This is a genomic window from Galbitalea sp. SE-J8 (genome assembly GCF_030345695.1).
Classification (GTDB): Bacteria; Actinomycetota; Actinomycetes; order Actinomycetales; family Microbacteriaceae; genus JAUASV01.
Genome location: NZ_JAUASV010000011.1, coordinates 1 through 102496 on the forward strand (window position 1 = coordinate 1; position 102496 = coordinate 102496).

The 102496-nt window shown below is 71.5% G+C and carries 93 protein-coding genes and 1 tRNA gene; 60 read left to right on the forward strand and 34 right to left on the reverse strand.

The window, feature by feature from the left end; genetic code table 11:
* Both QT381_RS08720 and QT381_RS08725 read right to left on the reverse strand, forming a co-directional pair.
* The coding region (locus QT381_RS08720) for a hypothetical protein (protein WP_502877484.1) at positions 1-445 on the reverse strand (445 nt) is incomplete at its 3' end.
* A gap of 319 nt (positions 446-764) precedes the next feature.
* Positions 765-1202: a hotdog fold thioesterase gene (locus tag QT381_RS08725; RefSeq protein ID WP_502877485.1), complete on the reverse strand. Its 438-nt coding sequence runs from the start codon at positions 1200-1202 to the stop codon at positions 765-767.
* A 60-nt stretch (positions 1203-1262) separates the two neighbouring features.
* Between QT381_RS08725 and polA the strand changes: the two genes are divergently transcribed.
* The 24 genes from polA (at position 1263) to QT381_RS08845 (ending at position 29601) form a co-directional block, all read left to right on the forward strand.
* A complete protein-coding gene (polA, locus tag QT381_RS08730) occupies positions 1263-3935 on the forward strand; it encodes a DNA polymerase I (RefSeq protein ID WP_289248517.1) in 2673 nt (890 codons plus the stop codon).
* A gap of 146 nt (positions 3936-4081) precedes the next feature.
* Positions 4082-4843 carry a DeoR/GlpR family DNA-binding transcription regulator gene (locus QT381_RS08735; RefSeq protein ID WP_289248518.1) on the forward strand — a complete coding sequence of 254 codons (762 nt, stop codon included), beginning with the start codon at positions 4082-4084 and terminating at the stop codon, positions 4841-4843.
* Positions 4840-5793 (forward strand): 1-phosphofructokinase family hexose kinase, encoded by a 954-nt coding sequence (locus QT381_RS08740; RefSeq protein WP_289248519.1) that lies wholly within the window; start codon positions 4840-4842, stop codon positions 5791-5793. The genes QT381_RS08735 and QT381_RS08740 overlap by 4 nt, the downstream gene beginning before the upstream one ends.
* Before the next feature lie 66 nt (positions 5794-5859).
* Positions 5860-7119: a PTS transporter subunit EIIC gene (locus QT381_RS08745; RefSeq protein ID WP_289248520.1), complete on the forward strand. Its 1260-nt coding sequence runs from the start codon at positions 5860-5862 to the stop codon at positions 7117-7119.
* 45 nt (positions 7120-7164) lie between these two features.
* A complete protein-coding gene (locus tag QT381_RS08750; protein ID WP_289248521.1) occupies positions 7165-7473 on the forward strand; it encodes a PTS sugar transporter subunit IIBC family protein in 309 nt (102 codons plus the stop codon).
* A gap of 2 nt (positions 7474-7475) precedes the next feature.
* Complete coding sequence (locus tag QT381_RS08755) at positions 7476-7949, forward strand: PTS mannitol transporter subunit IIA (protein ID WP_289248522.1); 474 nt, start codon at positions 7476-7478, stop codon at positions 7947-7949.
* Positions 7950-7957: 8 nt separating this feature from the next.
* Positions 7958-8998, forward strand: a complete 1041-nt coding sequence (locus tag QT381_RS08760; RefSeq protein WP_289248523.1) for a zinc-dependent dehydrogenase — start codon at positions 7958-7960, stop codon at positions 8996-8998.
* Positions 8999-9040: 42 nt separating this feature from the next.
* A complete protein-coding gene (locus tag QT381_RS08765) occupies positions 9041-9310 on the forward strand; it encodes an HPr family phosphocarrier protein (protein ID WP_289248524.1) in 270 nt (89 codons plus the stop codon).
* Positions 9311-9568: 258 nt separating this feature from the next.
* On the forward strand, positions 9569-11245 hold the full coding sequence (locus QT381_RS08770; RefSeq protein ID WP_289248525.1) for a DUF885 domain-containing protein: 1677 nt from the start codon (positions 9569-9571) through the stop codon (positions 11243-11245).
* 54 nt (positions 11246-11299) lie between these two features.
* Entirely contained in the window at positions 11300-11896 is a 597-nt protein-coding gene (locus tag QT381_RS08775) for a DUF1731 domain-containing protein (RefSeq protein WP_289248526.1), read from the forward strand.
* 153 nt (positions 11897-12049) lie between these two features.
* The gene (rpsA, locus tag QT381_RS08780; protein ID WP_289248527.1) at positions 12050-13492 is read left to right on the forward strand and encodes a 30S ribosomal protein S1; all 1443 of its coding nucleotides are present in this window, start codon (positions 12050-12052) and stop codon (positions 13490-13492) included.
* Positions 13493-13589: 97 nt separating this feature from the next.
* Positions 13590-14183 carry a dephospho-CoA kinase gene (gene coaE / locus QT381_RS08785; RefSeq protein WP_289248528.1) on the forward strand — a complete coding sequence of 198 codons (594 nt, stop codon included), beginning with the start codon at positions 13590-13592 and terminating at the stop codon, positions 14181-14183.
* A 97-nt stretch (positions 14184-14280) separates the two neighbouring features.
* On the forward strand, positions 14281-16350 hold the full coding sequence (gene uvrB, locus QT381_RS08790; RefSeq protein ID WP_289248529.1) for an excinuclease ABC subunit UvrB: 2070 nt from the start codon (positions 14281-14283) through the stop codon (positions 16348-16350).
* Between the two features lie 323 nt (positions 16351-16673).
* A complete protein-coding gene (locus tag QT381_RS08795; protein WP_289248530.1) occupies positions 16674-17912 on the forward strand; it encodes a CDP-glycerol glycerophosphotransferase family protein in 1239 nt (412 codons plus the stop codon).
* Between the two features lie 108 nt (positions 17913-18020).
* Positions 18021-20981, forward strand: coding sequence for an excinuclease ABC subunit UvrA (uvrA, locus tag QT381_RS08800; protein ID WP_289248531.1), 2961 nt, complete (start codon positions 18021-18023; stop codon positions 20979-20981).
* A gap of 38 nt (positions 20982-21019) precedes the next feature.
* Positions 21020-22951, forward strand: coding sequence for an excinuclease ABC subunit UvrC (gene uvrC / locus QT381_RS08805; protein ID WP_289248532.1), 1932 nt, complete (start codon positions 21020-21022; stop codon positions 22949-22951).
* Between the two features lie 34 nt (positions 22952-22985).
* Positions 22986-23855 carry an RNase adapter RapZ gene (gene rapZ, locus QT381_RS08810; protein WP_289248533.1) on the forward strand — a complete coding sequence of 290 codons (870 nt, stop codon included), beginning with the start codon at positions 22986-22988 and terminating at the stop codon, positions 23853-23855.
* 47 nt (positions 23856-23902) lie between these two features.
* A complete protein-coding gene (gene whiA / locus QT381_RS08815) occupies positions 23903-24883 on the forward strand; it encodes a DNA-binding protein WhiA (RefSeq protein WP_289248534.1) in 981 nt (326 codons plus the stop codon).
* A gap of 168 nt (positions 24884-25051) precedes the next feature.
* On the forward strand, positions 25052-25678 hold the full coding sequence (locus tag QT381_RS08820) for a superoxide dismutase (RefSeq protein ID WP_289248535.1): 627 nt from the start codon (positions 25052-25054) through the stop codon (positions 25676-25678).
* 99 nt (positions 25679-25777) lie between these two features.
* The gene (gene gap / locus QT381_RS08825; RefSeq protein WP_289248536.1) at positions 25778-26791 is read left to right on the forward strand and encodes a type I glyceraldehyde-3-phosphate dehydrogenase; all 1014 of its coding nucleotides are present in this window, start codon (positions 25778-25780) and stop codon (positions 26789-26791) included.
* Positions 26792-26810: 19 nt separating this feature from the next.
* Positions 26811-28025, forward strand: coding sequence for a phosphoglycerate kinase (locus QT381_RS08830; RefSeq protein WP_289248537.1), 1215 nt, complete (start codon positions 26811-26813; stop codon positions 28023-28025).
* The gene (tpiA, locus tag QT381_RS08835; protein WP_289248538.1) at positions 28016-28834 is read left to right on the forward strand and encodes a triose-phosphate isomerase; all 819 of its coding nucleotides are present in this window, start codon (positions 28016-28018) and stop codon (positions 28832-28834) included. The genes QT381_RS08830 and tpiA overlap by 10 nt, the downstream gene beginning before the upstream one ends.
* A 70-nt stretch (positions 28835-28904) precedes the next feature.
* Positions 28905-29156, forward strand: a complete 252-nt coding sequence (secG, locus tag QT381_RS08840; protein ID WP_289248540.1) for a preprotein translocase subunit SecG — start codon at positions 28905-28907, stop codon at positions 29154-29156.
* 76 nt (positions 29157-29232) lie between these two features.
* Positions 29233-29601, forward strand: coding sequence for an RNA polymerase-binding protein RbpA (locus QT381_RS08845; RefSeq protein ID WP_289248541.1), 369 nt, complete (start codon positions 29233-29235; stop codon positions 29599-29601).
* A gap of 104 nt (positions 29602-29705) precedes the next feature.
* On the opposite strand, the gene pgl is transcribed toward QT381_RS08845, so the two are convergent.
* The 6 genes from pgl to tkt are packed head-to-tail and all read right to left on the reverse strand — an operon-like array spanning position 29706 to position 37978.
* Positions 29706-30509, reverse strand: a complete 804-nt coding sequence (pgl, locus tag QT381_RS08850) for a 6-phosphogluconolactonase (protein ID WP_289248543.1) — start codon at positions 30507-30509, stop codon at positions 29706-29708.
* 4 nt (positions 30510-30513) lie between these two features.
* Positions 30514-31515, reverse strand: a complete 1002-nt coding sequence (locus tag QT381_RS08855; RefSeq protein ID WP_289248544.1) for a glucose-6-phosphate dehydrogenase assembly protein OpcA — start codon at positions 31513-31515, stop codon at positions 30514-30516.
* Positions 31516-31543: 28 nt separating this feature from the next.
* Entirely contained in the window at positions 31544-33088 is a 1545-nt protein-coding gene (gene zwf, locus QT381_RS08860) for a glucose-6-phosphate dehydrogenase (RefSeq protein WP_289248545.1), read from the reverse strand.
* 9 nt (positions 33089-33097) lie between these two features.
* Entirely contained in the window at positions 33098-34699 is a 1602-nt protein-coding gene (locus tag QT381_RS08865) for a phosphoglucose isomerase-related protein (protein ID WP_289248546.1), read from the reverse strand.
* A complete protein-coding gene (gene tal / locus QT381_RS08870; protein ID WP_289248547.1) occupies positions 34696-35823 on the reverse strand; it encodes a transaldolase in 1128 nt (375 codons plus the stop codon). The genes QT381_RS08865 and tal overlap by 4 nt, the downstream gene beginning before the upstream one ends.
* 55 nt (positions 35824-35878) lie before the next feature.
* A complete protein-coding gene (gene tkt, locus QT381_RS08875; protein WP_289248548.1) occupies positions 35879-37978 on the reverse strand; it encodes a transketolase in 2100 nt (699 codons plus the stop codon).
* A 268-nt stretch (positions 37979-38246) separates the two neighbouring features.
* Between tkt and QT381_RS08880 the strand changes: the two genes are divergently transcribed.
* The 10 genes from QT381_RS08880 to QT381_RS08925 all read left to right on the forward strand — a co-directional run bounded on the left by QT381_RS08880 (position 38247) and on the right by QT381_RS08925 (position 48957).
* Positions 38247-39167 (forward strand): heme o synthase, encoded by a 921-nt coding sequence (locus QT381_RS08880; protein ID WP_289248549.1) that lies wholly within the window; start codon positions 38247-38249, stop codon positions 39165-39167.
* A gap of 2 nt (positions 39168-39169) precedes the next feature.
* Positions 39170-40147, forward strand: a complete 978-nt coding sequence (locus tag QT381_RS08885; protein WP_289248550.1) for a COX15/CtaA family protein — start codon at positions 39170-39172, stop codon at positions 40145-40147.
* A gap of 163 nt (positions 40148-40310) precedes the next feature.
* On the forward strand, positions 40311-41729 hold the full coding sequence (gene sufB / locus QT381_RS08890; protein WP_289248551.1) for a Fe-S cluster assembly protein SufB: 1419 nt from the start codon (positions 40311-40313) through the stop codon (positions 41727-41729).
* Positions 41726-42910: a Fe-S cluster assembly protein SufD gene (gene sufD / locus QT381_RS08895; protein ID WP_289248552.1), complete on the forward strand. Its 1185-nt coding sequence runs from the start codon at positions 41726-41728 to the stop codon at positions 42908-42910. The genes sufB and sufD overlap by 4 nt, the downstream gene beginning before the upstream one ends.
* On the forward strand, positions 42910-43236 hold the full coding sequence (locus tag QT381_RS08900) for a non-heme iron oxygenase ferredoxin subunit (RefSeq protein WP_289248553.1): 327 nt from the start codon (positions 42910-42912) through the stop codon (positions 43234-43236). Before sufD ends, QT381_RS08900 begins: the two co-directional genes overlap by 1 nt.
* Before the next feature lie 30 nt (positions 43237-43266).
* The gene (gene sufC / locus QT381_RS08905; protein WP_289248554.1) at positions 43267-44037 is read left to right on the forward strand and encodes a Fe-S cluster assembly ATPase SufC; all 771 of its coding nucleotides are present in this window, start codon (positions 43267-43269) and stop codon (positions 44035-44037) included.
* A gap of 5 nt (positions 44038-44042) precedes the next feature.
* Positions 44043-44372: a metal-sulfur cluster assembly factor gene (locus tag QT381_RS08910; RefSeq protein ID WP_289248555.1), complete on the forward strand. Its 330-nt coding sequence runs from the start codon at positions 44043-44045 to the stop codon at positions 44370-44372.
* 144 nt (positions 44373-44516) lie between these two features.
* Positions 44517-46202, forward strand: coding sequence for a sensor histidine kinase (locus QT381_RS08915; RefSeq protein WP_289248556.1), 1686 nt, complete (start codon positions 44517-44519; stop codon positions 46200-46202).
* Entirely contained in the window at positions 46199-47359 is a 1161-nt protein-coding gene (locus QT381_RS08920; protein WP_289248557.1) for a GGDEF domain-containing protein, read from the forward strand. The genes QT381_RS08915 and QT381_RS08920 overlap by 4 nt, the downstream gene beginning before the upstream one ends.
* Positions 47360-47514: 155 nt before the next feature.
* The gene (locus QT381_RS08925) at positions 47515-48957 is read left to right on the forward strand and encodes a glycosyltransferase family 2 protein (RefSeq protein WP_289248558.1); all 1443 of its coding nucleotides are present in this window, start codon (positions 47515-47517) and stop codon (positions 48955-48957) included.
* Positions 48958-48987: 30 nt separating this feature from the next.
* On the opposite strand, the gene QT381_RS08930 is transcribed toward QT381_RS08925, so the two are convergent.
* Genes QT381_RS08930 through QT381_RS08940 form a run of 3 tightly spaced genes read right to left on the reverse strand, consistent with a single transcriptional unit; the run spans position 48988 to position 51769 of the window.
* Positions 48988-50052, reverse strand: a complete 1065-nt coding sequence (locus QT381_RS08930) for a response regulator transcription factor (protein WP_289248559.1) — start codon at positions 50050-50052, stop codon at positions 48988-48990.
* Between the two features lie 48 nt (positions 50053-50100).
* Complete coding sequence (locus QT381_RS08935; protein ID WP_289248560.1) at positions 50101-51075, reverse strand: glycoside hydrolase family 6 protein; 975 nt, start codon at positions 51073-51075, stop codon at positions 50101-50103.
* Between the two features lie 52 nt (positions 51076-51127).
* Positions 51128-51769, reverse strand: a complete 642-nt coding sequence (locus tag QT381_RS08940; protein ID WP_289248561.1) for a biotin transporter BioY — start codon at positions 51767-51769, stop codon at positions 51128-51130.
* Between the two features lie 126 nt (positions 51770-51895).
* Between QT381_RS08940 and QT381_RS08945 the strand changes: the two genes are divergently transcribed.
* A complete protein-coding gene (locus QT381_RS08945; RefSeq protein WP_289248563.1) occupies positions 51896-53494 on the forward strand; it encodes an ABC-F family ATP-binding cassette domain-containing protein in 1599 nt (532 codons plus the stop codon).
* 87 nt (positions 53495-53581) lie between these two features.
* Here QT381_RS08945 and QT381_RS08950 read toward each other — a convergent pair whose 3' ends face one another.
* From QT381_RS08950 to QT381_RS08960, 3 genes are read right to left on the reverse strand one after another with little or no spacing between them, the layout of a single operon-like run.
* Complete coding sequence (locus QT381_RS08950) at positions 53582-54451, reverse strand: SURF1 family cytochrome oxidase biogenesis protein (RefSeq protein WP_502877487.1); 870 nt, start codon at positions 54449-54451, stop codon at positions 53582-53584.
* Positions 54448-54675: a hypothetical protein gene (locus tag QT381_RS08955; protein ID WP_289248564.1), complete on the reverse strand. Its 228-nt coding sequence runs from the start codon at positions 54673-54675 to the stop codon at positions 54448-54450. Before QT381_RS08955 ends, QT381_RS08950 begins: the two co-directional genes overlap by 4 nt.
* Entirely contained in the window at positions 54675-55016 is a 342-nt protein-coding gene (locus tag QT381_RS08960) for a DUF3099 domain-containing protein (protein ID WP_289248565.1), read from the reverse strand. The genes QT381_RS08955 and QT381_RS08960 overlap by 1 nt, the downstream gene beginning before the upstream one ends.
* Positions 55017-55116: 100 nt before the next feature.
* Between QT381_RS08960 and fabG the strand changes: the two genes are divergently transcribed.
* Entirely contained in the window at positions 55117-55827 is a 711-nt protein-coding gene (fabG, locus tag QT381_RS08965; RefSeq protein WP_289248566.1) for a 3-oxoacyl-ACP reductase FabG, read from the forward strand.
* Positions 55828-55915: 88 nt separating this feature from the next.
* Here fabG and serB read toward each other — a convergent pair whose 3' ends face one another.
* Positions 55916-56581, reverse strand: a complete 666-nt coding sequence (gene serB / locus QT381_RS08970) for a phosphoserine phosphatase SerB (protein WP_289248567.1) — start codon at positions 56579-56581, stop codon at positions 55916-55918.
* A gap of 42 nt (positions 56582-56623) precedes the next feature.
* Positions 56624-57862, reverse strand: a complete 1239-nt coding sequence (locus QT381_RS08975; protein WP_289248568.1) for a glucose-1-phosphate adenylyltransferase — start codon at positions 57860-57862, stop codon at positions 56624-56626.
* Positions 57863-57910: 48 nt separating this feature from the next.
* Here QT381_RS08975 and glgA point away from each other — a divergent pair, with 48 nt between their 5' ends.
* The 4 genes from glgA to QT381_RS08995 all read left to right on the forward strand — a co-directional run bounded on the left by glgA (position 57911) and on the right by QT381_RS08995 (position 60722).
* Entirely contained in the window at positions 57911-59095 is a 1185-nt protein-coding gene (gene glgA, locus QT381_RS08980; protein ID WP_289248569.1) for a glycogen synthase, read from the forward strand.
* A 51-nt stretch (positions 59096-59146) separates the two neighbouring features.
* Positions 59147-59929, forward strand: coding sequence for an ABC transporter ATP-binding protein (locus tag QT381_RS08985; RefSeq protein WP_289248570.1), 783 nt, complete (start codon positions 59147-59149; stop codon positions 59927-59929).
* Between the two features lie 126 nt (positions 59930-60055).
* On the forward strand, positions 60056-60304 hold the full coding sequence (locus QT381_RS08990; RefSeq protein WP_289248571.1) for a type B 50S ribosomal protein L31: 249 nt from the start codon (positions 60056-60058) through the stop codon (positions 60302-60304).
* Positions 60305-60365: 61 nt separating this feature from the next.
* Positions 60366-60722 (forward strand): VOC family protein, encoded by a 357-nt coding sequence (locus QT381_RS08995; protein WP_289248572.1) that lies wholly within the window; start codon positions 60366-60368, stop codon positions 60720-60722.
* A 4-nt stretch (positions 60723-60726) separates the two neighbouring features.
* On the opposite strand, the gene QT381_RS09000 is transcribed toward QT381_RS08995, so the two are convergent.
* Positions 60727-61464: an exonuclease domain-containing protein gene (locus QT381_RS09000; protein ID WP_289248573.1), complete on the reverse strand. Its 738-nt coding sequence runs from the start codon at positions 61462-61464 to the stop codon at positions 60727-60729.
* Positions 61465-61705: 241 nt separating this feature from the next.
* Between QT381_RS09000 and QT381_RS09005 the strand changes: the two genes are divergently transcribed.
* On the forward strand, positions 61706-62713 hold the full coding sequence (locus QT381_RS09005) for a hypothetical protein (protein ID WP_289248574.1): 1008 nt from the start codon (positions 61706-61708) through the stop codon (positions 62711-62713).
* Positions 62714-62752: 39 nt separating this feature from the next.
* On the opposite strand, the gene treS is transcribed toward QT381_RS09005, so the two are convergent.
* The gene (gene treS, locus QT381_RS09010) at positions 62753-64471 is read right to left on the reverse strand and encodes a maltose alpha-D-glucosyltransferase (RefSeq protein WP_289248575.1); all 1719 of its coding nucleotides are present in this window, start codon (positions 64469-64471) and stop codon (positions 62753-62755) included.
* A 153-nt stretch (positions 64472-64624) separates the two neighbouring features.
* Between treS and QT381_RS09015 the strand changes: the two genes are divergently transcribed.
* Complete coding sequence (locus QT381_RS09015; protein ID WP_289248576.1) at positions 64625-65515, forward strand: alpha/beta fold hydrolase; 891 nt, start codon at positions 64625-64627, stop codon at positions 65513-65515.
* A gap of 48 nt (positions 65516-65563) precedes the next feature.
* Here QT381_RS09015 and QT381_RS09020 read toward each other — a convergent pair whose 3' ends face one another.
* Genes QT381_RS09020 through QT381_RS09030 form a run of 3 tightly spaced genes read right to left on the reverse strand, consistent with a single transcriptional unit; the run spans position 65564 to position 68165 of the window.
* A complete protein-coding gene (locus tag QT381_RS09020) occupies positions 65564-66652 on the reverse strand; it encodes a DNA glycosylase AlkZ-like family protein (protein WP_289248577.1) in 1089 nt (362 codons plus the stop codon).
* Positions 66653-66685: 33 nt separating this feature from the next.
* Positions 66686-67312: a histidine phosphatase family protein gene (locus QT381_RS09025; protein ID WP_289248579.1), complete on the reverse strand. Its 627-nt coding sequence runs from the start codon at positions 67310-67312 to the stop codon at positions 66686-66688.
* Positions 67313-67316: 4 nt separating this feature from the next.
* A complete protein-coding gene (locus tag QT381_RS09030; RefSeq protein ID WP_289248580.1) occupies positions 67317-68165 on the reverse strand; it encodes a Sir2 family NAD-dependent protein deacetylase in 849 nt (282 codons plus the stop codon).
* Between the two features lie 73 nt (positions 68166-68238).
* Between QT381_RS09030 and QT381_RS09035 the strand changes: the two genes are divergently transcribed.
* The 3 genes from QT381_RS09035 (at position 68239) to QT381_RS09045 (ending at position 71549) form a co-directional block, all read left to right on the forward strand.
* Positions 68239-69048 carry a TrmH family RNA methyltransferase gene (locus tag QT381_RS09035; RefSeq protein ID WP_289248581.1) on the forward strand — a complete coding sequence of 270 codons (810 nt, stop codon included), beginning with the start codon at positions 68239-68241 and terminating at the stop codon, positions 69046-69048.
* A 10-nt stretch (positions 69049-69058) separates the two neighbouring features.
* Complete coding sequence (locus QT381_RS09040) at positions 69059-70282, forward strand: D-alanyl-D-alanine carboxypeptidase family protein (protein ID WP_289248582.1); 1224 nt, start codon at positions 69059-69061, stop codon at positions 70280-70282.
* A 151-nt stretch (positions 70283-70433) separates the two neighbouring features.
* Positions 70434-71549, forward strand: coding sequence for a fatty acid desaturase family protein (locus tag QT381_RS09045; protein WP_289248584.1), 1116 nt, complete (start codon positions 70434-70436; stop codon positions 71547-71549).
* Positions 71550-71569: 20 nt separating this feature from the next.
* Here QT381_RS09045 and QT381_RS09050 read toward each other — a convergent pair whose 3' ends face one another.
* Positions 71570-72331, reverse strand: a complete 762-nt coding sequence (locus QT381_RS09050; protein WP_289248586.1) for an SGNH/GDSL hydrolase family protein — start codon at positions 72329-72331, stop codon at positions 71570-71572.
* 93 nt (positions 72332-72424) lie between these two features.
* On the opposite strand from QT381_RS09050, the gene dinB reads away from it, so the two are divergent.
* The 3 genes from dinB to QT381_RS09065 all read left to right on the forward strand — a co-directional run bounded on the left by dinB (position 72425) and on the right by QT381_RS09065 (position 76689).
* Positions 72425-73765 (forward strand): DNA polymerase IV, encoded by a 1341-nt coding sequence (dinB, locus tag QT381_RS09055; protein ID WP_289248587.1) that lies wholly within the window; start codon positions 72425-72427, stop codon positions 73763-73765.
* A 578-nt stretch (positions 73766-74343) separates the two neighbouring features.
* Complete coding sequence (locus tag QT381_RS09060; RefSeq protein ID WP_289248614.1) at positions 74344-76080, forward strand: DEAD/DEAH box helicase; 1737 nt, start codon at positions 74344-74346, stop codon at positions 76078-76080.
* Positions 76081-76146: 66 nt separating this feature from the next.
* Positions 76147-76689 carry a cysteine hydrolase family protein gene (locus QT381_RS09065; protein WP_289248588.1) on the forward strand — a complete coding sequence of 181 codons (543 nt, stop codon included), beginning with the start codon at positions 76147-76149 and terminating at the stop codon, positions 76687-76689.
* 20 nt (positions 76690-76709) lie between these two features.
* On the opposite strand, the gene QT381_RS09070 is transcribed toward QT381_RS09065, so the two are convergent.
* The 4 genes from QT381_RS09070 to QT381_RS09085 form a co-directional block, all read right to left on the reverse strand.
* A complete protein-coding gene (locus QT381_RS09070) occupies positions 76710-80306 on the reverse strand; it encodes an error-prone DNA polymerase (protein WP_289248589.1) in 3597 nt (1198 codons plus the stop codon).
* The gene (locus QT381_RS09075; protein ID WP_289248590.1) at positions 80306-81994 is read right to left on the reverse strand and encodes a DNA polymerase Y family protein; all 1689 of its coding nucleotides are present in this window, start codon (positions 81992-81994) and stop codon (positions 80306-80308) included. The genes QT381_RS09070 and QT381_RS09075 overlap by 1 nt, the downstream gene beginning before the upstream one ends.
* A complete protein-coding gene (gene imuA', locus QT381_RS09080) occupies positions 81991-82839 on the reverse strand; it encodes a DnaE2-dependent mutagenesis accessory factor ImuA' (RefSeq protein WP_289248591.1) in 849 nt (282 codons plus the stop codon). The genes QT381_RS09075 and imuA' overlap by 4 nt, the downstream gene beginning before the upstream one ends.
* Positions 82840-82997: 158 nt before the next feature.
* A complete protein-coding gene (locus QT381_RS09085; RefSeq protein ID WP_289248593.1) occupies positions 82998-83882 on the reverse strand; it encodes a hypothetical protein in 885 nt (294 codons plus the stop codon).
* A 106-nt stretch (positions 83883-83988) separates the two neighbouring features.
* Here QT381_RS09085 and QT381_RS09090 point away from each other — a divergent pair, with 106 nt between their 5' ends.
* A complete protein-coding gene (locus QT381_RS09090; protein WP_289248595.1) occupies positions 83989-85173 on the forward strand; it encodes a GAF domain-containing protein in 1185 nt (394 codons plus the stop codon).
* A 122-nt stretch (positions 85174-85295) separates the two neighbouring features.
* Positions 85296-86687: a S1C family serine protease gene (locus QT381_RS09095; RefSeq protein WP_289248596.1), complete on the forward strand. Its 1392-nt coding sequence runs from the start codon at positions 85296-85298 to the stop codon at positions 86685-86687.
* Between the two features lie 50 nt (positions 86688-86737).
* Here the strand turns inward: QT381_RS09095 and QT381_RS09100 are convergent, their stop codons facing one another.
* Positions 86738-87064 (reverse strand): acylphosphatase, encoded by a 327-nt coding sequence (locus tag QT381_RS09100; RefSeq protein WP_289248597.1) that lies wholly within the window; start codon positions 87062-87064, stop codon positions 86738-86740.
* A 101-nt stretch (positions 87065-87165) separates the two neighbouring features.
* Here QT381_RS09100 and QT381_RS09105 point away from each other — a divergent pair, with 101 nt between their 5' ends.
* Positions 87166-88020, forward strand: coding sequence for a Pr6Pr family membrane protein (locus QT381_RS09105; RefSeq protein ID WP_289248598.1), 855 nt, complete (start codon positions 87166-87168; stop codon positions 88018-88020).
* A gap of 61 nt (positions 88021-88081) precedes the next feature.
* On the forward strand, positions 88082-88816 hold the full coding sequence (locus QT381_RS09110) for a DarT ssDNA thymidine ADP-ribosyltransferase family protein (protein ID WP_289248599.1): 735 nt from the start codon (positions 88082-88084) through the stop codon (positions 88814-88816).
* Positions 88817-88835: 19 nt separating this feature from the next.
* Here the strand turns inward: QT381_RS09110 and QT381_RS09115 are convergent, their stop codons facing one another.
* The 5 genes from QT381_RS09115 to QT381_RS09135 all read right to left on the reverse strand — a co-directional run bounded on the left by QT381_RS09115 (position 88836) and on the right by QT381_RS09135 (position 91357).
* Entirely contained in the window at positions 88836-89066 is a 231-nt protein-coding gene (locus QT381_RS09115; RefSeq protein WP_289248600.1) for a hypothetical protein, read from the reverse strand.
* Between the two features lie 124 nt (positions 89067-89190).
* Positions 89191-89784 carry a GNAT family N-acetyltransferase gene (locus tag QT381_RS09120; RefSeq protein WP_289248601.1) on the reverse strand — a complete coding sequence of 198 codons (594 nt, stop codon included), beginning with the start codon at positions 89782-89784 and terminating at the stop codon, positions 89191-89193.
* Between the two features lie 62 nt (positions 89785-89846).
* Positions 89847-90131, reverse strand: coding sequence for a GNAT family N-acetyltransferase (locus QT381_RS09125; protein ID WP_289248602.1), 285 nt, complete (start codon positions 90129-90131; stop codon positions 89847-89849).
* A gap of 75 nt (positions 90132-90206) precedes the next feature.
* Complete coding sequence (locus tag QT381_RS09130) at positions 90207-90869, reverse strand: histidine phosphatase family protein (protein WP_289248615.1); 663 nt, start codon at positions 90867-90869, stop codon at positions 90207-90209.
* Positions 90869-91357 (reverse strand): glutathione peroxidase, encoded by a 489-nt coding sequence (locus QT381_RS09135; protein WP_289248603.1) that lies wholly within the window; start codon positions 91355-91357, stop codon positions 90869-90871. Before QT381_RS09135 ends, QT381_RS09130 begins: the two co-directional genes overlap by 1 nt.
* A gap of 140 nt (positions 91358-91497) precedes the next feature.
* Here QT381_RS09135 and QT381_RS09140 point away from each other — a divergent pair, with 140 nt between their 5' ends.
* On the forward strand, positions 91498-92412 hold the full coding sequence (locus QT381_RS09140) for a J domain-containing protein (protein ID WP_289248604.1): 915 nt from the start codon (positions 91498-91500) through the stop codon (positions 92410-92412).
* Between the two features lie 39 nt (positions 92413-92451).
* Here the strand turns inward: QT381_RS09140 and QT381_RS09145 are convergent, their stop codons facing one another.
* Positions 92452-93342 carry a DUF2510 domain-containing protein gene (locus tag QT381_RS09145; protein ID WP_289248606.1) on the reverse strand — a complete coding sequence of 297 codons (891 nt, stop codon included), beginning with the start codon at positions 93340-93342 and terminating at the stop codon, positions 92452-92454.
* 189 nt (positions 93343-93531) lie between these two features.
* Here QT381_RS09145 and QT381_RS09150 point away from each other — a divergent pair, with 189 nt between their 5' ends.
* Both QT381_RS09150 and qcrB read left to right on the forward strand, forming a co-directional pair.
* A complete protein-coding gene (locus QT381_RS09150) occupies positions 93532-94197 on the forward strand; it encodes an endonuclease/exonuclease/phosphatase family protein (protein WP_353889763.1) in 666 nt (221 codons plus the stop codon).
* Between the two features lie 242 nt (positions 94198-94439).
* Positions 94440-96092 carry a cytochrome bc1 complex cytochrome b subunit gene (qcrB, locus tag QT381_RS09155; RefSeq protein WP_289248607.1) on the forward strand — a complete coding sequence of 551 codons (1653 nt, stop codon included), beginning with the start codon at positions 94440-94442 and terminating at the stop codon, positions 96090-96092.
* A 60-nt stretch (positions 96093-96152) separates the two neighbouring features.
* Here the strand turns inward: qcrB and QT381_RS09160 are convergent.
* Positions 96153-96237 (reverse strand) — tRNA-Leu (locus QT381_RS09160).
* A 165-nt stretch (positions 96238-96402) separates the two neighbouring features.
* Between QT381_RS09160 and QT381_RS09165 the strand changes: the two genes are divergently transcribed.
* The 5 genes from QT381_RS09165 to QT381_RS09185 all read left to right on the forward strand — a co-directional run.
* The gene (locus QT381_RS09165; protein WP_289248618.1) at positions 96403-97728 is read left to right on the forward strand and encodes a M20/M25/M40 family metallo-hydrolase; all 1326 of its coding nucleotides are present in this window, start codon (positions 96403-96405) and stop codon (positions 97726-97728) included.
* 33 nt (positions 97729-97761) lie between these two features.
* The gene (locus QT381_RS09170; RefSeq protein ID WP_289248608.1) at positions 97762-98625 is read left to right on the forward strand and encodes an undecaprenyl-diphosphate phosphatase; all 864 of its coding nucleotides are present in this window, start codon (positions 97762-97764) and stop codon (positions 98623-98625) included.
* 16 nt (positions 98626-98641) lie between these two features.
* A complete protein-coding gene (gene mshC / locus QT381_RS09175) occupies positions 98642-99841 on the forward strand; it encodes a cysteine--1-D-myo-inosityl 2-amino-2-deoxy-alpha-D-glucopyranoside ligase (RefSeq protein ID WP_289248609.1) in 1200 nt (399 codons plus the stop codon).
* A gap of 61 nt (positions 99842-99902) precedes the next feature.
* Positions 99903-100247, forward strand: a complete 345-nt coding sequence (locus QT381_RS09180; protein ID WP_289248610.1) for a hypothetical protein — start codon at positions 99903-99905, stop codon at positions 100245-100247.
* A 206-nt stretch (positions 100248-100453) separates the two neighbouring features.
* Positions 100454-102496, forward strand: a 2043-nt coding sequence (locus QT381_RS09185) for a DNRLRE domain-containing protein (protein WP_289248611.1), incomplete at its 3' end; no start/stop codon positions are given.

The following is a 102496-nucleotide window of genomic DNA, read 5'->3' on the forward strand; positions in this document are numbered from 1 at the left end:
TCGCGGCGATCACCACCAGGCGAGCCGCGGCATCCGTCAGATCATCCGCGGCGACACTGCTCGAGGGTGCGCCGAGCCCGCTGCCGATCGCGGCCGCGGCCGCGACTCCCACGGTGCCCTCGGCGACCGCTGCCGCGACGGGCGCAAGCCACGGCGACGCGCCGGTCAGGATCGCGCCCGCACCCACCAGTGCCCGGGCGTCGGCGGCCGACACCCCGGCCGTGCGCTGCACGAGCCGGTCGGCGGTGCGCTCGCCCATCCGCTGCGCAAGGCCGGCGTGGCCGCGCTCACGATCCGAACGCCGCGCGACCTCCGCCGCGACGAGCGCGAGACCACGATCGATCTCACGGCGCACCGCCACCAGCCGGGCCTGCGCGTCGAGCACCTCGTCATCGGACATGCTCACCAGCCGCGCCGGATCCGGGATCACGAGGTTCGGTGTCATGACCCCATCCTCCCCAACACTCGAACACCCGTTCGAGTCCACGCGAAGAATGTGGAGAACCCCGAAGAACCCCAGCCTGTGGAGAACCCCCACAGACGAGAACCCGCGCCACGCGACGCGTAGCGACGCCGCGGTGGCCAGCGGCAGCCACACCACCACCGGATGCCGGCCACACCACCACCGGCAAGCCGGCCACTCCACGACCGGCAAGCGGGCCACGTCACCACCGGCGATCCACCTCGCTCACTGGATGCGGCGGTCCGGGCCGCCCGGCGGGACGAGCCGACCCCCGCTCAGCGCTCCGCGGAGCGCAGGTAGCTCAGCGCTCCGCGGAGCGCAGATAGTTCGTCATCCGCACGGTCGAGAGGCGGCGCCCCTCGTCGTCGCGCATGACGATCTCGTGGGTCGCGAGCGTGCGGCCGAGCACGAGCGCCTCGCAGGTGCCCGTCACCCACCCGCTCGTCACCGAGCGCGAGTGCGTCGCGTTGATCTCGATGCCGACCGCGAAGCGTCCGGGCCCGGCGTGGATGGCCGAGGAGATCGATCCGAGCGACTCGCCGAGCACGACGTGCGCGCCGCCGTGCAGCAGCCCGATGACCTGCGTGTTGCCCTCGACGGGCATCCGGGCGATCGAGTGCTCGGCCGACAGGGAGACGAACTCGATGCCCATCTTCACGGCCAGCTCGCCGCCCGCGGTGGTCACCAGTCGCTCGACGAGCTCGGGGTCCATGTCCGCCGGGAAGGTGGTCATCGGCATCCGTTTCGGCTCGAGATCGGGGCCCGGAGGGCTGTCGGATGCCGCGGCTAGGCTGGCTCCGTGTCGGACCCCGCCAAGCCTACCCTCCTGCTCGTCGACGGCCATTCGCTGGCGTTCCGCGCGTTCTACGCCCTCCCGGTGGACTCGTTCGTCACGCGCGACGGGCAGCACACGAACGCCATCCACGGCTTCATCGCGATGCTCATCAACCTGCTCAAGGCCGAGAAGCCGAGCCACATCGCGGTGGCGTTCGACATCTCGCGGTACTCGTTCCGCACCCGGGAGTACGCGGACTACAAGGGCACCCGCGGCGAGACGCCTCCCGAGTTCGGCGGTCAGGTTCCGCTGCTCGAGGAGGTGCTCAAGGCGATGAGCATCGCGACGCTCTCCAAGGAGGACTTCGAGGCCGACGACATCCTCGCGACCCTCGCCCGCCAGGGTGCGGAGCAGGGCTTCCGGGTGCTCGTGGTGTCGGGCGACCGCGACAGCCTGCAGCTCGTGACCGACGACGTCACGGTGCTCTACCCGAACGTGCGCGGCGTCTCCGAGCTCAAGGTGTACGACCGCGCCGCGGTGATCGAGCGCTACGGCATCGAGCCGCACCAGTACCCGGAGGTCGCCGCGCTCGTGGGCGAGACGAGCGACAACCTGATCGGCATCGACAAGGTCGGCGAGAAGACCGCCGTGAAGTGGGTGCAGAAGTACGGCTCGGTCGACGAGATCGTCGCGCACGCCGACGAGATCACCGGCGTCGTCGGCAACAACCTGCGCGAGCAGAAGGAGCGCGCACTGCTCAACCGGCGGCTCAACCGGCTCGTCACCGACGTCGTGCTGCCGTACGGCCCCGCCGACCTCGAGCGCGCCGCGATGGACGAGGGCGCCGTGCGGGAGATCTTCGACCGGCTGCAGTTCCGCACGCTGCAGGAGCGCGTCATCGCCCTCGCGACCGAGGAGGGCTGGCTCGACGGCGCGAGCGCGTCGCCCGTCGCGACCGTGCGCGAGAACGTCGAGCCGACCGTGCGCACGCTCGTCGACGAGGAGCTCGCCGGCTGGATCGAACGCGTCACCGACGGCGGCACCCTGCCGCTCGGTCTGCGCATCGAGACGATCAACGGACAGCTCACCGGACTCGGCCTGGCCAGTCGCGACGACTCGGCGTTCGTGCCGTGGGCCGCGGACCGTCCCGACTACGCGGCGCTCGAGAGCTGGCTCGCCTCGGGCGCACCGAAGATCGTGCAGGGCGCGAAGCGCCTCACCCGGGTGCTCGGCGCCGCCGGTCTCGCGATCGGCGGCATCGCGTTCGACACGAGCCTCGCGACCGCACTGCTGCGCCCCACGGTCAAGGTCGACGACCTCGCGACCCAGGTGTACGACGTGCTCGGCGAGACCCTGCCGCAGCCCGATCCGAACCAGCTCGTGCCCGAGGCGGATGCGATCAGCCCCGCCACCGAGGCCTGGTACGTCGTGCGGGTTGCCGACGCCCTCACCGAGCGGGTCGGTGCGGGCACGCGCGTCGTGCTCGACGAGATCGAGCTGCCCCTCGCCCCCGTGCTCGCGCGCATGGAGCTCGACGGCGTCGCGGTCGACCGCCACGGGCTGCAGGCGCTCTCGGCCGAGCTCGGCGCGACCGCCGAGCAGCTCGCGCAGAGCGCGTACGCCGAGCTCGGCCGCGAGGTGAACCTCGGCAGCCCCAAGCAGCTGCAGGAGGTGCTCTTCGACCAGCTCGGGATGCCGAAGACGCGCGCCACGAAGACCGGGTACTCCACCGACGCCGGTGCGCTCGCCGACCTGCAGGAGCAGAGCCCGCATCCGTTCCTCGACCTGCTGCTGCAGCACCGCGACGCGACGAAGATCAAGCAGATCACGGATGCGATCGAGAAGGCGGTCGCCGCCGACGGCCGCGTGCACACCACCTACGACCAGACCGGCGCGGCGACCGGGCGGGTCTCGTCGAACGATCCCAACCTGCAGAACATCCCGATCCGCACCGAGGTCGGCCGCCGCATCCGGGGCGCGTTCGTGCCGGGCCCGGGCTTCGAGACGCTGCTCACCGCCGACTACTCGCAGATCGAGATGCGCATCATGGCGCACCTGTCGGGCGACGAGGGGCTCATCGCGGCGTTCACGGCGGGGGAGGACCTGCACCGCTTCGTCGGCGCGCGCGTGTTCGGCGTCGACCCGGCGGATGTCACCCCGGCGATGCGCACGAAGGTCAAGGCGATGTCGTACGGCCTCGCCTACGGCCTCAGCGCGTTCGGGCTCTCCAAGCAGCTGCGCATCGAGACCGCGGAGGCGCGCGAGCTGATGACCGACTACTTCGCCCGGTTCGGCGCCGTGCGCGACTACCTGCGCAACGTCGTCGAGCAGGCGCGCGTCGACGGCTACACCGAGACGATCTTCGGCCGCCGCCGGCCGTTCCCCGATCTGTCGAGCCCGAACCGCGTGCTGCGCGAGAACGCCGAGCGGCAGGCGCTCAACTCGCCGATCCAGGGCTCGGCGGCCGACATCATCAAGCGCGCCATGATCGGCGTCGACGCGGATCTGCGCGCGCAGGGCCTCGCCTCGCGGCTGCTGCTGCAGGTGCACGACGAGCTCGTGCTCGAGGTCGCGGACGGCGAGCTCGACGCGCTGCGGGCGATCGTCGTCGACCGGATGTCGCACGCGGCCGACCTCACGGTGCCGCTCGACGTGCAGGTCGGCACCGGGCCGAACTGGGACGCCGCCGGCCACTGATCTCGCGGGCGGCGCCCGAGCCGGGGCGACCCGGACACGCTCGGACATCGCATGTCCGAATGAACTTGACACTCGGACACAAACGGGCCAACCTGGGACCGATCCCACAGGAGTGGGTGTCCGAAGGCCGAGCGACGAGGGTCGGGATGTACGCACCGGAGCGCCACGCGCAGATCGTGGAGACCGCCAGGTCCCGCGGCCGCGTCGAGGTGACGGAGCTCGCCCGCGACCTCTCGGTGACCCCCGAGACCGTGCGGCGAGACCTCACCGCGCTCGAGCGCCGAGGCGTCGTCCGCCGCGTGCACGGCGGCGCGATCCCGGTCGAGCGGCTCGGCTTCGAGCCCGCCGTCGCCGACCGCGAGACGCAGCACGCCTCGCAGAAGGACCGCATCGCCCGCGCGGCCCTCGACGAGCTGCCCGACGGCGGATCGATCGTGCTCGACGCCGGCACGACCACGGCACGGATGGCGCAGCTGCTGCCCGACGACCGCGAGCTCACCGTCGTCACCCACTCGATCCCGGTCGCGACCGCGCTCATGAACCGCCGCAACATCACCCTGCACCTGCTCGGCGGCGTCGTGCGCCCGCGCACGCTCGCCGCGGTCGGGGAGTGGACCCGGGCCCAGGCCGCCGAGTTCTTCGCCGACGTCTCGTTCATGGGCATGAACGCCGTGAGCGTCGAGCGCGGCCTGACGACGCCCGATGTCGCCGAGGCGGCGATCAAGCGCGCGCTCATCCAGGCCGCGCGCCGTACGGTCGTGCTCGCCGACCACACCAAGTTCGGCCGCGAGGACTTCGCCCGCGTCGCACCGCTCAGCGCGGTCGACACGATCGTGACGGATGCCGGACTCGACGCCGAGCTCGCCGAGGACATCGAGAACTGCGGACCCCGGGTGGTGCTGGTGTGATCGTCACCCTGACCCTCAATCCGAGCCTGGACCGCACGCTCGAGGTCGAGTCCCTCGACCGCGGAGCGATCCTGCGCACCGGCACGCCGAGCCTCGACGCGGGCGGCAAGGGCGTCAACGTGACGCGCGCGCTCGCGGCCAACGGCATCCCGAGCGTCGCCGTCGTGCCGGTCGGCGGCCTCGAGGGCGCGGAGCTCGTGCGCCTGCTCGAACGCGACGGCGTCGAGGCGCGCACCGTGCCGGTCGCCACGCGCACCCGCTCCAACATCGCGCTCGTCGAGCCCGACGGCACCGTCACGAAGATCAACGAGCCCGGCTCGCCCGTGACCGACGCCGAGCTCGGGGCGCTCGTCGCGGCGGTCGTCGCGGTCACCGGGGCGAACGACTGGGTCGTCGTGAGCGGCAGCCTCGCGCCGGGAACGGATGTCGCGCAGCTCGCGACGGTCACGACGGCCGTGACCGCGGCGGGCGCCCACCTCGCGGTGGACACCAGCGGCGACGCGCTGCGCGCCGCCGTCGAGGTGGCACCGCGCCTCGTGAAGCCCAACCGGGAGGAGCTCGGCGACCTGATCGGCCGGGACCTCGGCTCGATCGCCGAGGTCGTCGAGGCGGCCGAGTGGGTGCGCGACGCGGGCGTCGAGCAGGTGCTCGTCTCGCTCGGCGCCGACGGCGCCGTGCTCGTCACCCCCGACGGCGTGATCGTCGGCGAGTCGACGGTCGTCGTGCCGCGCAGCGCGGTCGGCGCCGGCGACTGCTTCCTCGCCGGCTACCTCCAGCGTCTCGAACGCGATCCGGCCGATCCGGCCAGCGCGCTCCTCGATGCCCTCGCCTGGGGCGCCGCCGCCGCGGCGCTCCCGGGAACGTCGGTCCCCGCGCCCGCGGAGATCGCCCGTGCAGACGTCCGGCTGGTGCGGCGACCAGACCCGGATCGGCCGCTCCTGACCGGCTAGCTCCACCCCCGCCCACCGAACAACCCGAATCCGATACCGATCCCTCGTTACGAAGGAGTACCGCAGATGTCCGCTTATACCCCGCCCGTCACCGGCACGGGAGGCCGCGCGCGCGTCCAGCGCGCCGGCGCGTTCCTCGCCGGCATGGTGATGCCGAACCTCGGGGCGTTCATCGCCTTCGGCCTCATCACCGCCCTGTTCATCGACACCGGCTGGGTCAACTACGCCACGGGTCACGTCGTCGACGGCAAGCCCGTGGACACGCTGACCTGGACCACCCAGATCGCGACCGTCGTCGGACCGCTCATCAACATCCTGGTGCCGATCCTCATCGGCTACACCGGCGGCAAGAACGTCTACGAGACGCGCGGAGCGGTCGTCGGCGCCGTCGCGACGATCGGCGTCATGCTCGCGCCCGTCGCGCTGCAGCTCACGCCGATCTCGCTCAACGGCGAGGAGACCACCGCACCGGCCAGCATCGCCGAGATCGGTCCGGCGATCCTCGGCGCGTTCGTCGTCGGCCCGCTCGCGGCCTGGTTGCTCAAGAAGTGGGACAGCGTCATCGCGGGCAAGATCCGCGGCGGCTTCGAGATGCTCGTCGACAACTTCTCCGCGGGCATCATCGGCGGCATCCTGGCGATCTTCGGCATCTACGTCGTCGGCCCGCTCACCTACTGGCTCACCCAGGGCATCGGCTGGCTCGTCAACGAGCTCGTGAAGATCCACCTGCTGCCGGTCGTCTCGATCCTCGTCGAGCCCGCGAAGGTGCTGTTCCTCAACAACGCCATCAACCACGGCGTGTTCACCCCGATCGGCTCGGAGCAGGCCGGCCAGGCCGGCCAGTCGATCCTGTTCATGATCGAGTCGAACCCCGGCCCGGGCCTCGGCATCCTCACCGCGATGCTGCTGTTCGGCCCGCGCGCCGTGCGCCCGACCGTGCCCGCCGCCATGGTCGTGCACTTCCTCGGCGGCATCCACGAGATCTACTTCCCCTACGTGCTCATGAAGCCGATCCTCGTCATCGCGGCGATCGCCGGCGGCGCGACGGGCGTGCTGTGGGAGTCGATCTTCGGGCTCGGCCTGCGCGCGCCCGCGTCACCTGGCAGCATCATCGCGTGGCTGTTCGTGTCGCCGCCGAATGAGATCCTGCTCATCGTCATCGGCGTCATCCTGTCCGCCGCGGTCTCGGCCGTCGTCGGCTTCCTGCTCCTCGGCTTCGGCCGCCGGGAGAAGGAGGAGGGCAGCGCGTCCGACCTCGAGGCCGCGCGCGCCCAGAGCGCCGCGAACAAGGCCGCGAGCAAGAATCAGCCGACCGCCTCGGCGTAATCTGCCCAGCATCCGTTCATCCAGCACCTCTCTAAGGAGAACACCATGGCCACTCTCGACGGCTCCAGCGTCAAGAAGCTCATCGTCGCGTGCGACGCGGGCATGGGGTCGAGCGTCATGCTCGCCTCGACGCTCAAGAAGCAGCTGAAGGGGAACGACGTGATCGTCGAGCACTCGCCCGTCGCCACCATCCCGCAGGACGCGGATGTCGTGGTCACCCAGGCGAGCCTCGCCGACCGCGCGCGCGGCGTGGTGCCGAACGTGCCCGTGGTGCCGTTCAACCTCTTCCTCGGCGACCCCGCCGTGACGCGGGTGGTCAAGGCCATCCAGTCCGGCGACTCGATCGAGGTGTGACGATGTCGGAGACCACCACGCCCCTCACCGATCTGCTCGCGGAGTCCTCCATCCAGCTCGACGCGCACGCGTCGAGCAAGGAGGACGCCGTCGAGCAGGCCGGCGCCGCGCTGCTCGCGGCCGGCGCGATCGATGCGAGCTACATCGACGCGATGCTGCAGCGCGAGGCATCCGTCTCCACCTTCGTCGGCGAGGGGGTCGCCATCCCGCACGGCACCCTCGCCGGCAAGGAGGCGGTCAAGCGCGACGCGCTCGTGCTGCTGCGGTTCCCCGACGGGGTCGACTGGGACGGCAACGAGGTGAAGATCGCGATCGGCATCGCGGCCAAGGGCAACGGGCACATCGCCCTGCTCTCGCAGCTCGCGTCGATCCTGCTCGAGCCCGAGAAGGCGGCCGCGCTGCGCGAGGCCACGACCACGCAGGCGGTGTACGAACTCCTCGCGAGCGAGGACGACGACGACGACGCGAACGGCTAGCCGCACGCGTGAAGGTCGCGAGATTCTATGCACCCGGCGACATCCGCCTCGAGGACGCTCCGGAGCCCGGAGCGTCCTCGGGCGAGGTGAAGCTCCGGGTGCGGGCCTGCTCGACGTGCGGCACCGACGTGAAGATCCGCGCGTCGGGCCACCCCCGGATGTCGGCCCCGCAGGTGATGGGGCACGAGATCGCGGGGGAGATCGTCGACGTCGGCCCGGGCGTCGACGACTGGTCCGTCGGCGACCGGGTGCAGGTCATCGCGGCCATCCCCGACGGCGAGTGCGTCGAGTGCCGGTCCGGCCACCCCACGGTGTGCCGCGACCAGCTCTCGATGGGGTACCAGTTCCCCGGCGGCTTCGCCGAATACCTGATCGTGCCGAGCGCCGTGCTCGCCGTGGACGGCCTCACCCGCATCCCGGACGGGCTGTCGTTCGCGGAGGCCTCGCTCGCCGAGCCGCTCGCGTGCGTGCTGAACGGACAGGAGATCGCGCGGGTCGGCGCCGGTGACACGGTCGTCGTCGTCGGCTCCGGCCCGATCGGCTGCCTGCACGTGCGTCTCGCGCGGGCGCGCGGCGCGGCCCGCGTCATCCTCGTCGACCTCAACGCCGCGCGGCTGGCACGCGCCGCCGCGCTCGTGCACCCGGATGCGGTGATCGCCGCCGAGCACGACGACCCGGTCGACGCCGTGCTCGCCGCCACCGGCGGACGGGGCGCGGACGTCGTCATCACCGCCGCCGCGAGCGGTGCGGCCCAGGAGCAGGGACTGCGGATGCTCGCCCCGCGCGGCCGGCTGAGCCTGTTCGGCGGGCTCCCGAAGGACCGCCCCACCATCGACGTCGACGCGAACCTCGTGCACTACCGCGAGCTCTCGATCGTCGGCGTGAACGGGTCGAGCCCCGAGCACAACAAGCGGGCGCTCGACCTCATCGCCTCGGGTCTCGTGCCCGTCGCCGACCTCATCACGCATCGCCTCCCGCTCGACCGCGTGCTCGACGCCCTCGACATCGTCGAGCGCGGCGAAGCGATCAAGGTCACCATCGAGCCCTGAACCATTCCCGAAGACCCCCCCACCACCGAAGGAGAAACCCCCATGGCAGAGCGCACCGTCACCGTCGCCTCGAGCGTCGGACTGCACGCCCGCCCCGCGTCGCTGTTCGCCCAGGCCGCCGCGAAGGCCGGCGTCCCGGTGAGCCTCACGTCCGCCGCCGGAAAGAGCGTCAACGCCGCGAGCATCCTCGGGGTGCTCTCGCTCGGCATCGGCCACGGCGAGACGGTCACGATCAGCGCGGACGGGGACGGGGCGGATGCCGCGCTCGACTCGCTCGCGGAGCTGCTGAACACCGACCTCGACAAGGAGTAGGCACCCCGTTCACTGGCCGAGGAGCCCGCGAGCGCAGCAGCCTCTTCCGCTGGTTGAGGAGCCCGCGAGCGCAGCCTCTTCCGCTGGTTGAGGAGCCCGCGAGCGCAGCGAGTCGGCGTCTCGAAACCGCCGCGCAGACCCCCCGTCCGCTGGTTGAGGAGCCCGCGAGCGCAGCGAGTCGGCGTCTCGAAACCCCGCTCACGACCACCGCGACGGCCCGCCCCCTGAACGGGGCGGGCCGTCGCTATCGTGGGAGGCATGACGGACACCCCCGCACGCATCCCCACTCCCATCGATGCCATCGCCGAGCGCTGGGTCGACACGGTCGCCGACCTGCTCCCCGAGGTGGGCGTCTACATCGGACGCCAGAGCCGGCCGGGGGAGTACTCCGACCTGTCGCCCGCCGGCGCCGACGCACGGGCCGACGCCGCGCGGGCCGTCCTGACCGAGCTGCGCGCCGCGGAGCCGGTCGATGAGGTGGACCGCATCACGAAGCTCGACCTCGAGCGCGACCTCGCCCTCGAGCTGGAGAGGCACGACGCGCGACTGAACATGCGGGACGTCTCCGTACTCGCCTCGCCCGCCCAGGAGATCCGCGAGGTGTTCGACCTGGAGGCCACCGACACGGTGGCCGACTGGGAGGTCGTCGGCCGCCGGCTGCACAACGTGCGGGGCGCGATCGACGGGTACATCGAGTCGCTCCGCGAGGGCATCCGCCAGGGCGTGGTGCCGGCGCGCCGGCAGGTCGCCCAGGTGATCACGCAGGCGGAGCGCACCGCGGCATCCGACGGCTTCTTCACCGACCTGACCAGCGACCCGCGCGCGGGCGACGAGGCCGTGCCCGCGGCGCTCGCGGCCGACCTCGTCGCGGGGGCCGAGGAGGCGCGCGCCGCCTACGGCACGCTCATCGGGTTCCTGCGCGACGAGCTCGCGCCCGCCGCCGGCGAGCAGGACGCGGTCGGCCGCGAGCACTACGCGCTCGCATCGCGCTACTTCCTGGGTGCGACGGTCGACCTCGACGAGACGTACGAGTGGGGCCTCGAGGAGCTCGCGCGCATGGTCGCCGAGCAGGAGTCGATCGCGAACGAGATCCGTCCCGGCGCGACCGTCGAGGAGGCGATCGCATTGCTCGACGAGGACCCGGCGCGCAAGCTGCACGGCACCGAGGCGCTCAAGACCTGGATGCAGGAGACGAGCGACCGGGCGGTGGCCGACCTCGCGGCGAGCCATTTCGACATCCCGGAGCCCGTGCGCCGGCTCGAGTGCCTCATCGCGCCGAGCCAGGACGGCATCATCTACTACACCGGTCCGACCGACGACTTCTCGCGCCCCGGCCGGATGTGGTGGAGCGTGCCGCCGGGCGTCACCGAGTTCAACACCTGGCGCGAGCTGACCACCGTGTACCACGAGGGCGTGCCGGGCCACCACCTGCAGATCGGGCAGGCGGTCTACAACCGCGCGAGCCTCAACGCGTGGCGCCGCACGCTCGCCGGCACGTCGGGCCACGCGGAGGGCTGGGCGCTCTACGCCGAGCGCCTCATGGAGCAGCTCGGCTACCTCGACGACCCGGCCGACCGGCTCGGCATGCTCGACGGACAGCGGATGCGCGCGGCGCGCGTCGTGCTCGACATCGGCGTGCACCTCGGCAAGCCCCGGCCCGACGGCGAAGGCATCTGGACCGGCGACTGGGCGTTCGAGTTCTTCGCCCGGCACGTGCACATGAGCCAGGGCTTCATCGACTTCGAGGTCAACCGCTACCTCGGCTGGCCGGGACAGGCGCCGTCCTACAAGATCGGCCAGCGCATCTGGGAGCAGCTGCGCGACGAGGTCGCGGAGCGCGAGGGCGACGCGTTCGACATCAAGGCGTTCCACAAGCGCGCCCTCGACATCGGCGGCGTCGGCCTCGACACCCTGCGCACGGCGCTGCTCGACTGACCCGCGCCCCGCTGACCGCGGCCGTCCAGCGCTGAGACGACGCATCCGGTCGGTATGGCCGCCTACCGCCCGGATGCGTCGGTCGAGGTCGCGCGGGCCTGGGAGCGCGCATTCTTCGACCCCCGCCTGCCCGCGACCCGCCGCGTCGCCCTGCGCATGGCGATCGTGCTCGGCGACGGGAGCGCGCTCACCCCGCTCGTGAATCTCGCGCGCGTCGGTCTCGGGGGCTCGCACCTCGACGGTCCATGGCCCGGATCGCGGGACAAGCGGGACGCGGGCGCACACCACGTGTGGCGCCACACGCACGGACACCAGCGGTTCAGCTGGGTGCACCTCGACGACGTCGTGCGCGCTGTGAGCTTCATCGCGGCATCCGACCTCGAAGGCGTCGTCACCATCGCAGCGCCCGGAACGACGGATGATGCGAGCCTCATGCGCGCCCTGCGTCGCATCCTCGGTGTTCCCGTCGGTCTGCCCTTGCCGAGGCCGCTGCTCGAGCTCGGGTCGGTCGCCCTGCGCACCGAGGTCGAGCTGCTGCTCAAGAGCCGGTGGGTCGTGCCGGAACGCCTCGAGGCGGCGGGGTTCCGCTTCGCATTCCCCGAGATCGAGGGCGCATTGCGCGACCTGCTCTCTCGTCCGCCGGGAAGGTAGCGCGGGTTCCGTGCGTTAGGTAAGCTGAAGGGTCGCATTTCTGCGACATCCCATATCCGCATGCCCTCCGCGGAATCCACACGCTCGCGATCCTCGGGTCGAGGCGTGTTCGCGCGGGCCCGATACACAACCACCGAAAGCACACTCAACTACATGACTCTCGTCTCGCCTGCCAAGGCACCCAAGCAGGTCGCCATCAACGACATCGGATCTGCTGAAGACTTTCTCGCCGCCGTCGAGAAGACACTGAAGTTCTTCAACGACGGAGACCTCATCGAGGGCACCGTCGTCAAGATCGACCGCGACGAGGTGCTCCTCGACGTCGGCTACAAGACCGAGGGCGTCATCCCCTCGCGCGAGCTCTCGATCAAGCACGACGTCGACCCCACCGAGGTCGTCCAGGTCGGCGACTCCGTCGAGGCCCTCGTCCTCCAGAAGGAGGACAAGGAAGGCCGCCTCATCCTGTCCAAGAAGCGCGCGCAGTACGAGCGCGCGTGGGGCGACGTGGAGAAGATCAAGGAGAACGACGGCGTCGTGACCGGTTCGGTCATCGAGGTCGTCAAGGGCGGCCTCATCGTCGACATCGGCCTCCGCGGCTTCCTCCCGGCTTCACTCATCGAGCTCCGTCGGGTGCGCGACCTCACGCCGTACCTCGGGCAGGAGATCGAGGCGAAGATCCTCGAGCTCGACAAGAACCGCAACAACGTCGTGCTCTCGCGCCGCGCGCTCCTCGAGCAGACGCAGTCGGAGAGCCGCTCGACCTTCCTCGCGAACCTCGCCAAGGGCCAGGTGCGCAAGGGCGTCGTCTCGTCGATCGTCAACTTCGGCGCCTTCGTCGACCTCGGTGGCGTGGACGGCCTCGTGCACGTCTCGGAGCTCTCGTGGAAGCACATCGAGCACGCGTCCGAGGTCGTCGAGGTCGGCCAGGAGGTCACCGTCGAGATCCTCGAGGTCGACCTCGAGCGCGAGCGCGTGTCGCTGTCGCTCAAGGCGACCCAGGAGGACCCGTGGCAGGTCTTCGCCCGCACCCACGCGATCGGACAGGTCGCGCCCGGAAAGGTCACGAAGCTCGTGCCGTTCGGCGCGTTCGTGCGCGTCGCGGACGGCATCGAGGGCCTCGTGCACATCTCGGAGCTCTCCGCCAAGCACGTCGAGCTCGCCGAGCAGGTCGTCTCGGTCGGCGACGAGGTGTTCGTCAAGGTCATCGACATCGACCTCGAGCGTCGCCGCATCTCGCTCAGCCTCAAGCAGGCGAACGACAACGTCGACCCCGAGGGCACTGAGTTCGACCCGGCGCTCTACGGCATGCCGACGGAGTACGACGAGCAGGGCAACTACAAGTACCCGGAGGGCTTCGACCCCGAGACGGGCGAGTGGCTCGAGGGCTTCGACGAGCAGCGTGCGAAGTGGGAGGCCGACTACGCGGCCGCCCAGGCCCGCTGGGAGGCGCACAAGGCGCAGGTCGCCGCATCCCTCGTCGAGGACCCGGCCGACAGCAACTTCGGCGGCGCGTTCTCGACCGACTCCGGCGCCGGCACCCTCGCCGACGACGAGTCCCTCGCGGCGCTGCGCGAGCGCCTGTCGTCGAACAGCTGAGTTCTCGCGCCGGCGACGGCGCGGCTCGACCGGAGGGCCGGTCCCCGTCCTGCAGCACGCAGGCCGGGGGCCGGCCCTCCGGCGTTAGCCTGGACGCGTGTACCAGATCGCGCTGACCGGGGGAGTCGCGGCCGGCAAGTCCCTCGTCGCCCGGCGGCTCGCCGAGCTCGGCGCCGTCGTCATCGACGCCGACGTGCTCGCGCGTGAGGTCGTCGAACCCGGCACACCCGGACTCGGCGCCATCCGCGCACGGTTCGGCGACGGCGTCATCGCCGCCGACGGCTCGCTCGACCGACCCGCGCTCGGCACGATCGTGTTCGCCGACCCCGAGGCGCGCGCCGCGCTCAACGGCATCACGCATCCGGCGATCATCGCCCGCCGACGCGAGCTCATGGCCGCACTGCCCCTCGACGCCATCGTCGTGCAGGACATCCCGCTGCTCGTCGAGACCGTCCCCGACGCCCGCGAGCGCTACGACGCCGTGCTCGTCGTGCACGCCGACGAGGAGGACCGCATCGAACGGATGACGCGCGCCCGCGGCTGGACGCGCGAGGAGGCGGTGCGCCGCATCCGTTCCCAGGCCGCCGAGGAGGAGCGGCTCGCCATCGCGACCCGGGTGATCGACAACACCGGCTCCCGCGAGGCGACCCTCGCGCAGGTCGACGCGTTCTGGGACTCGATCCCGCGCTGAGCGCCCGTCACCGGGCCGTTGGTGCCGGGTCTTCCGCGCTGAGCGATCCGGCGCCGCGCGCCCGGCGGATGTCGGCGGTCGTCCGTACCCTGGGAGCATGGCGAATCCGACCCGCTCCGTGCGTCCGTTCGAGGTCGTCAGCGAGTACTCGCCGTCCGGCGACCAGCCCCAGGCGATCGAGGAGCTCGCCGCCCGCATCAACGCGGGGGAGACGGATGTCGTGCTGCTCGGCGCGACCGGCACCGGCAAGAGCGCCACGACCGCGTGGCTCATCGAGAAGGTGCAGCGGCCGACGCTCGTGCTCGCGCACAACAAGACGCTCGCGGCGCAGCTCGCGAACGAGTTCCGCGAGCTCATGCCGCACAACGCCGTCGAATACTTCGTGAGCTACTACGACTACTACCAGCCCGAGGCCTACGTGCCGCAGACGGACACTTTCATCGAGAAGGACTCGTCCGTGAACGCGGAGGTCGAGCGGCTCCGCCACTCCACCACGAACTCGCTGCTCTCGCGTCGCGACGTCGTCGTCGTCTCGACGGTGTCGTGCATCTACGGTCTCGGCGCCGCCGAGGAGTACCTCGACGCATCCGTCGCCATCCACGTCGGCGACCGCGTCCCGCGGGATGCGCTGGTGCGGCAGTTCGTCAACATGCAGTACCAGCGCAACGACATCGACTTTTCGCGCGGCAAGTTCCGCGTCCGCGGCGACACGATCGAGATCATCCCGGTCTACGAGGAGCACGCCATCCGCATCGAGATGTTCGGCGACGAGATCGAGGCGCTCTACTCGCTCAACCCGCTCACCGGCGACGTCATCAAGAGGCTCGAGGCCGTGAGCGTCTTCCCCGCGACGCACTACGCGGCCGGCACCGAGACCATGCACCGCGCGATCGGCACGATCAAGACGGAGCTCGAGCAGCGCCTCGCCGAGCTCGAGCGCCAGGGCAAGCTGCTCGAGGCGCAGCGGCTGCGGATGCGCACCACCTTCGACATCGAGATGATGGAGCAGATCGGCTTCTGCAACGGCATCGAGAACTACTCGCGCCACATCGACGGCCGCTCGCCCGGCGAGCCGCCGAACTGCCTGCTCGACTACTTCCCCGAGGACTTCCTCGTCGTCATCGACGAGTCGCACGTCACGGTGCCGCAGATCGGCGCCATGTATGAGGGCGACGCGAGCCGCAAGCGCACCCTCGTCGAGCACGGCTTCCGGCTGCCGAGCGCGCTCGACAACCGGCCGCTGACCTGGCCGGAGTTCCTCGACCGGGTCGGCCAGAAGGTGTACCTGTCGGCGACACCCGGCAAGTACGAGATGGGCATCACCGACTCGGTCGTCGAGCAGATCATCCGGCCGACCGGGCTCGTCGATCCCGAGATCGTCGTGAAGCCCACGAAGGGGCAGATCGACGACCTGCTCGAGCAGATCCGCCAGCGCGTCGAGAAGGACGAGCGCGTGCTCGTCACGACGCTCACGAAGAAGATGGCCGAGGAGCTCACCGACTACCTCGAGGAGGCCGGGGTCAAGGTGCGTTACCTGCACTCCGACGTCGACACCCTCCGCCGCGTCGAGCTGCTCACCGAGCTGCGCCAGGGGGTCTACGACGTGCTCGTCGGCATCAACCTGCTGCGGGAGGGCCTCGACCTGCCCGAGGTCTCGCTCGTCGCGATCCTCGACGCCGACAAGGAGGGCTTCCTGCGCAGCGGCACGTCGCTCATCCAGACCATCGGCCGCGCGGCGCGCAACGTCAACGGTCAGGTGCACATGTACGCCGACGTGCTCACCGACTCGATGAAGAACGCCATCGAGGAGACCGAGCGCCGCCGCGAGAAGCAGGTCGCCTACAACCTCGAGCGCGGCATCGACCCGCAGCCGCTGCGCAAGCGCATCGCCGACATCACCGACGTGCTCGCGCGCGAGGAGGCGGACACCGCGGCACTGCTCGCCGGACGCGGCGGCGGCAAGAAGTCCCCGACCCCGAACCTGCGGCGCGAGGGCAAGGCGGCCGCGGGCGCCAACGAGCTCGAGTCGCTCATCGCCGACCTCACCCAGCAGATGATGCAGGCCGCCGGCGAGCTCAAGTTCGAGCTCGCGGCCCGGCTGCGCGACGAGCTCGGCGACCTGAAGAAGGAGCTGCGGCAGATGGAGGCGGCGGGCCACCTCCGCTGAGGTGTCGGCGAGCGGCTCCCTCCGCTGGTCGAGGAGCGCGCGAGCGCAGCGAGCCCGCCCCGCTGGTCGAGGAGCGCGCGAGCGCAGCGAGCCCGCCCCCGCTGGTCGAGGAGCGCGCGAGCGCAGCGAGCCCGCCCCCGCTGGTCGAGGAGCGCGCGAGCGCAGCGAGCCCGCCCCCGCTGGTCGAGGAGCGCGCGAGCGCAGCGAGCCCGCCCCGCTGGTCGAGGAGCGCGCGAGCGCAGCGAGCCCGCGTCTCGAGACCATGCCCGCCCCGCCGGCCGAGCCTGCCGAGACCGACCGCGCCGGATCGGTAGGGTGCTGGGGTGCCTCTCGTGAGCCTTCGGCGGCGTCTGCAGTCCCGCATCCTCCGAGCGGTGCGCAGCAGCCGGTTCTTCCCGGTCGCGTGGATCGATCGTCTCGGCGACGACGACGCCCTGGCGGGCACGAGCCTCGACGCGACCGTGCTCGTCTACTTCCCCGACGCGCTCGACAGCCTCTATCAGGTGACGCCGTGGCTGCCCGCCTTCGAGGAGCTGCACGCGACCCTGCCGGTGGCCATCGCGACGCAGGACTCGCGCGTCTCGTCCCGCCTGCGCGAGCTCACCGACATCCCGGTCGCCACGATCGCGCGATACGGCACGCTCGACGATCTGCTCGGGCGCAGCGAGGTGAAGCTCGCGCTGTACGTGAGCCACGCGCCGCGCAACTTCGAGGCGCTGCGGTTCACGTCGCTCATGCACGTCTACCTCGGCCACGGCGACAGCGACAAGGGCGTGAGCGCGTCGAACCAGCTCAAGGCCTACGACTACGCATTCCTGCCCGGGGAGGCGGCCGTCGAGCGCGTCCGGCTGCGGCTGGCGAAGTACGACGTCGCCGAGCACACCAAGATCGTCGGCCAGCCGCAGAACGCGCCGCTCACCCTCGTGCCGAACCTCGACGCGCGCGTCCGCGTGCTCTACGCGCCGACCTGGGAGGGGGCCCAGCCGAGCGTCGCCTACAGCTCCGTGCTCTCGCACGGCCGCGGGCTCGTCGACGCGCTGCTCGCCGACGGGAGGTTCCGGGTCGACGTGCGACCGCATCCGCTCTCGGGCGTGACGAGCGGCGAGTACGCCGTCGCGACGCGCGCGATCACGGATGCCGTGGCCGCCGCCGGCAGCGGCAACCGCGTCATCCGCGCCGACGACGAGACGCTCGAGCAGAGCTTCGCACGCGCGGACGTGCTCATCACGGACGTCTCGGCGGTGGCGAGCGCGTGGCTGCCGACCCTGCGCCCGCTCATCGTCACGACGCCCGCGGGCGAGCAGGCGGCGGAGGCGGACGGCGGCCTGCTCGCCGCGATCCCGCGCCTCACCGCGACGGATGCCGAGCGCGCTCCCGAGATCGTCGCGGAGGTGATCGCCGCGGACGACCCGAGCGCTCGGGCGGAGCTCGTGCGCAGCTACCTCTCGGCGTTCACGCCCGACCAGTCGCGCGCGCGCTTCGTCGAGGCGTGCGTCGAGGTCGCCGCGGAGCGCGACGCGGAGCGCGCCCGCCTGCGCGCGCTCGGCGGCGGCGCGCTGTAGCCCGCGGGCCGCAGGACCCGCGCCGCTTCCCCCGCGTTCGCTGTCGGCGCGGTCGCGGCATCCGTTCTCTACCAGCCGGTGTCGGTGGTCGTTCGTAGACTGGTGCCGATGTCGATCTCTGCCGTTCCCGGTGCCCAGAAACCCGGTATTCAGAAGCCCGGTGCTTCGTCGAGGCTCAGTGCCCCCAACGCGCACGGTGCCTCCAACACGCTCAGTGTCAAGGGCGCGCGCGTGCACAACCTCAAGAACATCGACCTCGAGATCCCGCGCGACTCGCTCGTCGTGTTCACGGGCCTGTCCGGCTCGGGCAAGTCGAGCCTCGCGTTCGACACGATCTTCGCCGAGGGCCAGCGCCGCTACGTCGAGTCGCTCTCCGCGTACGCGCGCCAGTTCCTCGGCCAGGTCGACCGGCCCGACGTCGACTTCATCGAGGGGCTGAGCCCCGCGGTGTCGATCGACCAGAAGTCGACGAACCGCAATCCGCGTTCGACGGTGGGCACGATCACCGAGATCTACGACTACATGCGCCTGCTCTGGGCGCGCGTCGGCGTGCCGCACTGCGCGGTGTGCGGCGAGAAGATCCAGCGCCAGACCGTGCAGCAGATCGCCGACCAGCTCATGGAGCTTCCGGCCGGCACCCGGTACCAGGTGCTGAGCCCGGTCGTGAGCCAGAAGAAGGGCGAGTTCGTCGACCTGTTCAAGGAGCTCGCCGCCCAGGGCTACTCGCGCGCGATGGTCGACGGCGAGATGGTGCAGCTCACCGACCCGCCGACGCTGAAGAAGCAGGTCAAGCACGACATCTCCGTCGTCATCGACCGGCTCGTCGCGGCCGACGACCTGCTCACGCGGCTCACCGACTCGCTCGAGACGGCGCTGCGCCTCACCGACGGCCTCGTGCAGATCAACTACGTCGACGAGAGCGACCCGAAGCGGGCCTGGCGCACGATGAGCGAGAAGCTCTCCTGCCCGAACGGACATCCGGTCGCCCTCACCGAGATCGAGCCGCGCACGTTCAGCTTCAACGCGCCGTTCGGAGCCTGCCCGGAGTGCTCCGGACTCGGCTCGAAGATGGCAGTCGACTCCGACCTCGTCATCTCCGACCCGGCGAACTCCCTCGCGGAGGGCGCGATCCTGCCCTGGGCCGCGCAGGCCGGCAAGGGGCTGTTCCACTACTTCGAGAAGCTGCTCGTCGGCCTCGGCAAGGACCTCGGTTTCGACCTCACGACGCCGTGGCAGCAGCTCACGGAAGACCAGCGTCAGGCCATCCTGCACGGCAACGACTTCGAGGTCGTGGTGCGCTGGCGCAACCGCTACGGCCGCGACATGAAGTACTCGACGGGCTTCGAGGGGGTCATCCCGTACATCGAGCGCAAGTTCGCCGAGGCCGAGACGGATGTGCAGCGCGCCCGGTTCGCCGAGTACCTGCGCGAGATCCCCTGCCCGGTGTGCGACGGCAAGCGCCTCAAGCCCGAGGTGCTCGCGGTCACCGTCAACGGCTCGAGCATCTCCGACGCCTGCGAGCTGAGCCTCGGCGACGTCTACGACTTCATGTCGCAGCTCACGCTCACCGAGCGCGAGGCGCGCATCGGCGCGCAGGTGCTGCGCGAGATCAAGCTGCGCCTCGAGTTCCTCGTCGAGGTCGGCCTCAGCTACCTCGACCTCGCGCGCGCCGCCGCGACGCTGTCGGGCGGCGAGGCGCAGCGCATCCGGCTCGCGACCCAGATCGGCTCGGGCCTGACCGGCGTGCTCTACGTGCTCGACGAGCCGTCGATCGGCCTGCACCAGCGCGACAACCGCCGCCTCATCGACACGCTCGTCAAGCTCAAGAACCTCGGCAACACCCTCATCGTCGTCGAGCACGACGAGGACACCATCCGCACGGCCGACTGGATCGTCGACATCGGCCCCGGCGCGGGGGAGCACGGCGGGGTCGTCGTGCACTCGGGCGACTACGCGTCGCTGCTCGCGAACACCGACTCGTTCACGGGCGACTATCTCGCGGGCCGCCGCGAGATCGGCGTGCCCGAGACGCGCCGGCCGATCGACCCGCAGCGCGAGATCACCGTGGTCGGCGCGCGCGCCAACAACCTCAAGAACGTCACGGCCTCGTTCCCGCTCGGCGTCTTCACGGCCGTCACGGGCGTCTCCGGATCGGGCAAGTCGAGCCTCGTCAACGACATCCTCTACCGGGTGCTCGCCAACGAGCTCAACGGCGCCCGCCAGATCCCGGGCCGCCACACCCGCGTCACCGGCCTCGACCACCTCGACAAGGTCGTGCACGTCGACCAGGCTCCGATCGGCCGCACGCCGCGGTCGAACCCGGCGACCTACACGGGCGTGTTCGACAAGATCCGCACCCTGTTCGCCGAGACGACGGATGCGAAGACCCGCGGCTACCTGCCGGGCCGGTTCTCGTTCAACGTCAAGGGCGGCCGCTGCGAGAACTGCTCGGGCGACGGCACGATCAAGATCGAGATGAACTTCCTGCCCGACGTCTACGTCGCGTGCGAGGTGTGCGGGGGAGCGCGTTACAACCGCGACACCCTGACGGTGCGCTACAAGGGCAAGAACATCGCCGAGGTGCTCGAGATGCCGATCAGCGAGGCGGCCGAGTTCTTCGAGCCGATCAGCTCGATCCACCGCTTCCTCAAGACGCTCGTCGACGTCGGCCTCGGCTACGTGCGCCTCGGGCAGAGCGCGACCACGCTCTCCGGCGGCGAGGCGCAGCGCGTCAAGCTCGCGACCGAGCTGCAGAAGCGCTCGAACGGCCGCAGCGTCTACGTGCTCGACGAGCCGACCACCGGTCTGCACTTCGAAGACGTGCGCAAGCTGCTGCTCGTGCTGAACGGCCTCGTCGACAAGGGCAACACCGTCATCGTCATCGAGCACAACCTCGACGTCATCAAGAACGCCGACTGGATCATCGACATGGGTCCGGAGGGCGGCTCGGGCGGCGGCGTCATCGTCGCCGAGGGCACGCCCGAGGAGGTCGCGCGGGTGGCCGAGAGCCACACCGGCGAGTTCCTGCACGACCTGCTGCCGGTCGAGCCGGTTCGGGCGCGCGCCTGACCGTGGCGGCGGCCGACACGCCGGGGAGGGGCTGAGCCGTGGCCGACACCGTCGCCTGGCGCCCGAGGGCCGGCGAGATCCCGACGCAGCCGGGCGTGTACCGGTTCCGCTCCGAGAAGGGCCGCGTGCTCTACGTCGGCAAGGCGAAGAACCTGCGCTCCCGGCTCTCGAACTACTTCCAGCCGCTGCCGAGCCTGCACGAGCGCACCCGGCGGATGGTGCTCACCGCCCGCAGCGTCGAGTGGACGGTCGTGGCGAGCGAGTTCGAGGCGCTGCAGCTCGAGTACACCTGGATCAAGGAGTTCACACCGCCGTTCAACGTGATGTTCCGGGACGACAAGACCTATCCGTTCCTGGCCATCACGCTCGCCGACGACGTGCCGCGCGTGCTCGTCACGCGCAACCGCAACCTGCGCGGCGCCCGCTACTTCGGGCCGTACACCAAGGTCTGGGCGATCAAGGAGACGGTCGACAACCTGCTCAAGCCGTTCCCGATGCGATCGTGCTCCGACAGCACATACCAGCGGGCCGAGCGCACCGGCCGTCCGTGTCTGCTCGGTGACATCGGCAAGTGCGCCGCGCCGTGCGTCGGCCGCATCTCGAAGGCGGACCACAAGGCGATCGCGCTCGATTTCGCGAACTTCATGGCGGGCAACGACCAGCGCTACGTCGGCGACCTCACGAGGCGGATGAAGGCGGCCTCCGCCGAGCTCGACTTCGAGTCGGCCGCGCGCTACCGCGACCAGATCCAGGCGATGGAGGCGGCGCTGTCGAAGACGAACGTCGTGCTCGCCGAGGACGTCGACGCCGACGTGTTCGGCATCGCCGACGACGAGCTAGCCGCCGCCGTGCAGCAGTTCATCGTGCGCGGCGGGCGCATCCGCGGTGTGCGCAGCTGGGTGGTCGACAAGGAGCTCGACGTGACCCTCGGCGAGCTCGTCGAGACGGTGCTGCAGAACGCCTACGACCCCGACGACGGCCAGGCCGGCGGCGAGCCGCCGCGCGAGGTGCTCGTGCCCGCGCTCCCGGATGACGCCCCCGAGCTCGAGCAGTACCTCACCGGACTGCGCGAGCGAGCCGGCCGGGTCGCCATCCGGGTCGCGCACCGCGGCGAGAAGGCCGCGCTCGCGCAGACCGTGACGACGAACGCCAAGCAGGCGCTCATGCTCTACAAGACCCGCCGCTCGGGCGACTTCGTGGCCCGCAGTCAGGCGCTCAGCGACATCCAGGAGGCGCTCGGCATGTCCGACGCCCCGCTGCGGATGGAGTGCTACGACGTGTCGCACCTGTCCGGCACGAACGTCGTCGCGTCGATGGTCGTGTTCGAGGACGGCCTGCCGCGCAAGGACCAGTACCGGCGCTTCTCGATCGCGGAGACGACGGACGACACCGAGTCGATCCACCAGACCCTGACCAGGCGCCTCGCCTACCTGCGCGAGCCGGAGGAGCTCGTCGACGACGAGGGCAAGCGCGCCCGGTTTGCGTACAAGCCGAACCTGCTCATCGTCGACGGCGGCCAGCCGCAGGTCGCGGCGGCGCAGCGCGCGCTCGACGAGGCCGGAATCACCGGCATCACGCTGTGCGGCATCGCGAAGCGCCTCGAGGAGATCTGGCTGCCCGACAGCGACTACCCGGTGATCCTGCCGCGCAACAGCGAGGCGCTCTTCCTGTTCCAGCGCATCCGCGACGAGGCGCACCGCTTCGCGATCACCTACCAGCGCCAGCGCCGCCGCTCCGACATCTCGTCGCAGCTCGCCGAGATCCCGGGCCTCGGGCCGAGCCGGGTGCGGGAGCTGCTCAAGCACTTCGGCTCGGTCGCGCGGCTCAAGCGCGCGGATGCCGCGGCGATCGCCGAGGTGCGCGGCATCGGGCCGGCGCTCGCGACCGCGATCGTCGCGGCCCTGAGGCCGGATGCGGCGGCACCGGCAGACGGCACCGGCGCCGACGCTCCCGCGCGCCCGGTATCGTGAGAGCCCCGCACCGCCGACCCGTGAGGCCCTCCCCGTGACGTCCGAGACGCAGCAGCTGCTCATCGTCACGGGCATGTCGGGCGCCGGGCGGTCGACGGTCGCGAACTCGCTCGAGGACCTGGGCTGGTACGTCGTCGACAACCTGCCGCCGCAGATGCTGCCCCCGCTCGTCGACCTCGCCCGGCGCGCCCGCGACACCCTGCCGCGGATCGCCGCCGTCGTCGACGTGCGCGGCGGCCGCCTGTTCACCGACCTCGAGGGCGCGCTCGATGCGCTCCGCCGCGAGATCGGCGTGCGCATCCTGTTCCTCGAGGCCACGGATGCCGCCCTCGTCCGCCGCTTCGAGCAGGTGCGGCGACCGCATCCGCTGCAGGGCGACGGCACGATCCTCGACGGCATCGTCGCCGAGCGGGAGCGGATCGCACCGCTGCGCGCCCTCGCGGACGTCGTGCTCGACACCTCCGAGCTCAACATCCACGAGCTCGCGACCCGGGTCGCCGAGCAGTTCGCGCCCGCGGACACCCCGGGGGTGCGGGTCACGCTCATGAGCTTCGGATTCAAGTACGGCCTGCCGACCGACGCCGACATGGTCGCCGACGCGCGCTTCCTGCCGAACCCGCACTGGGATCCGGCGCTGCGCGATCAGACCGGCCTCGACCCCGCGGTGAGCGAGTACGTGCTGTCCCGGCCGGGCGCGCGCGAGTTCGTCGCCGCCTACTCCGCCGCCCTCGCGCCCGTGCTCGCCGGCTATCAGCGGGAGGACAAGAGACACGCTACGATCGCTGTCGGATGCACGGGCGGCAAGCACCGATCCGTCGCCGTCGTCGAGGAGCTCGCGGCCGCCGTGCGCGGCCTGCCCGGCGTCGTCGTCCGGGTGAAGCACCGGGACCTGGGACGCGAGTAGCGACCCCGCGCCAGCACCGCATCCGTCGATCCAGCAAGGAGTAGCCCGTGGCATTGACCGCCGACGTCAAGGACGAGCTCGCGAAGGTCGTCGTCGGCAAGACGTCGGTGCGCGCCGCCGAGCTCGCGAGCGTGCTGCGCTTCGCGGGCGGGCTGCACACCATCTCCGGCCGCCTCGCCGTGGAGGCGGAGCTCGACTCGGCCGTCTCGGCATCGCGGCTGCGCAAGGACCTCGCCGAGCTGTACGGCACCCGCAGCGCGGGCATCGTCGTGCAGCCCTCCGGCCAGCGCAAGACCCCGCAGTACCTCGTGCGCGTCGTCGAGGGCGGCGAGACGCTCGCCCGCCAGACCGGGCTGCTCGACTCCCGGCGGCGGCCCGTGCGCGGCCTGCCGAACCGGCTCACCACCGGGTCGCGCGAGGAGCTCGCCGCGATCTGGCGCGGGGCGTTCCTCGCCGCGGGATCGCTCACCGACCCGGGCCGCTCGGCGTCGCTCGACGTCGCCTGCCCGAGTCCCGAGGCGGCCATGGCTCTCGTCGGCGCCGCGGGCCGGCTCGGCGTCACGGCCAAGGCGCGCGACGTGCGCGGCGTGACGCGCGTCGTGGTCCGCGAGGGGGAGGAGATCAGCAGGCTGCTCGTGCTCATGGGCGCCGGGGACACCGTCGCCGCCTGGGAGCAGCTGCGCCAGCGCCGTGAGGTCCGGGCGACCGCCAACCGGCTGGTCAACTTCGACGACGCCAATTTGCGCCGCTCCGCGCAGGCGGCGGTCGCGGCCTGCGCCCGCGTCGAGCGCGCCCTCGAGATCCTCGGGGACGGGGTGCCGGAGCACCTGCGCTACGCCGGCGCGCTGCGCCTCGACCACCGCGACGCGAGCCTCGACGAGCTCGGCCACTTCGCCGACCCGCCGATGACGAAGGATGCGGTCGCCGGCCGCATCCGTCGCCTGCTCGCGATGGCCGACAAGCGCGCGGTCGAGCTCGGCGTGCCGGGCACGGATGCGGGCCTGCCCGACGATCTGATCGACGCCTGAGCGCGGTCTGCCTGAGCGCGCTCGGCCGGAGCACTGTCGCGGCCTGAGCGCGGGCTCGACGCATCCGGTAACCCGCCGGTATCCCCGCTGGGCGCTCACTAGACTCGAAACCGCCGGCCCGGACCGCCGATCCCGCGTGTCCGGGGCGTGCGGAAATGGAGAAGCGCAATGGCTGAGTACACCCTCCCGGATCTCGCGTACGACTACGGGGCACTCGCTCCGAGCATCAGCGGCACGATCATGGAGTTGCACCACTCGAAGCATCACCAGGCCTACGTGACGGGCGCGAACACCGCGCTCGCGCAGCTCGCCGAGGCCCGCGAGAGCGGCAACCTCGCGAACGTGAACAAGCTCGAGAAGGACCTCGCGTTCAACCTCGGCGGTCACGTCAACCACTCGATCTTCTGGACGAACCTCAGCCCCGAGGGCGGCGACAAGCCGACGGGCGACCTCGCGACCGCGATCGACGGCCAGTTCGGCTCGTTCGACGCCTTCGTCGCGCAGTTCACGGCCGTCGCGCTCGGCGTGCAGGGCTCCGGCTGGGCGGTGCTCGCCTACGACATCATCGGCGGGAACCTGACCACGTTCCAGCTGTTCGACCAGCAGGGCAACGTGCCGCTCGGGCTCGTGCCGCTGCTCATGCTCGACGTGTGGGAGCACGCCTACTACCTCGACTACAAGAACGTGCGGGCCGACTACGTCAAGGCGTTCTGGAACATCGTGTCCTGGGACAACGTGGAGGCCCGCTACACGGCCGCGACCGAGAAGACCGGCGGCCTGCTGGTACTGTCGTAACGGCGTCACGGCCGGGGCGATCCGCCCCGGCCGACTGCCGTCACCACCCCCTCTGACCTGCGCGGAGCTGCCGCGCGAACACCACCACTGGAGAGTTCTGTGAGCGTCAAGATCGGCATCAACGGCTTCGGCCGCATCGGTCGCAACTTCTTCCGCGCCGCCCTGGCCAAGGGCAGCGACCTCGAGATCGTCGCGGTCAACGACCTCACCGACCCCAAGGCTCTCGCGCACCTCCTGAAGTACGACAGCGTCACGGGTCGCATCCCCGCGGACGTTCAGGTCGAGGGCGACTCGATCATCGTGAACGGCAAGCCGATCAAGGTGCTCGCCGAGCGCGACCCGGCGGCCCTGCCGTGGGGCGACTTCGGCGTCGACATCGTGATCGAGTCGACCGGCCGCTTCACCAAGTCGGAGGATGCCAAGAAGCACCTCATCGGCGGCGCGAAGAAGGTCATCGTCTCGGCCCCGGCCACGGGCGACGACGTCGCGACCCTCGTGCTCGGCGTCAACGAGGAGACCTACGACCCCGCCAAGCACACCGTCATCTCGAACGCCTCGTGCACGACGAACTGCCTGGCCCCGCTCGCGAAGGTGTTCCTCGACGAGTTCGGAATCGAGCGCGGCCTCATGACGACGGTGCACGCCTACACGGCCGACCAGAACCTGCAGGACGGCCCGCACAGCGACCTCCGCCGCGCGCGCGCCGCGGCCGCGAACATCATCCCGACCTCGACCGGCGCCGCCAAGGCGCTCGGCCTCGTCATCCCGGAGCTCGTCGGCAAGCTCGACGGCTACGCGCTCCGCGTGCCGGTCATCACCGGCTCGATAACCGACCTCACGCTGCAGAGCGCGACGAAGGGCCTCACGGTCGCCGACATCAACGCCGCGTACAAGAAGGCGTCGGAGGAGGGCCGCCTCAAGGGCATCCTGGCCTACACCGAGGACCCGATCGTCTCGACCGACATCCAGTCCGACCCGCACTCCTCGATCTTCGACGCCGGCCTGACCAAGGTGATCGGCGACCAGGTCAAGGTCGCGTCGTGGTACGACAACGAGTGGGGCTACTCGAACCGTCTCGTCGACATCACCGAGTACGTCGCCGATCGCCTCTGAGCGCGACAGACACCGAGCGATGACCCTCCGCACGATCGAGAGCCTCGGCGCCCTCGGCGGGCGCACCGTCCTCGTCCGGCTCGATCTCAACGTCCCCCTGAAGGACGGCGCGATCACGGACGACGGACGCGTGCGCGCGTCGCTGCCGACGCTGAACCTGCTCATCAACGCCGGCGCCCGCGTCGTCGCGATGTCGCACCTGGGCCGCCCCGACGGCGCGCCCGACCCGAAGTACAGCCTCGCGCCCGTCGCACAGCGCCTGTCCGAGCTGCTCGGCAAGCCCGTGACGTTCGCGACGGACACCGTCGGCGACGCCGCCCGTGAGGCGGTCGCGGCGGCGTCCGACGGCGACGTCGTGCTGCTCGAGAACCTGCGCTTCAACGCGGGGGAGGCGAGCAAGGACGCCGACGAGCGTCTCGCGTTCGCGGAGCGGCTCGCGGCGCTCGGCGACGTGCTCGTCTCCGACGGCTTCGGCGTCGTGCACCGCAAGCAGGCGAGCGTGTACGAGCTCGCGACCCTCCTGCCGAGCGCCGCCGGCACCCTCATCGCCGCGGAGCTCGACGTGCTCGACCGGCTCACCGAGAACCCCGAGCGCCCCTACACGGTCGTGCTCGGCGGATCGAAGGTGAGCGACAAGCTCGGCGTGATCGGGCACCTGCTGCCGCGCGTCGACAACCTGCTCATCGGCGGCGGCATGCTCTTCACCTTCCTGGCCGCGCAGGGTCACCCGGTCGCATCCAGCCTGCTCGAGAAGGACCAGATCGACACCGTGCTCGGCTACCTGAAGGACGCCGAGGAGCGCGGCGTGCGGATCGTGCTGCCGACGGATGTCGTGGTCGCGTCGGGCTTCAGCCCGGCTGCCGAGCACGAGATCGCCGCGGCCGACGCGATCGAGGGCACCGCGTTCGGCGCCTCGGGAATCGGCCTCGACATCGGACCGGACACCGCGGCGCGGTTCGCCGAGATCATCGCGGCGTCGACGACCGTGTTCTGGAACGGGCCGATGGGCGTGTTCGAGTTCCCCGCCTTCGCCGCGGGCACGAAGGCCGTCGCGCAGGCGCTCACCGGGGTGAGCGGCCTCGGCGTGGTCGGCGGCGGCGACTCGGCCGCGGCCGTGCGGGCGCTCGGCTTCTCCGACGACCAGTTCGGCCACATCTCGACGGGCGGCGGCGCGAGCCTCGAGTTCCTCGAGGGCAAGAAGCTCCCCGGGCTGGAGGTGCTCGGATGGCAGTGACCCCTCGACCGGCTCAGGACGGCGGCGCCGCGCGCACGCCGTTCATCGCCGGCAACTGGAAGATGAACCTCGACCACCTGCAGGCGATCGCCTTCGTGCAGAAGCTCGCCTGGAGCCTCAGGGACGCCGGCCACGACTTCGCCGCCGTCGAGGTCGCGGTGTTCCCTCCGTTCACCGACCTGCGCAGCGTGCAGACGCTCGTGGCCGCCGACAAGCTCGAGCTCGCCTACGGCGCGCAGGACCTGTCGGCGCACGACTCGGGCGCGTACACCGGCGAGATCTCGGGGGCGTTCCTCGCGGCCCTCGACGCGCGCTACGTGATCATCGGCCACTCCGAGCGCCGTCAGTACCACGGTGAGACGGACGAGGTGGTGGCCGCCAAGACGGCGGCCGCGATCAAGCACGGCATCGTGCCGGTGGTGTGCGTCGGCGAGACCGCCGAGGATCTCGAGCAGCATGGGCCGTCGGCCGTGCCGGTCGCGCAGCTCCGCGGCGCACTCGCGCACCTGTCGAGTCCCGCCGATCTCGTGATCGCGTACGAGCCGGTCTGGGCGATCGGCTCCGGGCAGGCCGCGACCCCCGAGCAGGCGCAGCAGGTCTGCGCCGCGCTGCGCGCCGAGCTCGGGTCGCTGCTCGGCGCCGACGTCGCCGCGGCGACGCGCATCCTGTACGGCGGCAGCGTCAAGTCGGGCAACATCGCGGGCTTCCTCCGGCAGCCGGACGTCGACGGCGCCCTCGTCGGCGGCGCGAGCCTCGACGTCGCCGAGTTCTCGAGCATCGCGCGCTACCAGAAGCACGTCGGCGTCTGACCGCGCACGGTAGGATTGTCTCCGGCTGTCGGCCAGACGAACGCCACCGACCGCACGAAAGGTACTCTCCGTGTTGATCCTCCAGGTCGTGCTCCAGGTCATCCTGGGGATCACGAGCCTTCTGCTCACGCTGCTCATCCTCCTGCACAAGGGGCGCGGCGGCGGCCTGTCCGACATGTTCGGGGGCGGCGTCACGTCGAACCTCGGCGCGTCCGGCGTCGCGGAGCGCAACCTCAACCGGTTCACCGTGCTCCTCGGCCTGGTCTGGATCGTGAGCATCATCGTGCTCGGCCTCATCACGAAGTTCGACGCCGCCAGCTGATCCGGCGGGCGCCGGCCACCCGGCACACTCCCACACAGCATCGTTCACACAGCATCGTCCCTTCGGAGGAGATTCCATGGCTTCAGGCGGCAGCGCCATCCGGGGTTCGCGCGTCGGCGCGGGTCCCATGGGCGAACAGGACCGCGGCTACCACGCGGACCGCATCGCGATCTCGTACTGGGACGCCCTCGGCAACGAGACCGTGCGCTACTTCGCCGCGGGCCTCCCCGAGGAGGAGATCCCGGATGTCATCGACTCGCCCTCGTCGGGCCTTCCCGCCGGTCGTGACCGCGAGAACCCGCCGCAGGTCGCCAAGCTCGAGCCGTACAAGACGCACCTCGCGTACGTGAAGGAGCGCCGCACCGAGGAGGAGGCGGCCCAGCTCCTCGAGGAGGCGCTGGCGCAGCTGCGCTCCCGCCGCGGCACGGCGGCTCCCACCGCGTAACGCCCGCGCAGCTCCCGACCGTGCCCGTTCGCGGATGCGGTCAGCGCCCGTCCGTCACGACCTGGGCCGTGAAGCCGGCGGAGCTCTCCGGCCGGCCCGCGCCCCTAGAACTCGTCGGTGGAGTCCGCCGCTGTCCAGAACAGCTCGGTCGCCATGAGGCTCTCGGGCACCTCCGCCGTCGCGTCGCGGTCGACGAAGAAGACCGTGGCATCGCGGCCCTGGGCGCCCGACGCGGGCACGTCGGCGACGCTCGCGTCCGCGAGCGTGAGGCCGAGGGCGGATGCCTTGTCGGCGCCCGACATGACGGCCCAGACCCGGTGCGACGAGTTGATCACCGGCAGCGTCAGGCTGAGGCGCTCGGGCGGCGGCTTGGGGGAGTTGCGCACCGGGATGACCGTGCGCACCGCCTCGCGGATGCCCGATCGCCCCGGGAACAGGGAGGCGATGTGGGCGTCCGGCCCGACGCCGAGGAAGGTCACGTCGAACGGCGGGTAGGCCGCGCCGTCGAGGCCGAAGCGCGCGAGCTCGGCCGCGTAGGCATCCGCAGCCTCGTCGAGGGTGAGACCATCGTCGGAGGCCGGGAACGCGTGCACCGTGCTGCCGTCGAGCCCGAGCACGTCGAGCAGCGCCTCCCGGGCCTGCGTCTCGTTGCGCTCGGCGTCGCCGCGCGGCAGCCACCGCTCGTCGCCCCACCAGAAGTGGACGCGACTCCAGTCGATGGTCTGCCGCGCCTTCGACTTGCGCACGGACTTGAGCACGGCCGCGCCCATCGTGCCACCGGTGAGCACGACGGCCGCGTGACCGTACTCGTCGATGACATCGATGAGCGTCGTGATGAACCGGGCGGCGACCGCCGCCGCGAGCGCCGACTTGTCGGGATGGACGATGACTCGACGCCCGTTGCTCATCGGCTTATTCCTCCTGTGTCGCGCGCCGGTTCGTGACGGCCTTCGCCGCCTTGCGCACCGCGCGCTCATCCGTTCCCCCGAGCAGTTCGAGGCCGTGACGGATCACGTCGCCGAACAGGTCGTCCGGGTCGAGCCTACGCAGTTCCTCGGCGAGGCAGTCGCGCAGGCTGCGGCGTGGCAGCGAAATCTCGTGCGTCGGCTGGTTGGGCTGCTCGAGCACCGCGACGGCGTGCGTGGTGCGCTCGAGGCGCACCTCGCCCGACGGACGATGCAGCACGACGCCCTGGATGCCGCTCGAGCCGTGCGCGCGCGTCGACGTCGACAGCTCGACCTCGACATCGAGCTGCAGGCGCAGCCACGCGGCGAGCAGGAACGACGAGGGAGAGTCGGCCGTGCCGAACACCTCGACGCCCGTGACGGGCTCGTACGGCGGCTGGTCGAGCACGGCCGCGAGCTGGGCGCGCCACAGCGTGAGGCGCGTCCAGGCGAAGTCCGTGTCGCCCGGCGTGTACGAGTCGGCGAGCCGCACGAGCGCCTCGAGCGGGTTCTCGCTCGCGGCGGCATCCGTGATGCGGCGCTGTCCGATCGTGCCGAGCTCCGTGTCGGCGGCGCGGTCGGGCGCCTGGCCCGGCCACCACACGACGACCGGCGCGTCGGAGAGCAGCAGGCCCGTGACGAGACCCTCGGGGTCGGTCGCGGTGGCGCCGTAGGCCTTGAGCACGATGACCTCGCTCGCGCCGGCGTCGCCGCCGACCCGGATCTGCGCGTCGAGCCGGGGATCGGCGAGCGCCTCCTCCTCCGGGTCGGTGGAGATAACGATGACGCGCATCGGGTGCTCGCGCGAGGCGTCGTTGGCGGCCTCGATCGCCTCCTCCTCCTCGCCGAGGTGCGTGGAGATCACGAGGGTGAGCACGCGCCCGAGGGCGACGGCGCCGCCCTCCTCGCGGATCTTCACGAGCGCCTTCGAGACGCCGGGCGTCGTGGTGTTGGGCAGATCGACGATCACAGTTCTCTTCCGATCATGGCAGTTCTCATCACGGCCGCCGCCAGGAGCGGCCGTCGCGCTCGAGGAGCTCGTCCGCCGACGCGGGACCCCACGTGCCCGGACGGTACTGCTCGAGCGGACCGCCCTCGGCGGCCCAGTACTCCTCGATCGGATCGAGGATCTTCCAGCTGAGCTCGACCTCCTCGTGCCGCGGGAACAGCGGCGGGTCGCCGAGCAGCACGTCGAGGATGAGGCGCTCGTAGGCCTCCGGGCTCGCCTCGGTGAAGGCGTGGCCGTAGCCGAAGTCCATCGTCACGTCGCGCACCTGCATGCCGGCGCCCGGCACCTTGGAGCCGAAGCGGATGGTGACGCCCTCGTCCGGCTGCACGCGGATGACGAGCGCGTTCTGGCCGAGGGTCGCGGTCTGGCTCTCGGCGAACAGGTACTGCGGGGCGCGCTTGAACACCACCGCGATCTCCGTCACCCGGCGTCCGAGCCGCTTGCCGGCGCGCAGGTAGAACGGCACGCCCGCCCAGCGGCGGGTGCCGATCTCGAGCTTGATGGCGGCGTAGGTCTCCGTCGTGGACTCCGGGTTCATCCCGTCCTCCTCGAGGAAGCCGGTGACCTTCTCGCCGCCCTGCCAGCCGCTCGCGTACTGACCGCGCGCGGTCGCCGTGGCGAGGTCCTTCGGCAGGCGCACCGCCGAGAGCACCTTCTCCTTCTCCGCGCGCAGGTCGGCCGCGTCGAACGACACCGGCTCCTCCATCGCGGTGAGCGCGAGCAGCTGCAGCAGGTGGTTCTGGATGACGTCGCGCGCCGCGCCGATGCCGTCGTAGTAGCCGGCGCGGCCGCCCACGCCGATGTCCTCGGCCATCGTGATCTGCACGTGGTCGACGTAGTTCGCGTTCCAGATGGGCTCGTAGAGCATGTTCGCGAACCGGAGCGCCAGGATGTTCTGGACGGTCTCCTTGCCGAGGTAGTGGTCGATGCGGAACACGCTGTCGGGCGGGAACACGCCCTCGACGATCGCGTTGAGCTCGCGCGCGGTCTTCAGGTCGGAGCCGAACGGCTTCTCGATGACGACGCGGCGCCAGGCGCCAACCGTCTGGTCCGCGAGGCCCGAGCGCTTGAGCTGCTCGGTGACGAGCGGGAACGCCTTCGGCGGGATCGACAGGTAGAACGCGTGGTTGCCCATCGTGCCGCGGCTGCGGTCGAGCTCCTCGACGGTCTCGCGGAGACGCTCGAACGCCGCCTCGTCGTCGAACTCGCCCTGCACGAAACGGATGCCCTGGGACAGCTGGTTCCAGACGTCCTCATCGAACGGCGTGCGCGCGTACTGCTTGACGGCGTCGTGCACGACCTGGGCGAAGTCCTGGTCCTCCCAGTCGCGCCGGGCGAAGCCGACGAGCGCGAAGCCCGGGGGGAGCAGGCCGCGGTTGGCCAGGTCGTACACCGCGGGCATGAGCTTCTTGCGCGACAGATCGCCGGTCACGCCGAAGATCACGAGGCTCGAGGGCCCCGCGATGCGGTTGAGACGACGGTCGGTGGGAAGCCGGAGAGGATTGTTTCGGGGAGAGATCTCTGCGGGTGACACGGGGTCCTCTCAGCTGAGCGCTGCGACGAGCGCTGCCAGCTGGTCAGTCGGGTTCGTGAGCGTCAGCGTCAGCACCGGTCGGCCGTGCTCGGCGAGCACGCTCGCGTCGCCGGCCGCCTGGGCCTGGATGAGCTCACCGAAGGTGAACGGGCTCTCCGGGATCGCGAGGTCCTCGGCCGCGACGGCGGTGATCTGCAGGAACACGCCGTTCGCGGGGCCGCCCTTGTGGTACTGGCCGGTCGAGTGCAGGAACCGCGGGCCCCAGCCGAACGTCACCGGGCGCTTGGCGCGCTCGGCGAGGCGGTTGCGCACGCCCTCCAGCTCGGGGTTGTCGATGCGCGAGAGGTACGCCTGCACGGAGAGGTAGCCCTCGTCCGAGAGGAACGACAGCAGCGACGACACCGCGCCCTCGAGGTCGGTCACGTCGGCGAGCACGTCCGCGGTGCCGCGCACCTCGATGCCCTCCGGCGAGACGAACGCCGGCGGGGTGGGCTCGGGCGTGGTGTCGAGCAGCGCACGGGTGGCGACCTTCGCGCTCTCGACGTCCGGCTGGTCGAACGGGTTGATGCCGATCAGGCGACCCGCGACGGCGACGGCGTACTCCCAGACGAGCAGCTGCGCGCCGAGCGTGCCGGTGATCTCGACCTCGCCCGGGGCGACCTCGCGCTCCTCGGCGACCGAGCCGACGAGACGCACGATCTGCACGTCGTCGAGCCTCTCGGCGAGCTCGGGGGCGTCGACGGGCAGCACGACGGGCAGCAGGCCCTTGCCGATCTTGCCGGTCGACTCCGCGATGAGCTGCTCCACCCAGTCGCCGAAGCCGACGATGTGGGTGCCGTCCGCGACGACGCCGATCTTGTCCTTGAGCGGGCGGGTGCCGCCGAGGGCGGCGCCGAGCACGAGCCCGGGGTTCGACGGCGCGTCGACCGCGAGCTCGGGGAGCACGGCCTCGGCCTCGGCGAGAAGCGCACGGATGTCGACGCCGGCCAGTCCGGACGGCACGAGACCGAAGGCGGTGAGGGCCGAGTAGCGGCCGCCGACGTTCGGGTCGGCGTTGAAGACGCGGTAGCCGTCGGCACGCGCCGAGACGTCGAGCGGCGAGCCCGGGTCGGTGACGATGACGATCCGGTCGACGGGGTCGATGCCGGCCTCGTGGAACGCCTTCTCGTAGACCTTCCGCTGGCTCGCGGTCTCGACCGTGGAGCCGGACTTCGACGAGATGACGATCGCCGAGGTGGTCAGGCGGTCGTTGAGCGCGTCGAGCACCTGCTGCGGGTCGGTCGAGTCGAGCACCGTGAGCTCGACGCCCGCGGTCTTCGTGATGACCTCGGGGGCGAGCGACGAGCCGCCCATGCCGCCGAGCACGATGTGGTCGACCCCGAGCTCGAGCAGGCGGGCGCGGAGCGCCTCGATGTCGTCGACGAGCGCCGACGAGATCGCGACGGCCTCGGTCCAGCCGAGTCGCTTCGCGGACTCCGCCTCGGCGTCCGGGCCCCACAGCGTGGGGTCCTGCGCCGTGATGCGGCTCGCGACCAGGTCGCTGACGAGCTGCGGGACGACCCGGTCGATCGCCTCCGCCGCCGCTCCCGAGGCGGCGATCGCGACGGTCACTTGGCCGCGTCCAGCGCCGCGGTGACGGTGTCGAGAAGCTCGTTCCAGCTGACGATGAACTTCTCGACGCCCTCCTTCTCGAGCAGCGCGGTCACCTCGTCGTACGAGATGCCCTGCGCGGCGATCGCGTCGAGCACGCCCTGCGCGGCCGCGTACGAGCCCGTGATGGTGTCGCCGCGGATCTCGCCGTGGTCGAACGTGGCCTCGAGCGTCTTCTCCGGCATGGTGTTGACGACCTCGGGGGCGACGAGCTCGACGACGTAGGTCGTGTCGAGCACGGCCGGGTCCTTGACGCCGGTCGACGCCCACAGCGGACGCTGCTTGTTGGCGCCCGCGGCGAGCAGCGTCGCGGCGCGCTCCGAGGCGAACTCCTCGAGGTAGACCTCGTAGGCGAGCTGGGCGTTCGCGACGCCGGCCTTGCCCTTGAGGGCGGCCGCCTCATCCGTGCCGACCGCCTCGAGCCGCTTGTCGATCTCGGTGTCGACGCGCGACACGAAGAACGAGGCGACGGAGTGCAGCGTCGACAGGTCGATGCCCGCCGCCTGGGCCTTCTCGAGGCCCGTGAGGTAGGCGTTGATGACCTGGCGGTAGCGCTCGAGGCTGAAGATGAGCGTGACGTTGACGCTGATGCCCGCCGCGATCGTCTCGGTGATCGCCTCGAGGCCCTCGAGGGTCGCGGGGATCTTGATGAGGGCGTTCGGGCGCGCCACCTTGTTCCAGAGCTGCTGCGCCTGGGCGATCGTGCCGGCCGCGTCGTGCGCGAGGCCCGGCTCGACCTCGATCGACACGCGGCCGTCGAAGCCGTCCGTCGAGTCGTAGATGCCGCGGAAGATGTCGCTCGCGTTCGCGACGTCGTCCGTCGTGATCTCGAAGACGGCATCCGTCACGCTCGTGCCCGCCTTCGCGAGCTCGGCGACCTGGGCGTCGTAGGCCTCGCCCTTGGCGAGCGCGCCCGCGAAGATCGTCGGGTTGGTCGTCACGCCGACGACGTTCTTCTCGGCGATGAGCTTCTCGAGACCGCCCGACGCGATGCGCTCGCGGGAGAGGTCGTCGAGCCAGATGCTCACGCCGGCGGCCGACAGGGCGGCCGTGGGGGACTGGGTCGTGGTTTCGGTGGTGCTCATGTTCTCTGTCTTCTTCCGATATCTGGGGGCGATCGGTCGCTGCTGAACGGGTCGTTCAGGCGGAGGCGGCGGCGAGGGACTCCTTGGCGGCGGCGACGGCGTGCGCCGTCGTCAGTCCGAACTCCCGGTAGAGCGTCTTGTAGTCGGCGCTCGCACCGAAGTGCTCGATGGACACGCTGCGACCGGCGTCGCCGACGTAGCGCTTCCAGGTGAGGTCGACGCCCGCCTCGATCGAGACGCGCGCGGTCACGGATGCCGGCAGCACGCTCTCGCGGTAGGCGGCGTCCTGCTCCTCGAACCATTCGACGCACGGCACCGACACGACGCGCGCGTTGATGCCCTCGGCCTTGAGCTGTTCGCGGGCGTCGACCGCGATCTGCACCTCGGAGCCGGTGGCGAGGAAGATCACGTCGGGCGTGCCTCCGGGGGCCTCCGCGAGCACGTAGGCGCCCTTCGGCACGGCCGAGGCCGCGGCGAAGGTGTCGCCCTCGGCCGCGCCCTCGCCGCGCGCGAACACGGGCAGGTTCTGGCGGCTGAGCGCGAGGCCCGCGGGGCCCTCGCGGCGCTCGAGGATCGTCTTCCAGGCCCACGCGGTCTCGTTGGCGTCGGCGGGACGAACGATGTCGAGGCCCGGGATCGCGCGGAGCGAGGCGAGCTGCTCGACCGGCTGGTGCGTCGGGCCGTCCTCGCCGAGCGCGACGGAGTCGTGCGTCCAGACGTAGATGGTCGGCGCCTTCATGAGGGCCGCGAGGCGCACCGGCGGGCGCATGTAGTCGCTGAAGATCAGGAACGTGCCGCCGAACGGGCGCGTGTTGCCGTGCAGCACGATGCCGTTGAGGATCGCGCCCATGGCGTGCTCGCGGATGCCGAAGTGCAGCACGCGGCCGCCCTTCTTGGCGCTCCACTCGTGCGTGCCCCACTTCTCGGGCACGAACGAGCCGCCGCCCTCGATCGTCGTGAGGTTCGACTCCGCGAGGTCGGCCGAGCCGCCCCACAGCTCGGGCATGATCGGCGCGATCGCGTTGATCACCTTGCCGGACGCGGCGCGGGTCGAGACGTCCTTGCCGGCCTCGAACACCGGCAGTGCCTCCTCGACCCCCGCGGGCACGTCGCCGGAGAGGAGGCGGTCGAGCAGCTCCTTCTTCTCCGGGTTCGCTGCGGCCCAGGCGTCGAACTCCACGGTCCACGCGGCGTGCTGCGCCTGTCCGCGCTCGACCGCCTTGCGGGTGTGCTCGAGCACCGCCGGGTCGACGTCGAAGCTCTTCTCGGGGTCGAAGCCGAGCACCTCCTTGAGGCCCTTGACCTCCTCGGCGCCGAGCGCGGATCCGTGGATCTTGCCGCTGTTCTGCTTCTTCGGGCTCGGCCAGCCGATGATCGTCTTGAGGATGATGATCGACGGCTTGTCGGTCACGCCCTTCGCGGCCTCGATCGCGGCGTTCAGCTCGGCGACGTCCTCGACGTACTCGCCGGTCTTCTTCCAGTCGACCTGGTGCACGTCCCAGCCGTACGCCTCGTAGCGCTCGGCGACGTCCTCGGTGAAGGCGATGTTCGTGTCGTCCTCGATGGAGATCTGGTTGCTGTCGTAGATCACGACGAGGTTGCCGAGCTCCTGGTGGCCCGCGAGGGAGGACGCCTCGCTCGTGACGCCCTCCTGCAGGTCGCCGTCGCCCGCGATGACGTAGACGAAGTGGTCGAAGACGCTCTCGCCGGCGGGGGCGTCGGGGTCGAACAGGTTGCGCTCGAAGCGGCTCGCGTAGGCGAAGCCGACCGCCGAGGCGAGGCCCTGGCCGAGCGGGCCGGTCGTGATCTCGACGCCGTCGGTGTGCCCATACTCGGGGTGGCCCGGGGTCTTGGAGCCCCAGGTGCGGAGCGCCTCGAGGTCGGTCAGCTCGAGGCCGTAGCCGCCGAGGTAGAACTGGATGTACTGCGTGAGCGAGGAGTGGCCCGCCGACAGGATGAACCGGTCGCGGCCGATCCAGGTGGAGTCGCTGGGGTCACGACGCATGACCTTCTGGAAGAGCAGGTAGGCGGCCGGGGCGAGGCTCATGGCCGTGCCCGGGTGTCCGTTGCCGACCTTCTCGACGGCATCCGCCGCGAGCACGCGGACCGTGTCGACGGCCTTGCTGTCGAGGGAGTCCCACTGGAGTTCTGCCACGCGTCTGATGACCCTTCACTAGTGCACCGCGACGCGCTGAAGCATCGACGGCCGTTTGTACTCGCCCGGCCACTGACTTCGATGTCCCCGCGGGCAGCACGAACAGCAGAACAGATCTGGTGGTGGTGGTCATGCCGACGGTGGGGCAAGCACTACGAGTATAGGGACGCCCGCGTGTCGGGGTGATTGCTGGGCACGCGCCGAGTCCGACGCGACGCGGGCGTCCGGATAGACTGGCCGGGTTCCGAGCACGAGAGTGAGGAGATCGATGGATCTCGCCGTCCAGTCGCGCCCCACGGGCGGGCTCCCCGGCATCCGTCGCACCGTTCTCGCGTACCTCGCGCTCACCAAGCCCCGCGTCATCGAGCTGCTGCTCATCACGACCGCGCCCGTCATGGTGCTCGCGGCGCGCGGCATCCCGAACCTGTGGCTCGTGCTCGCGACGCTCGTCGGCGGCGCGCTGAGCGCGGGCAGCGCGAACGCGTTCAACTGCTGGATCGACCGCGACATCGACCGCGTGATGAACCGCACGAAGAACCGGCCGCTCGTCACGGGCGAGCTCACCGACCGGCAGGCGCTCGCGTTCGCCGCGGTCGTCGGCGCCGTGTCGGTGGCCTGGCTCGGCCTGCTCGTCAACTGGCTGTCGGCCGCGCTGTCGCTGTTCGCCATCCTGTTCTACGTCTTCGTCTACACGCTCTGGCTCAAGCGCCGCACGCCGCAGAACATCGTCTGGGGCGGCATCGCGGGCTGCATGCCCGTGCTCATCGGCTGGAGCGCCGTGACGGACTCGCTGAGCCTCGCGCCGTTCATCCTGTTCGGCATCGTCTTCCTCTGGACGCCGCCGCACTACTGGCCGCTGTCGATGAAGTACCGCGCCGACTACCACCGCGCCGACGTGCCGATGCTCGCGGTCGTGCGCGGCCGCGCCGTCGTCGGGCTGCAGGTCGTGCTCTACGCCTGGGCGACGGTGGTGTGCTCTCTCCTGCTCGTCCCGGTCGCCGGGATGGGGGTGACCTACACCGCGGTCGCGGCCGGCTCGGGCGTGTGGTTCCTCATCGAGTCGCACCGGCTGTACGGCCGGGCGATCCGGCACGCCGACGCCCGGCCGATGCGCGTGTTCCACGCCAGCATCACGTACCTCACGCTCGTCTTCCTCGCGGTCGGCATCGACCCGCTGCTGCCGTTCTGACCATGCCGACCCCTCTCGGCTGGGCCGCGGCGCGCTGGTCCCTCGGGCCGCGCGCGCTGCGCTGGGCGTCGACCGCGGCGCTGCTGGTGAGCGTCCTCATCGTGTTCACGGGCGGCGTCGTGCGGGTCACCGGCTCGGGCCTCGGCTGTCCGACCTGGCCGACGTGCAACGGCACCGACGTCATCGTGCCCGTGCCCGACAACCTGCACCTCGTCATCGAGCAGAGCAACCGGATGCTCACCGGCCTCGTCATCGTCGTGGTCGCCTGGGTCATCGTCGCGGCGCGGCTGCAGCGCCCGCGCGACCGCCGGCTGACCCGGCTGGCCTGGAGCCAGTTCTGGCTCGTCGTGGCGAACGCCGTCGTCGGCGGGTTCAGCGTGCTCGCGGGTCTCAACCCGTGGGTCGTCGCGGCGCACTTCATCATGGCGATCGGCCTGCTCACGACGACGACGCTCACCTGGCACCGCGTGCACGAGCGCCCGATCCAGCGGGCGGATGCGGACCTCGGCCCCGTCGGGAGCGCCGGCGCGTGGGCGCTCGTCGCCCTCACGCTCGTGCTCGTCGTCGTCGGCACGCTCGTGTCCGGCTCCGGACCGCACTCGGGCGACTCCTCGGACGTGCCGCGGATGGGCTTCGTCTGGGAGCGGGTGACCTGGGTGCACGGCGTGCTCGGCACCCTCACCCTCGTCGCCGGCGTCGGGCTCGCGGTCGGCATCGGTGACTCGGCGCGCGCGCGCCGGGTGCGCATCCGTCTCGTCGCGTTCGCGGTCGTCGTCGCGCTGCAGGGTGCGATCGGGGTCGTGCAGGCGCTCACCGGCCTGCCCGAGTGGCTCGTCTCGCTGCACCTGCTCGGCGCGGCGCTCGTCTGGGTGGGCGCGCTGCGCGTGCTGCTCGACGCACGACCGGCGCTGTTCGCCGGCTCGGCACCCGCCGATGCGCGGGGCACGCCCTCCCCGGAGAACGCGGGCGCCGCCCTGTAGCATGGCAGGGTTCAGGAGCGTCGCCGTCCTGCTCCGCCGCGGCCTGACCCGGGGCGAGCGGGCCCGCGATCCTGATGAGGCGCACGTCGCTCACGACGGCGCGTCACAGTAGGCAACAGCCGACACGGGAATGACATCCCGCTTCGGCAGGAAGCAGGTATCGATGTCCGACGTGCTCATCGACCGCCCCGAGCTCAACTCGCTCGGACAGTACGAGTTCGGCTGGTCCGACTCGGATGTCGCGGGAGCGTCCGCCAAGCGCGGCCTCTCGCAGGAGGTCGTCACCGACATCTCGAATCTCAAGAGCGAACCCGCATGGATGCTCAAGAACCGGCTCAAGGGGCTCGCGCTGTTCGAACGCAAGCCGATGCCCACGTGGGGCGCCGACCTCTCGGGCATCGACTTCGAGAACATCAAGTACTTCGTGCGCTCCACGGAGAAGCAGGCGCAGTCGTGGGAGGACCTCCCCGAGGACATCCGCAACACGTACGAGAAGCTCGGCATCCCGGAGGCGGAGCGCTCGCGCCTCGTCGCCGGCGTCGCCGCGCAGTACGAGTCGGAGGTGGTCTACCACCAGATCCAGGAGGACCTGGAGAAGCAGGGTGTCATCTTCATGGACACCGACACGGCGCTCCGGGAGCACCCGGAGTTCTTCGAGGAGTACTTCGGCACCGTGATCCCGGCGGGCGACAACAAGTTCGCGGCGCTCAACACGGCGGTGTGGTCGGGCGGCTCGTTCGTCTACGTGCCGAAGGGCGTGCACGTCGAGATCCCGCTGCAGGCCTACTTCCGCATCAACACGGAGAACATGGGCCAGTTCGAGCGCACGCTCATCATCGCCGACGAGGACTCGTACGTGCACTACATCGAGGGCTGCACGGCGCCGATCTACCAGAGCGACTCGCTGCACTCGGCCGTCGTCGAGATCATCGTGAAGAAGAACGCCCGCGTGCGCTACACGACGATCCAGAACTGGTCGACGAACGTCTACAACCTCGTCACGAAGCGCGCCATCGCCCACGAGGGCGCGACCATGGAGTGGATCGACGGCAACATCGGCTCGAAGGTGACGATGAAGTACCCGTCGATCTTCCTCGTCGGTGAGCACGCCAAGGGCGAGACGCTCTCGGTCGCGTTCGCCGGCCCCGGCCAGCACCAGGACGCCGGCGCGAAGATGATCCACATGGCGCCGCACACGACGTCGTCGATCGTCTCCAAGTCGATCGCCCGGGGCGGCGGCCGCGCGGGCTACCGCGGCGAGGTCCGCGTCGACGCGGGCGCGCACCACGCCGCCAACACGGTGCGCTGCGACGCGCTGCTCGTCGACACGATCTCGCGCTCGGACACCTACCCGGCCATCGACATCCGTCAGGACGACGTGCAGCTCGGGCACGAGGCGACCGTGTCGCGCGTGAGCGAGGAGCAGCTGTTCTACCTGCAGTCCCGCGGCCTGCCCGAGGACGAGGCGATGGCGATGATCGTGCGCGGCTTCATCGAGCCGATCGCGCGCGAGCTGCCCATGGAGTACGCCCTCGAGCTCAACAAGCTCATCGAGATGAGCATGGAGGGCAGCGTCGGATGAGCATCGCCACCACCGACCAGCAGCACGGGGCGAAGGCGCACAGCGACGGCGGATGGGACGCACCGGGCTTCGTGCCCGTGCAGTCGCGCGCCGAGCGCTTCGCGTCGAACGAGCCGGCCGCGTACCCGGATGTCACCGGTCGCGAGATCGAGTGGAAGTACACGCCCGTCGACGTGGTGCGCCCGCTCATCGACGGCGAGCTCGACGGCAGCCCGTACGCCTACCTCGCGAACGAGGCCGACGGTGTCGCGCTCGACTGGATCGACCGCGACGACGAGCGCATCGGAGTCGCGGGCGCGGCCGAGGAGAAGGCCTCGGCCAACGCGTGGGCGAGCTTCGAGCGGGCGCTGAGCATCACGGTGTCGGGCGAGCAGAGCGCGCCGGTCACGGTGACGCGCACCGGCCTCGGCGACGCCGCCCGCGCGGGGCACACCGTCATCCGCGCGCTCCCGAACGCCTCGGGGCTCGTGGTGCTGCAGAACGGCGGGGCCGCGACGCTGAGCGAGAACGTCGAGATCGTCGTCGAGGAGGGCGCGAGGCTGACCGTCGTCTCCGTGCAGGAGTGGGACGACGACGCCGTGCACCTCGCGAGCCACTTCGCGGTCGTCGGCAAGGACGCGTTCCTCAAGCACATCGTCGTCTCGCTCGGCGGCCGCGTCGTGCGGGTGAACCCGTCGACGCGGCTCGCGGGCGAGGGCAGCGACACCGAGTCGTACGGGCTCTACTACGCCGACGCGCACCAGCACCTCGAGCAGCGCGTGTACGTGCACCACGAGGGCGCCAACACCCGCGGCCGCGTCACCTACAAGGGCGCGCTGCAGGGCGAGGGCGCGCACACGGTGTGGGTCGGCGACGTGCTCATCGGGACGGATGCGGCCGGCACCGACAGCTACGAGCAGAACCGCAACCTCGTGCTCACCGAGGGCACGCGCGCCGACAGCGTGCCGAACCTCGAGATCGAGACGGGCGACATCCTGGGCGCGGGCCACGCGAGCGCGACCGGTCGTTTCGACGACGAGCAGCTGTTCTACCTGCAGGCGCGCGGCATCAGCGAGGAGGAGGCGCGACGACTCGTCGTCGTCGGCTTCCTCGCCGAGATCGTGCAGCGCATCGGCGATCCCGCCCTCGAGGAGCGCCTGCACGCCGCCGTGGAGCGCGAGCTCGCGCGCGGGGCGGCCTGATGGCGGCGTCACGCGTGTGCGCGGTCGCGGAGCTGGAGACGGATGCCGCCAAGCGCGTCGTCGTCGACGGCATCCCGATCGCTCTCGTGCTCGACAGCGCGGGCACCGTGCACGCGATCGGCGACACCTGCACGCACGGCGACATCTCGCTGTCCGAGGGCTTCGTCGAGGGCAACACGCTCGAGTGCTGGGCGCACGGCTCCCAGTTCGAGCTCACCACCGGCAAGCCCCTCACCCTCCCGGCCTACGAGCCGGTCCCCGTCTTCGCCGTCTCGATCCTCGACGGCGACATCTTCATCGATCCCGGCGAGCGAATCGCCGTCTGAGACCGACACCGACCATGAAAGAGCCAACCAATGTCCACGCTTGAGATCCACGACCTCCAGGTGAGCGTCGAGACCGACCAGGGCACGAAGCACATCCTGAAGGGTGTCGACCTCACCATCAACGAGGGCGAGACGCACGCCATCATGGGCCCGAACGGCTCCGGCAAGTCGACGCTCGCATACACGATCGCCGGTCACCCGAAGTACCACGTCGAGGGCGGCAGCGTGAAGCTCGACGGCGTCGAGCTGCTCGACCTGAGCCCCGACGAGCGCGCCCGCGCCGGCATGTTCCTCGCGATGCAGTACCCGGTCGAGATCCCGGGCGTCACCGTGTCGAACTTCCTGCGCACCGCGAAGACCGCGATCGCCGGCGAGGCCCCGGCGCTGCGCCCCTGGATCAAGGAGGTGCGCGAGTCCATGACGGCCCTGCGCATGGACTCCGCGTTCGCCGAGCGCAACGTCAACGAGGGCTTCTCGGGCGGCGAGAAGAAGCGCCACGAGATCCTGCAGCTCGAGCTGCTGAAGCCGAAGTTCGCCGTGCTCGACGAGACCGACTCCGGCCTCGACGTCGACGCGCTCAAGATCGTCTCCGAGGGCGTCAACCGCGCGAAGGACCGCACCGGCATGGGCGTGCTGCTCATCACGCACTACACGCGCATCCTGCGCTACATCAAGCCGGACTTCGTGCACGTCTTCGTCGCGGGCCGCGTCGCCGAGGAGGGCGGGCCCGAGCTCGCCGACCGCCTCGAGGAGGAGGGCTACGACCGCTATGTCGCCGCGGCGGATGCCGGCGTAGCCTGACGGTCATGGTCTCCGCACTCGCTCCGGCGCTCTTCGACGAGGTCGAGGAGGCGCTCAAGGACGTCGTCGACCCCGAGCTCGGTGTCAACGTCGTCGACCTCGGACTCATCTACGACCTCACCTGGGACGACGAGAACGACGCGCTCATCATCTCCATGACGCTCACGAGCGCGGGCTGCCCGCTCACGGACGTCATCGAGGAGCAGACCGCGCAGGCGCTCGACGGCACGGTCGAGGCGTTCCGCATCAACTGGGTGTGGATGCCGCCGTGGGGCCCGGAGCGGATCACGGACGACGGGCGCGACATGATGCGCGCGCTCGGATTCCAGATGTGAGGACGAAGTCCTCGCACCGGGCGCCGGAGGCGCTCGGCCGAGCGCGCCGGCGGCAGCCGGCTCGGATTCCAGATGTGAGGACGACGTCCTCGGCCCCTCCACAGTCCGCCCCTGCCGGGTGAGCCGACCGCGTACGCTCGCAGCATGAGCGAGCACGGGGCGCCGCCCTCGCGGCGCACGGAGCGCATAGCGCGCTCGATCGTTCAGAGCCAGCTCCTCACGGGCCTCGCGGTGCTGCTCGTGGTCTGGATCGTCGCGATCGTCCGGCCCGCCACGCTCGCGGAACCGCTCATGTTCGGCGGCGTGATCGCGATGTTCGTGATCTCCGGGGTCACCCTCGCGGTGCCGTGGACCGAGAAGACGCGGCGATGGTCGCTCCTGCTGCCGTTCCTCGACATCGTCGCGATCGCCGCGGTCCGCGCGGGGGAGCCCCTGATCGGCGCCGGCCTGCTGCTCGTGCTGCCCATCCTGTGGATCGCGCGCTCGTACCGTGCCGTGGCGAGCGTCGGAGCCGTCACGCTCGCGACCGCGCTGCTGTGGGCGAGCCGGCTCACGACGGGGGCGCCGTTCTCGATGGGCGACCTCGCGAGTCTCGCCCTGCTGCCGCTCACGCTCGCGTTCATCGCGGCGACCGCCCGCCTCGGCGGGGCGCGCACGACCTCGCAGCGCACCCTCCTGCGCGAGCAGGCGCGCCTCATCGAGGAGGCGCTCGACCGGGCGCGTGCGCAGGAGCGACTGCTCGACGAGGTGCTCAACGCCGTGAGCTTCGGCGTCGTCGCCTACGACCGGGACGGCCGGGTGATCCTGATGAACGAGGCGTACCGTCGTTCGCTCACCCGCTTCGGCGAGCCGCGCTCGGCCGTCGTGCACCCGGTGATCTACCAGGCGGACCGCGCGACCGCCTACCCCGCGGAGAGCAGGCCGTTCGGCCGAGCCGTCCGGGGCGAGTCGTTCTCCGGGATCACCTACTGGGTCGGGGAGCCCGGCGCGCGGCAGGCGGCGTACTCGGCGACCGCCCGCGCCCTGCGCACCCCGGCCGGCGAGCCCGACGGCGGCGTGCTCGTGCTCCGCGACGTGACCGCGGAGCTCGACGCCATCCGGGCGCGCGACTCGCTCATCGGCTCGGTGTCCCACGAGCTGCGCACGCCGATCACGTCGATCCTCGGCTATCTGGAGCTCGCCGTCGACGCGCCCGGGCTCGCGGACGAGACGCGGCGCATGATCGGCATCGCCCAGCGCAACGCCGAGCGGCTGCTCGCGCTCGTCACCGACCTGCTGCTCGCCGCGAGCGACGCCGACCAGACCCTCACCGTCGACGTCGAGCCCACCGACCTCGCCGAGCTCGTCGAGCAGGCGGTCGAGGGGCAGCGGTTCGCCGCCGACGAGCGCCGCATCACGATCGAGACGGACCTGGTCCCGCACGCGCTCGCGATGGTCGACGCACTGCGCATCCGGCAGGTCGTCGACAACCTGCTGAGCAACGCCGTGAAGTACAACCGGCAGGGCGGCCAGATCGACGTGCGCCTGATCGACGACGGCGACGCCGGCATCCGTCTCGCGGTCGCGGACACCGGCGACGGCATCGCCGAGGCCGACCTCGCCCAGCTGTTCGACCGGTTCTTCCGCACGGAGACCGCGCGCCGCTCCGGGGCCGTCGGCTCGGGGCTCGGTCTCGCCATCGCCCGCGACATCGTGCGCCAGCACGGCGGCGATCTCACCGTCGCGAGCGCGCTCGGCATGGGCACCGTGTTCACCCTCGTGCTGCCGCGCAGCGCCGCCCTCGCCGACCCGCACGTCGTCGGCGACCAGCCGATCCGGGAGCCATCATGACCCTCGACACCCTCACGATCCTCGTGACATCCGGCGCGGTGGTCGCCATCTCGGGCATCAGCTTCATCGTCACGACCGTGCTCAGCCGCAGCGACCGGTACAGCCGGCTGTGGAGCCTCGGCTTCGTCGCGGGCATCCTCGAGACGGTCAGCTACCTGGTCTGGGCCGCCGTGCCCGGCGCGTGGTGGGCGGCCGCGATCGGCAACGGTGCACTCGTGCTCGCCCTCGCGTTCCTGTGGAACGGATGCCGCGTCTTCAACGCCCGTCGGCGCGCGTACACCTGGCTCTCGCTCGTGAGCGGGCTCGTTGTCGTCGTCGCCTCGCTCGCACCGGGACCGGACGGCGGGCCGTGGGCCGGTGCCCCGGTGCTGTTCGTGGGCACGGCGCTCTACGCGGGACTCGCCGCCGGCGAGACGCTGCGCGACGCGCTCGCGCGCAGCGTCACCGGCCGGGTGCTCACGCTCGTGTTCGCGATCGTCGCTTTCTACTACGCCGTGCGCGTCGTCGTGCTCCTCGCGGCAGGCGAGCGCAGCGCGCTGTTCCTGGAGGGCTTCGGCACCGTGACGACGACGTTCATCGCGATCGTGCTCGTCATCGTCGCTGCGATCTGCATGTCGGTGCTGCAGCCGCAGCGCGCCCTCACCCCGCACGGACACGCCGCCCAACCCGGCGTGCTGAGCATCACGGGGGTCGTGGACGCCGACCAGTTCGACGATCTCGCTCGCGACTGGCTCGTGCGCGCCCGGCGCGAGCGGGAGACGCTCGTGCTGCTCGACGTCGAGGTCGACAACCTCACGACCATCAACGCGGCGTTCGGACGCGAGGTCGGCGACGACGCCATCCGTCTCGTCGGCCGCGTCGCGGCCGAGCACGCGCCGTCCGCGGCCCTCGTCGGCTATCTCGGCTACGCGCGCTTCCTCGTGCTCACGACGCCCCCGCCGTTCGGCTCCGCGACGGACGTCGCCGCCGCGCTGCAGACCGCGCTCGTGCTCGCCCCCGTCGACCCGCAGCAGGGCGTGCGAGCGATCGCCTCCTTCGGCGTCGCGAACACGGATGCCGCCGGGTTCGACCTCGACGGTCTCGTCGCGGCGGCCCACGACGCCGTGCGATCGAGCGCGGAGCCGGGCCACATCGCCGAGGCGGCCGAGGCGGAGTGATCCTGCGCTCATCCTGAGGTGATCTTGAGCCGAAACTGGCGAATCACGGGCCCCGATCCTGCGTCCCATACCCGAGGATGGATTCATCACGCGGAACGGCCGACGCACCGGCCCGCCGCCGATGTCGAGTGAGACGGGACGGGGAGAACCAGACGATGGCACCGACGGACAGCGACCTCTACGGGTTCGACCGGCTGAGCAGCCGCGAGGACCCGTTCGAGACGAGCTTCATGGACGAGGTCGACTCGATGGAGGCCGACCGGGCGACCATCGGCTGCATCATCCCGTGCTACAACGAGGCCGAGACCATCGCGGACGTGCTCGAGGCGCTGCTCGCCCAGACCCGGCTGCCCGACATCATCCACGTCATCGTGAACAACACCACGGATGACACGGTCGCGATCGCGAGCGAGTTCGCCGGCCCGCACATGCGCAGCATCAAGGGCGTGGAGCAGTTCACCGAGGTCTACGTGCACGACATCGGCAAGAACAAGGACAAGAAGGTCGGCGCGCTCAACTACGGCTACACCCTCGTCGAGGGCTGCGACTACCTGCTCGGCGTCGACGGCGACACCGTGGCCGACCCGCGCGCCGTCGAGTTCCTCGAGCAGGAGATCGTCTCCGACACCCGCATCGGCGGCATCTCGGCGATCTTCTCGATCGACGAGCGGCCGTACAAGGGCCTGGCCGCGTTCCTGATCACCGGCCAGCGCGCCCAGTTCGCGGCGTTCAACATGCAGAACATGCTGCGCGGCCGCAACATGGCCGTGCTCGGCGGTCAGTTCTCGATCTTCGCCACGAAGGCGCTGCGCCGCGCGATGGAGGACAACAACCAGTCCACGCCCTGGGTCAACGACTCCGAGGTCGAGGACTCGCTGCTCTCGCTGCAGATCAAGAGCGCCGGCTACCTCACCAAGATCAGTGCGCAGGCGCGCGCCGACGTGGGCGGCATGGACACCATCCGCGGACTGCACGGTCAGCAGGTGAAGTGGAACTACGGCGCCATCGACCTGCTCTGGCCGGGCCAGCGCGGCGACACGAAGGGGCAGCCGTTCCACCCGAACCTGCGCATGCGCTGGCTGGAGAACTTCTCGATGCTCATGAACGCCGTCACGCGACTGCTGTTCATCACGCTGCTCGCCGCCTCGCTGTCGTTCGGCGCCTACGTCTTCTACTGGTACTGGATCCTGCCGACGTTCTTCGCGATCGCGCTCAACCTCAAGACGGCGATGTCGATGAAGAACCGGAGCTCGCGCGACGTGCTGTTCGCCCTGCTCTACGTGCCGGCCGAGCTGTACATGTGGGTCCGTCTCGGTCACTTCTTCAGCGCCTGGACCAAGTTCTTCAGCCGCCAGCGCGTCGACAACTGGGCCGCGCAGGCGAAGGCGGAGCGCGGCGCGGGCAACAGCCACCTCGTGCCGTTCATCGTGCTCGTGCTCGTCGTCATCGCGCTCATGTTCGGCTGGTTCCAGTTGAGCGTCGACTGGAAGTCGTACATCCTCGCGGTGGTCTGGCCGATCCTCGGCGTCATCACCGGCGTGCAGACCGTCGGCATGGTGCTCAAGCTGTTCCGGCGCTACCGCGGCTACAAGGTCTGAGCGGCGCCGCACGCGCTCACGCGGGCCGGCTCACTCCTCGGGCGCGGTGAGCCGGTAGCCGACGCCGCGGACCGTCTCGATCCAGCGCGGGCTGCCGATGTTGTCGCCGAGCTTCTTGCGCAGGTTGCCCATGTGCACCTCGATGGCGCGCTTGTCGGCCTCGCTGATGAAGTGGCTCGTGACGTAGCTCTCGCCGCGCAGCAGCAGCACGAGGTCCGCCTTCGTGCGCACGCGGCGGCCCGACTCGAGCAGCGCGGCGAGCAGGTCGAACTCGCTGCGCGTGAGGTCGATCTCGGTCGTGCCCTGCTGCACGACCCGGGTCTCCATGTTGAGCCAGAGCCCGTTGTGCTCGAGCCAGCCGTTGCCCGTGTGCGGCAGGCTCGCTGCGGCCGTGCGCGCGCCGGCCGGCGGTGCGCCGTACGGCTCCTGCGCGGCCGGTGCCGGGGGAGCGGCGTACGGCTGCGGCGGATACGCGGGCCCCGCGGGCTGCTGCGGCGCGCCCGTCTGCGGATACGCGGGCTGCTGCGGCGGGGCGGGCGCCGGGTAGGGCTGCTGGGGCTGCGCGTACGGCGGGCCCGACGGCGCCGGATAGCCCGGCGGCGTCGGCTGCACCGGGTAGCCGACGGGCGCCGGGGCGGCGTACGGGTCGACGGGCTGTCCGTATCCGGGGGCGGCGGGCGCCGCGGTCGCCGGGCCCGGGTACTCCTCGATCGGCACGCGCGGCCGACGCAGCATGGCCTCGATGCGCGCCCGGAGCTCGCGCGGCCGGAACGGCTTGTTGACGTAGTCGTCGGCGCCCGCCTCGAGCCCCTGCAGGGTGTCGATCTCCTCGTTGAGCGCGGTGAGCATGACGATGTACGTCGGGCTGAACGCGCGGATGCGGCGCGCGACCTCGAAACCGTCCATCCCGGGCATGTTGACGTCGAGGGTCGTCACCACGGGGTCGTTCGCGCGCACGGCCTCGACGCCGTCGCTGCCGTTCGCGGTCGCCACGACGCGGAAGCCCGCCTGGGAGAGCACGGTCTCGAGCAGGTGGCGGATGTCATCGTCGTCTTCGATGACGACGGCGACCCGCATGTCGGCACTCGTGCTCATGTGCTCGATCGTAGCAACGGCGCTCTGCGCGACCGCGGCGGCGCGGCGTCAGCCCGCGGCGAGTTCGCGCGCCATCTCGGGCCACCACTGGCCGGCGGCCGGTCCGCCGTTGCACGTGCCGTCGCTCTCGCCCGGGTTCTTGATCCAGAGGTCGGCATCGTGGCCGCCGCTCCCGTCCGCGGCGCCCGGCGCGGCGCCGAGCGCGCGCCCGGGCGGGTTGCACCAGTCGCCCGTGCTGCCGTTGCCGTTGCGGCCGGTGTCGATCACGAAGTGGGAGCCCCCGACGATCGACGCGACCCGCTCGTCGTAGGCGAGCTCGTCATCCGTGCTGTTGTAGTTCGCCACGTTGCTCGCGAAGCCCCGCACGCGCCGCACGCCCGCGCGCTCCAGGAGCGCAGCCTGGTCGTCCGCACTCAGCCAGCTCGAGTGGCCGCCGTCGAGGTAGATCGTGGTGTCCCGCGCCGACAGGACGTCGATCGCGCCGGAGATCTGACGCACGCGCTCGTCCGTCGCGCCGCACGCCGGGGCCGAGGCCAGCGAGTCCGGCTCCAGGATGATGACCGCGGGATAGCCGGCGACGCCGTCCGCGATGCGGTCGAGCCAGAGCGGGTAGTCCGCGTCGGTCAGGCCGCCCGCGGAGAAGCCGCCGCCCGCCGAGCCGCAGTCGCGATCCGGGATGCCGTACACCACGAGCACGGGCAGCGCGCGGGCGTCATGGGCCGCGGTCACGAGCTCGTACACGAACTCCTGGACGTCGTCGAGGCCGTGCTGCTCGGGGGTGAGCCAGACCGCGGTCGGCGTCTGCGCGATCCGCTCGAACGCCGCCCGATCGCCGCCGGACGCCGTCGCGGCGGCCTTCGCCGCGGTCGAGTCGGGGTAGACGTAGAGGGCGCGCCCGGTGAACGGGTCGCCGATGCCGGGGGTCACGAGCACCGAGAACACGAACGCGACCACCGCGACGAACGCGAGACCGGCCGCGACCGAGATCGCGACGACGCTCCGTCGAGACAGCCTCCCGGCCACGTGCCCTCCCTCGTCGATCCGCTCCGTCCCCGTGTCGACCGGTTCGCGCAGGTCAGCTGTCGCGGCGCTCGGCCGCCGCGCGGTCCGCGCGACGCACCAGGCTCCAGGTGAGCGGCAGCAGGCCCGCCGCGACCACGGCCTTGAGCCCGTCGCCGAGCAGGAACGGGTACAGGCCGCCCGCGAGCGTGGCCTCGAGCGGATGCGGCAGCCCGAGACCGCTCAGCGCGACGAGGAGCCAGGGCAGTCCGACCGCGTAGATCACGACGGTGCCCGCGACGAAGGCGAGGAGCGTGCCGAGCGCGCGGTGATCCCACTCGCGCTGGGCGAGCCAGCCGACGAGCGCCGCCGCGAGCACGAAGCCGACGAGGTACCCGCCCGTCGGACCGGCGACGGCCGCGAGGCCCGTGAGGTGCGAGCCGTCGGCCTGCGGGGTGAACACGGGCAGTCCGACGAGGCCGAGCCCGAGGTAGAGCGCCATCGAGAGCGCGCCGCGGGCCGAGCCGAGCACCGTGCCGGCGAGCAGCACGGCGAACGTCTGCCCGGTGAGCGGCACGGGCCACATCGGCACGCTCACCTGGGCGGCGATCGCGGTGAGACCGGCGCCGGCCGCGACGAGCACCAGGTCGGTCGCGAGCGAGCGCGAGAAGATCCGGTCGGCGAGGGTCGGGCGGCCGATGGCGAGGCTCAGGGACACGTGCGCTCCAGGGAGGTCGGCGGCGAGGGGAGGTCGGCGGCGAGGGCAGGGGACTCCCGGTAGACTATCGGGGCTTCCCGCCGCTTCCGTGTTGTCGATACACGCCTGATTCATTGGACGTCCGCTGTGCTCGCCGTACACGCCCTCGAGATCCGCGTCGGGGCCCGGCTCCTCATGTCGGACGTCAGCTTCCAGGTCTCCCGGGGCGACAAGATCGGCCTCGTCGGCCGCAACGGCGCGGGCAAGACGACGCTCACCAAGACGCTCGCGGGGGAGACCCTGCCCACCGACGGGCGCATCGAGCGCACCGGCGAGATCGGCTACCTGCCGCAGGACCCGCGCTCCGGCGACCCGGAGATGCTCGCCCGCACGCGCATCCTCGACGCCCGCGGGCTCGGCACGCTCATGCTCTCGATGGAACGCGCGACCCTCGACATGGCGTCGACGGACGAGGCCGTGAGCGCGGCCGCCATGAAGCGCTACGGCAACCTCGAGGAGCGTTTCAGCGCCCTCGGCGGCTACGCGGCTGAGGCGGAGGCGGCGGTCATCGCGTCGAACCTGTCGCTGCCCGATCGCATCCTGGATCAGCCGCTCAAGACGCTCTCGGGTGGTCAGCGCCGCCGCATCGAGCTCGCGCGCATCCTGTTCTCGGACGCCGACACGATGATCCTCGACGAGCCGACGAACCACCTCGACGCCGACTCGATCGTCTGGCTGCGCGAGTTCCTCAAGCAGTACCAGGGCGGCGTCATCGTGATCAGCCACGACGTCGACCTCGTCGAGGAGGTCGTCAACAAGGTGTTCTACCTCGACGCGAACCGCCAGGTGCTCGACGTCTACAACATGGGCTGGAAGCACTACCTGCGGCAGCGCGAGGCGGATGAGGAGCGCCGCAAGAAGGAACGCGCGAACGTCGAGAAGAAGGCCTCCGTGCTGCAGCAGCAGGCCGCGCGGTTCGGGGCGAAGGCCACCAAGGCCGCCGCGGCGCACCAGATGGTCGCGCGCGCAGAGAAGATGCTCGCCGGGCTCGACGAGGTGCGCCAGGTCGACCGGGTCGCGAAGCTGCGCTTCCCCGAGCCGGTGGCGTGCGGGCGCACCCCGCTCATGGGCGAGAACCTCTCGAAGAGCTACGGGTCGCTCGAGATCTTCACGGCCGTCGACCTCGCGATCGACCGCGGCTCGAAGGTCGTCATCCTCGGCCTCAACGGCGCGGGCAAGACGACGCTGCTGCGCATCCTCGCGGGCGTGGACACGCCGGACACCGGCCGGCTCGAGCCCGGGCACGGCCTGCGCATCGGCTACTACGCCCAGGAGCACGAGCAGATCGACGTGAAGCGCACCGTGCTCGAGAACATGGTGTCCGCATCGCCGCAGCTCACCGAGACCGAGGCGCGCCGCGTGCTCGGCTCGTTCCTGTTCACGGGCGACGACGGCTACAAGCCCGCGGGCGTGCTCTCGGGCGGCGAGAAGACCCGCCTCGCCCTCGCGATGATCGTCGTCTCGGGCGCCAACGTGCTGCTGCTCGACGAGCCGACGAACAACCTCGACCCGGCGTCGCGGGCCGAGATCCTCGACGCGCTCGCGAACTACGCCGGCGCCGTCGTGCTCGTCTCGCACGACGAGGGCGCCGTCGAGGCGCTCAATCCGGAGCGCGTGCTCGTCATGCCCGAGGGCATCGAGGACCACTGGAACGCGAGCTACCTCGACCTCATCAGCGTGAGCTGACCCCCGCGCGTCTTCGTCGAACGACGCGCGGCGGGGTCGGCGCATCCGCGCGGCGGGGTCGGCGCGCCCGTGCGGCGCGCCCCGCCGTCAGCGGGCGTCGAGCAGCTCGTCCTCGATCTCCGCGTCCGAGCGATCGCGGCCGGTGCGCGGCGGGCGGCGGGGTCGGCGCGGTGCGGCGGGAGGGGCATCCGGATCGGCCGCGTCCGCCCGGCGGGCCCGGTACTCGGTGCGCAGCGCGTAGCCGAGGCCGAAGAACCCGAACAGCGCGAACACGATCCACTGGATCGCGTAGGACAGGTGCGGGCCCTCGTCGAGCGCGGGCTCGGGGGCCGGCAGCGGCCGGGTCGCGGGCGCCGGGTCCTCGGAGTCGAGCAGGCCGTACGCGCCGGTGTAGGTGTCCCGACCGAGCGCGGTCGCGATGTCGTCGAGCTCGATCGTCGGGATCTGCCCCGCGGGTGCCGTGCGACCGGCGAGCTCGGGCTCGCCCTGCTTGAGGCGCGCGACGACCGTGACCTCGCCGCCCGGGGGAGCGGGCACGGCATCCGGAGCGTCCTGCGCGTTGCCGGACGGCACCCAGCCGCGGTCGACGACGAACACGTCGCCGTCGTCGAGCCGCAGCGGCGTGAGCACCTCGAAGCCGGGCGAGCCGTTGTACGGCCGGTTGCGCACGAGCAGCTGCTCGTCGACGAGGTAGGTGCCGCGCAGCGACACCGGCGTCCACTTCACCCCCTCGCTCCAGGCGTCGAGCGCGGGCAGCACCGAGGCGATCGCGACGGGGTCGGCGTCGTAGTTCGCCTCGATGTGCTCCACCTCGATGCGCGCCTCGTCGTTGCGCGCGAACTGCCAGCGCGACAGCAGCGCGCACGCGATCGCGAACACGATCGCCATGGCCAGGTAGCCGAACCACCTCGGCTGCAGCGCGAATCCCCACAGCCGGGGCGCACGGATGCCGCTCACGGCACCCGCTCCACGGTCACGTCGAGCGGGGTCACGACCACGGGGAAGGCCCGGTTCGTGAGGTAGGCGTCGAACCAGTCGCGGTGCTCGTCGCACGCGAGCCAGACCTTGACCCGGTCGATGCCGTGGATGCGGGGGTTGCGCCAGTTGACCCGCCACGCCGGCTCGGCCGTGCAGCCGGCCCGCGAGCAGACGTCGCCGACCGCGTCGAGCTCGCCGAGCATCACGCGTCCCCGCCGGACGGCGGATCGACGACCGTGGGCCGCAGCACCGGCCGCTCGCGGTCGCCGTTCGGCTCGCGGAGCACGAGCGCCGCGTGCTCGGGCGACTCGACGTCCGCCCCGGCGCGCCGCGCTCCGTTGTTGGCGATCACGACGGCGATGTACGGCAGCACGATGGCCGCGATCACGACGACGACGAGCCACCAGTCGTGCACGAAGAACAGGAGGCCGAAGCACACCATCCGGATGCTCATCGCGATCGTGTAGCGCAGCATCCGTCGCCGGCGCTCGGCGTCGGGGGACTCCTCGATCGACGTGATCGACTGCACGCGTGCCCTGCTCATGCCCGCACGCTCATGCCCGTATCACTCCCCGTCCGCACCGCCGCAGCGGTGGCCGTCCGGTCTCCATGGTACGTCTCCGCGGCGTCGATAGGCTGGCCGGATGACCCAGCAGCGCACCGTCGTCGTCACCGGAGGCAACCGCGGAATCGGCCGCGCCATCGCGGAGGAGTTCGTGGCGCTCGGTCACCGCGTCGCGGTCACGGCACGCAGCGGCGGGGGCCCCGAGGGCACGCTCACGGTGCGCGCCGAGATGACGGATGCCGCGAGCATCGACGCCGCGTTCGCCGAGATCGAGGCCGCGCTCGGTCCCGTCGAGGTGGTCGTGGCGAACGCCGGCATCACGCGCGACACGCTGCTGCTGCGCATGTCGGAGGAGGACTTCACCGACGTCGTCGACACGAACCTCGGCGGCGCGTTCCGCGTCGTGAAGCGCGCCTCGAAGGGCATGCTGAAGGCCCGGTTCGGCCGCGTCGTGCTCATCTCGAGCGTCGTGGGCCTGTACGGCAGCGCCGGCCAGATCAACTACTCGGCCTCGAAGTCCGCGCTCGTCGGCTTCGCCCGCTCGCTCACCCGCGAGCTCGGCGCGCGGGGCATCACGGCGAACGTCGTCGCCCCGGGCTTCATCGAGACCGACATGACCGCGGCGCTGCCGGAGGAGCAGCAGGCCGAGTACAAGCGGGCGATCCCCGCGGCGCGCTACGGCTCGGCGGCCGAGGTCGCGAAGGCCGTGACCTGGCTCGCGAGCGACGATGCCGCCTACATCTCGGGCGCGGTCATCCCGGTCGACGGCGGCCTCGGCATGGGCCACTGATCCGCCGCACCTCCCCGCCCTTCCCCGTGTGAGGACGTTTTGCGCGCGTGAGGACGGCCCGGGCCGTCCTCACGCGCGCAAAACGTCCTCACACGGGAAAGGAGGAGGGGAGGGCGGGGCGGCCGAGGCCGAGCAGCGGCAGCACGAGCGAGAGGTCGCGCTCGTCGAGCAGCACGTCGGCCCGCTGCCGCACGGGCGCCTTCGCGTCGAACCCGACCGACAGACCGGCCTCCGCCATCATGACGAGGTCGTTGGCGCCGTCGCCGATCGCGATCGTGCCGAGCGACGGGATGCCGGCGTCCGCGGCCCAGGCGCGGAGCGCATCCGCCTTCGCCTTCGCGTCCACGATCGGCCCGTCCACGCGTCCGGTGAGGCGGCCGTCGGCCACCTCGAGCCGGTTCGCCCGCCAGGCGTCGAGGCCGAGGCGCTCGGCGAGCGGGTCGAGGATCTCGTGGAAGCCGCCCGAGACGACGGCGACGCGACCGCCCGCGGCATGCACGCCGGCGACGAGCTCCGGGACGCCGCGGGTCACCGTGACGCGCTCGCGCACGTCCGCGAGCACCGCGGCGTCGAGGCCCGCGAGCGTCGCGACCCGCTCGCGCAGGCTCGCCGCGAAGTCGAGCTCCCCGTTCATGGCGCGCGCCGTGACCGCCGCGACCTCCTCGCGCGTGCCGGCGGCATCCGCGATGAGCTCGATCACCTCGTTCTCGATGAGCGTCGAGTCGACGTCGAGGACTACGAGGAATGCGGGCATGGGCGGGCGGGGCCTTCCTCGAGTTCGCGACGCGCGAGACGCTTAGCTGACGTGCACGCCCTTGCCGACGACGGTGATGCCCGACTCGGTGACGGTGAAGCCGCGGGCCCGGTCGGCGTCGTGGTCGACACCCACCGTCGCACCCTCGGCGATGACGACGTCCTTGTCGAGGATAGCCTTGCGCACCACCGCGTTCGGGGCGATCCGCGCGCGCTCGAAGATGATCGAGTCCACGACCATCGCGCCCGACTCGACGGTCGTCCACGGGCCGATGACGCTGCGCTCGATGTGCGCCCCCTGCAGCACCGTGCCGAGCGAGACGATCGAGTCGATCATCGTGCCGAGGTAGCCGCGCGCGTCGCGCACGAACTTCGCCGGCGGCGAGTTGAGCTGCTGCGAGTAGATCGGCCACTCGCCGTTGTAGAGGTTGAAGACCGGCAGCGCCGCGATGAGGTCCTGGTGCGCCTCGAAGAACGACTCGATCGTGCCCACATCGCGCCAGTAGAACTTGTCGCGCTCGGTCGAGCCGGGCACCTCGTTGCGGTTGAGGTCGTAGACGCCGGCACCGCCGCGACTCACGAAGTCGGGCACGATGTCGCCGCCCATGTCGTGGTTCGAGTCGCTGCGCTCGCCGTCCCGGATGACGGCGTCGATGAGCACGTCGGCGTCGAAGACGTAGTTGCCCATCGACGCGAGCACCTCGTCGGGGGAGTCGGCGAGCCCGATCGGCTTCTTCGGCTTCTCGTGGAACGCCTTGATGAGCGTCGGGTCCGACTCGTCGAGCTCGATGACGCCGAACTGGTCGGCGAGCGAGATGGGCTGACGGATGGCGGCGACCGTGAGCCCGCGCCCCGACTCGACGTGCGCCGCGATCATCTGCTCGAAGTCCATCCGGTAGACGTGGTCGGCGCCGACCACGACCACGATGTCGGGCTTCTCGTCGCGCAGCAGGTTGAGGCTCTGCAGGATCGCGTCCGCGCTGCCGGTGTACCAGCGCTTGCCGAGGCGCTGCTGCGCGGGCACCGACGCGACGTAGGCGTTCAGGATGCCGGACAGTCGCCAGGTCTCGGCGATGTGCCGGTCGAGACTGTGCGACTTGTACTGGGTCAGCACGACGATCTTCGTGAGTCCCGAGTTGATGAGATTCGACAGGGCGAAATCGACCAGTCGGTAGCCGCCGCCGAACGGGACGGCGGGTTTGGCACGGTCGGCCGTGAGCGGCATCAGGCGCTTGCCCTCTCCGCCGGCGAGGACGATGCCGAAGATCTTCTTCGATGCCATGAGCACACTTTAGGGCCGCGCGGGAACTCTGCTGTACCTTCGGGAAACATGCGCGTCGATGTGATCAGCCGCGAGTATCCACCCGAGGTGTACGGCGGCGCCGGCGTGCACGTGACGGAGCTCGTGAGGGCCCTCCGGAACGACGACCTCGAGGTCGTCGTGCGGGCGTTCGGCGCCCCGCGCGACGAGCCCGGCGTGTTCTCCTACGGGGTGCCGGCCGAGCTGTCCGGCGCCAACCCCGCGCTCACGACGCTCGGCACCGACCTGACCATCGCCCGGGATGTCGCGGGCGCCGACCTGGTGCACTCGCACACCTGGTACGCCAACGCGGCCGGACACGTGGCGTCGCTGCTGCACGGCATCCCGCACGTCGTCACGGCGCACAGCCTCGAGCCGCTGCGTCCGTGGAAGGCCGAGCAGCTCGGCGGCGGCTACCGCCTCTCCAGCTGGATCGAGTCGGCGGCGTTCGCGGGGGCGGCATCCGTCATCGCGGTGAGCCACGGGATGCGGCGCGACATCCTGCGCGCCTACCCGTTCCTCGACGAGGAGCGCGTGCAGGTCGTGCACAACGGCATCGACCTGGAGCGCTGGGTGCCGACGCACGACCCGGAGCTGGTGCGCTCGTTCGGCATCGACCCCGACCGGCCCTCGGTCGTCTTCGTCGGGCGCATCACCCGGCAGAAGGGCCTGCCCTACCTGCTGCGCGCCGCGGCCCTGCTGCCGCCCGACGTGCAGCTCGTGCTGTGCGCGGGCGCACCCGACACCCCCGAGATCCTCGCCGAGGTGCAGGGGCTCGTGCGCGACCTGCAGCGGCAGCGCTCGGGCGTCGTCTGGATCGAGCGTCTGCTGCCGCAGCACGAGCTCGCCGCGATCCTCTCGAGCGCGACGACGTTCGTGTGCCCGAGCGTGTACGAGCCGCTCGGCATCGTCAACCTCGAGGCGATGGCGTGCGGCGCACCCGTCGTGGGCACGGCGACCGGCGGCATCCCCGAGGTCGTCGCCGACGGCGTCACGGGACGCCTCGTGCCCATCGACCAGATGCAGGACGGCACCGGCACGCCCACCGACCCGGAGCGCTTCGTCGCGGATCTCGCGCGCACCCTCACCGAGGTCGTCGCGGATCCGGATGCCGCGCGCGCGCTGGGACGCGCGGGTCGCGACCGCGCCGAGCGCGAGTTCGGCTGGGACCGCATCGCCGAGCGCACCGAGGCGATCTACCGCTCGCTCGTGTGAGCCCGGGCGGGCCCGCCCGGGCATCCGTTCGATCGCTAGGCTGGGCTCACCATGGCTAGCGTTCTCGAGTTCACCGACGTCTCGATCGTGCGCGAGGGCACGCCCATCCTCGACCACGTCACGTGGTCGGTCGCCGATGACGAGCGCTGGGTGGTGCTCGGCCCGAACGGCGCCGGCAAGACCTCGCTGCTGCAGCTCGCGGGCACCGTCGGACACCCGACGTCGGGATCCGTGCGCGTGCTCGACGAGGGCCTCGGCCGCACGGACGTGTTCGAGCTGCGCCCGCGCATCGGCTTCGCGTCGAGCGCGCTCGCCCGACGGTTCCAGCGCGATGAGACCGTGCTCGACACGGTCATGACGGCGGCCTACTCGGTCACCGGCCGGTGGAACGAGGAGTACGAGGACCTCGACGTGCGCCGCGCCCGCCGGGTGCTCGCCGAGTGGCACCTCGACCACCTCGAGAACCGCCTGTTCGGCACGCTCAGCGACGGCGAGCAGAAGCGCGTGCAGATCGCCCGCGCCGTGATGACCGATCCGGAGCTGCTGCTGCTCGACGAGCCGGCCGCGAGCCTCGACCTGGGTGCGCGCGAGGAGCTGCTGCAGCTGCTCACGGGCTACGCGGGGGAGCCCGGTGCGCCCGCGATCGTCATGGTCACGCACCACGTCGAGGAGATCCCGGTCGGGTTCACCCACGCCCTGCTGCTCGGCAACGGGCGAGTCGTCGCCTCGGGTCCGATCGCCGAGGTGGTCACGGCCGCGACGCTCAGCGACGTGTTCGGCCTGCCGCTCGAGGTCACCGCGGTCGACGGCCGCTTCTCGGCTCGCGCCGCCTGAGCGCCGAGGCGCGTCGCCCGTTCCCGGGCGGCGCTCGCTCTGATAGACTCGTTCGTCGGCCCGCGGCATCGTCGCGCCGGCCCCACGAACTTCCCTCCGTCTCCGATATTTCTCCAAGGACCTGCCATGAAGACCGACATCCACCCCGAGTACAACGCGATCGTCTTCCGCGACCTCGCGTCGGGTGAGACGTTCCTCACGCGTTCGACGCTCACGAGCGACAAGACGATCGAGCTCGATGGCGCGACCTACCCCGTCGTCGACGTCGAGATCTCGTCCGCCTCGCACCCGTTCTACACGGGCAAGCAGCGCATCATGGACTCGGCCGGTCGCGTCGAGAAGTTCAACTCGCGCTACAAGGGCTTCGGCAAGTAAGTCCCTGCGTGTCGAGCGAGAGCCGCCCTCCGGGGCGGCTCTCGTCGGTTAACCTGCCGGCATGCTCGGCATCGGATCGGTCGTCATCCGCGTGGACGACCTCGCCACGCAGAAGGCGTTCTGGATGGCGGCGCTCGACTACGTCGACCGTCCCGACGACGGCGACGACTTCGCGCTGCTGCGCCCCCGATCCGGATCGGGCCCGAACGTCTCGCTCGACGCCGTGCGGTCGGAGCGCGTGCTGCCTCCCCGCATCCACCTCGACCTCTACGCCGACGACCAGGCCGCCGAGGTCGAGCGTCTGCTCGCGCTCGGCGCCCAGCGGGTCGACTGGGCGAAGCGGCCCGCGGATGCCGACTACGTCATCCTCGAGGACCCCGAGGGCAACCGTTTCTGCGTCATCGACACGGGCGAGTGAGCGCTCAGGCGACGTCGAACGCCTCGAGGCCCGCGAGCGTCGGCTGCGCGACGAACGGATGCAGCGGCCAGGTGTGTCGCGTCGTGAACTCCGGATCGGTGCGGCGGCGGTAGTCCTCGAACGAGCGCGACGACGCGTAGGCCCAGCGCACCTGGCGCTCGTGCAGCTCGAGGGCGGTCATGGCGAGCTGCTCGGGGAACGCGCGCGCGAGGGCCTGGGCGACGCGGCCGGCGGCCACGGCATCCGCACCGGCGTCGTGCGCGTCGAGCAGCTCGACGCGGTACAGCGCGGCCGTCGCCGTGAGCGTGCGCTTGCCGGGGCGGTAGCGGTCGAACGTCTTGTCGATGATGAGCGGGTCGACGATGGGCGCCGGGCCGTCGAGGGGGAGCACGCCGTGCCGGCGCGCCTCGCGGTCGAGCAGCGTGAGGTCGTAGGGCGCGTTGTAGATCGCGACCGGCAGGCCGCGGTCGAGCACGTCGGCGAGCGCGTCGAGGATCTCGACGACGACCTGACCGGACGGCCTGCCCTCGGCGCGGGCGCGCTCCGTGGAGATGCCGTGCACGGCGGCGGCGCCCTCGGGGATCTCCACGCCCGGGTCGGCGAGCCACTCGCGCCGCTCGAGCACGTCGCCGTCCGGACCGATGACGCCGACGTGGGCGGAGACGATGCGGGCGCTCTCGGTGTCGATGCCCGTCGTCTCCAGATCGAAGACGGCGAGAGTCTCGTGCCACGCGCTGCTCATGTCCCGGATGCTACGGGGGAGCCACCGACATCCGGGGGAGTGACACCCGGGGCACGGTCCGCGCGGTCGCGACCGACCGGGCGGGTTCCCGCAGCACCGCGTTGGACGCGCTGCCGGTCCGACCGGGCAACTGCAGCCCGAGAAAAACTGCTCTTGACATCCGAGAATCGTGAGTATAATACTCGCGCGTGATGAGTTCGATGCGCGGAGCCGCTCATGGGAGTGAGCAAAGGTGGTCAGAATGAACGTGCGACCCAAGTTCGTCGCGGCGGTCTGCGTGATTTCCGCGCTGGGGCTGGGAATCACGGGGTGCGCGACTGCGCCTTCCGGATCCTCGTCCTCTGGAGCGTCGAATGTCGCGATCCCAGACGACGGCGCGGTGATGACCAGCGACTATACGCATCTAGCGAACGCAGACAGCGTCGAAAAGCTGACCACGCTGGACGACGACCACGACAGCGTTCCATGGGCAGTCATCGCCTCATCAGCGAATTCCCCAGTCCTCTTCATCGCCTACCGCATGCCGACTGACGATTCGCAGTGCGGGGGGCACGTGGGTTCGAACGTTGTCGAAACGGACACGCAGGTCGTCGTCGCGGCTGTAAATGAGCGACCGCAGTCATGGAACGAGAACTGCGTCGCCGAGTCCGAGGTCGGCGGTGGAAGCATCACGCTCGAAGAGCCACTCGGATCCCGTACGCTGATGCACGCAGCGGTGTCGACGTCATGGCAGAGTGCACCCGCGCTTGAAACACGCACGCCCGAGCCGAGCCCGACGCCCGCGATCACACAGACTTATTCGGGAGACGCAACTTGCACCAACCTCATCGATGCCGAGACGTATAAGAGCTTGAAGAGCAAGGGCTACATCGATATCAGCAACGCTTATGCTGACAAGACCAGATCTGATCCCGACGGCGACCTCTTCACGTTCCTTGAATACGGCGGTTTGGTCTGCGCCTGGGCGGCGGAGGACAGCCAGGACGTCTCACTTGTGTACGCCTACGGACCCATTTCTTCGGAAGGGCGCGACCGCATGACGTCGAAGCTTGAAAGGGCCGATTACCTTCACGAGGAGAAGAGTGGATCGTCCGTGCTCTTCACCTACGCCTCGGGGGGCGGCAGCCTTGCAAATGGGCAGGGTGCGGGCGGTGGCTACGCGCTGGGCGAGGGCTACTGGGCTCTCTCCCTGGATAACGGCGGCGGCAATGTGCTGAAGGAAATTATCAAGAATGCACCGGCGTTCTGAGCAGATCGCACGTCGAATAATCGTGCCGACGAGAAGGGGTCAGAGTTCGGTCGATGCCTGCGCCGCGAGGTGCAGCCAGTAGAAGTTCTGCGTCGCGAGGGTGAGCGTGAGCACGCCGTCGTCGCGGACCGTCGGGAACGGCGCCCCGCCGAACAGGTCGTACGGCGCCGCGCCCTCGAACCCCGCGAGGTCGATGTCCACCGCGACCGGGTTGTGCGCGAACGAGAACACGCACAGCACCCGCTCGGGCTGGTCGCCGAACGGCGTGCCCGATCCGCCGTAGTCGCGCACGAACGCGAGCACCGACTCGTGCGAGGTGCGCAGCACCGTGAGCGACCCGAGACCGAACGCCGGATGCGCCTTCCGCACGTGGATGACGTTCCGCACCCAGTGCAGCAGGGAGCGCGACTGGGCGAGCTGCGCCTCGACGTTGGTGTGCGAGTAGTTGTAGACGAGCGACTGCACGATGGGGAGGAACAGCTTGCCCGGGTCGGCGGTCGAGAAGCCCGCGTTGCGGTCCGGGGTCCACTGCATGGGCGTGCGCGAGGCGTCCCGGTCGGGCAGCCAGATGTTGTCGCCCATGCCGATCTCGTCGCCGTAGTACAGGAACGGCGAGCCCTGCAGGCTGAACAGCAGCGCGTGCACGAGCTCGAGCTCCGCGCGGGAGTTGTCGAGCAGCGGCGCGAGCCGGCGCCGGATGCCGACGTTGACGCGCATCCGCGGGTCGTAGGCGTACCAGCCGTACATCGCCTGCCGGTACTCCTCGCTCACCATCTCGAGCGTGAGCTCGTCGTGGTTGCGCAGGAACACGCCCCACGACGCGAACGAGGGCTTGTGCGTGTGCTCGCTGAGCACCCGCACGAGCTCGGTCGCCGACTGCGAGCGCAGCGCGTAGAAGATGCGGGGCATCGCCGGGAAGTCGAACGCCATGTGGCACTCGGGCGCCTCATCCGTGCCGAAGAACTCGACGACCTCGTTCGGCCACTGGTTCGCCTCGGCGATGAGGATGCGGCCGGGGTAGTCGCGGTCGACCATCTCGCGCAGCCGGCGCACGTACTCGTGCGTCGCGGGCTCGCCCTCGCCGGTGCCGCCGTCGGACTCGAAGAGGTACGGGATCGCATCGAGACGGATGCCGTCGACGCCCAGGTCGAGCCAGAACCGGATGATGTCGAACGTCGCCGCGACGACCGCGGGGTTGTCGAAGTTGAGGTCGGGCTGGTGCGAGAAGAACCGGTGGAAGAAGAACTGGCGGCGTTCGGAGTCGAACGTCCAGTTGGAGTCCTCGGAGTCGACGAAGATCACCCGGATGTCGGGGTACTTCTCGTCGGTGTCGCTCCACACGTAGTAGTCGCCGTACGGCCCCTCGGGGTCGGATCGCGACTGCTGGAACCACTCGTGCGCGTCGCTCGTGTGGTTGATCGGCAGGTCGATGACGATGCGCATGTTGCGCTCGTGCGCCTTCGTGACGAGGTCGCGGAACTCGTCGAGGGTGCCGAACTCCGGGAGGATCGTCTGGTAGTCGCTCACGTCGTAGCCGCCGTCGCGCAGCGGCGACGCGAAGAACGGCGGCAGCCACAGCCCGTCCACGCCGAGCCACTGCAGGTAGTCGAGCTTCGACGTGAGACCCGACAGGTCGCCCGCGCCGTCGCCGTTCGAATCGACGTACGAGCGCACCATGACCTCGTAGAACACCGCTCGCTTGTACCACGCCAGGTCGAGCGTGAGACCGGGCAGGGTGATGGGAGCGGTGAAGGACATCGAACTCCTCGCGGGTGGCGGCGGCCGGGTCGGGCACGATCCCGGATGCACGCCGAGTCTAGGAGAGCGCGCGTCGCGGATCGCCGAACGCCGCCCGCGGATCGCCGAACGCCGCCCGCGGATCGCCGGCGGCGCGCTCCCTAGACTGGGCCCGTGCCCCTCGCCTCGCCGTACGCGCCCCGGCTCGCCGAGCTGCCGACGGACGAGCACACGGTCGAGCTGCTCGGCAGCTCGACGCGCTACTGGAGCTACGGACCGGCGGATGCCGCGCTCACCCTCGTGCTCGTGCACGGCTACCGGGGCGACCACCACGGCCTCGAGCCGGTCGTCGCGCAGCTGCGCGGCATCCGTGTGCTCGCACCCGATCTGCCGGGTTTCGGCTCGTCGACGCCGATGACGGATGCCGCCCACGACATCGCGGGATACGCGCGCTGGCTCGGCGCGTTCTCCCGCGCGCTCGGGCTCGGCGACGCCGTCGTGCTCGGCCACTCGTTCGGCTCGATCGTCGTGTCGCACGCGGTCGCGCGTGGCGAGATCTCGCCGCCGCGCGTCGTGCTGGTGAATCCGATCGCGTCGCTGCCGGTCGGCGGCGTGAAGGCGGCGGGCACGCGGGCGCTCGTCGGCGCGCACCGGCTCGCGGGCGCGTTCGGCGACCGCGCGGGCTCGTGGCTGATCGGCAACGCCGCGGTCGTGCGGGCGATGAGCGAGGGGATGGCGCGCACCCGCGACCCGGAGCTGCGACGCTGGATCCACGAGGAGCACGCCCGGTACTTCAGCGCGTTCAGCGACATGACGACCGTGCTCGAGGCGTTCGCCGCCTCGGTCACGGAGACGGTGACGGATGCCGTGGCGGTGCCGGTGCTCGTGATCGGCGCCGAGCAGGACCAGATCGCTCCCGCGGCCGCCGTGCGCGCCTACGCGTCGCGCCTGCCGGACGCGTCGCTCGTGATGATCGACGGCGTCGGCCACCTCATCCACTACGAGCGGCCGCGCGACGCCGCGGCCGCGCTCGTCGGGTGGCTCGGCGCGGGCGAGCTCGCGTGAGCCGCTGAGCCGCTGAGCCGCTGCCGGCCGCTCCGTCGGTCGGACGCCTCACCACGGGTCGGGCGGCTGCACGCCGAGCCAGTCGGCGAGGTCGTCGATCTCGAGACGGATGCGCTCGCGCTCGTCGTCGGTGAGCGGCAGCAGCTCGTGCAGGGCCGTGACGCGCAGGATCTCGTGCTTCCGGTCGACCTCCGCGTCGAGGAGGGCGACGAAGCGGTCGTCGAGCAGCACCGGGTGCGCGAAGTAGCCGTAGACGCGCTGCGCCTTCGGCTTGAACTGCTCCAGCACGTATGCGAAGTCGAAGATCTCCTGCAGCCGAGGGCGGTCGAAGAGCATGCCGTCGTAGGGGTTGAGGATCGCGACCCGCCCCTCGAACGCCTCGTCGTCGAGGCTCGCGAGCAGCTCCGCATCGGCGCGGTAGGCGCGGGACGAGCCCTCGATCGCGACGGGCACGCCCGCGCCGCCGACCGGTGTCCACGGGGAGCGCTGCTTCGCGATGCCGGCCGCGCGCAGGCGTCGCTCGTCCCGCAGCGCGGCGGCCTCGGCATCCGTGTACTCGGGTAGGTCGGCCGGGTAGACGCGCTGGGCGAGATCCCAGCGACGGATGCGGCCCTCGCGACCCGACACCGCGACGACGCCCTGCCGCATGAGGAACTCGAGCATGTGGCCGGTCTGGTTCGAGCCCGACCAGCCGTCCGGCGGGCGGCTCTCCTGCGCGGTGTCGGGGATGTCGGAGGCGAGCAGCGGTCCCTCGGCGCGGAGCCGGGCGATCACGTCGCGCCGGAACGCGTCGTTCGCGGCGAGCCAGTCGATCGAGCTCTGCCGCGTCGGCCACCGCCGCATCGCCGGCAGCATGAGCGGCAGGAGGCTCATCGGACGGAACGTGCCGTCGAACTCGAAGAGTGTGCGATCGAGCTCCGCTGCGCGGGCCAGGGCATACGGCTCGAACTCCATGCCGATGCGCGAGAACAGCATCGTGTGCTCGCACGGCGCGATCACCGCGGTCGGGTCGATCTTGATCGCGCCGAGCTGCTCCGCGACCTCCACGACGTCCGTGGGCCGGTCGGCGTCGAGCAGCTGCGCGCGCACGGCGAGCCGCCGCGCCTCGTCGACCGTGAGCACGCGCGTCCCCGCCATCCGTTCACGGTAGCCCCGCGCGCCCCGCGCGCGTCAGTCGGCGCGGTCCTCGGCGGGGTTCTGCACCTCGAGGGTGCCCGTGCCGACCTCGAGGGAGGCGCGCTCGATCGGGTCGTCGAAGTGCACGAGCTCGAGCGTGCCGTCGGTGTGCCGGAAGCTGTGCACGCTGCCGTTCTCGATCGTCGGGTGGATCACGTCGGGGTCGACCACGCGCAGCACGCTGCGGATCGCGCCGCCGTGCGAGACGACGAGCACCTCCCCGCCCGGATGCCGCTCCGCGATCTCGACGAGCGCGGGCACGACGCGCGCCGAGACGTCGCGCCAGTGCTCGCGGCCGGGCACGGGCGTGTTGCCGGGGAAGCGCGCGTCGATCGAGTCGTGGTCCATGCCCTCGGCCTCGCCGTAGGAGCGCTCGATGATCGCGGGCACGACGACGGGCTCGCCCAGGCCGCACTCGCGCGCGATGATCCGTGCCGTCTCGAGGGCCCGCGACAGCGGCGAGGCGTAGATGGCGTCCCATCGCCGGGTGGCGAGCAGCCGCCCGGTCGCGATCGCCTGCACGCGCCCCATCTCGTTGAGCGGGATGTCGGTCGAGCCCTGCACGCGGCGCTCGCGATTCCAGTCGGTCTCGCCGTGGCGGACCAGGTAGAGGTGCGACATCCGCTCAGCCGAGCCGTTCCGCGAGGGCCGCGAGCGTCTCGGAGGTGCCCGCGTCGATCTTGACGTCGGCCCGCCGGTCGCCCTTCGTCTCGCCGCGGTTGACGATCACGATCGGCACGCGCTTGCGGGCGGCCTGCTCGAGCAGACGGATGCCGGAGTTCACGACGAGCGAGGATCCCGCGACGACGAACGCCTCCGCCCGCTTCACGAGCGTCGTGGCCTCGGTGAACCTCTCGACCGGCACGAACTCGCCGAAGAACACCACCTCGGGCTTGAGCATGCCACCGCACACGGTGCACTCGGGCACGACGAACGCCTCGTGCCCCTCGATCTCGACGTCGCCGTCGGGGTTCAGCACGACCTGGTCGGGCACGTCGAGCCACGGGTTGTCCGCCGAGAGCCGCGCCGCGATGTCGACACGCGCGAACCGCTGGTGGCAGCGCAGGCAGCGCACCCGGTCCATCGATCCGTGCAGGTCGACGACGTGCGTGCTGCCGGCGCGCTCGTGCAGCCCGTCGACGTTCTGCGTGATGATGCCGCCCGCGATGCCGCGCCGCTCGAGCTCGGCGAGCACCTCGTGCCCGACGTTCGGGCGGGCCGCGGCGAAGCGCTTCCAGCCGAGGTGGCTGCCGGCCCAGTAGCGCTGCCGCCGCTCCGCGGACGACAGGAAGTGCTGCACCGTCATCGGGTTGCGCACCGGCGCACCCTGACCGCGGTAGTCGGGGATGCCCGAGTCCGTGCTGATGCCGGCGCCCGTGAGCACCGCGAGCCGGCGGCCGCGCAGCAGGGCGGCGGCGCGGTCGACGAGGTCGCGCACGTCGGCGGTGGGCTCCGCATCCGTCGCGATCGGCATGGCACACCTCCTGTGCCAGGCTAAACGCGCGGGGTTTCTGGTTTGTTTCGGGTGCCCGCGGGAGGGGTGCCGGATGCCGATCGTGCCGATCGACGACCCGACCGACCCGGCGCTGCGCGACTACCGGGATCTGACGGATGTCGCGCTCCGCCGCGTCACGGAGCCCGCGGAGGGCCTGTACCTGGCCGAGAGCGCGAAGGTCATCCGGCGCGCGATCGCGGCGGGCCACGTGCCGCGCTCGGCGCTCGTGCTCGAGCAGTGGCTGCCCGACGTGGAGGCGCTGCTCGCGCCGTTCGACGCGCCGGTCTTCGTCGGGTCGAGTGCGGTGCTGCGCGCGCTCACCGGCTTCGAGATGCACCGCGGCGCGCTCGCCTCGATGCACCGGCCGCCGCTCGCCGACCCCGCCGAGCTGCTCGCGGGCGCCCGGCGCGTCGTCGTGCTCGAGGACATCGTCGATCACACCAACGTCGGGGCGATCTTCCGCTCGGCGGCGGGACTCGGTGCGGACGCCGTGCTCGTCGCGCCGCGCTGCGCCGATCCGCTGTACCGCCGCAGCGTGCGGGTCTCGATGGGCACCGTGCTCCAGGTGCCGTGGACGCGGCTGCCGGACTGGCCGGCGGCGGGGGAGGTGCTGCACGCGGCCGGGTTCCACGTCGCGGCCCTCGCGCTCGCGGACAGCGCCGTGCCGCTCGACGTGTTCGCCGCGGACGCCCCCGAGCGCGTCGCTGTCCTGCTCGGCGCCGAGGGCGACGGGCTCTCCCGCGCGGCGATCGCGGCATCCGACACGGTCGTCACGATCCCGATGCTGCACGGTGTCGACTCGCTCAACGTCGCCGCGGCGAGCGCCGTGGCGCTGTGGGAGTTGCGAGCGAGCCGCCCCTAGCATCGATCGGGTGCCCCTCAGCCGTCGACAGATCTACCGCCGACGACGCATCACGGTGTTCGGCGGCCTCGCCCTCGTGCTCCTGACCGCGTTCTACCTGCCGTTCTCGCTGCTCGCGCCGGTGTCGGCCGCACGCGTGACGCGAACGGATGTCGCCGCACCGACCTCCGCGGCCGCGTCGCTCGCCTGGCCGGCCTACGGCGCGAGCGCGATCGGCGCCGTCGGCTACGACGGCGTGCTCGGCTCCGCAGGCAGCACCGACCCGCTGCCGATGGCGTCGATCTCGAAGGTCATCACCGCGCTCGTCGTGCTCGAGGCGAAGCCCCTCGGCGTGGGGGAGAGCGGCCCGACGATCACGACCACGCAGGCGGACGTCGACCTCTACCGGCACTACCTCGCGCTCAACGGCGCACTCGCCACGGTGCGGGTCGGTCTGCAGCTCAGCGAGCTGCAGCTGCTGCAGCTCGCGCTCGTGAAGAGCGCGAACAACTACGTCGGCACGCTCGTGAACTGGGCCTTCGGGTCCCAGGATGCGTTCCTCCCGGTCGCGCGGAAATGGCTCACCGACCACCGGCTCACGGGCACGACCATCGTCGAGCCGACCGGCATCGACCCGAAGAACGTGAGCACGGCGACCGACCTGGTGCGCCTCGGCGAGCTCGCGATCGCGAACCCGCTCGTCGCGCAGCTCGTGAGCACGACGAAGATCGACATCCCGGGGGTCGGCGAGTTCGAGAACAGCAACGCGCTGCTCGGCGTCGACGGCGTCACGGGGCTCAAGACCGGCACGCTCGACACCGCCGGGGCGAACCTGCTGTTCAGCGCAGCGAAGACGTACGGCGACTCGACCGTGACGGTGATCGGCGTCGTGCTCGGCGGCAAGGACCACCCGACCATCGACCGGGACATCCAGGCCCTGCTCGACGGGGTGTACGCCGGCTTCCACGAGGTGCAGCTCACCACCGCGGGCACCCGCTACGGCACGGCGACGACCCCGTGGGGGCAGACGAGCGACATCGTCGCGGCGACCACGGCATCCGTGCTGGTGTGGAGCGACACCCCGATCTCGGTGCGCGAGTCGATCTCCCCGATCTCGACGGGGGTCGCGGGTGCCGACGTCGGCGACCTCGACATCACGGTCGGCGACCGAGACTACACGGTCGACCTCGCCCTCCGGTCGGCGCTCGTCGACCCCGGGCCGGGCTGGCGGCTCACGCACCCGTTCGGGCGCTGAGCGCTCCGGCGCGCTCGGGCGCTGAGCGCTCCGGCGCGCGCGGGCCGGCCTCCGGCGCGTTCTCAGGCGCGGCACGTAAGCTCGCCGCATCCGTCACGGAGCGCTCGCTTCATTTCAACCCGGCTGGGAAGTCACTCGAGGCCGAGGTCCCATGTCGAACGCCGCTCTGTCGCACCCGCAGCCCTCCCGCCCGTCGCGGATCATCCGCACCGGGCCCGGCGAGGGCCGCCCGCAGACCTCCGAGTTCTCCGCGCTCCTCGCCACCGTGCGCGACGCGGGCCTGCTGCGCCGCCGCCCGGGGTTCTACATCGCCGTCTTCGCGATCCTCGTCGCGCTGACCGGGGGAGCGATCGCCGGCATCGTGCTGCTGCACGAGTCCTGGCTGATCCTGCTCGTCGCCGCGGGACTCGGCGTGCTGTTCACCCAGTTCGCGTTCCTCGCGCACGAGGCCGCGCACCGGCAGGTGTTCGAGTCGCACCGGGCGAACGAGTTCTCGGGCCGGCTGCTCGCCGACTTCGTCGTCGGCATCAGCTACTCGTGGTGGATGAACAAGCACACGCGGCACCACGGCAACCCGAACACGGTCGGCAAGGACCCCGACATCGAACCGGATGTCGTCATGTTCCGCACCGAGGACACCGAGAAGGTCACCGGCCGCGTCTACTCCTGGCTGCTCAACCGCCAGGCCTGGTTCTTCTTCCCGCTGCTGCTGCTCGAGGGCGTCAACCTGCACCGCCACGCGTTCACGACGGTGTTCTCGGCCGGCAAGGTCGACAAGCGGGCGCTGTCCATCTCGCTGCTCGTGGCCCGCAACATCGTCTACCTGTCGCTGCTGTTCTGGCTGCTGCCGCCCGGCATGGCCGTCGCGTTCCTCGGCGTGCAGATGGCCGTCTTCGGGCTCTACATGGGCTCCTCGTTCGCACCGAACCACATCGGCATGGCCGTGCTGCCGGCGACGAGCCGCATCGACTTCCTGCGCCGCCAGGTGCTCACGAGCCGCAACATCACCGGCGGCTGGTGGATGACCGCGTTCATGGGCGGACTCAACTTCCAGGTCGAGCACCACCTGTTCCCGAGCATGCCGCGGCCGCACCTGCGCCGCGCGAACGAGATCGTGCGCGAGTACTGCGAGGCGCGCAGCGTGCGGTACACCGAGAACCCGCTGCCGACGGCGTGGCGCGTCGTGCTGCGCTACCTCGACCGGGTCGGACTCGCCGCGGGCGTCGCGGCCTTCGACTGCCCGACCGCGATGCGGTACGGGCGGTAGCTGCGGGCGGTGGCTGCGGGCTAGAACCCCGGGCGCTTCGCGGTGATGCCATCGCCGGACGACTGGTGACGGATGCGCCGCAGCACCCACGGCACGAAGTACTCCCGCGCCCAGCTGAGGTCCTCGGTGCGGGCCTGGCGCCAGGGCTGCTTCGGCAGCGGCTCGGGCACGACCGCGTCGAGGTCGTTCTCGACGTTCAGGGCGCGCAGCACCATGCGCGCGATCGTCTGGTGGCCGATCGGTGAGAAGTGCAGCCGGTCGGGCGCCCACATCCGCGGGTCGGACAGCTCGCGCAGCGCCCACATGTTCGCGAGCACCGCGTCGTGCTTGAGCGCGAGCGCGGCGACGTTCTCGTTGTAGATCGCGACCTTGCCCCGGATGCGCCCGAGCACCGGCGTCTGCCCGATGTCGGGACCGGTGAACACCACGACGGTCGCGTCGTCGGCCCGCAGGCGCCCGACCGCGGCGTCGAGGCGGCTCGCCACGTCATCCGGATCCGTGCCGGGACGGATGATGTCGTTGCCGCCCGCGGAGATCGTGATGAGGTCGGGGCGCAGCTCGAGCGCGGGCTCGATCTGCTCGTCGACGATCTGCTGCAGCAGGCGTCCGCGGATGGCGAGGTTCGCGTACGCGAAGTCCTCGGTCTGCACCGCGAGCACCTCGGCGACGCGATCGGCCCAGCCGCGGTGCCCGCCGGGCGAGTCGGGTTCCGGGTCGCCGATGCCCTCGGTGAACGAGTCGCCGAGGGCGACGTACCGGGTCCACGGGTGCTGTTCGGCCATCACCCGATTCTGCTCCTCCTCCCGGATGTCGCACGTCCTCCCGGATGTCGCACGCGCCTGCGAGCATGGACCGAGCGGGAGAGCGGAGCGCACGTGAGCAAGCAGGACGGCAGCGGTCGCCAGACCACTGCGCCCGGGGTCGACGACTCGACCGCGACGATCCTGCACGCCGACCTCGACGCGTTCTTCGCCTCCGTCGAGCTGCTCGAGCATCCGGAGCTCGTCGGCAAGCCCGTCATCGTGACGCACGACTCGGCCCGGGCGGTCGTCACGGCCGCGACCTACGAGGCCCGCAAGTACGGCGTGAACTCGGCGATGCCGACCGCACGCGCGAAGCAGCTCTGCCCGCAGGCGATCATCCTGGAGCCGCACTTCGAGCGCTACCAGCACTTCTCCCGCGTCGTCATGGGGGTGTTCGACGACGTCACACCGCGCGTCGAGAAGGTCGGCATCGATGAGGCGTTCCTCGACGTGAGCGGGGCGACGCGGGTCTTCGGCGGTCCGATCGCGATCGGCCAGCACATCCGTCGCCGGGTGCGCGACGAGACCGGCCTCGTCGTCTCGATCGGTGCGGCCGCCACGAAGTTCGTCGCGAAGCTCGCGTCGGGTCGCTCGAAACCCGACGGCCTGCTCGTCATCCCCGCGGACGGCACCCTCGACTTCCTGCATCCGCTGCCGATGTCGGCGCTGTGGGGCGTCGGCGGCAAGACGGAGGAGCAGCTCGCGCGCCTCGGCATCCGCACGATCGCCGACGTCGCCCGGATGCCGCTGCCGGCCCTCGAGCGCTCGATCGGCACGGCATCCGCGCGGCGCCTGCACGAGCTGTCCTGGGGGCGTGACCCGCGGGCCGTCGAGGGACTCGTCGGGGAGAAGAGCATCGGCCACGAGGAGACGTTCAGCACCGACATCGCCGACCCCGCGACCCTGCGCCGCGAGCTGCTGCGGCTGTCGTCGATGGTCGCGCGCCGCCTGCGCGCCCAGGGCGTCACGGGTCGCACGGTCGTGCTCAAGCTGCGCTACGGCGACTTCACGACGATCACCCGCTCGCGCACGCTCGCCGAGCCGACGAGCGTCGCGCGGCGCATCTACGAGGAGGTCGCCGACGTCTACGCGGCGGTCGGCCCGCACCGCCCGGTGCGGCTCATCGGGGTGCGGATGGAGCAGCTGACGGATGCCGCTCCCGCGGCCGCGCTGTGGGACGACGACGAGGACTGGCGCGAGGCCGAGTCCGTGATGGACGCGGTGCACGAGCGGTTCGGGCGCGGCGTCATCGCGCCCGCGTCGCTCCTCGGCGGAGCACGAGCCGGCCGTGGCGCGCGAGCCGAGCGCGACGCCGGCGCACGAGCCGAGCGCGACGCCGGCCGCGGAGCCGGCGCACGAGCCGAGCGCGACGTCGAGGCCCGCAAGTACACGGCCCGCGACGGCCGCGCCTGACCCGCGCCCCGCCCGCCCGCACCCCTGACCCCGACCCGACCCCGGCCCCGGAAATGCAGGAGGCCTGACCCCGCGCCCCGCCCGCCCGCACCCCGACCCCGGCCCCGATCCCGACCACGACCACGGAAATGCAGGAGGCCTGACCCCGAACGTGCGCTGTGGGGCTCGACACGCCGGGTGATGGAGCGTCGGCTCCTGCATTTCCGTGATGGGCGGTGCATCTCCGCGCTGGACGGCCCCGACCACGGAAATGCAGGAGGCCTGACCCCGAACGTGCGCTGTGAGGCTCGACACGCCGGGTGATGGAGCGTCGGCTCCTGCATTTCCGTGATCGGCTCCTGCATTTCCGCGCTCGGCGGTGCATCTCCGCGCTGGGCGGTGCACCTCCGCGATGCGCGCCGGCTCCTGCATTTCCGTGATGGGCGCGTCGGTGTCGGCGTGCTCGGGTAGCGTCTTGTGCAGTGAGCGACACCGACCCGCACCCGATTCCCGGGTCCGGTGCACCCGTTCACGGCGGCCCCAGCGCCGGCACTGCCGAGGCGGAACGCCTACGTGTCGGCACCTATTCGGCCGAGCGACTGCCGCCGGCATTCCCGGAGCGTGCGCCGCGCGGCACCGCGGGGAGCCTGCGCGCCTGGCAGCAGGAGGCCCTCGACGAGTACTTGCGCCGCGAGCGCCGGGACTTCCTCGTCGCCGCGACCCCCGGCGCCGGCAAGACCACCTTCGCGCTGCGCGTCGCAACCGAGCTCATCGCCCGGCGGATCATCGACCGGGTGACGGTGGTCGCGCCCACCGAGCACCTCAAGAACCAGTGGGCCGACGCGGCGCACCACGTCGGCATCCGTCTCAACCCGGAGTACAAGAACGGCGAATCGTGGGCCGGGCGGCGCTTCCACGGCATGGCGGTCACCTACGCGCAGGTCGCCACCGGCGCGAGCCTGCACCAGCGCATCACCGAGTCGCATCGCACGCTCGTCATCCTCGACGAGGTGCACCACGGCGGCGACGCGCTCAGCTGGGGGGATGCGATCCGCGAGGCGTTCGCGGGCGCGGTGCGGCGGCTGTCCCTCTCGGGCACGCCGTTCCGCAGCGACACCGCGCCGATCCCGTTCGTGACGTACGCGCCCGACGCGTCCGGCATCCGCACCTCCGTCACCGACTACTCGTACGGCTACGGCCGCGCCCTCGCCGACGGCGTCGTGCGCCCGGTGCTGTTCATGGCCTACGCGGGACGGATGCGGTGGCGCACCCGCGACGGCGACGAGATGGAGGCGCGGCTCGGCCAGGGCGACACGAAGGACGTCACCGCGCAGGCCTGGCGCACGGCGCTCGACCCGGCCGGCGATTTCATGCCGAACGTGCTCGCCGCCGCCGATCGCCGTCTCACCGAGGTTCGCGAGCACGTGCCGGATGCCGGTGGTCTCGTCATCGCGACCGACCAGACCACGGCGCGCGCCTACGCCGAGCTCCTGCTCAGGATCACCGGCCGCAGGCCGACGATCGTGCTCTCGGACGAGAAGGCGTCGAGCGCGCGCATCGAGCAGTTCGCGAAGAGCGAGGACCGCTGGCTCGTCGCCGTGCGGATGGTGTCGGAGGGCGTCGACGTGCCGCGCCTGTGCGTCGGGGTGTACGCGACATCCGCTTCGACGCCGTTGTACTTCGCGCAGGCGATCGGGCGCTTCGTGCGCGCGCGGCGCCGCGGTGAGGTGGCGAGCGTGTTCGTGCCGAGCGTGCCGGCCCTGCTCGAGCTCGGCGCACAGCTCGAGCGGGAGCGCGACCACGCCCTCGATCGGGACACGGATGATGCGCTCTACCTCGACGACGCGCTCGTCGAGGAGGCGAACGCGTCGGAGTCGGTGAGCGAGAGCCTCGCCGAGGAGTTCGAGTGGAAGGCGCTCGAGAGCGACGCGAACTTCTCGCACGTGCTGTACGACGGCGAGGAGTACGGCTTCGCGGCCGCGACGCTGTCCGAAGAGGAGGAGGACTTCATCGGCCTCCCCGGCATCCTCGAGCCCACGGAGGTCAAGGAGCTGCTGCGGGCGCGTCAGCAGCGGCAGGCGCGGCGGTCGGCCGAGCGCCCTCCGGGCGAGCGACCGCCGGAGCTCGAGCCCCCCGCCGCGATGCACCGCACCCTCAAGGAGCAGCGCACCCTGCTCAACTCGCTCGTCGGCGTGCGCGCGAAGCTGTCCGGCCAGCCGCACGGCATGATCCACACCGAGCTGCGCCGCGTGTGCGGGGGCCCCGCGGTGCCGCAGGCGACCGTCGCGCAGCTGCAGGCGCGCATCGACTACCTGCGCCGCATCCTGCACTCCTGACCGCCGCCCGCGCTCCTGACACGGCCGGCTCGCCCAGGGAGTCGCGCGTGCTGGCACGATGGGGTGATGAGCGAGCAGATCGCCGTGATCGTCATCGACCTGCAGGTCGGCGTGCTCGAGAACTGCGTCGACGCCCGCGGCGTCACCGAGCGCACCGCCGCCCTCGTGCGACGCGCCCGCTCGGAGGGCGTGCCGGTCGTCTGGGTGCAGGATCACGACGACTTCCCCGAGGGGTCGGACGGATGGCGCCTCGCTGCGCCGCTCGAGCGCCGGCCCGATGAGCCGCTCGTACGCAAGCGCTACCGCGACTCGTTCGCCGGCACCGATCTGGCGGAGGTGCTCGACCGTCTCGCCGCCACCCGACTCGTGATCGCCGGCGCGCAGAGCGACTACTGCATCCGCACCACGACGCAGGCGGCGGCAGCCCGGGGTTTCGACGTCACGCTCGTGAGCGATGCCCACACGACCTCGGATGCCGAGTTCGACGGGATCACGATCAGCGGCGAGCAGATCGTGGCGCACACGAACATGTACTTCCGGGGCCTGCGGTACCCGGGTCAGCGCTTCGGCATCGCCTCCCACGATCGCGTGCCGCTCGCATCGGCGTGATGCGTCGGAGCGGCGACTCGTCAGTGGAAGTCGCGGGAGCGGTGCTTCGCCGTGATCGGCAGGGTCTCGAAGGCGTCGGCGAGGAGGTTGATGACGCCCTCCTCGCTTCTCTCGAGGATGCCGCGCACGATGAGCGCGGGGGAGTCGCGCGCGATGAGGCGGTAGCGCCCCCACACGCCCACGGAGCAGATGACGTTGACGAGACCGTCCTCGTCCTCGAGGTTCATGAACGTGATGCCGCTCGCCGTCGCCGGACGCTGCCGGTGGGTGACGACGCCGCCCACCTCGATGCGCGTTCCGGATTCGGTGGTGCGCAGCATCCGGGAGGGCAGGACGCCGCGCGCGTCGAGCATGTCGCGCACGTGCGCGATGGGGTGGTCGGCGGGTGAGATGCCCGTCGCCCACAGGTCGGAGACGAGGTCGTCGGCGGTCGTCGCGAGCGGGAACAGCGGCGGCTGCACGGCGACGACCGTGTCGCGCAGGTACTCGGCGCGATCCTGGGCCGCGCTGCCCGCGAGCCACAGCGCCTCGCGCCGGGTGAGCCCCATCGACGCGAACGCGTCGGCGGTCGCGAGCGCCTCGAGCTGGCGGGTGTCGAGCCCCGTGCGGCGCACGAGGTCGTGCATGTCGAGGAAGGCGCCGGATGCCTCGCGCTCCTCGACGATCCTCGTCGCGACGTCGAGGCCGATGCCCTTGACGTCGGCGAGTCCGAGGCGCACCGCGAGGTTCGCGTCGCGTCGGTGGTCGTCGGTGGAGAACGGCGCGTCGCGGTCGAACTCTTGCGGCACGGGCTGCTGGTGCGGGTCGAGGCAGGCGGGGGAGCCTGTGGCCGGTGGTCTCGAGACGCGACGCGCCTCCGGCGCGGCGCTCCTCGACCAGCGGGAGACACCCTCCGGCGCGGCGCTCCCCGACCAGCGGGAGATACCCTCCGGCGCGGCGCTCCTCGACCAGCGGGAGACACCCTCCGGCGCGGCGCTCCCCGACCAGCGGGGATCCGCCGACGAGCGGGAGGAGTCCACCGCCTCGAGGCCCGCCTGCGCGCCCGAGAGCAGCACGTCGGGGCGCCGGGTCTCGACGCCGTGGCGGCGCGCATCCGCCGTGAGCGAGGCGGGGGAGTAGAAGCCCATCGGCTGCGCGCGCAGCAGCCCCGCGAGGAACGCCCCCGGGTAGTGCAGCCGCAGCCACGAGCTCGCGTAGACCAGCAGGCCGAAGCTCAGCGCGTGCGACTCGGCGAACCCGAACGAGGCGAACGCCTCGATGCGCTGGTAGAGCTCGTCGGCGAGCGCGCCCGTGATGCCGTTGCCCGCCATGCCCGCGTAGAGCTTCTCCCTCAGGCTCGCGATCTTCTCGATGCCGCGCTTCGACCCCATGGCCCGCCGCAGGCGGTCGGCCTCCTCGGGGGAGAAGTCGGCGACCGCGACCGCCATGTGCATGAGCTGCTCCTGGAAGATCGGCACGCCCAGGGTGCGCTCGAGCACCGGCTCGAGCTTCGGATGCGCGTAGGTGATCTCCTCCTCGCCGAGCTTGCGCCGCACGAACGGATGCACCGCCCCGCCCTGGATCGGACCGGGCCGCACCATCGCGATCTGGATGACGAGATCGTAGAACCGCCGCGGCCGCAGGCGCGGCAGCAGCCCCATCTGCGCGCGCGACTCGACCTGGAACACGCCGATCGAGTCGGCGCGGCAGAGCTGGTCGTAGACCCCCGGCTCCTCCTTGGGGATCGTCGCGAGCTCCCACCGCTCGCCGAGGTGGTCGGCGACGAGGTCGAGCGTGTGCTGCATCGCCGACAGGATGCCGAGGCCGAGCAGGTCGAACTTGACGAGCCCCATCCAGGCGCAGTCGTCCTTGTCCCACTGCAGCACGGTGCGGTCCGTCATGCGTCCGTGCTCGATGGGCACGACCTCGCCGACCGGACGCTCCGTGAGCACCATGCCGCCCGAGTGGATGCCGAGGTGGCGCGGCAGCGACAGCGTGCGCTCCGCGAGGTCGAGCACGGCATCCGGGATGTCGCTCTCGGGGGTGCGCAGCATGCCGCGCTCGACGTGCTTGCTCCACGCGTCCTGCTGGCCGGGGGATGCGCCGAGCGCCTTCGCCATGTCACGCACGGCGTTCTTCGGCCGGTACTGGATGACGTTGGCGACCTGCGCGGCATTGCGGCGGCCGTAGCGCTCGAACACCCACTGGATGACCTCCTCGCGCCGGTCGGAGTCGAAGTCGACGTCGATGTCGGGCTCCTCCTCGCGGATGGAGGAGATGAAGCGCTCGAACGGCAGGCCGTAGAAGATCGCGTCGACCGCCGTGATGCCGAGCGCGTAGCACACCGCCGAGCTCGCCGCGCTGCCCCGGCCCTGGCACAGGATGCCGCGCGAACGCGCGAAGGCGACGATGTCGTGCACGATGAGGAAGTAGCCGGGGAAGTCCTTCTCCTCGATGACGTCGAGCTCGTGCGCGATACGGTCGCGGTGACCGGCCGGCAGCGGGTCGCCGTAGCGCTCGGCGGCTCCCCGCCAGGTCAGCTCGCGCAGCCAGCTCGCCGGGGTGTGCCCCGCGGGCACCTCCTGCTTCGGCAGCCGGGGCCGGGCCCGCCGCAGCTCGAAGGCGAGGTCGGCCGCGAGGTCGACGGTCGTCTCGACCGCGCCCGGGTAGCGCGCGAACAGGCGCGTCATCTCGGCGCCCGAGCGCAGGTGGGCAGCGGATGCCGCGGGCAGCCAGCCGTCGAGGTCGTCGAGACTGCGGCGGGCGCGCACCGCCGCGAGCGCCGCGGCGAGGTCGGCGTCGGCCGGGGTCGCGTAGTGCGCGTTGCCGGTCGCGACCACCGGCATCCGTCGCTGCCGTGCGAGCTCGAACAGCGCGTCGTTGTGGGTGGAGGCGAGCGGGTCGCCGTGGTCGTAGAGCTCGACGACGACCGTGCCGAACAGCTCGCGCAGGCGGTCGAGCTCGCGGCCGGCGGCGCGCATCGCGGTGTCGCGGTCGCCGCCCGCCCACACGCCGTCGCGGCCCGCGAGGGCGCTGCGCACCCAGCCCTTGCGGCATCCGGTGAGGGCGACGAGGTCGGGATGCGCGATGTCGTCGAGCGAGTACCGCGGCCGCCCCTTCTCCGCCCCGGCGAGCTGGGCGGAGGTGATCGCGCCCGCGAGCGCGTGGTAGCCGTCCTGCCCGCGCGCGAGCAGCAGCAGGTGGTGGCCCTCGGGGTCCGCCTCGCCGTTCTGCGGCTTCGTCAGCCCGAGCGAGAGCTCGGCGCCGAACACGGTCGCGACGCTCTCGTGCCGCTCGGCGGCCTCGGCCATCCGTGCGATCCCGTAGAAGCCGTCGTGGTCGGTGAGCGCGAGGCCGGTGAGCCCGAGGCGGGCGGCCTCCTCGAGCAGTCGCTCGGGCATCGACGCGCCGTCGAGGAAGCTGTAGGCGGAGTGCGCGTGCAGCTCGGCGTAGGGCACGGCGTCGGCGGGCGGCTCGATGCGCTCGGCGACGTAGGCGGGGCGCTTGTGCGAGAACGCGGGACCGTCGCCGCCGTCGCTGTCCTCGGGCACGGGGCGCGGGCGGGAGCCCCGGTTGCCCGAACCCGAGAGCGTGCGCTCGAACTCGCCCCAGGTCACGGGCGGGTTGTTCCAGCCCATCAGTCGTACCGCCCCTCGAGGAACCACTCGGGGGCAGCGGTCGTATCCGCGCGCCGCGGCATCTCGAGCACGAGCAGCCAGGCACTGCCCGCGTCGTCGACCACCTGGAAGCGGTGCGCCCGGCGGGCCGCGGCCGCATCCCACCAGCGCTCGTCGACGGGCCACGGCCCGGCCCACGCGGTGAGGGCGCGCACGCGCGAGCCCGTCGCCATGCGGGCGGGCGGCGCGGAGAGCGCGCCGCGGTCGTCGATCGCGACGAGCGCGCCGTCGGCCGCGAACACGGACACCGGATGCCGCACCGCGAACACCGTCGCGGGCGCCGGGTCGGGCAGCCGTCCCGGCCACGGGCGCGCCGGCGGCCGGACGGCGAGGTCGGGGGCCTCATCCGTCGGGTCGCCCCACGGCACGAGCACCTGCCGGTCGGCGACCGAGCGGCCGCCGCCGACGACCGCCTGCAGCACACCGCCGTGCCCGAGCATGCTCTGCACCCGTGTCATGCCGCGGTGCACGCGCTCGTCGGGACCGCCGCCCCACAGCCCCTGCTCGTGCTGCCCGATCGGGTCGACCGTCTCGGGCACGAGACGGATGCGCACGACCCCGGAGCCGAGGCCGGCGTCCTCGCCCGCGCCCTGCAGCTGCCAGCGCACCCGGTCGACGACGTCGGCGGGCGAGAACGAGCGCGGATGCAGCCAGGTGCGCTCCGCATACTCGCCGTTCTCCGTCTCGACCTCGACGCGCAGCGCCGTGCAGACGAGTCGCGCGGCGACGAGCGCGGTGACGAACCGGTCGGCGCTCGCCCGCACCGCGAACGCGATCTGGTCGACGCGATCGAGCGGCGGCTCGAGATCGAGGCGCACGGCGAGCTCCGGCGGGGGAGTGCGCGCGCGCACGGGCCGCGCATCCGCTCCCGCCGCGAGCGCGTGCAGCCAGGCGGCGGACTCGCCGAACCGGTCGCGCACGTCGGTCGGCGCGAGCGCCGCGAACCCGCCGAGGGTCGCGATGCCGAGGCGGCGCAGCAGCGCGACGAGGTCGGCGTCGCCGATCGCCGCGACGGGCAGCCCGGCGAGGAACGCCGTGCTGCCGTCCGCGGGCACCACGACGGGTCGTCGCCCGTCGGCGCGTCGGGCCGCCTGCTCCGCGGCGAACGGGCCGTCGGCGATGCCGACGCGCGTGTCACGGATGCCGAGGTCGTCGAGCACGCCGGCGAGCGCGATCCCCGCCGCGAGCTCGCCGCCGTAGTACCGCGCCGGACCCCGCTCCCGCACCGCGACCATGCCGGGGCGCAGCACCTGCACCCCGGGCGTGAGCGCCTCGATCGCCGTGAGCACGGGCTCGAAGGCGCGGGCGTCGAGGCTCGGCTCGTACTCCCGCACGAGGAGGTCGGGGCAGCGCGCCTGGGCGTCGCGCACGCGCATCGCGCGCCGCACCCCCTGGGCGCGAGCGGATGCCGAGCACGCGAACACCGCGCCGCTCGCGATGAGCGCGATGCGCTCCCCGACGTCGATGCCGGTCGAGCGCGCGAGCGCCGAGATCGGCCAGTCGGGGCTCCACAGCACGATCGTGCGCGTGGTGCCGACGTCGGCCGCCCGCAGCCGCGTGGCGGTCTCGGGCTGTGCCGTGACGCTGCCGCCCGCGTCGCCGATGCGGGGACGCGGCGCCCGGTGCGCCTTCGACGCCCGGGGGCTCATCCGGCCCTCCGCACCGCATCCGCCCGCTGCGCCGCCGCGCCCGCCCGCTGCGCCGCCGCGCCCGCCCGCTGCGCCACTGGTCGAAGCGCGGGCGTCTCGCTCTCGACGGCGCGGAACTCGGCGCGCGCGTCGGGCAGCCACAGCCGAGCGCTGCGCGGACGCCCTGCCGTGCGCGTCGTGACCGTCACGGTCGCCTGCCGCGCCTCGAGGTAGCCGTGTCCCTCGCCGATGCCCGTCCACGCGCTGTCGCCGAGGCTCAGCATCGCCTCCGTCTGCGGCCACGCGCCCTGCACGAGCAGGGTCACGCCGCGCTGCCGCAGGCGGGCGGCGAGCCGGGCGATGCTCGCGTCGCCCGCGCGACGGCCCGGACGCACCACGACGACGTCGAGCACGTCGGCCACGGCCGCGGTGACGGCGAGCCACTGGTCGCCCGGATGCGGCACGAGCGCGAGCCGCTCGAGGTCGACCCCGAAGCGCGCCGCGGCCTCGACGCCGAACTCGGGCACGCCGATCACGCCGCACCAGCTGCCGGCGGCACTCGGACCGGCGAGCAGCGCCATGAGCAGCGTCGCCGAGGAGTCGACGCTGTAGGCCGAGCCCTGCTTCAGTCCGCCGCCGGGCAGCAGGCCCGCGATGGCGGGGTGCGTCGGGATGGTCGGCTCGGCGAGCGTCGTCGCCTGCATGGAACGGATGCGGTCCTGCAGCTCGCGCACGCGCTCGGCGCGCGCGTCGGCATCCGTCGTCCCGCTGGTCGAGCCTGCCGAGACCGCGCGCGGCGCAGCGCTCGACGGACCGTCGACGTGAGGAGGAGCAACCGGATGCAGCACCACCCCAGGTTCGAACATACGTTCGATGATGTCAATCGCCGCCGACATCGCCCGGCGTGTCACGGGCTTCGGCGGTAGTAGCGGGCCAACGGCGGGCGCTACAACGCCATCCGTTCGCCGCTAAGCCCGCCAAACGTGCGCGAATCTACCGCCAACGCGTGAGCCGGCGGCCCGGGCTAGAGCCCGAGGCGCTCGCGCTCCCGGTGCAGGAACGCCGCACCGGCCTCGTCGTGGATGAGCTCGCCCTCGGTCAGCACCGGGTAGGGCCGCTCGAGCACGCCGTCGGCCGGGCGCACGTCGACGTGCGCCACGTCGAGGCCGACCGCGTGCACCTGGTCGGCCATCAGGTAGTCGCTGCGCGAGTCGCCGACCGAGCGCCAGGTGCGGGGGAGCCCGCCGCGCACCCGTTCGATGTACTCGAGCGCGCGCTCGGCGCCCCGGTCCTTGTCGAGCAGGATCGACTCGATGTCGGTCGAGATGATCGTCGGATCGATGCGGAAGGGCACGTGACCGGCGGCATCCGCGCTCTCGCGATCGCCGTAACGGATGCCGATGCCGTGCCGTTCCAGCAGCGCGAACGCCGCGTCCTGGAACACCGGCTGCACGCCGAGGTACTCCTCCCGCGGGAGGTCGGTGCGCTGCTCGACGGAGATCATCGCGCGCTTCGTCTCGTCGAAGAACAGGGTCGCTGCGAAGTCGCGCTCGACGAGCCGGCGCATCTCGTCGCGCACGTCGTCCGGGAGGGCCACCGTGGCGTCGACGTGCACCCGGCCCAGTCCCTCGCTCGTGACGGTGGCCCACGCGGCGCCCTTCTCGACGACCGCGAACATGCTCGCGCCCTCGACGGCGAGCGCCGCCGCGAGCCCGCGCTCGAGCAGCGGCGTGATGACGACATCGCGCAGGAACGCGTCGGACCGCCCGGTGATGAACGCGATCGGCACTCCGCCGGCGGCGAGCGCGACGAGGTCGTCGGCGATGGACGGGATGGCGATGGACCGCGTCACGGGCGAGGCGATCGGCCCGTCGACGTCGAGCAGCAGTCCGAGATCGGGGGCGGTCATGAAGCGGCTTCCATCGCATCCACTCTCGCACAGCGCGCGGTGCGCCCCGAACGGGGTCCGCACCGCCAGAATGGTGAGATTCGCACCCGACCGCCAGGAGTCACGGATGTATCGCATCGCCCAGCCCGTGCTGCGGCTGCTGCTGTGGCGCCTGAACCGCGCGGTGGATGCGCTGCCCCGGCCCGTCGACTCGCCGCGGGCGCAGGCGCCGGGACCGGACCCCGACCACGTGCTGCTGTTCGGCAGCGGACCGGTGGTCGGCTACGGCGTGCTCAGCCACGACCTCGCACTGCCGGGCCAGCTCGCCCGCCAGCTCTCCGCCGCCACCGGGCGGGGAACGGATGTCGACGTCGCCGCCGACACGACCATCGTGATCGAGCGCGCCCTGCCCGCCCTGCGCGAGCTCGAGCTGTGGCGCTACGACGCGATCGTGCTGTGCATCGGGGCGAACAACTCCCTGCTGTTCACGCCGACGGCGGCGTGGCGCCGGTCGATGGAGCAGCTGCTCGAGCACCTCGACGAGACGGTGCCGACGAGCACCGGCATCTACGTCGTCGCGGTGCCGCCGCTCAGCTCGGTGAACGTCTCGGCCGGCGCCATGGGACGGCTCGCGGGTGCGCACGCCGACCGCCTGAACGCGGAGACCCGGCGTCTCGTCGCCCGCTACCCGCAGGTGACGTTCGTGCCGTTCTCGCCGCTCGTGAAGGCGGACTTCACGCGCTACCGCAGCGCGTCGACCTACCAGCAGTGGGCGAGCGTCATCGCGGCGCCCCTCATCCGTCAGCTGAACGCGAGCGATCCCGATCGCGAGCCGGAGCGCCCCGACGAGTCGTCGCGGCTGCGCGCGCTCGAGGCGTCGGGCATCGCCGGCTCGGGCTCGGAGGAGCGCTTCGCCCGCATCGCGGTGCTCGCCAACCAGCTGTTCGGCGCCGATCAGACGCTCATCTCGTTCGTGGATCGCGACCAGCTGTTCGTCAAGGCGTCCGCACGCCCCGAGCTCGTCTACTCGCCGGTCATCCCGCGCGCCGGCTCGTTCGCCGACTGGGCGATCCGGCGATCCTCGGTGTTCGTCGTCGAGGACGCGCTCGCCGATCCGCGGTTCGCGCAGTTCGAGTCGGTGACGAACGCCGAGGTGCGGCTGCGCTTCTACGCGGCGTACCCGATCCAGTCGTCCTTCGGCGAGCGCATCGGCGTCGTCAGCGTGCTCGCCCGCGAGCCCCGCACCTGGACGGACAGCGAGACGTCCCTGCTGCGCGATCTGGCGCTCATGGTGCAGCGCGAACTGGACTGAGTCCGTCATCCAGAACGGATACGGATGACGTCCAGACACCGTCAGGATTCTTCTTAGAAATATCACAAGCTCCGGTCGTTCCATTCTTCTGCGGCGCTGAGAACCGCAGAACGAGGAAGACGATGGACGAGGTCCGCGAGGGCGCCGGAGACGGCGCCGAGAACATCCCGGCGGGCGAGCCGGGCGAGACGCGCGAGCAGGCCGCGTCGGCCGCGTCGGGCGAGCATGCCGCGCCGCGCGAGCAGGCCGAGCAGGCCGAGCGGGCCGAGCAGGCCGAGCAGGCCGAGCAGGCCGCCGCCCCGGCGCCGCGCACCCGGACGCCGTGGTCGCGCCGCCGCATCGTGGTCGTGAGCGCCGCATCCGCCTTCGCGCTCGTCGCGACCGGCGCCGGCGTCGGGTCGGCCGCCACCCTCGCGGTCGCCCACACCTTCGACACCACGAACCCGAGCCCGTCCGCCGGCGGGGCGACCGGCACGCTGCCCGGCTCCGGCGCGCGTGGGTTCGACGGCGGTCAAGGCCTCGGCGGCGGGCAGGACTTCGGCGGCGGCACGGATGGCCGCGGCACGCAGAGCGGGCTCGGCACGCAGAACGGATCGGGCGCGACGACCGCGACGACCGCGCAGTCCGCGGGCGTCGTGCTCATCGACACCGACCTCGAGTACGGCCAGGGCGAGGCGGCCGGCACCGGCATCGTGCTGAGCTCCGACGGCGAGATCCTCACCAACAACCACGTGGTCGAGGGCTCGACCCAGATCACCGTCTCCGTGGCCACGACCGGCAAGCAGTACACCGCGCGGGTCGTCGGCACGGACGCGACCGACGACATCGCCGTGCTGCAGCTCGAGCACGCGTCCGGGCTCACGGTCGCGAGCATCGACGACGACGACGACCTCGGCGTCGGCGACGCGGTCACGGGCGTCGGCAACGCGGAGGGGCAGGGCTACCTGTCGGCCGCGGCGGGCCGGGTGACCGCCCTCGAGCAGCAGATCACGGTGAACGACGACCTCAGCGGCGCGGCGAAGACGCTCGACGGCCTCATCGAGACCGACGCGCCGATCGTGTCCGGCGACTCCGGCGGTCCGCTGCTCGATGCGGAGGGCGAGGTCGTCGGCATCGACACCGCGGCCTCGTCGAACTCGAGCGACCCGACCGGCTTCGCCATCCCCATCGACGACGCGCTCGGCGTCGCGAAGCGGATCGCGGCGGGCAGCACGAGCGGCGACATCCAGCTCGGCTACCCGGCGTTCCTCGGCGTCGAGCTCTCGCAGGCCGCGACGACCGTGGAGGGCGCCCCGGTCGCCGGCGTCGTCGACGGCACGGGCGCGGCGGATGCCGGCCTCACCACCGGCGACGTCATCACGGCGGTCGACGGCACGGCCATCGCCGACGGCACCGGCCTCTCGAGCGCCATCTCGGCGCACAAGCCGGGCGACACGGTGCGGATCTCGTGGGTCGACACGACCGGCACGAGCCGCACCGCCCCGATCGTGCTCACGCAGGGTCCCGCCGCGTGAGCACCGGGCGGGCGACCCGGAGCACCCCGTCGCCCGCCCATCCCGCGCGATCAGCCGATGATCGCGAGACCGCTCCCGTCGCCGCCGACGTCCTCCCGGCGCGACGGGAGCGGTCCGGTGTCCGCGCGCTCGTCGTCGGGCACCTCGCGCACGTCGACGGAGGCGACGGATGCCGCGGCCGGTCCGCGGTGCGCCCACGCGACGAAGGCGGCCACGGCATCCGTCGGCCCGGTCACCTCGGCGACGACGCTGCCGTCGTCCGCGTTGCGGATGTGCCCCGTCACGCCCAGCTCGCGGGCGCGCGCGGCGGCGGCGAACCGGTATCCGACGCCCTGCACCGTGCCCCGGACGGTCAGGCGGGTTGTGTGGCTATTCATCAGAAGTTCGACTCCGATCGTTCCGAACCGCGGCGGGTTCTCCCTAGAATGTGCATACGGGGTGGGTTTCGGGGTTCGCTCCGTGTTACGGGGGAAACACGGTGAACACGCGTCTGCTCTTCGGGGGCATCCGACTCGCGCTGGCGGCCTCGGGCGGCTACGCGCTCGTCGCGCGGTTCTTCTGGGCGGTCGGCATCGAGCACCTCGACGTCGGCAGCTACTTCGCCTATCTGACCATCCAGAGCAACATCCTCGCCGTGCTCGTCACCGCGATCGCGGGCGTCACCGCGCTCATCCGCGCCCAGGACCCGGCGTGGCTCACCCTGGTGCGCGCCGTCGTGCTCACCCTCACCGGCACGTCGGGCATCATCTTCCTCATCATGGTCGTGGTGTCGGCGTCGGTCATGCACGAGCCGATGCAGGTGCCGTGGAGCGACGTCGTGCTGCACTACGTGCTCCCGGTGTTCGCGGCGGGGGAGTGGCTGACCGCCCCCGGGCGCGGTCGTTCGCCGTGGCGCGCCGTGCCGGCGACGCTCGTGTTCGTCACGGGCTGGCTCGTCGTGACGGTCATCCGCGGCGCGATCGTGGACTGGTACCCGTACTTCTTCCTCGACCCGACCAAGGTCGCGAGCCTCGGCATCATCGTGGCGTTCTGCAGCGTGCCCCTCGTCGTGTTCCTCGGTCTCGGGGCGCTCGTGGTGTCGGCGACGCGCACGGATGCCGGCGAGCTGGCCGCCGCGATCGGCGCGCTCCCGGCGCGTGCCGGCGCCATCCCCGCCCTCCTCTCGGCCACGCCGGCCCGCGTGCACGCCGCGACCACCCGTGCGGTGCGGGTCGTCGCGCTCGGCGGGTCGCCCTCGCGCGCCGCGGCTCCGAACGGCGCCCTCGGACGCGTCGTGACGCTCGCGACACGACGCGCGGAGGCGTTCGCCCCGCCGATGACCGCCGCCGCCTGATCGGGCGCGCCGCCGCCGAGCGGTCGGCGCCGCACGCGCCGATCGCGTACGCTCGACGCTCGTGCCGGAATGCATCCACGGGCTCGAGTTCGACCTCTGTGACATCTGCTCGCCGTCCGCGAAGCCCGCTCCGGCACCGCGCGACGTGACGCCGGCCGTGCGGCGCGCCACCCCGCCGCGCACGGGATCCTCGCGCACGGCCGCGCCCGTGCTCGACCTGGCCCGCACCCGGGTGTTCCACATCACGCACGTCGACAACCTCATCGGCATCGCCGAGGAGGGCGCACTCGTCGCGGGAGCCGAACCGCTCCTCGACATCTCCGCCCCCGGGGTGCGCTCCGCGCGCGCCGCGCGCACGGCCGACGGCCGCGCGATCGCCGAGCACGTCGCCTTCCTCACCACGCTCGAGGCTCCGGTCTGGGTCGCCATCCGCTCCGGAGAGCCCGACCCGCGCCTCGCCCTGCCCGCGGGCGTCGTGCCGGGCGACTTCGTCATCCTCGCCGCGACCCTCGACGCGCTCGACGGATTCGTCGTCGCGGACGGCGACGCGGCGCATCCGCTCACCCGGTTCGCGAGCGGTCGCGAGGAACGCGCCCGGGCGCTGCGGTCCGTGACCGCGGATGCGACCGGTCGCGGGCTCGACGCCGAGGTGCTCGTGCCCGATCGGGTGCCGCTGGCCGCGATCGCCGTCGCGACCGTGGGCAGCGAGCGCACGAAGCGCGCAGCGACGGATGCGCTCGCCTCGGGCGGATTCCGCACCCGGGTGGCCATCCACCCGCCGTGGTTCCAGGCCTGACGGCGTCGCGCGGACCGGGTCAGAGCGCGGCGCCCGGGTGCCGCGCGTCAGGCCCGTCGGCGTCCTCGTCCGTCCCTTCGGCATCCGCCTGCACGGCGTCGGCCCTCTCGGTGACGACGTGGTCGGCGTCGCCGATCGCGTCGGCGGGCGCGGTGCCGAGCGTCGTGCGCGGTGCTCCCGTGCCCGCGTGGCGGGTCGTCGCACCGGCGTAGCGCAGGCGCTCCTCGGGGTGGTTCTCGATGTCGCTCATGCCTCCAGCGAACACCCGCTCGACACGGTCGCGCGGCACAGGGGGCGCATTCCGAGCGAGCACCCACGCGCGTTCCGAACGCGCGCGCGAATCGGCCCCAGCGCCCCGGAACCAGCGCCCGGGGTCAGCGCCCCGGGAATCGGGCCCCGGCGAGCTCGAGGCGCACCACGGCGCGACCGGTCGAGGGCCGGGCCACGACCTCGAACCCCTCGGCGAGGAACATCGAGAGCGTGCCGTGGTACAGGTTCGAGCTCGGGGTGCGGGCGCCCGGCTGCACCTCGACCGGGTAGGCCTCGAGCACTCGCGCGCCGCGCGCGCGGGTGTGCTCGACGGCGGCGCGGAGCAGCTCGCCCGCGAGGCCGCGCCGTCGCGAACCGGTGCGCACGACGAAGCACGTGACCGACCAGACGCCCGGGTCGTCGAAGGCGTCGACGCTGCCGCGGGCGGTGAGGCCGGTCGCGAGCCGCGGGTAGCAGCCCTTGCGCTCGACGCCGACCCAGCCCACGGGCTCGCCGTCGAGCCGCAGCACGAGGCCCGGGTCGTCGCCCTGCTGCTCGATCAGCCCGACGCGGCGCTCGTCGTCCGTCGAGCGCTCCCAGACCCTGTTGGGCTGCTTGAACCACTGGCACCAGCAGTGCGCCGCTCCACCGCGGTCGCCGAACACGGCGGCGATGTCGTCGAAGGGCACCCGCGACGCGGGCTCGATGCTCACGGTCATGCCGACACCCTACGGACCGCCCCCGTCACGGCGCGCGGCAGCGGGCGCGAGCGGGCCGGCCCTCAGCGCGTGAGCAGGCCCGCACGCTCCGGATGCGCGTCGAACCAGTCGGCGACGTACCAGCACATCGGCACGACGCGACGCGCGGACGACGCCTCGACGTCGTCCACCGCGAACCGCACGAGGTCGGCCGCGAGGCCGCGGCCGCGGTGCGACGGGCGCGTGAACGTGTGGGTGAACGAGATGGCTCCGTCGCGCAGTGCGTAGTCGAGCACCGAGACCACGTCGCCGCCCTCGAGCAGGGCGTAGCGGGAGTCGTCGGGCTGGTGGACGATCTCGATGCTCATGGCGTCATCCAACCGCGCGCGCCCGGCCGGGATTCCGCGCCGCCGCATCCGCTCGGCGAACGCACCGCAGGCGCGTCAGGCGCTCGCCGCCTCGCCGGTCGGATCGAGCGCCGTCTCGTCCTCGAGCGCGTGCCCGCCGACCGGGTCGCCCTGCCAGGTGAGGAGCGTCCAGCCCTCATCGGGCGAGCCCTCGAGCACCACGACGCCCGTGTTGCCGAGGTCGCGCTCGTAGAGGAACGAGGCATCGACGTTGCCGGAGCGCACGACCGACCACACCCGGATCGCCGCGCCGTGGCTCACGACGACGGCGACGCGGGAGCCCGAGTCCGCGATCGCGCGCACGTCCGCGTCGAAGCGCGCGAAGAACTCGTGACCGTCCTCGGCGCCCGGCATCCGCGCGTCCAGCTCGCCCGCGCCCCAGCGCGCCACGACGCCGACGTAGCCCTGGATCGCGTCCCGGCCGGTGCCTCCCTCGTAGACGCCCGCCTGCACCTCGTGCAGACCGGGACGCTCGACCGGCTCGATGCCCGTCGCGCGCGCGAGCGGCGCGGCCGTGAGGTGCGTGCGCACGAGGCGCGAGACCGAGATCGAGTCGACGGACTCCGCGGCGAGCGCCGCCGGCACCGCCGCGGCCTGCTCGACGCCGAGCCCGGTCAGGCCGGGGCCGGGGAACGAGGACTCGATGACCCCGGCGACGTTGGCGGGGGTCTGACCGTGCCGGACGAGGACGAGCCGCATCACGCGGCGGCCGGCAGAGCGGACTCGATGAGGTCGACGATCGCCGGATCGTCGGGCTCGACCGAGGGGCGGAATCGGTGCACGGCTCCGTCCGGCGTCACGACGAACTTCTCGAAGTTCCAGGTGACCCGCCCGGCCTTGCCCGCGGCGTCCGGCGTCTGCTTGAGCTGCTGGTACAGCGGATGCGCGGACCGGCCGTTGACCCGGATCCGGCCGAACATCGGGAACGTGACGCCCCACGTCGTCGAGCAGTACTGCTTGATGGCGTCCTCCGTCGACAGCTCCTGCAGGAACTGGTTGCTCGGGAAGCCGAGCACGGTGAGCCCGCGGTCGCCGTACCGCTGCTGCAGCGCCTCGAGCTTCGCGTACTGCGGAGCGAGCCCGCAGCGCGACGCCACGTTGACGATGAGCATCACCCCGCCCGCCCAGGGCGCGAGGGTGGTCTCGTCGCCGTCGATCGTGGTCACGGGGATGTCGGTGAGCGCCATGGCTCCACGGTACGCGCGCGGGCGGAGAGATCGCCGGGCGAGCGTGCACCGCGGCCTTCATACACTGGGGGGATGGGGGAGAAGCGCTGGCCGGGCCCGGTCCGGCTCCCGCGCCCCGGCGGCCGTCGCGGGAGCACCGGATGACCGACAGCCCGATGGCGGCCTCGCCCTACGAGGTGCTCGGCGTGCCCGCGAGCGCGACGATGGACGAGCTGCGCTCCGCGTACCGCACCCGGCTGCGGCAGACGCATCCGGACACCGGCGGTGACGCCTCGCGCTTCATCGCCGTGCAACTCGCCTGGGAGCGGGTCGGCACGCCCGAGGCCCGCGCGCGCTACGACCGGTCGAGCGGCCCCGCGGCCGACGGCGAGCGCGTCTCGTGGGCGCCCGCCGCCCCGGCGCCGCAGCGCGACTCCCGGCCGCGCGCGCGCACGCAGGGTCATCCGGGCGGCTGGCGCCGCGAGCGCTACCTGACGCTGCTGCGCGAGTGGGTCGGCCGCGGCGCGGAGATCCCGGACCCCTACGACCCGGTGCTCGTTCGCAGCGCGCCCCGCGAGATCCGGCACCTGCTCGCGGATGCCGTGGCCGAGGAGCGCACGGCGCGCACCCTCGCGGCCCTCGGCCTCGGGTTCACCGTCTGGCACGACGTCGCGGCGCCGACGAGCGACGAGAAGATCGACCACGTCGTGCTCGGCCCGTCGGGGCTGTGGGCGCTGCTCTCCGAGGACTACGGCGGCCCCGTCGAGGTGCGGCGCGGCGAGCTCGTCGGCGAGGCGCTGTCCGGCGAGCGACCGGTGGCCGAGCTCGCGACCCGCGCCCGTGCGCTCGGCCGTGCCGTGCGCGTGCGGTTCACCGCCCTCGCGGTCGTGCTCCCGGACGGCGCGCTCACCGCCTCGCCCGAGTCGCTCGGCCGCGTGCGCGGAACGGATGCCGTCGCCGTCGCCCAGTCCGACCTCGGCGCGCTGCTGCGCACCGGCGGCTCCGCGACGCCGATCGGCGGCACCGACCTGTTCGAGGTGCGCACCCGGCTGCAGGTCGGCATCCGTTTCGCGTGATCGCGGCAGCCCTGATCGCGGCGGGCCCGCGGCGGCGGCTCAGAACAGGTGCGTCGGGAACACCCAGTAGACGTAGTTCATGGTGAAGAGCCAGCCCACGATCGTGCCGGTGGAGACGAGCCAGACGACGAGCGGCAGCGCGCTCGATGACGACACGATCGCGGCTCGCGCGACCAGGTAGACCGGGGGCACGATCCCGAGCGCCGCCGGCACCCGGTCGCGGAAGCCGCGGGTCGTGAGACTGGCCTGGTCGAGTCCCGCGGTCACGGCGCTGGCGAGCGCGAGCACGCCGAGCGTCAGCCAGCCCAGGTACCAGGTGCCCTCGAACGCGCCGACCCGCATGAGCACGAGGATCGCGGCGAACGCGAGGATCGGCAGCAGCGCGAGCAGCCACACCTCACTCGTGAGCGGCGAGCCGGTGCGGCCGTCGTCCGCCTCGAGCTCGTCATCGCCGTCCTCGTCGTCGCGTCCGGGGGCCCGGCCGTCGACGGATGCGCCGTGCGGCACGTACCCGCCGAACTCCGCGTCGCGGCCGAGACGCGTTCCGGGGCGCGAGCGCGCCATCTCGGCGAGGCGGCCCGACGAGACGACGCGCGGGGACAGCTGGAGCGGTTGCTGCTGCGGCACCCCGACGGGCACCGGCGTCTGCTCGCGCACCGGTGTCTGCTCGCGCGGCGGCATCACCGTGGGGCGGATGGCCGGCGGCGCGGGCGGCATCGCCGGCACGGGCGGAACGGATGCGACGCTCGCGGGGGCGGGAGCGGCATCCGGATGCGGCGGCACGGTCGCGAACGGGAGCGCGGCCGGGGGCGGCGGCAGCTCCTGCACGTAGCCGGTCCAGGACGCGCCGTCCCACCAGCGCAGGCGGCCGGGGCGCTCGGGGTCGGCGAACCAACCAGCGACGCTGCTGGGATCGACATGCGGGGACATGTCCGACTCCTTCGTCTTTCGGGTTCGAAGAACTCTGGGCACACCGTACCGCGTGCTCCCGTTCCGGTCACTGACCCGTTCGCGGGCCATGTCCCTCGGGCGTCGCCCGTAGAATCGCTGGGACGGATCGGCAGTTCGGCGTAGCGTCGGCAGGGGAACGGAACGGCTATCAAGACCATCAGCTACAACCTGCGCAAGAACCACGCGAGCTCGGAGCTCACGGGGCTGGTCGAGTCGTACGATCCGGACGTGCTGTGCCTGCAGGAGGCGTTCGGGCCGGAGCTGCCGGAGACCATCGGGCACCTGCGTCTCGCCCACGCGACGAGCGCGAACCGCCTCGACCTCGCGGTGTACTACCGCGAGGAGCGGTTCGCCGACCACGAGTGCCGCACCGTCTCGCTCAAGCGCGGGCTGCACGACATGATCGCGGCGCCCGCCACCGAGCGTCTGGTGGGCGTGCGGATGCACGACCGGGTGCGCGACCGGGAGATCATCGTGGCGTCGTTCCATGCGGCGCCGCTCACCGCCATGAACTCGCTGCGACGCAACCAGATCGACGCGGCCCACGCGGCGCTGCGCGAGCTCGGCGAGGGACTGCCGACGCTCATGGTCGGCGACTACAACTACCCGCTGTTCCAGAAGCGCCTCTCGGCGCGCATCGGCCTCGGCGGATACGACCTCACGCGCAGCGACAAGCGCACCTACTCGCGCTACAAGGTGTTCCGCGGCCACTTCGACTTCGCGACGAGCTCGGGCATGGTGATCGAGAACATCGAGACGCTGCGCAAGGGCATCAGCGACCACCTGCCGATCCTCGTGACGGCGAGCCTCAAGGAGCGCGCCGCCGCCGCGTGACCCCGCCGCGCGCCGCCGATCAGTAGACGACGCTCCGAGTCACGAGTCACGAGTCACGAGTCGCGTTCCGCGAGCCGGTGCGCGCGCAGCTCGGCGACGTGGGCGCGCGTGACGCCGGAGTCCCGTCCGGGGACGACACCAGGCGTCGTGTGGGGCACCGCGGGCAGTCGGGCGGCAACCTCACGGTTCGGCCGCCTGCGTCGTCCTCTTGTTGAGGGCGAGGGCTTTCCGGGCCCCCGGTGATGGAAGGGGCGAGGTTGGCAGGCTCGGCGGGTCGAAGGACCCGGGTGACGGATCGGGTCGCCCGGTGGTTGGACGAGCGGACGCGGATCGGTGCGGTCGTCCGCGCCTGGCGGGACCGGGTGTTCCCGGATCACTGGTCCGTGCTGCTCGGGCAGGTGGTCGTGGCGAGTTTCGTCGTCTGCGCGCTCACGGGAGTGTTCCTGCTGTTCTTCTACGACTCGTCAACCACCCCCGTGCAGTACGACGGCCCCTACGCTCCGCTCCGAGAGGTTGAGATGTCACGGGCGCTGGAGTCGACGCTGGATCTCTCGTTCGAGATCCGTGGGGGCCTTTTGATGAGGCAGCTTCACCACTGGAGCGCGTCGCTGATGATCGCGGCGCTTCTGCTGCACATCCTGCGGGTGTTCTTCACCGGCGCGTCCCGCACGTCACGCGAACTGAACTGGCTGCTCCTGTTCGGCATTCTGTTCGCGAGCATGGCGGCGGGGCTCACCGGCCAGGTCTTGCCCGACGACATGCTCTCCGGCAGCAGCCTGGCCGTGCTCGACGGGATACTCGAAACGATCCCCGTCATGGGCACCTGGCTGTCGTTCCTCGTGTTCCAGGGGGAGTTCCCTGCCGGTGCGATCACCACGTTCTACCCGCTGCACATCGTCGTGATGCCAGCGATCATCGTGGTACTGATGGTCATGAACGGCATCCTCGCCGCCGTGCACAAGCCCCCGCAGTTCCCCGGCCCCGGCAGGACGGAGAGCAACGTCGTCGGGCGACCGTTCCGAGCCGCGGCGGTGAATAGCATCGGCCTCTTCCTCATCGTCTTCGGCGTGCTCACCGCGATCGCAGCGACCGTGACGGTGAACCCGATCTGGAACTATGGGCCGGCCGATCCGGGCAACGCATCCGCCGGTGGCGGGGCGCTCTGGTATCTCGCGTTCCTCGACGGCGCGCAGCGCCTTGTCCCTCCCGGCTGGGAGTTCGTGTGGCTCGATCGGACGTGGACGCTAGCGATCCTGGTGCCGGTCGGCGTATGCGCCCTGTTCCTGGTCACGGCGATGATCTACCCGTTCATCGAAGGCTGGATCACCGGCGACCGACGCGAACACCACCTCCTGACACGCCCGCGCGACGCCCCGACCCGCACTGGCATCGGCGTCGCGGGGATCGTGTTCTACGGGGTGCTGTGGGCAGCCGCGGGCAGCGACCTCATCGCGCTGCACTTCTCCCTCAGCACCGACGGGATCGTGCTCACCCTCCAGCTCGCCCTCCTCCTCGGCCCCGCGGCCGGGTTGATCCTGACCAAGCGCATCTGCCTCGGCCTGCAACGCAAGGATCGCGAGATCGTCCTCCACGGACACAAGACCGGCAGGATCGTACGTCTCCCCGACGGCGAGTACGTCGAGGTCCACGAACCCGTCAACGCCTACGAACGGTGGCGGCTCATCGACCACGACAGCTATGAGCCGCTCGTGCTCCGACCCGATGAGGCCGGCCGCATCCGCCTCCGGGACCGCGCGAGAGCGACACTGTCCCGATGGTTCTTCCAGGACCGCATCCTCCCGATCACCGCCTCGGAGCTGCGCACCGCGTCGAATCCACGACAGCCACGTCACCGCGACGATGCGAGGACGCGTGCCCCACATCTCGCCCCATGACAACGAAGCAGCCCCTCACCCTGGACATAAAATCCCTGGTGAGGGGCTGCTTCTGTTCTGTGCGCGAGGGGGGACTTGAACCCCCACGCCCTATACGGGCACTAGCACCTCAAGCTAGCGCGTCTGCCATTTCCGCCACCCGCGCGCAACCGTGATCCCGCGCGTCTCCACCCGGGCACGAGAAACGACTGTAGCACCTCGCGACGCCCGCGATGACACGCTCGGGCACCGCATCCGTCGCGCCGGGGGAGAACGCGTCGGCGACCCCCGTTAGCGTGGAGGCATGAGTGCGCCCGAGACCCCTTCGCCCATGCCCGCCGACCTCGCCGGGGAAGGGGCGGACGGCCCGCTCGAGGCGACGGCGCGGATCGCTCGCGACCTCATCCGCTTCGACACGACGAACTGGGGCGAGGGGCGCGCGAACGGCGAGACCGAGGCCGCCGAGTACCTCGGCGGACTGCTCGCCCGGCTCGGCGCGACACCCGAGTACGTCGACGCGGCGCCGACCCGCACGAGCGTCGTCGCGCGGTTCCCGGGCCGCGACCGGGACAAGCCCGCGCTCGTGCTGCACGGGCACACGGATGTCGTCCCGGCCGATCCCGCGAACTGGAGCGTCGATCCGTTCGAGGGCGTCGTGCGCGACGGACTGCTCTGGGGACGCGGCGCCGTCGACATGAAGGACATGGACGCGATGATCGTCACCGCGCTGCAGGACGTCATCGGGGCGGGGGAGCGGCCGGCCCGCGACCTCGTCGTGGCGTTCTTCAGCGACGAGGAGAACGGGGGCGTCTACGGCTCGCAGCACCTCGTGCGCGAGCGTCCCGACCTGTTCGCGGGCGCGACGGAGGCGATCAGCGAGGTGGGCGGCTGGAGCGCCACGGTCGGCGGCCGCCGCGCCTACCTGCTGCAGACCGGCGAGAAGGCGCTGCTCTGGGTGCGGCTGCGCGCCCGCGGCACCGCGTCGCACGGGTCGCGCCTGATGCGCGACAACGCCGTGACGAAGCTCGCCGAGGCGGTCGCGCGCATCGGCCGCCAGGAGTGGCCCGTGCGGCTCACCGACACGACCCGTGCTCTCGTCACCGAGCTCGCGCGACTGCTCGGCGTCGACCCCGAGGTCGTCGGCGCGGACGACGTGGTGCTGCGCACCGGGTCGCCCGCGGGCTTCATCCAGGCCACGCTGCGCACCACGACGAACCCGACGATGCTCACGGCCGGGTACAAGCACAACGTGATCCCCGACTCGGCGGAGGCGCGCGTCGACATCCGCCCGCTGCCGGGCGAGGAGGATGCCGTGCTCGCCCAGGTGCGCGAGCTCGCCGGCCCGGACATCGAGGTCGAGGTGATGGAGCACGGCATCGGGCTCGACACGCCGTTCGAGGGCGCGCTCGTCGACGAGATGATCGCTCGGCTGCGGGCGCACGACCCGGGCGCCGAGGTGCTGCCCTACCTGATGAGCGGCGGCACCGACAACAAGTACCTCTCGAAGCTCGGCATCACCGGGTACGGATTCGCGCCGCTGCAGCTCCCGCCCGATCTCGATTTCCCGGGCATGTTCCATGGCGTTGACGAGCGCGTGCCGCTCGATGCCCTAACCTTCGGTAGGCGGGTTCTCGCCGATCTGATCCGCGAATACTGACGCACGTACCGATCCACGCTGGGGGGCGCATCCGTGGGCTATCTCGAGGCGGTGATCCTCGGCCTCGTGCAGGGGCTCACCGAGTTCCTGCCGATCTCGTCGAGCGCGCACCTGCGCATCGTCGGCGAGCTGCTGCACGTCGGGCCGGGCAACGGCGACCCGGGGGCGCGGTTCACCGCGATCATCCAGCTCGGCACCGAGCTCGCGGTGCTCGTCTACTTCTTCGGCGACATCGTGCACATCATCGCGTCGTGGTTCAAGGGGCTGTTCCGGCGGCTGCCGCAGAGCGACCCCGACGTGCGGATGGGCTGGTTCGTGATCGTCGGATCGATCCCGATCGTCGTGCTCGGTCTGCTGTTCCAGGACCAGATCGAGACCGTGTTCCGGTCGCTCTGGATCGTCGCCACGACGCTCATCGTGTTCGGCATCCTGCTGGGCATCGCGGATGCCGTGGGCAGCAGCGAGCGCCGCGTGCGCGACCTGACCTGGCCGCACGCGATCCTCTACGGGCTCGCCCAGGCGCTCGCGCTCGTGCCCGGCGTGTCCCGCTCGGGCGGCACCATCACGATGGGCCGCTTCCTCGGCTACGACCGCGCCGCCGCGACCCGGTTCTCGTTCCTGCTCGCACTGCCCGCAGTGTTCGGCTCCGGGCTCTACGAGCTGTACAAGTCGATCAAGGAGCCGTGCGTCGCGGGCATGACGACGTGCACGCCCGAGGTGTTCGACGGGGCGCAGACCGCGGTCGCGACGGTCGTCGCGGGCATCGTCGGCTTCGTCGTCATCGCGTTCCTCATGCGGTACATCTCGAAGCGTTCCTACCTGCCGTTCGTGATTTACCGCGTCGTCATCGGCGTCGTGCTCGTCGTGCTGCTGACCACGGGCGTCATCGCCGCCTGATGCCCGGGGCACGCGCGTGAGATCCTGGCCCGCGCCGAGAGTGCCCCGGCTGCCGGGACGCGGGACGCTCCCGCGCGTGCACGACACCGCGACCGGCGCGCTCGTCGAGGTCGGCACGACGGATGCCGCGAGCCTCTACGTGTGCGGCATCACCCCGTACGACGCCACCCACCTCGGCCACGCCGCGACCTACCTCGCGTTCGACACGCTGCACCGGCTCTGGCTCGACGCGGGCGCGACCGTCACGTTCGTCGAGAACACGACCGACGTCGACGACCCGCTGCTCGAGCGGGCCGCGGCGACGGGGGAGCCGTGGCGCGAGCTCGCCGCGCGCGAGACGCAGGCGTTCCGCGACGACATGATCACGCTCGGCATCCTCCCGCCCGCCCACTACGTCGCGGTGACCGAGGTGGTCGACGAGATCGCGGCGGCCGTGGCATCCCTCCTCGCGCGCGGCGCGGCGTACCGCCTCGGGGGCGATGTCTACTTCGACGGTGCGAGTGCGACATCCGCACCCGGCTCGGCCGGACTGTGGCGCCTCGGCGACGTGAGCGGCCTCGATCGGGCGGAGATGCTCGCCCTGTCCGCCGAGCGCGGCGGCGATCCGGAGCGCCCCGGCAAGCGCGACCCGCTCGATCCGGTGCTCTGGCGCGGGGCGCGCGACGGCGAGCCGTCGTGGCCGAGCGTGATCGGGGCCGGTCGCCCCGGCTGGCACATCGAGTGCTCGGTCATCGCGCGCCGCGCGGGCCTGCCGCTCTCCGTCGTCGGCGGCGGTCGCGACCTGACGTTCCCGCATCACGAGTACAGCGCCGGGCACACCGCGGCGCTCGATCGGGTGCACTACGCGCGCGCCTACGTGCACGCGGGGCTCGTGAGCTACGCGGGGCAGAAGATGAGCAAGTCGCTCGGCAACCTCGTGCTCGTCTCGCCCCTGGTCGACGCGGGGCACGAGCCCGCGGCGATCCGGCTCGCACTGCTCGCGGGGCACTACCGGTGGGATCGGGAGTGGACGGATGCCGTGCTCGCCACCGCGGAGCGGCGCCTGGCCCGGTGGCGCGCGACACCGCTGGGCGTCGGCGACGCGGGCGTCACGGAGCTGCGCGCGATCCTCGCCGAAGATCTCGACACCCCGGGCGCGATCGCCTTCCTCGACGCGGCGCCGTGGACCCGCGGACTCGCCGAGGCGGTCGACGCACTGCTCGGCATCCGGCTCTGAGCTCGCTGGCATTTCGCCGCGTCCGGTCGAGCACGAGAGCCTCCCGTCGCACGCTGGAGCCATGACCGTGAAGCTCAACAAGGACGGCGTCGCGCACGCCGAGAAGCTCATCAGGGCGGGCCGCGTGGTGCGCGACGAGCGCGACGACTGGAGCGAGGACTCCCTCGCCGCGAAGGACGAGACGGCGTGGCTCGAGAAGCACGGCTGGGAGGAGTTCGCGGCCTGGCACCTCGGCATCGACACCGACGCGAACGAGGAGACCAAGGCACGCTACGAGTTCCCGGTCGGCGACTACCATCGCGTGCACCGCTGCGCGATCATCTCGATGGAGTCGCGGGCGGCGCAGTACGACCACGACGACATCGCGAAGGCGGCGAAGCACCTGCTCGAGCTCATCGACGCCTGAGCAGAGCCGTCGCCCCGCAGTACGCGAGCCGCGTCCGGTCGTGGGCTGAGCCGTGCCCGAGGCGGGCGTGCCCGAACATCCCGGCGTTGCCCTCATTCGAGGGGTAGTGAACTTCTCTAGGCATTCATAGGATGAATGCGATCATCTGTCACCGCCCCGCCTCGGGGGAGAGGTGCGATCGGCAGATCCGGGGTTGGGGGCTTCGCGTGGCACTGCGCTTTGTCGGATCGTTCGACCGTCCGGGTCCGCCGGCGATTGCCACGGTGGCGATCGTCAGTTTGGTCGCGTCATTCCTCACGTCAGCGCCGCTCGGCGCATCTGCTGTGTCACCGAGCCCCACCGCCGTGTCACCGAGCGATACCGCGACGCAATCGTCGTCGGACGAGGGGGGCGACACGTCGGCTGATGCCGTTGCGGACGACTATGCCTCCGCGCGAGCGAATGCCGCTGGTACGGGGCATCGTGTCGAGATTCTGTCGGAGCGCACGGAGACCACGCAGCTCTTTGTGGACCCGGATGGGACCCTGACGCGTCCTGAGGCCGCTGCTCCGGTTCGTGTGCGCGACGATACCGGTCCTGACGGGTGGCGGGACATCGATCTCACGCTGGTGTCGACGGCGGGCGGCGGCATTGTGCCGGTGTCGCCGTACGTTCCGACGACGATTTCCGCGGGCGACGACGCGGAGCTCGTCTCGGTTGGCGTGGATGACGGCGAGGTCGCTCTGAGTTACGGCGCGCCGCTACCGGTGCCGACTCTGTCGGGCGACACGGCGACGTATGCCGATGTGGAGCCGGGGATCGATCTGCAGGTGAAGGCGACCCGCTTCGGTGCGGAACAGTTCTTCGTCATCAAGGAGCGACCCGTCGATGATGTAGTGCTGTCGTTGGATGTGTCGTCGGAGGACCTCACGCTCGAGGATCCGGACGCGGCCGACGATTCGGGCATGGTCGTGCTCGACACCTCGGGTGACGTTGCGGCCACGATCAGTCCGGCGACGTCATGGGACGCTTCGGCAGGGGTGTCGGGAGCGGATTTTGTTGTTTCGGACATGACGTTGTCCGAGGACGGGGACTCGATCGCGATCACGCCGGACCCGGACTGGCTGTCGGATCCGGAAACGAAGTATCCGGTCGTAATCGATCCGAGCATCACTGTCTCCGGCTCGGCCGCCACGAGCGACACGTTCGTCCGCAGCGATTTCCCAACGACTACGTACGGGGGCAATTCTGAGCTGCAGGTGGGGACCTACAACGCCGGCACGTCGAAGGCGCGCTCGTTCATCACTTTCGACACGGTGCAGAACAACAATTCGATTGCTGGTTCGATTGTCAGTTCTGCGACCCTGAAGTTGTATGAGACGTGGTCCTACAGCTGCACCGCCAGCTCGATAACGGTGCACCGTGCTGCGTCCGCCACCCTGTCGGCGGCGACCTGGGACAATCAGCCGAACACGACGGACAACAACAAGACATCGATCAGCACGGCGAAGGGCTACTCGAGTAGTTGCGCTGCGGGATGGATCCAGTTCGATGTCACCGCGATCACGCAGGGATGGGCGAACGGCAACGACACGCATCCGCATTTCGGGCTCACAGCCTCCGAAACGTCTTCTACGGGGTGGAAGAAGTTCTCGTCGTCCGAGGGCGACCATCCGCCGGTTCTGGTGGTCACGTTCAACCACGCCCCCGACACGCCGACGATCTCATTCAGCAACACATCGATTCGGGGAGAGGTCGATGTCATTGATGGCTACTGGACGACGATCACCGGCAGCCCGTGGGTCTTTGCGAAGACGAACGACGTCGATGGCAACACTTCAGGGTTCGAGATTCAGGTGCACAGTTCGACCGCCGGAACCGGCGCATCGTTGGTGACGTCGTGCGCCACAGCATGGGTGCCCTCGGGTGACTGGGCCGGGTGCCAGGTGTTTGGTCTGCCCGACAACTCGAAGTATTACATTCGGGCCGAAGCTTATCAGACTGTAGCGGATGGCCCATTCTCAGATTGGAGCACGCTGGGGAACGGCGTGCGCTTCGACACGGCCTACGGGCTGCCGCCGACGCCGACGATCAGCTGGTGCAGCTTGGTCAACGGGGCCTGGGCCAGTACGCCGATCCAGCCGACCAAGTGCACGTTCTCGCTGGACGGTGCGGGCGGGACCAACGCACCGACAGCTGTTCACATGCAGTTCGACGATGGGTCAGTCGATACCAGACCAATTAGTCGAGGCAGCGCGTGGGCGCTCACG

Coding starts and splice junctions, on each gene's coding strand:
- QT381_RS08725 (WP_502877485.1), bottom strand. CDS start 1,202: ATGCCGATGACCACCTTCCCGGCGGACATGGACCCCGAGCTCGTCGAG.
- QT381_RS08735 (WP_289248518.1), top strand. CDS start 4,082: ATGTACGCACCGGAGCGCCACGCGCAGATCGTGGAGACCGCCAGGTCC.
- QT381_RS08745 (WP_289248520.1), top strand. CDS start 5,860: ATGTCCGCTTATACCCCGCCCGTCACCGGCACGGGAGGCCGCGCGCGC.
- QT381_RS08750 (WP_289248521.1), top strand. CDS start 7,165: ATGGCCACTCTCGACGGCTCCAGCGTCAAGAAGCTCATCGTCGCGTGC.
- QT381_RS08755 (WP_289248522.1), top strand. CDS start 7,476: ATGTCGGAGACCACCACGCCCCTCACCGATCTGCTCGCGGAGTCCTCC.
- QT381_RS08765 (WP_289248524.1), top strand. CDS start 9,041: ATGGCAGAGCGCACCGTCACCGTCGCCTCGAGCGTCGGACTGCACGCC.
- QT381_RS08770 (WP_289248525.1), top strand. CDS start 9,569: ATGACGGACACCCCCGCACGCATCCCCACTCCCATCGATGCCATCGCC.
- QT381_RS08775 (WP_289248526.1), top strand. CDS start 11,300: ATGGCCGCCTACCGCCCGGATGCGTCGGTCGAGGTCGCGCGGGCCTGG.
- rpsA (WP_289248527.1), top strand. CDS start 12,050: ATGACTCTCGTCTCGCCTGCCAAGGCACCCAAGCAGGTCGCCATCAAC.
- uvrB (WP_289248529.1), top strand. CDS start 14,281: ATGGCGAATCCGACCCGCTCCGTGCGTCCGTTCGAGGTCGTCAGCGAG.
- uvrA (WP_289248531.1), top strand. CDS start 18,021: ATGTCGATCTCTGCCGTTCCCGGTGCCCAGAAACCCGGTATTCAGAAG.
- QT381_RS08820 (WP_289248535.1), top strand. CDS start 25,052: ATGGCTGAGTACACCCTCCCGGATCTCGCGTACGACTACGGGGCACTC.
- QT381_RS08830 (WP_289248537.1), top strand. CDS start 26,811: ATGACCCTCCGCACGATCGAGAGCCTCGGCGCCCTCGGCGGGCGCACC.
- tpiA (WP_289248538.1), top strand. CDS start 28,016: ATGGCAGTGACCCCTCGACCGGCTCAGGACGGCGGCGCCGCGCGCACG.
- QT381_RS08845 (WP_289248541.1), top strand. CDS start 29,233: ATGGCTTCAGGCGGCAGCGCCATCCGGGGTTCGCGCGTCGGCGCGGGT.
- pgl (WP_289248543.1), bottom strand. CDS start 30,509: ATGAGCAACGGGCGTCGAGTCATCGTCCATCCCGACAAGTCGGCGCTC.
- tal (WP_289248547.1), bottom strand. CDS start 35,823: ATGAGCACCACCGAAACCACGACCCAGTCCCCCACGGCCGCCCTGTCG.
- QT381_RS08880 (WP_289248549.1), top strand. CDS start 38,247: ATGGATCTCGCCGTCCAGTCGCGCCCCACGGGCGGGCTCCCCGGCATC.
- QT381_RS08885 (WP_289248550.1), top strand. CDS start 39,170: ATGCCGACCCCTCTCGGCTGGGCCGCGGCGCGCTGGTCCCTCGGGCCG.
- sufB (WP_289248551.1), top strand. CDS start 40,311: ATGTCCGACGTGCTCATCGACCGCCCCGAGCTCAACTCGCTCGGACAG.
- sufD (WP_289248552.1), top strand. CDS start 41,726: ATGAGCATCGCCACCACCGACCAGCAGCACGGGGCGAAGGCGCACAGC.
- QT381_RS08900 (WP_289248553.1), top strand. CDS start 42,910: ATGGCGGCGTCACGCGTGTGCGCGGTCGCGGAGCTGGAGACGGATGCC.
- sufC (WP_289248554.1), top strand. CDS start 43,267: ATGTCCACGCTTGAGATCCACGACCTCCAGGTGAGCGTCGAGACCGAC.
- QT381_RS08910 (WP_289248555.1), top strand. CDS start 44,043: ATGGTCTCCGCACTCGCTCCGGCGCTCTTCGACGAGGTCGAGGAGGCG.
- QT381_RS08915 (WP_289248556.1), top strand. CDS start 44,517: ATGAGCGAGCACGGGGCGCCGCCCTCGCGGCGCACGGAGCGCATAGCG.
- QT381_RS08920 (WP_289248557.1), top strand. CDS start 46,199: ATGACCCTCGACACCCTCACGATCCTCGTGACATCCGGCGCGGTGGTC.
- QT381_RS08925 (WP_289248558.1), top strand. CDS start 47,515: ATGGCACCGACGGACAGCGACCTCTACGGGTTCGACCGGCTGAGCAGC.
- QT381_RS08930 (WP_289248559.1), bottom strand. CDS start 50,052: ATGAGCACGAGTGCCGACATGCGGGTCGCCGTCGTCATCGAAGACGAC.
- QT381_RS08955 (WP_289248564.1), bottom strand. CDS start 54,675: ATGCTCGGCGAGCTCGACGCGGTCGGCGACGTCTGCTCGCGGGCCGGC.
- QT381_RS08960 (WP_289248565.1), bottom strand. CDS start 55,016: ATGAGCAGGGCACGCGTGCAGTCGATCACGTCGATCGAGGAGTCCCCC.
- fabG (WP_289248566.1), top strand. CDS start 55,117: ATGACCCAGCAGCGCACCGTCGTCGTCACCGGAGGCAACCGCGGAATC.
- serB (WP_289248567.1), bottom strand. CDS start 56,581: ATGCCCGCATTCCTCGTAGTCCTCGACGTCGACTCGACGCTCATCGAG.
- QT381_RS08975 (WP_289248568.1), bottom strand. CDS start 57,862: ATGGCATCGAAGAAGATCTTCGGCATCGTCCTCGCCGGCGGAGAGGGC.
- glgA (WP_289248569.1), top strand. CDS start 57,911: ATGCGCGTCGATGTGATCAGCCGCGAGTATCCACCCGAGGTGTACGGC.
- QT381_RS08985 (WP_289248570.1), top strand. CDS start 59,147: ATGGCTAGCGTTCTCGAGTTCACCGACGTCTCGATCGTGCGCGAGGGC.
- QT381_RS08990 (WP_289248571.1), top strand. CDS start 60,056: ATGAAGACCGACATCCACCCCGAGTACAACGCGATCGTCTTCCGCGAC.
- QT381_RS08995 (WP_289248572.1), top strand. CDS start 60,366: ATGCTCGGCATCGGATCGGTCGTCATCCGCGTGGACGACCTCGCCACG.
- QT381_RS09000 (WP_289248573.1), bottom strand. CDS start 61,464: ATGAGCAGCGCGTGGCACGAGACTCTCGCCGTCTTCGATCTGGAGACG.
- QT381_RS09005 (WP_289248574.1), top strand. CDS start 61,706: ATGAACGTGCGACCCAAGTTCGTCGCGGCGGTCTGCGTGATTTCCGCG.
- treS (WP_289248575.1), bottom strand. CDS start 64,471: ATGTCCTTCACCGCTCCCATCACCCTGCCCGGTCTCACGCTCGACCTG.
- QT381_RS09020 (WP_289248577.1), bottom strand. CDS start 66,652: ATGGCGGGGACGCGCGTGCTCACGGTCGACGAGGCGCGGCGGCTCGCC.
- QT381_RS09025 (WP_289248579.1), bottom strand. CDS start 67,312: ATGTCGCACCTCTACCTGGTCCGCCACGGCGAGACCGACTGGAATCGC.
- QT381_RS09030 (WP_289248580.1), bottom strand. CDS start 68,165: ATGCCGATCGCGACGGATGCGGAGCCCACCGCCGACGTGCGCGACCTC.
- QT381_RS09035 (WP_289248581.1), top strand. CDS start 68,239: ATGCCGATCGTGCCGATCGACGACCCGACCGACCCGGCGCTGCGCGAC.
- QT381_RS09045 (WP_289248584.1), top strand. CDS start 70,434: ATGTCGAACGCCGCTCTGTCGCACCCGCAGCCCTCCCGCCCGTCGCGG.
- QT381_RS09050 (WP_289248586.1), bottom strand. CDS start 72,331: ATGGCCGAACAGCACCCGTGGACCCGGTACGTCGCCCTCGGCGACTCG.
- QT381_RS09065 (WP_289248588.1), top strand. CDS start 76,147: ATGAGCGAGCAGATCGCCGTGATCGTCATCGACCTGCAGGTCGGCGTG.
- QT381_RS09070 (WP_289248589.1), bottom strand. CDS start 80,306: ATGGGCTGGAACAACCCGCCCGTGACCTGGGGCGAGTTCGAGCGCACG.
- QT381_RS09075 (WP_289248590.1), bottom strand. CDS start 81,994: ATGAGCCCCCGGGCGTCGAAGGCGCACCGGGCGCCGCGTCCCCGCATC.
- imuA' (WP_289248591.1), bottom strand. CDS start 82,839: ATGTTCGAACCTGGGGTGGTGCTGCATCCGGTTGCTCCTCCTCACGTC.
- QT381_RS09085 (WP_289248593.1), bottom strand. CDS start 83,882: ATGACCGCCCCCGATCTCGGACTGCTGCTCGACGTCGACGGGCCGATC.
- QT381_RS09090 (WP_289248595.1), top strand. CDS start 83,989: ATGTATCGCATCGCCCAGCCCGTGCTGCGGCTGCTGCTGTGGCGCCTG.
- QT381_RS09095 (WP_289248596.1), top strand. CDS start 85,296: ATGGACGAGGTCCGCGAGGGCGCCGGAGACGGCGCCGAGAACATCCCG.
- QT381_RS09100 (WP_289248597.1), bottom strand. CDS start 87,064: ATGAATAGCCACACAACCCGCCTGACCGTCCGGGGCACGGTGCAGGGC.
- QT381_RS09115 (WP_289248600.1), bottom strand. CDS start 89,066: ATGAGCGACATCGAGAACCACCCCGAGGAGCGCCTGCGCTACGCCGGT.
- QT381_RS09120 (WP_289248601.1), bottom strand. CDS start 89,784: ATGACCGTGAGCATCGAGCCCGCGTCGCGGGTGCCCTTCGACGACATC.
- QT381_RS09125 (WP_289248602.1), bottom strand. CDS start 90,131: ATGAGCATCGAGATCGTCCACCAGCCCGACGACTCCCGCTACGCCCTG.
- QT381_RS09130 (WP_289248615.1), bottom strand. CDS start 90,869: ATGCGGCTCGTCCTCGTCCGGCACGGTCAGACCCCCGCCAACGTCGCC.
- QT381_RS09135 (WP_289248603.1), bottom strand. CDS start 91,357: ATGGCGCTCACCGACATCCCCGTGACCACGATCGACGGCGACGAGACC.
- QT381_RS09140 (WP_289248604.1), top strand. CDS start 91,498: ATGACCGACAGCCCGATGGCGGCCTCGCCCTACGAGGTGCTCGGCGTG.
- QT381_RS09145 (WP_289248606.1), bottom strand. CDS start 93,342: ATGTCCCCGCATGTCGATCCCAGCAGCGTCGCTGGTTGGTTCGCCGAC.
- qcrB (WP_289248607.1), top strand. CDS start 94,440: ATGGAAGGGGCGAGGTTGGCAGGCTCGGCGGGTCGAAGGACCCGGGTG.
- QT381_RS09165 (WP_289248618.1), top strand. CDS start 96,403: ATGCCCGCCGACCTCGCCGGGGAAGGGGCGGACGGCCCGCTCGAGGCG.
- QT381_RS09180 (WP_289248610.1), top strand. CDS start 99,903: ATGACCGTGAAGCTCAACAAGGACGGCGTCGCGCACGCCGAGAAGCTC.